This window comes from Streptomyces sp. STAM6 (assembly GCF_054963715.1).
In genome coordinates this window covers 115,344-218,536 of record NZ_JBUEFZ010000009.1, presented here as the reverse complement: position 1 = coordinate 218,536, position 103,193 = coordinate 115,344, and the positions used below count along the sequence as shown (strand labels likewise).

Sequence of the window (103,193 nt, the reverse complement as noted above, 5' to 3'; positions counted from 1 at the left end):
TGCGTTTTGGTATCGGTTCACCACCCCTGTGTCCGGGCCGGCTGCGGCTGACGGTAAAGTCAGGGGGCATCGTCGGCACGTTCCCACAGGAGGCCCCCGGGTGGAGGTCCAGGAGACTCGCGTTCAGACCGACCGAGTCCTCACCATCCCCAACATCCTGAGCATGGCTCGTCTCCTCGGCGTGCCGCTCTTCCTGTGGCTGATTCTCCGCCCCGTGTTCGGCGGGCCGAATAGCGATGGCTGGGCTCTGCTCGTGCTGATGCTCAGCGGAGTCAGCGACTATCTCGACGGAAAACTCGCCCGACGCTGGAACCAGATCAGTAGCCTGGGCCGTCTGCTGGACCCCGCGGCCGACCGGCTGTACATCCTTTCCACCCTCCTCGGCCTGACCTGGCGGGAGATCCTGCCGCTGTGGCTGACCCTCGCTCTATTGGCCCGTGAGCTGATGCTCCTGGTGATGGTCGGCATCCTCCGACGGCACGGCTATCCGCCGCCGCAGGTCAACTTCCTGGGGAAGGCGGCCACCTTCAACCTGATGTACGCCTTCCCTCTCCTCCTGCTCAGTGACCGGGACGGGTGGCTTGCGTCACTCGCTGAAGTTTTCGGGTGGGCCTTCGCCGGATGGGGTACAACTCTGTATTGGTGGGCAGGGATCCTCTACGTGGTCCAGGTCCGCCGACTTGTCAAGGCGGATACCGCGGCCGATTGAGCCTGTCCGTCCGGTGCCGCTCGGTGAATACGAGCGCCCCGCTGACGCATCTGGGCCACAGTCACGGATGGGTGAAGTCGGCTAGACCGTCGTCTCTGCAAGGAGGACGCTTCCGACATGAAGGCCGTCGTGATGGCCGGCGGCGAAGGCACTCGTCTTCGCCCCATGACCTCGAGCATGCCCAAGCCACTCCTGCCGGTCGCCAACCGGCCGATCATGGAGCACGTGCTGCGGCTGCTCAAGCGGCATGGGCTCAATGAAACCGTCGTAACCGTGCAGTTTCTCGCCTCGCTGGTAAAAAACTATTTCGGTGACGGCGAAGAGCTCGGCATGGAGCTCACCTATGCCAATGAGGAGAAGCCACTCGGCACAGCGGGGAGTGTCAAGAACGCCGAGGAAGCACTCAAGGACGATGCGTTCCTGGTGATCTCCGGCGACGCTCTCACCGATTTCAATCTGACCGACCTCATCGAGTTCCACAAGGAGAAGGGCGCCCTGGTCACGGTTTGCCTGACGAGGGTGCCGAATCCGCTGGAATTCGGAATCACGATCGTGGACGAGGAAGGAAAGGTCGAACGCTTCCTGGAGAAACCCACGTGGGGCCAGGTCTTCTCCGACACCGTGAACACCGGCATCTACGTGATGGAACCCGAGGTCTTCGACTACGTCGAGGCCGATGTTCCGGTCGACTGGTCCGGAGACGTCTTCCCCCAGCTCATGAAGGAAGGCAAGCCGATTTACGGCTATGTCGCCGAGGGCTACTGGGAGGACGTCGGCACCCACGAGAGCTACGTCAAGGCCCAGGCCGACGTGCTCGAAGGAAAGGTCGACGTCGAGCTCGACGGATTCGAGATCTCGCCGGGGGTGTGGGTCGCCGAAGGCGCCGAGGTGCATCCGGACGCGGTGCTGCGCGGGCCGCTGTACATCGGGGACTACGCCAAAGTCGAAGCCGATGTCGAGATCCGCGAGCACACCGTCGTCGGCTCCAATGTGGTCGTCAAGAGCGGCGCGTTCCTGCACAAGGCGGTGGTCCACGACAACGTCTACATCGGCCAGCACAGCAACCTGCGCGGCTGCGTGATCGGCAAGAACACCGACATCATGCGGGCGGCCAGGATCGAGGACGGGGCCGTCATCGGCGACGAGTGCCTCGTCGGTGAAGAATCGATCGTTCAGGGCAATGTCCGGGTCTACCCGTTCAAGACGATCGAGGCCGGCGCGTTCGTCAACACGTCCGTGATCTGGGAGTCGCGAGGGCAGGCACACCTCTTCGGGGCGCGCGGTGTCTCCGGCATCCTCAATGTGGAGATCACCCCGGAACTGGCGGTACGGCTCGCGGGGGCGTATGCCACGACGCTGAAGAAGGGCGCCACGGTCACCACCGCCCGCGACCACTCCCGAGGCGCGCGTGCGCTCAAGCGGGCGGTGATCTCGGCGCTGCAGGCCAGCGCCATCGACGTACGCGACCTGGAGAACGTACCGCTGCCGGTGGCGCGGCAGCAGACCGCCCGAGGCAGCGCCGGCGGCATCATGATCAGAACGTCGCCGGGCGTGCCCGACTCCGTCGACATCATGTTCTTCGACGAGCGGGGTGCCGACCTGTCACAGGCCGGACAGCGCAAGCTCGACCGCGTGTACGCCCGGCAGGAGTACCGGCGCGCGTTCCCCGGGGAGATCGGCGATCTGAGCTTCCCGTCGAGCGTCTTCGACTCCTACACCGGGTCCCTCCTGAGGACCGTGAACACCTCCGGCATCTCCGAAGCCGGTCTGAAGGTCGTCGTCGACGCGTCGAACGGAAGCGCCGGCCTCGTCCTGCCCAGCCTGCTGGGACGGCTCGGCGTGGACTCGCTGACCATCAACCCGGGGCTGGACGAGTCGCGGCCCACCGAGTCGGCCGACTCCCGCAGGGCCGGACTGGTCCGGCTCGGGGAGATAGTGGCTTCGGCCCGAGCGGCCTTCGGCGTGCGGTTCGACACCGTCGGCGAGCGGCTGTCGCTGGTGGACGAGCGCGGCCGGATCATCGAGGACGACCGGGCGCTGCTCGTCATGCTGGACCTGGTCGCGGCCGAGCGCCGCAGCGGACGGGTGGCGCTGCCCGTGACCACGACCCGGATCGCCGAGCAGGTGGCGGCGTACCACGGCACTCAGGTGGACTGGACGACGACATCGCCGGACGATCTGACCCGGGTGGGCCGCGAGGAGACCACGATCTTCGGCGGTGACGGGCGCGGCGGGTTCATCGTTCCGGAGTTCAGCAGTGTCTTCGACGGCACCGCGGCGTTCGTCCGGCTGATCGGCCTGGTCGCGCGTACCCAGCTCACGCTGAGCCAGATCGACGCGCGGATCCCGCGGGCCCACGTGCTCAAGCGGGACCTGGCGACTCCGTGGGCGGTCAAGGGGCTCGTCATGCGGCGGGTGGTGGAGGCGGCCGGCGACCGGCACGTGGACACCACCGACGGTGTGCGGGTCGTCGAGGCCGACGGCCGGTGGGTGATGGTGCTGCCGGACCCGGCGGAGGCCGTCACGCATCTGTGGGCGGAAGGGCCGGACGACGCGTCCGCCCAGTCCCTGCTCGACGAATGGGCGGCCGTGGTGGACAGCGCGGGTCGCTGATCCACGGGCCCCCGGGCCGGTGTGCCGGAAGGTGCTGACGGGCGCCTTCCGGCACACCGGTGGGGCCATTCGGCGGTAGCAGCTCCGACGTGCGACGATGTGCGGCATGTCGCAGCAGCCCCCCGTTCGGAGCACAGGCTCCCCGCCTCCGCGTCCCGACGCGTCCATGTCGCTGCTGACCAACGTGATGGACCACGCGCTCGACGACGGATACGCGGAGGCTTCGGCCCGCAGGGCCGCCGACGGCGGCGGGCTGCCCCGTACGCTGCGGGCGAAGCTGGGGCTGGCGGCGGGGCTCGTCCTGGCCGCGCTGGTGGTCACCCTGGGTGCCGCCCAGGCGCGGATATCGGCACCCGTGGTCGCCAAGGAGCGCGAGGAGCTCATCGACCGCATCGAGGCGGAGACCGCCGCGGTCGACTCCCTCGAGCAGCGGATCGAGTCACTGCGCGCCGAGGTGGGGGAGCGGCAGCGCAAGGCGCTGGAGGAGCACGGGGGCGACCAGGCGGCGCTCGTCGCGCTGCTCTCCGGGGCGACTCCGGTGCGGGGGCCCGGCGTGAAGCTGGTCGTCGACGACGCCAAGGGCACGGATCAGGGCGGGGACGGTCCGCGCGAGAGCAGTGGGTTCGCCGACACGGGGCGGGTGCGGGACCGCGACATGCAGCGGATCGTCAACGGGCTCTGGCAGTCGGGTGCCGAAGCCATCGCGATCAACGGACAGCGCCTGACCGCCCTGTCGGCCATCCGCGCGGCGGGCGACGCCATACTGGTCGACAACAGGCCGCTGGTTCCGCCGTACACGGTGCTGGCCGTCGGGGACGGAAAGAAGCTGAGCGCGGCGTTCCAGGAAAGCGCCGACGGTCAGTACTTGCAGGTGCTGCAGGAGAACTTCGGTATTCGCACCAGCATTTCGGACCAGGGCGAGGTGCGCCTGCCGGCCGCGCCGAGCCTGATCGTACGCACAGCACAGCCGGGAACCGCCGGAGCCGCCAAGGGTGACGGGCAGGCGACGGCCGACACAGGGAAGGGCACATCTTGATCGCCGTACTGGGCCTCGTGGTGGGAGTCGTGGTCGGGCTGTTCGTCCGGCCCGAGGTGCCGGCGGTGGTCGAGCCCTACCTGCCCATCGCCGTCGTCGCCGCCCTGGACGCGGTCTTCGGAGGTCTGCGGGCCATGCTCGACGGGATCTTCGTCGACAAGGTCTTCGTCGTCTCCTTCCTGTCGAACGTCGTCGTGGCCGCGCTGATCGTGTTCCTCGGCGACAAACTGGGTGTCGGTGCGCAGCTGTCCACGGGTGTGGTGGTCGTTCTCGGCATCCGGATCTTCTCCAACGCCGCCGCCATCCGGCGGCATGTGTTCCGGGCGTGAGGCCGATGAGCAACGAAGAGACACCGAAGGGCGAGGACGCCGCACAGCCGGCGCCGGCGGCGCCCGAGCCGCAGGAGTCGCCCCAGCCGTCGCAGGAGCCCCAGAGCGGCCGTCAGCGGCTGATCGCGGGGCTGTGGCCGCCGCGGATCACCCGGGCACAACTCATCGTGGCGCTGCTGCTGTTCGGCCTCGGCCTGGGGCTCGCGATCCAGGTCCGCTCGACCAGCGACGACAGCGCCCTGCGCGGTGCGCGCCAGGAGGACCTCGTCCGGATCCTCGACGAGCTGGACGACCGCACCCAGCGGCTGGAGGACGAGAACGCGCGGCTGGAGGACCAGCGCACCGAGCTGGAGAACAGCTCCGACCAGGCGGAGGAGGCCCGGAAGCAGACCCTGGAAAAGGAGCGGCAGCTGGGCATCCTCGCCGGTACGGTGGCGGCACAGGGTCCGGGGATCACGCTCACCATCAACGGCGGAGCGGTCGACCCGGACATGCTGCTCGACGCGATCCAGGAACTGCGTGCCGCGGGTGCCGAGGCGATCCAGGTCAACGACGTCCGGGTGGTCGCGGACACGTACTTCTCCGGTGACACCGGCGCCATCGAGGTGGACGGCCGGAAGATCAGTGCTCCGTACGTCTTCAAGGTCATCGGAAAGCCGCAGGACCTGGAGCCGGCGCTGAACATCCCGGGCGGCGTGGTGCAGACGCTGGAGAAGGAGCAGGCCACGGCCACGGTGACGCGGTCCCAGAAGATCGTCGTGGACGCCTTGCGACCGGTGAAGCGGCCTGACTACGCTCGGTCGTCGTCGCAGTGAGGCGGGGGCGCATGGGGGTCGCGCGACAAGGGCAGGAGGTTGCGGGGGGTCGGCGCATCAGGAGCTTGGTGCGTGGTGGAAACTGTCCGGAGGATACGGACGTTGTGAGGGTGTCCGGGTCGGCAGGTGTGTTCATTCAGGGTTCGTCCTGCCCCACGGGCGGGTCTGTTTCGTTCAAGGGGAATCGCCCGTGAAGTTGTTTGCGAAGTTGTTCGGCAAGAGCGCACGCGAGGACGGCAGCAATGCCAGGCATCGCGCGCCGCGCCATGGCCAGGGTGAGGAGCAGGGCGGCGAGCGCCCGCTCTTCCGCGACGAAGTCGCCGGTGGTGACATTCCGGGGGGTCAGGGCGCGTCTGTTGACCCTGCCGGTCCCGGCCGCATAGGTTTCGGAGAACCATCAACCTCGAGTACGGGTGGAGAGTTTGCTCCGGACCCGTATGCGACCAGCGCCCACGCGGGCCAGCCGCGGCAGGAGGATTCGTCCATGCCGGTTTGTACGAGGTGCGGGCACCGTAACGCCGAGGCCAGTCGGTTCTGCTCCAACTGCGGCGCCCCGCTGCGTGCGGGCGTTCCCGCGGAGCGGGCGTCCGAGACGACGTCGACGATCTCGATCTCGGGGCTGGAGGCGTACGACTCGGAGGCCACCGGCCAGACCCAGCTGCCGTCGCTGTCGCCCGAGGCACAGGCGGCCGTCGACGCGCTGCCGCTCGGCTCGGCGCTCCTGGTGGTGCGCCGCGGTCCGAACTCGGGCAGCCGCTTCCTGCTCGACAGTGATCTCACGACGGCCGGTCGTCACCCGCAGAGCGACATCTTCCTGGACGACGTGACCGTGTCGCGGCGCCACGTGGAGTTCCGCAGGTCGCCGGACGGCAGCTTCACCGTCTCGGACGTCGGCAGCCTCAACGGCACGTACGTCAACCGGGAGCCGATCGACTCGGTGGTCCTGGCCAACGGCGACGAGGTCCAGATCGGCAAGTACCGGCTGGTCTTCTACGCGAGCCAGCGAGGCGTGTGACCCGGCGGGGAAGGCCCATGCGAACCACGACGGGCGGTGTCGGACACGGCACCGCCGGCGGGGCCGTCCAGTTGGTGAGCATCGGGACGGTGCTCAGCCAGCTCCGTGAGGAGTTCCCCGAAGTCACGATCTCCAAGATCCGGTTCCTGGAGGCCGAGGGGCTCGTGGAGCCGCAGAGGACGGCCTCCGGGTACCGGAAGTTCAGTCCCCAGGACGTGGAGCGCCTGGCGCAGATCCTGCGGATGCAGCGAGACCACTATCTGCCGCTGAAGGTCATCCGCGAGCATCTGGACGCGCTCGCGCGCGGTGAGCAGGTGCGGCTGCCCGCACCGGGCGGCGGGGCGCAGCGCGAGCTGCTGGACGGCACTCCGTGGGACGCCGAGCAGGACCGCCCCACGGCGGCCCGGGTGGGCCGGGCGGAACTGCTGGCGGCCGCGGAGGTCGGCGAGGACGAACTCGCCGAGTGGGAGTCCTACGGGCTGATCGCGCCCGCGGCGGACGGTGGGTACGACGCCGAGGCCGTGACCGTCGCCAAGCTGGTCGCGGATCTGGGCAGATTCGGGCTGGAACCGCGCCATCTGAGGGCCGTGAAAGCCGCCGCCGACCGGGAGGCCGGGCTGGTCGAACAGGTGGTCGCGCCACTGCGCCGGCACCGTAATCCGCAGACCAGGGCCCATGCCGAGGCGACCGCGAAGGAACTCGCGGAACTGTCCGTGCGGCTGCACGCGGCGCTGGTGCAGACGGCCCTCGGTATCCGCTTGTACTGATCTTGAGAGAGCCCGACTATCCAAACAGGTCCGGCACGTCCTAGGGTTGCAATGTGAACGAGCTCGATGTTGTCGGTGTCCGGGTGGAAATGCCCTCCAACCAGCCGATCGTGCTCCTGCGTGAAGTGGGAGGCGATCGGTACCTCCCCATCTGGATCGGTCCGGGGGAGGCGACCGCCATCGCCTTCGCTCAGCAGGGCATGGCGCCCGCCCGGCCGCTCACCCACGATCTCTTCAAGGACGTGCTCGAGGCCGTCGGCCAGGAGCTGACCGAGGTCCGGATCACGGACCTGCGCGAAGGGGTCTTCTACGCGGAGCTGGTCTTCGCCAGCGGTGTCGAGGTGAGCGCCAGGCCTTCCGACGCCATAGCGCTGGCCTTGCGTACCGGCACCCCGATCTTCGGCAGTGACGGGGTGCTCGACGACGCCGGAATCGCCATTCCCGACGAGCAGGAGGACGAGGTGGAGAAGTTCCGCGAGTTCCTCGACCAGATCTCGCCCGAGGACTTCGGCACCAACAGTCAGTGAGACCGCCGGCTTCGCCGGCCCGTGGGAACCTTGCCGCCATGGGGTGCTGTCAGCGCATTCGAGTAGCCTTTCCCGGCATTGGGATACGGGAAACCACTCTCAGGGTGATTATCACTCGGCGTGCCGAGTGTGGCGATCGTTGACGCACCCCGAGTGACTGCCTACCGTCGGGATGGCAGGTCAAGGACGGAGGGTCGGCGTGATGAACAGCGGCGACGGTGCGACTGGGGGTACCCCCGGACGGAGTCTGGGGCAGAGCGGGCCGTTTCCGCTTCACGGAACCGTGGCCGGCCCGGCTCACGAAGGCACGGATGACCCGGCCGCCGACACCATCGGATACCGGGGGCCAACCGCGTGCGCGGCGGCGGGAATCACCTATCGGCAGCTCGACTACTGGGCGCGCACCGGGCTGGTCGAGCCGAGCGTGCGGCCCGCTTACGGCTCGGGGACGCAGCGGCTGTACAGCTTTCGCGACGTCGTCGTCCTGAAGATCGTCAAGCGGTTCCTGGACACCGGGGTCGCGCTGCAGAACATCCGGGCCGCCGTCCAGCATCTGCGGGCGCGTGGCTTCCGCGACCTGGAGCGCATGACGCTGATGAGCGACGGGGCCACCGTCTACGAGTGTTCGTCGCCCCACGAGGTCGTCGATCTGCTCCAGGGCGGTCAGGGCGTGTTCGGGATCGCCGTCGGGGTGGTGTGGCGCGATGTGGAGGCCGCGCTGTCGCAGCTGCACGGGGAGCGCGTCGACACCGGCGAGACGCTGGTCGGCCACAATCCGTCGGACGAGCTGGCGCGGCGCAGGCGCGACAGGGCCGTCTGAGGCCGGTCCCCCGGGGCGGGCCGATTGTCAGTGGCGTGAGGCAGCATCGGTGATGTGAGAGCCGCGCCGACGATCCTGCATCTGGACATGGATGCCTTCTTCGCCGCCGCCGAGCAGGCGGCGAAGCCCAGTCTGCGCGGGAAACCGGTGGTGGTGGGCGGACTGGGGCCCCGCGGGGTCGTCGCCACCGCGTCGTACGAGGCGAGACGCTTCGGGGTGCACTCGGCGATGCCGATGGCGCAGGCGCGCCGGCTGGCGCCGAACGCCGCGTATCTCGTGCCGCGGTTCTCGCTCTACCGGGCGGTCAGCGAGCAGGTCATGGAGTTGCTGGGGCGGCTGTCCCCGCTGGTCGAGCCGCTGAGCCTGGACGAGGCCTTCGTGGACCTGGAAGCGGGGGGCGCGGCCCATGACTCGGCCACGGCACGGGATGCCGGTGAGCGGCTGCGCAGGGACATTCTCGGGGCCACCGGGCTGACCGGCTCCGTCGGCCTCGCCGGCTCGAAGATGCTGGCGAAGATCGCGTCCGAGCAGGCCAAGCCGGACGGTCTCCTGCTGATCGAGCCGGGCACCGAGCGGGAGCTGCTCGCGCCGATGCCCGTGCGCATCCTGCCGGGCGTGGGGCCGGCGACCGGTGAGCATCTGCGGAGGGCCGGCATGACGACGGTCGCGGACCTCGTGGCGGCGGGCGAGGACGAGCTGGTCCGGCTGCTGGGGAAGTCGCACGGAGGATCGCTGTACCTGATGGCGATGGGGTACGACGACCGGCCCGTGGTCGCCGAGCGGGACGCGAAGTCGGTGTCCGTCGAGGACACCTTCGATGTCGACCTGCACGACCGGACGCGGGTGCGGCTGGAGGTGGAGCGGCTCGCCGACCGGTGCGTGGGGCGGCTGCGCGCCGCCGGGCGGTCGGGCCGGACGGTGGTGCTGAAGGTCCGGCGGTACGACTTCTCGACACTGACGAGGTCCGAGACGCTGCGCGGCCCGACCGACGACCCCGCGGTGGTGAGGGAGGCGGCCGGGCGCCTGCTGGAGGCGGTGGACACCACCGGCGGGGTGCGGCTGCTGGGCGTCGGTGTCACGGGCCTCGCGGACTACACCCAGGAGGACTTGTTCGCCCAGGCGGCCGCCGGAGCCGCGGAGGCCGCCACGGCCGCGGAAGCCGCGAGTGCTTCCCGGTCCGCCGGCGCACCGGACGCGGCGGAGGTGCCGGAGATGCCGGGCGGAGGCGACCGGGGCGGCCCGGTGACGGCCGCTCCGGGCACGCCGGGAGCTGTGGCTGAGGGGGCCGCAGGGGCCTCCGCGCCCGGCGGGGCGGCAGGCGCGGACGTACGGGAGGCGAGCCTGGGTTCGGAGCGGCGGTGGCCGGCCGGGCACGACGTGTGGCACACCGTGTACGGGGCGGGGTGGGTTCAGGGCAGCGGCGTGGGGCGGGTGACCGTGCGGTTCGAGGAGCCCGGGTCGGCACCGGGCCGGGTGCGGACGTTCTGGACCGACGACCCGGACCTGGAGCTGTCGGATCCTCTGCCGCTGGTGCCCGGTGGCCCGACGGGTCAGTCGTCCTGGCCGGCCAGCTTGCCGAAATCGCGGTCGGAGGACGGCGGCGCCGAGTCCTCCGGACGGGAGGGCAGGTCGATGCCGTAGTGGTGGTAGAGCTGCAGCTCCTGCTCGGGCGAGAGGTGGCGCCCCACGCCGAAGTCGGGCGCGTCCTTGATCAGCGCGCGGTCGAACGGCACGTGCAGCCCGTCGTCGGCGACTTCGCTCGGCTCCAGGGGGACGAAAGCGTCGCGGCTGAACAGCCCCGTGCGCACGGCCGCCCACTCCGGTACGCCCGTCGCGTCGTCCAGATACACCTCGTCGACGGTCCCGATCTTGTGGCCGTTGCGGTCGAAGGTCTTGCGCCCGATCAGGCTGCGCGGATCGATGTCGGTCTGCACGGTCCCTCCAATTGCTCGCAACGCTCGCAACCGTTCTCTGAACACTACGAAAGTGCACAACGGTGACGTCGGCCACTCGAGGGAACAGGCACCGACCTCGCTGGTAGGCTGGCTAGCGGCTGCTGACCCCGTGCGGGAGAGTCCTCCGGAGAAACCTTTCGGAGGCGCCGAAGGAGCAAATCCTCCCCGGAATCTCTCAGGCACCCCGTACCGCACGGACGAGGTCACTCTGGAAAGCAGAGCGGGCGTCGGACGGCATCCGCTCTCACCGACGGTGAAAGCCGGGTCGCCGCATCGCGCCCGGTGAAGCTCTCAGGTTGAGATGACAGAGGGGGAGGCCGTCCGGGCACCCGCGCCGTGGTGCCCCTCGTAGGTCGTGACGACCAGGAGGCCTCCGCATGACCGCCAACCGCACCCCGCTCTCCCAGCTGGAGCGAGGCACCCCCTTCGAGCAGCGCCACATCGGACCCGACGCCGAAGCCCGTGCCAAGATGCTCGCCCAGGTCGGCTACGGATCGCTCGACGAGCTCACCGACGCCGCGGTCCCGGACGTCATCAAGAGCGCCGAGGCGCTCGGGCTGCCGGACGCCCGCACCGAGGCCGAGGTGCTCGCCGAGCTCCGGTCGCTCGCCGACCGCAACCAGGTCGTGGCGCCGATGATCGGCCTCGGCTACTACGGCACCTTCACGCCTCCGGTCATCCTGCGCAACGTCATGGAGAACCCGGCCTGGTACACCGCGTACACGCCGTACCAGCCGGAGATCTCCCAGGGGCGCCTGGAGGCGCTGCTGAACTTCCAGACCGTGGTCGCCGATCTCACGGGGCTGCCCACCTCCGGAGCCTCCCTGCTCGACGAGGGCACCGCGGCCGCCGAGGCGATGTCGCTCGCCCGCCGGGTCGGCAAGGTCAAGGGCGGTGTCTTCCTGGTCGACGCCGACGCCCTGCCGCAGACCATCGCCGTGATCGAGACCCGCGCCGAGCCGACCGGGGTCGAGGTCGTCGTCGCCGACCTCAGCGAGGGCATCCCGGCCGAGGTCGCCGAGCGCGGTGTCTTCGGCGTGCTGATCCAGTACCCGGGCGCCTCCGGTGCCGTACGGGACATCAAGCCGGTCATCGACCGCGCCCACGAGCTCGGTGCCGTCGTCACCGTCGCCGCCGACCTGCTGGCCCTGACCCTGCTCGTCTCGCCCGGCGAGCTCGGCGCCGACATCGCCGTCGGCACCACCCAGCGCTTCGGTGTCCCGATGGGCTTCGGCGGTCCGCACGCCGGCTACATGGCCGTGCGTGAGAAGTTCGCCCGCAGCCTGCCCGGCCGTCTCGTCGGCGTCTCCGTCGACGCCGACGGCAACAAGGCCTACCGCCTCGCCCTGCAGACCCGCGAGCAGCACATCCGCCGTGAGAAGGCCACCAGCAACATCTGTACCGCTCAGGTGCTGCTCGCCGTCATGGCCGGGATGTACGCCGTGTACCACGGCCCCGAGGGCCTGAAGGGCATCGCGCAGCGCACGCACCGGTACGCCACGATCCTCGCCGAGGGCCTGCGCGCCGGCGGCGTCGAGGTCGTCACCGGGACGTTCTTCGACACCGTCACCGTCCGCGTGCCGGGCAAGGCCGCCGAGGTCGTGGCCGCCGCCCGCGAGGGCGGCGTCAACCTCCGCCTGGTGGACGCCGACCACGTCTCCGCCGCCTGCGACGAGACCACCGGCCGCGCCCAGCTCGCCGCCGTGTGGGACGCCTTCGGGGTCCGTGGCGACATCGACGCCCTGGACGCCGCCACCGAGGACGTGCTGCCCGCGGCGCTCCTGCGCAGCGACGTGTACCTCACGCACCCCGTCTTCCACGCGCACCGGTCCGAGACCGCGATGCTGCGCTACCTGCGCCGGCTCGCCGACCGCGACTACGCGCTGGACCGCGGCATGATCCCGCTCGGCTCCTGCACGATGAAGCTGAACGCGACCACCGAGATGGAGCCGGTCACCTGGCCGGAGTTCGGACAGATCCACCCCTTCGCGCCGGTCGACCAGGCGCAGGGCTATCTGACCCTGATCCGTGAGCTGGAGGAGCGCCTCGCCGAGGTCACCGGCTACGACAAGGTGTCGATCCAGCCCAACGCCGGCTCCCAGGGTGAGCTCGCGGGCCTGCTGGCGGTCCGCGCCTACCACCGCGCCAACGGCGACTCGCAGCGCACCGTATGCCTCATCCCGTCGTCCGCGCACGGCACCAACGCCGCCAGCGCCGTGATGGCCGGCATGAAGGTCGTCGTCGTCAAGACCGCCGACGACGGCGAGATCGACGTCGAGGACCTGCGCGCGAAGATCGAGCAGTACCGCGACGAGCTGTCGGTGCTGATGATCACCTACCCGTCGACGCACGGCGTCTTCGAGGAGCACGTCGCGGACATCTGCGCCCAGGTGCACGACGCCGGCGGCCAGGTGTACGTGGACGGCGCCAACCTCAACGCGCTGGTGGGCCTCGCCGAGCCGGGCAAGTTCGGCGGCGACGTCTCGCACCTGAACCTGCACAAGACGTTCTGCATCCCGCACGGCGGCGGCGGCCCCGGCGTCGGTCCGGTCGCTGTGCGCGAGCACCTCGCGCCGTACCTGCCGAACCACCCGCTGCAGCCGAGCGCCGGCCCGGAGACGGGCGTCGGCCCCATTTCGGCCGCGCCGTGGGGCTCCGCCGGCATCCTGCCCATCTCCTGGGCGTACGTCCGGCTGATGGGCGGCGAGGGCCTCAAGCGCGCGACGCAGGTCGCCGTGCTCGCCGCGAACTACATCGCCAAGCGCCTTGAGCCGCACTACCCGGTGCTGTACACCGGACCGGCCGGCCTCGTCGCGCACGAGTGCATCGTCGACCTCCGCCCGATCTCCAAGGCGACCGGCGTCAGCGTCGACGACATCGCCAAGCGCCTGATCGACTACGGCTTCCACGCGCCGACGATGTCGTTCCCGGTGGCCGGCACGCTGATGATCGAGCCCACCGAGAGCGAGGATCTCACCGAGATCGACCGGTTCTGCGACACGATGATCGCGATCCGGGCCGAGATCGAGAAGGTCGCGTCGGGCGAGTGGCCCGCCGAGGACAACCCGCTGCGCAACGCCCCGCACACGGCGGCCGCGCTCGGCGGCGAGTGGCAGCACCCGTACAGCCGTGAGGAGGCGGTCTTCCCGGCCGGCGTCGCGGCCGCGGACAAGTACTGGCCGCCGGTGCGCCGGATCGACGGTGCCTTCGGCGACCGCAACCTGGTCTGCTCCTGCCCGCCGCTGGACGAGTACGACAACTGAACGACGTGACGAGGGGCCGGTACGGAAGCGATCCGTACCGGCCCCTCGCCGTGCGTGCTGTCGTGCCCGCGCCTCGGCGCCTCAGGCGGCGGTCATCACCTGTGCGGTGCTGAGCGGCCGGTGCGGCGCGATGATCTGCCCGTCCGGCAGCAGCTCGCCGGTGTCCTCGAAGAGGAGAACGCCGTTGCACAGCAGGCTCCAGCCCTGTTCCGGGTGGTGCGCCATCAGGCGGGCGGCCTCCCGGTCGGCGGAGTCGGCTGTCGGGCAGGCTGGCTGGTGCTGGCACATGGGTGGGTTCTTTCGCTGCGGTGTGGTGTCTGTCCTGCGGCTCGATGCGGTGCTCATGGCCGCCCCCCGTTTGAGTCGGTGGTCCGTTCCAAGTGTTGCCCTACGGGAGTGAATCCGCAGGGATTTCGCTGCAGCGGTTCCTACTGCTTAATGACGTATCACTCGCGAGGATGGTTCAGCTCAACCGCACTGTCCCTTCGGGTGGTTCGGAGTGGCCCCAGTGGGCTAGTCCGAACGGGCGGGGCCGGGTCAGGCCGTTGACTCGAGCAGCGGCGCCGGTGTGAGCCGCAGGGTCATGACGGGAAGCAGCTCGGCGACCCGGTGCGGCCGGTGGGACGCGATCCCGGGCGGCGCCGGCGCGAGGGGCACCAGCAGGTCGGCCGGGTCCGGCGTGCCGGTGGCCGGATCCGCCTCGATGTCACCGTGCAGCCACAGCGTCAGCATGTACAGGTCGGGCACGGACAGCAGACGGGCCTGGTAGCGCGACTGGAGCGCCTCGGCCTGCCGCAGGGCGCGTTCCGTGGAGGCGATGTAGGGGCCTTCGAAGAAGTGTGAGAAGGACCAGCCGTCCGCGGTGAGCCTGGTGTCCGCGGCGGCGACGGAGCGGTCGCCGGCCCGGATCAGGAACCGCCAGCCGGCGAGCCGGGTACGGGGTGTGCCGTCGGACGGGACGATCGGGTCGCGCATGTCGAGGACGTGAACGGGCAGGGGCAGTTCAGGGCTGAGCGGTCCCTGGACGGACCGCAGTGCGGGGGTATGGGCCTCGCGGACGGCGGCGGAGCCGAGTGCGACGAGCACGCTGCGCAGGGCGGGCGCGGGGGCCTGGGAGACATGGAGCGGCATGGTGGGTCGCCTCTCACTCAAGAGACAGGGTGATGCGAGGGAAGGTGCGGACGGCACTGTCAGCGGCGGGGCCAGAGGGGGGTCGAGGGCCATTGGCCGGGCGCCGACTCTCTGCCTCGTTCGCGGAGTTTATACCTCGCGTGTTCACGCGATGTTTCCACTAGCCGTCGCCGGCATTGCCGGCAAGGCGGTATCAGGTCCTTGTTATGCGGCGTATCTGCGGATTTCCCGGGAACACGAGGCGGTGGCCTCGGACGTCGTCCAGGGCGCGGTCGGCTGAATCCCGTCGGCGTTTACGCCCGATCCGGCCGCTGGTAACTGCGCGCTGCCTCATGCCGCCGGAATGTGCCGACGGCCGACCTACCAAGCCTACCCGTCACACGGTCTTCGTGGGGGCGTTACAGATCAGTTCGACTGGGCATTATCGACCGTGACGCGAGCGCCGATGCCGCGTGCTGCCCACTGGAGGAGGGACCCTTCGATGGGGGAGAAGGTCGTGGCAGGCGGGTCCGACCTGTCCGATCGGCAGAAGTACCGCAGGAAGCTCCACGAGTGCCTCGCGGCGCTGGGGAGGCTGCTTGCGGAGAAGCGGTTCGATCGCCCCAGGAATCTCATGGGGCTGGAGATCGAACTGAATCTTGCCGGGGCCGACGGCATGCCCAGGATGCTGAATGACGAGGTACTGAGGCGCATCGCCAGTCCGGATTTCCAGACCGAACTGGGAATGTTCAACCTCGAAGTCAATATTGATCCGCACCGGCTCGGTGGGCATGTCTTCGCCCGGCTCGCCGAGGAGCTGCGCACCTCCCTGGGATATGCCCACCGCAAAGCCAGGGAAGTGGATGCCGGGATTGTGATGATCGGAATTCTTCCGACACTCACCCAGCAGGACCTGGTGCCCGGCGTCCTCTCCGACGTCGATCGGTACGCGCTGCTCAACGATCAGGTGGTCGCCGCCCGCGGCGAGAACTTCACCCTCGACATCGAGGGACCCGAGCACCTGCTGTGCACGGCCGACTCGATAGCGCCCGAATCGGCCTGCACCTCACTGCAACTGCACCTCCAGGTCACGCCGGCCCGCTTCCCCGATGTGTGGAACGCCGCGCAGGCCGTCGCCGCGGTGCAGATCGCCGTCGGCGCCAACGCGCCGTTCCTGTTCGGCAGGGAGCTGTGGCGCGAGTCGCGGCCTCCGCTGTTCCAGCAGGCCACGGACACCCGGCCGCCCGAGCTCACCGCCCAGGGCGTACGGCCGCGCACCTGGTTCGGCGAGCGGTGGGTCGACTCCGCCTATGAGCTCTTCGAGGAGAACGTCAGGTTCTTCCCCGCCCTGCTGCCCATCTGCGACGAGGAGGAGCCGCTGCGGGTCCTCGACGAGGGAGGCGTACCGACCCTGCAGGAACTGGTCCTGCACAACGGCACGGTCTACCGCTGGAACCGTCCGGTGTACGGACTGGTGGACGGCGTGCCGCATCTGCGGGTGGAGAACCGGGTGCTGCCCGCCGGCCCCACCGTGGAGGACGTGCTGGCCAACGCCGCCTTCTACTACGGTCTGGTCCGGGCGCTCGCCGAGGACGCCAGGCCGGTGTGGAAGCGGCTGTCGTTCGCCGAGGCCGCCGGCAACTTCGACACGGCCTGCCGCCACGGGATCGACGCCGAACTGCGCTGGCCCCGGCCCGGCCGCGGCGGGATCACCCTGGTGCCGGCGGTGAAGCTGGTACGGGACGAACTGCTGCCGCTCGCCGCCGCGGGCCTCGACGCGTGGGGCATCGAGCGGGCCGACCGCGACCGCTATCTCGGCATCATCGAGGCCCGCTGCAGGCGGCGGATGAACGGCGCGTCCTGGCAGGTCGACACCTACCACCGGGCGCGGGAGGCCGGGCTGGAGCGTGAGGCAGCCCTGGCGGCCACCACCCGCCGCTACACCGAGCTGATGCACCAGGGCGAGCCGGTGCACACCTGGCCGGTGGGGTTCCCGGCGCGGACCGGGTGAGGGGCGCCCACGGCGGGCCGCGCGGCCGCTCAGCTCTCGCCGGGTGTGGTCGGAGGGGACGTCTGGCCGACCGCCATGATCGCTCTGAGGATCACGGCCTGGATCTCGGCGGGGTCGCTCACCCGGTAGGCGGCCCCGCCCGTGGTCCGGGCGATCCGGTCGAGCTCCTCACGGTCGGTGTCCGGACCGATGGCGATGGCGATCAGCGGCACGGGACGTTCCGGGTCGGTGCGTTTCCTCAGCTCCTCGACCAGCGCGTCGCGCGAGATGCTGAACCGGTCCTGGTTCGAGCCGTCGGTGAGGACGACGACCGCGTTGAACTTGCCCTGCGCGTAGCCCGCGACCCCGGCCCGGCAGGCGGCCAGCACCGTGTCGTACAGCCCGGTGGCGCCCTCCGGCACCGGTTCGAGGTCCTCGAACGCCTTCGTCAGCCGGGCCCGCTGGGTGGGTCCGCCCTCCACCGTGGCGCCCAGCCGCGCCGTCGGCACCAGTTGGCGGTAGTCGCGGGGGCCGTCGAGCCCGGTCGCGAAGTCCCACAGCCCGATCTCGTCCTCGGCCGTGAACTGCCCGAGGGCCTCCACCAAGGACGCCTTGGTGACGTCCATGCGGGACCGGTCCCGGCCGGGCACCGGCGTCGCCATGGAGCCGGAGGCGTCCACGACGGTCGTGAGCCGGGCCCTTTGCACGGTGATGGTCCACATGCCGAGCGTCTCCTGGAGCAGCTCGGCGGGGACGGGCGTGCGGTCCGGCGAGGCGTACGGCTGCGGCGCCATCCCGCCGGCCGTCCTCACCAGGTCGCCCGGCACGGGGGAGTCCGGTGTCCGGAAGCCGTGCTTCGTCAGCGTGCGCAGCGCGTCCGGCTCGCTCATCAGCGTCATGAACCGCATGGCCGCACGGCTCACGTCGACCGACAACGCGTCGTCGTCGACGAGGTGGTACGGGTAGTCGAGCAGTGGGGCGCCGTCCACCGGATACAGGAGACGCAGGTCCCGGCCGCCTCTGGGGGCGGAGTTGTGGGTGAAGGCGGCCTGCTCGGAGAGGAACACCGCTTCGTTGTGGTCCGCGAGGGTGCCGACGACCGTGGTGTCGCCGTCGGAGGTGCGCTGTGAGAGCAGCTTCGCGGTCGCGGCGATCCGCGCCTCGCCCGCCGCGCCGTCCTTGCGCGCGGAGTCGGTGATCTGGCCCAGGGCGAGCAGGGCGGTGGCGCTGCGGGCCGGGTCGGCCGCGCCCAGACGCAGCCGTCTTTCCCCCGTCGCCTCCGCCGCGATCCGGTCCCACGAGTACCTCGTACGGGGCCAGCCCAGCCCTTTGGCCGAGCCGGGCCCCGTGGCCAGGACCACCGGGCTCGCCGCGACGCTGCCCGCCGAGGTGAGCGGGGTCCCGTTCCCCGTGCCCTCCGCGCGCTCGGTCCAGATCGCCGAGTCGGGGATCCAGACGTCGTAGTCCGGTTTCATCGAGCCCTTGGACAGCGTGCCCGCGACCGTGTGGTTCTCCCGGGCCTCGACCCGTACGTCGAGACAGTTCCCGTCGGAGGTGACGTGGGCGGAGCGGGCCCGCTCGGCGATCTCGCGCACGGCCGGGGCGATGTCGGGGGAGGCGACCACCCCGAGACGTACCGCGGCGTTCTCGCAGGAGGCGGCGGAGGTGAGCAGTCCGCTGCGCGCCGCGAGTCCGGTACCCGCCGCCACGCCCAGCACGACCAGGGTCGCGACGGCGATGGTGCGCCGGTGCGAGCGCGGGACGGCCGCCCCGCCTCCCTCCGACCCGCGGTCTTCGGGCAAGCTGTGACGTCCCACCTCGTCCCCCGGTCTGTCGCGCACGATTCTCGTACTCGCATTCGAGACCCTAGCGGCGTCGGGGCCGGGATGGGACGGGATTGCTGAACTGGAGGCAGGTGTGCAGGCAGAGGCGGGACGAGTGGCCGATTCCCTTCCCCCGGACGGCAGTTGGCGTCGGACCTTGCGGTCCGAGCTGCTGCTCGTCCTGGCGTTGTCGCTGGGGGCGAGCGCGGTCGCCTCACTGATCCGGTTCATCGGGGCCCTGACACGGCCGGGGGGTCTGAAGGAGCAGGCGGCGCGGCTCAACACCTCGATCGTCCCCGACCGGCCGTGGCTCGACCTGGCGTGGCAGTTGTTCGGTATCGCCACGGCACTGGTACCGGTCGCCCTGGTGGCGCACCTGCTGATGAGAGAGGGGGCCGGGCTCCGGGCGATCGGTTTCGACCGGAGCCGGCCCTGGTCGGACCTGGGGCGCGGAGTGCTGGTCGCGGCGGGCATCGGCAGTGCCGGGCTCGCGTTCTACTTCGTGGCGCGGGAAGCCGGGTTCAACCTGACGGTGGTGCCCGAGTCCCTGCCGGGCGTCTGGTGGAAGTACCCGGTGCTGGTCCTGTCGGCGCTGCAGAACTCCGTACTGGAGGAGGTCATCGTCGTCGGTTATCTGCTCCGCAGACTCGGCCAGCTGGGCTGGACACCGATGGCCGCGCTCGTCGCGAGTTCAGTGCTGCGCGGCTCGTACCACCTGTATCAGGGGGTCGGCGGGTTCATCGGCAACATGGTGATGGGCGCGGTCTTCGTGCTGCTGTACCGGCGGTGGGGGCGGGTGGGGCCGCTGGTGGCGGCGCACGCGCTGCTCGACATCGTGGCGTTCGTGGGCTACGCGCTGCTGAAGGACCATGTGGGCTGGCTGGGGCTGCCCCAGTGACCGTCCGAGTGTGAGGCGCTGCCGAAAGAGGGGGGCGTACGGCGATTGCTGTACGCCCCCTTCGTCGTGCTGCCGGTCAGTTCAGCAGCTCGCCCTCGATGACGGTCACGGCGTGGCCGGTCAGCAGGGTGCGCTCACCCCGCAGGGTGGTGCGGACGACGCCTGTGCGGGCGCCGCCCTGCAGCCCGGTCAGCTCGTTGCGGCCGAGGCGTGCCGACCAGAAAGGGGCCAGCGCGGTGTGCGCGCTGCCCGTGACCGGGTCCTCGTCGATGCCGAGGGCGGGGAAGAAGCAGCGCGAGACGAAGTCGTAACCGCGGCCGGGGTCCTCGGCGGCGGCCGTGGTGATGATGCCCCGGTCCGACATGGTGGCGAGCCGGGCCAGGTCCGGGGCGAGGGAGCGTACGGCCTGTTCCCCGGTCAGCTCGACGAGCAGGTCACCGATGTGGGACGCGGTGTCGTGCACCGAGACGACGTCCGTGCCGAGTGCCTTCGCCAGCCCTTCGGGCCCGGGGACGGGCGTGAGTGAGGAGGTGGGGAAGTCCAGCGTGATCGTGCCGTCATCGGCGGCCGTCGCCGACAGGATGCCGCAGCGTGCGGAGAAGCGCACCGTCCCGGTGGCCCGGCCGGTGGTGTGCAGGACGTGCGCGGTGGCCAGGGTGGCGTGTCCGCACATGTCGACCTCGGCGACGGGTGTGAACCAGCGCAGTGCCCAGTCGGCCTCGCCGCCGGCGGGGAGGGGGTGCGCGAAGGCCGTCTCCGAGAGGTTGACCTCGGCGGCCACCTTCTGGAGCCAGTCGTCGTCCGGGAAGGCGTCGAGGAGCAGGACCCCGGCCGGGTTGCCGGAGAAGGGGCGGTCGGTGAAGGCGTCGACGATTCGAATGCGCATGGCTCAGACGGTAGAGCCGCGGTGAAGCCGCAGGCCAAGGCCAATTCGTGGTTCCTGGACCGGAGACGATTGCCGAACGAGCTGTTCCGATATATCGTTGGAGTATCGCGACAGATCAACGATGGAAGGAGCGTAAGGCGATGCGTTCACATGGACACGACCACCGGCATGGACATGGGCACTGCGGACCAGGCCATCGCGGTCCGGGTGAGAACCGGGGGGAGTACGAGGGGCGACGCGCCGCTTTCGGCCCGTTCGGGCCGGGCTTCGGTGGCGGACCGTTCGGCGGGGGACCCTTCGGGGGTGGCGGGCGCGGTCGCGGAGGCGGTCGGGGAAGGGCGCGGCGCGGTGATGTGCGCGCCTCGATCCTGGCGTTGCTGAAAGACCGTCCGATGCACGGCTACGAGATGATCCAGGAGATCGGCGAGCGCAGTGGCGGAGCCTGGCGGCCGAGCCCGGGGTCGGTCTACCCCACCCTCCAGCTGCTGGAGGACGAGGGGCTGATCGCCAGCGCGAGCGAGGGCGGCAAGAAGCTGTTCACGCTCACCGACGCGGGGCGCGCCGAGGCCGAGTCCGGGCCGGAGGCCCCCTGGGAAGAGGCCGGACGCGGGGTCGACTGGGAGGCCATGAACGAGATCCGGCAGGCCGGTTTCGGTCTGTTCGAGGCGTTCGGCCAGGTCTGGAAGACCGGCAGCGCCGACCAGCGGCAGAAGGCCCTGGCCGTGATCAATGACGCCCGGAAGAAGCTCTACCTGATTCTCGCCGACGAGCACTGACGGCCGAAGGCGCCGACCGGTGACCGGCGACAGGCCACCGGTCACCGGGGCCCGCACGCCGTGGCGTGCGGGCCCCGCGCGTGTCCGCGCCGCGGCGGCGGGCTTTCGGGGTCAGGCCACGAGCCCGGCCAGCTTGCGCAGGGACTCGTCCAGCGCCGCCGTGGCCGAGTCCTTCAGCTTGTTCGCCATCAGGGAGACGGCGGCGCCCGTGAACTCCCCGTCGACGCGGACCCTCGTGGCCCCGCCCTCCGGTGTGAGCGCGTAGCGCATCCCCAGGGCGACCCCCATGGGCCCCTTGCCCCTGGTGGTCAGCAGCCGTTCCGGTTCCAGCTCCGCGACGGTCCAGGTGACCTCCGCGGGGAAGCCCATCAGCTTCATGTTCTCCTGGTAGGCGGCGCCGACCGCGAGGGTCTCCGGGCCGCCCTGGGGGAATCCGGTGTGGGTGGCGTTCCACTGGCCGTACGAGTCGAAGTCCGTAAGCCGGGCCCAGACCTCCCCGGCCGGTGCCTCGATGCGCGCCTCGGCACTGACTTCGGCCATGCGACCACCCCTTGCTCGTCGGGATTCGTGGCGCGGAACGTAGCCGCGCGGCCACGAACATTCAATACTGACGACCTGTCAGGGCTCCGGTCTCTCCTCCCTGAGGAGGAGGCGACTCACTCGGAAGCCCATCTTCCGTGGGACACACACATGCTTCCCGATGGGGATGTTCCGGCCACGGGGGTCTGATGGGGTGGAACGGTGTCAAGTCATGCCCACCGGATGCCGCGCCGGATCGCCGAGAACCGAGAGCCGACCGAGGCCGGGTTCACCACGCAGCTGGCCTCCGTCGTCGCCGGTGCCCGGCGCAGGGCGCTGCGGGACGGCGACCGGCACATCGACACCGCCCATCTCCTGCACTCCCTGATGGAGACCGACCCCGAGGTGCGGGCCGCGTTCGCGGGCGGTGAGCAGCTCGCCCGCGTCCTCGGCTACCTCGTCCAGCGCAGCATCGGATACGGGCTGCGCTGGCAGGGCTCCGTGGAGGACTCCGGCGCGCTGCCCCCGCCGTCCCGTGACGCCTCACCCGCCCCGGCCACCGTGCCCGGACCGGACCCCGGCTGGTCGCCCGCCGCGTCCGGAGCGGACGCTCCCGGCTGGTCGCCCGCAGCGGAGACCGCCATGGAGGCCGCTCGCGCTCGGGCCCGCCTGCGCGGCGCCCCCCACGCCGGCGGTCTCGACCTCCTCGCCGGACTCGCCGGCGACCCCGGCTGCCGGGCCGTCGACGTCCTCACCGCCGCTGGTGTCGACACCGGCCTGCTGACCGGTCGCATCGGTGAGCTGTCTCAACAGGTGTAACAGCTCTTACAGTGCTGACGCTCTCCTGCCATGATGTGCCGATGCACGCGTCTCAGGGGAGAAGCGCCGGCCTGGGACTCGCCCTGGCCTCGGCCTTCGCATTCGGTGGATCAGGCGTCGCGGCCAAGCCGCTGATCGAAGCGGGGCTCGACCCGCTGCACGTGGTGTGGCTACGGGTGACCGGCGCCGCGCTCGTCATGCTGCCCGTGGCCTGGCGTCACCGCGATCTACTGCGCCGCAAGCCCGCCCTGCTGGCCGGATTCGGCCTGCTCGCCGTCGCGGGTGTCCAGGCCTGCTACTTCGCCTCGATCTCCCGCATCCCCGTCGGCGTCGCGCTGCTCATCGAATACCTCGCGCCCGCCCTCGTCCTCGGCTGGGTGCGCTTCGTCCAGCGCCGCCCGGTGACCCGCGCCGCCGCGCTCGGTGTGGTCCTCGCCGTCGGCGGTCTCGCCTGTGTCGTCGAGGTGTGGTCCGGTCTGAGCTTCGACGCGCTCGGACTGCTCCTCGCCCTGGCCGCCGCCTGCTGTCAGGTCGGCTACTTCGTCCTGTCCGACCAGGGCAGCGACGAGGCCGAGCCCGCCGACCCGCTCGGCGTCATCGCGTACGGCCTGCTCGTCGGATCCGTCGTGCTCACCGCCGTCGCACGCCCCTGGGGCATGGAGTGGTCCGTCCTCGCCGGCGCCGCCGACATGGGCGGCACCGGCGTGCCGGCATGGCTGCTGCTCGGCTGGATCGTGCTGATCGCCACCGTCCTCGCGTACGTCACGGGCGTCATCTCGGTGCGCAGGCTCTCCCCGCAGGTGGCCGGAGTGGTGGCCTGTCTGGAGGCGGTCATCGCGACCGTACTGGCATGGGTGCTGCTCCAGGAGCACCTGTCGCCACCGCAGATCCTCGGCGGTGCGGTCGTGCTCGCCGGCGCCTTCATCGCTCAGTCGTCCACGCCCAGGGCGGCGCCCGCCGCTCCGGTGGCCGGCTCGGACGCGAGCCGCGCCGAGGTGTGCGCCGACCGGGCCGCCACGTAGGGTGGCGATCATGCATTCGACCGTACTTCCGCCGCCCGCCGCTTAACGCGGGCGGCACTCCTCCTGACGAAGACCGGGCTCGGGCAGTCCCCGAGCGGCTCGTCGCTGCCCGCGTGCGGAGCCGAGCGACCAAGCCATTCCCGTCCTCACACGGAGAAGTCACGTGTCGAATTCCTTCTGCGCGCCCGTCGGCATGCCCGGGGGCCCGTCCGTCGGGCGCAGTCTCCTCTGCCTCGCCGTCGCCGGGGCCGCCTGGGGCACCGCGGGTGCCGCCGCCTCGCTGGTGTTCCGGATCAGCGATCTCGGGCCCCTCGCCCTGTCGTTCTGGCGCTGCCTCGGCGGCCTGGTGCTGCTGCTCGTCGTGGTGGGTCTGCGCCGCCGGACAGCGGCGCCCGCTCCCGTGGAACCGCGCCGGCGCAGGGTGCTGCGCATCCTCGTCACGGGCATCGGGCTCAGCGTCTTCCAGAGCGCCTACTTCGCCGCCGTCGAGGCCACCGGTCTCGCCGTCGGTACGATCATCACGCTCGGCGCGGGGCCCGTCCTCATCGCGCTCGGCGCCCGTCTGACCCTGGGCGAACGGCTGGGGCGCGGCGGGATCGCCGCGGTCACGGGCGCGCTCGCCGGACTGTGCGTACTGATGGCGGGCGGCGACACCGCGACGGTGCGGCCGGCCGGTGTCGCCCTCGCGGTGCTGTCCGCGGCCGGGTACGCGGCGATCACTCTGGTCACCCGCCGGCTGGGGCGGGTCGGCGGCGGTGACTCGCTCGTCACGACCGCCTGGACCTTCGCGATCGGCGCGGCCGGGCTGCTGCCGATGGCGGCCGCCGAGGGGCTCCTGCCGCACACCGCGGAACCGGCCGGGATGCTGGCTCTGCTGGTGTACGTCGCGGCCGTGCCCACCGCGCTGGCCTACGTCCTGTACTTCGCGGGTGCCGCTGTGGTCCGGGCCGCCACCGTGTCCGTGATCATGCTGCTCGAGCCGGTCAGCGCGGCCGTCATCGCGGTCACGCTGCTCGGGGAGAGGCTGACCGCGGCCACGGTGGCCGGGACGCTGCTGCTGCTCGTGGCGGTGGCCGGCCTCGCCCTCGCGGAGACCAGGATCGCGACGGTAGGGCGCCGGACCGAAGCGCCCGCCTGAGCCACCCACGGGCCCGCCCCGGCCCCGGGCCGGGGCGGGCAAGTGGGGGCATCAGGTCTTCGAACGGCGCCGCACCTGGTGTTCGCGCGCCGCCCGGTCGTGCGGTGCGCCGCGGGTGGCCAGGCCCGCGGCGATCCGTTCCTGGACCGCCGCCGGCTTGTGGTTGGCGTACTTGAACTTCGCGCGCACCTCGGTCACTTCCAGCCGGAGGCCGCGCAGCCCGGACAGCAGCCTGCCGAAGGGCACCTGGCCCACGGCGGCCGGGGCGGAACCGCCCCCGGGCTGGAAGTGGGCCACCTGCCGGTTGAGCAAGTCCGCCTTCTCCGCCGGGTCGTCGACCACCCGGGCGGTGCAGCGCAGTTGGACCGCGGCGTAGAAGGACGTCGGGGTGCCGTGCTCGGGCGGCCCGTCGACGGGCGCCGCCCACGGCCCGGGGACGAACGCGTAGTCGTCCACGACGCTGAGCAGGACGTGCGGATCGGCTTCGAGCGCCTGCCACAACGGGTTGGGCCGGGCGAGGTGGGTGATCACCTGCCCGTGGGCGCCGGTCCCGGAGTCGTAGCGGAAGTGCAGCGGCTGCACCCAGGGCGGCTCGCCGGGCAGACCGTTCACGGCGAGCTGGCCGAAGTCGTGGCGGGCGAGCCAGTCCCGCCACTCGGAGTCGTCGTGCGGGGCGTCCCAGGGGTGGATGAGCATGGCGCGGCCCTCAGAGCACGGAGAGGTAGTCGGGCAGGGCGACCGCAGGGTCGAGGTCGTCCGCCGGGACGGGCGTGCCGTGGGAGGTGGTGACGGGGACGACGCCGGTCCAGTGGGGGAGCGCGAGGTCCTCGGGCTCGTCGTTGGGTCCGCCGGTGCGGACCTTGGCGGACACCTCGTCGAGGTCGAGGCGCAGTACCGCCGTCGCGGCGAACTCCTTGGCGTTGGCCGGGCGGGAGTCGTAGGAGCGGCCCGGGACGACGTGGTCGACCAGAGCGTCCAGCGCCGTGCGCTTCTCCTCGGGGTCGGTGACCTGGTGCGCGGTCCCGTGGACCACCACGGAGCGGTAGTTGACGGAGTGGTGGAAGGCCGACCGGGCCAGTACCAGGCCGTCGACATGGGTGACCGTGAGGCAGACCGCCAGGCCGGGGCCGGCCTCGCCCGCCGTCCGCAGCGGGCGCGAGCCGGTGGAGCCGTGCACGTACAGACGGTCGCCGACCCGCCCGTACAGCGTCGGCAGCACGACCGGGGCGCCGTCCCGGACGAAGCCCAGATGGCACACGTACGCCTCGTCGAGTATCGAGTGCACCAGCGCGCGGTCGTAGGAGGCGCGGTGCCGGGCGCGGGTCGGCACGGTGCGGTCGGTCGGCTCGTAATCCGGCTCGGCGGCGGTCTCGACGGCTTCCGGCATTTGCGTTCTCCATTGCACTAGTGCAAAATCTGGTTTGTGCTAGGAGAGTATCGGATTGTGGGGCGCCGCGCATCGGAGATCGCCGCGAGCGTGGAGCAGGGTGTGGGTACGGGGGCGCTGCAGCCCGGTCAGGTGCTGCCTCCCATGCGGGAGTTGGCGGCCGAACTCGGGGTCAACCCCAATACCGTCGCGGCCGCCTATCGCACCCTGCGCGAGCGCGGAGTGATCGAGACGGCCGGTCGCAGGGGCAGTCGGGTGCGGCCCCGCCCGGTGACCACCGCGCGCGGAATGATCCGGATCGACGCTCCCGAAGGTGTCCGCGAGATCGGCAGCGGCAATCCCGACCCGGCGCTGCTGCCGAGCCTGGAGGAGGCCGTCCAGGCCGCGTCGCGCCACAACACCGCACACCCGGGGCTGTACGGGCAGTCGCCGCTGGACGAGGACTTCGCCCGACTCGCGCGCGCCGCGTTCACCGCCGACGGCGTGCCGGACGGGCCGCTCGCCGTCACCTCGGGCGCGCTGGACGCCATCGAGCGGATCCTGGCCGTACGCCTGCGGCCGGGGGACGCGGTCGCCGTCGAGGACCCCGGCTGGGGCGGCCTGCTCGACCTGGTGCCGGCGCTGGGGCTCGCACCCGTGCCCGTCCCGCTCGACGACGAGGGTCCGCTGCCCGACGCGGTCGCACGCGCGCTGGACGCCGGCGTCCGGGCCGTGATCGTCACCAGCCGGGCCCAGAACCCGACGGGCGCCGCGGTGAGCGCGGCGCGGGCCGCCGAACTGCGGCGCGTGCTGGCCCGCCGGCCGGATGTCCTGCTGATCGAGGACGACCACGGGCACGCCATCGTCGACCAGCCGCTGCACTCCCTGGCCGGGGTCACCGACCAGTGGGCCGTGGTCCGTTCGGTCGCCAAGGCGTACGGGCCGGACCTGCGGGTCGCCGCGTTCACCGGCGACCCGGTGACCGTCGACCGGGTGCTGGGGCGCCAGCGGCTCGGCCCCGGCTGGGTCAGCCGGCTGCTGCAGCGCACCGTCGCCCACCTGTGGGAGACCGGCGCCGTCGACAGCCGGGCCGTCGCGGCGGCGTACGGGGAGCGGCGTGACGCCCTGGTGAGCGCGTTGCGGGAGCGGGGCGTGGAGGCCCGAGGCCGCAGCGGCATGAACGTGTGGGTGCCCGTGGCCGACGAGACCGGTGCGGTGGCCCGGCTGCTGCACGCGGGCTGGGCGGTCGCGCCGGGTGCCAGGTTCCGGATGGCGACCGGGCCCGGCATGCGGCTCACCGTCTCCGGTCTGACACTCGCGGACATCGGGCCGCTCGCCGACGCGGTGGCGGCGGCGGTCGGCCCGGTGCGGCCGCTCAGCTACGGCTGAGGCTCCGGCTCTCTCCGCCGACGCTCCTGCTCCCCGGCTCGAGCTCCCCCGGCTCGGGCTTCCCCGCTTCGGGCTCCCGCTCCGCGGGCCGGGGCTCCGGCGCCCATGGCCGGCCTTCCCTCGTCCCGCGGCCGGGTTCTCCGCCGTCCGCCGCCGAAGCCGGCGCGCCCCCGCCGCCCGGGGCTGCCCCGCGCCGCCGGGCCCTGCCCCCGGGGCTCTGGGTGAGGGCGGCTCCGGCCAGCACGATCAGCGCGCCGACCGGCGTGTTCCAGGTCAGCCGCTCGTCCAGGAGCGTCACACCCGCGGCTGTCGCGACGACCGGGATGAAGTAGGTGACCATCTGGCCGGTCGTCGGGCCGACCTCGGCGACCAGTCCGTACTGGATCAGCAGCGCGAACCCCGTCCCCAGGGCTCCGAGCGCGACCACCGCCAGCAGCGGGACGACGGGAAACGATGCCGGCCACGAGGTGAACAGCGGAGTGACCACGGCCAGCTGGAGCGTCGCCAGGAAGAGCTGCGCACCGGTCAGGGACAGGTGGGACTCGCCGCGCCCCGCCAGGGTGCGGCGGACGTAGATCCAGCCGACGGGGTAGCTGAGCGAGGCGAGCAGTGCCATGGCCGTACCCGTGAAGTCCAGTCCGGAGAAGCCCTGCCAGGCGCCCAGCACGGTCAGGACGCCGAGGAAGCCGATGCCCAGCCCGGCCACCCGCCGGCGCGTGGGCCGGTCCTCCGACAGGGCGACGAGCGACAGGGCCATGCCCCACAGGGGCGAGGTGGCGTTGCAGATGCCCGCCAGTGTCGACGGAATCGTCAGCTCCGCGTACGCGAACAGGGAGAACGGCACGGCGTTGAGGAGGAACGCGGCCACCGTCAGATGGCCCCAGGTGCGGGCCCCGCGCGGGAGCCGGTCGCGCTTCACCCCGATCGCGACGGCAAGGACGGCCGTGCCGAACAGCAACCTTCCGAAGGTGACTTGAAAGGGCGCGTACGCCTGGGTCCCCACCTTGATGAGCAGGAAGCTGAACCCCCACACGAGCGAGAGCACGGCGAAGCGGATGCGCCAGTCGACGGCGCCGCGGAGTGCGAGGGGGGAGGACGATGCGGCCGAGGATGCCCGGGACGGGGTCGCTGTGCTCATGGCGACCACCTTGGCGCCCAGGACTTCGTAGGACAAGCGAGATTTTCTCCTACTGATCACTTAGTATCGCTTACATGTTGAACCTGGAGCGCCTGCGCACCCTGGACGCACTCGCCCGCCACGGCTCGGTGAGCGGGGCGGCCGACGGGCTGCACGTGACCACCTCGGCGGTCTCTCAGCAGCTCGCCAAGCTGGAGCGCGAGGTGGGTCAGCAGCTCGTCGCGAAGAACGGCCGGGGAGTGCGGCTCACCGACGCCGGGCAGCTGCTCGCCGACCACGCGGCGCGGATCCTCTCCCAGGTCGAGCTGGCCCAGGCGGACATCGAGGCCCAGCGCGGACAGGTGGTGGGGGAGGTGCGGCTGGCGGGCTTCCCCACGGCAGCGCGCGGTCTGTTCCCGGCGGCCGTCTCCGCGCTGCGCCGGGACCACCCCGACCTGCTCGTCCGCACCAGCGAGCTGGAGCCCGAACACGGAATACGCCAGGTCGTGCGGGGAGACATGGATCTCGCCGTGGTCCTGGACTGGAACAACAAGCGGATGCCGGTGCCGGGCGGGCTGGCGCGGGCGCGGCTGCTGGACGACACCGCCGATGTCGCCGTGCCGGCCGGTCATCCGCTCGCGGGGCGCGCCGAGGTGGACCTGGAGGATCTCGCCGACGAGGACTGGGTCTCCTGGCCGGAAGGGGAGTTCTGCCACGACTGGCTGATGTTCACGCTCCGCTCCAAGGGCGTGGAGCCGCGGATCGCCCACCTGGCCGGCGAGCACCACACCCAGCTCGCGCTCATCCAGGCCGGGCTCGGCGTCTGTGTCACGCCCCGGCTGGGCCGCGGGCCCGTGCCCGAGGGCGTCGCCCTCGTCCCCGTGCGGCAGCCGGTGTGCCGGCACATCTACGCCGTGTGGCGTTCCGACGCCGACCGACGCCCGTCCATCAGGGCCGCCGTGGAGGCGCTGCGCGAGGTGGGGCGGCGGGCGGACGGCTGACCGGCGCGCCCTTGCCCGGGGTGCTCAGGCGCCCGGCGTCTTGCGGAAATCCCACGACACCACCGCATCCGGCGTCAGCCGGATCCACGCGTGGCGCCCGTCGTGCGGCATCTCGTCCAGCCCGAAGTTCTTGCCCGCGAACAGCCGTTCAGGGATCTCCAGCTCCGGACAGGGCGCGCCCGTGCGAGGTACTTCCCCCACGAACACCGCTTCCCCCGACAGCTCCACGCCCCGCAGCTCGCCGTACTCCTCCCCGTCGTCCACGACCACCGCGATCCGGGGATCGTGGCGCAGGTCCGCCCAGCGCCTGCTGCGGGTCAGCGAGTACAACCACAGCGACGTCCCGTCCCAGGCGAACCACAGCGCGCCGACGTGCGGCCGGCCGTCGGCCGAGACAGTGGCCACCCGGCAGGTGCGCTGCTCGGTCAGATAGGCGTCGACCTCGCCCCGCGTCATCATGATCCGCCGACCCCGGCGCTGTGCGACCGCCATCCCCCGCCACGCTCCTCCGCACCGCAGGTTTCTGATTGACTGTCAGAAATCATGGCCGCTCTTCCTTCCCGGCGCAATGGTGGCTACCCTCCCGCGCCATGCCGACCTTCGAACAGCTCCGGGAGCAGCTCGACCCCGCCACCACCGCGCTGCTCACCGTCGAGTGTCAGCAGGGGGTGGTCGGCCCGGACGGCGCCCTCCCCGAACTGGCCGCCGTGGCCCGGTCGTCCGGGGTGCTGCACAGGGTCGCCCGACTGGTCTTCGCCGCTCACGAGGCAGGCGTGCAGGTCCTGCACGCGGTGGCGGAGCGGAGGCCCGACGGGCGCGGCGCCAACCGCAACGCCCGGCTGTTCCGCGCCGCCGAACGGCTGCCGGTCCAGCAGCACACCGGAAGCACGGCCGTCAGGATCGCCGCGCCGATCGAGGTGGCAAGCGAGGACATCGTCGTCAGGCGGCTGCACGGCCTGTCGCCGATCGCCGGCACGGACGTCGACGCGCTCCTGCGGAACCTGGGCTGCCGGACGCTGGTCGTCACCGGCGTCTCCGCCAATGTCGCGATCCCCAATGCCGTCTTCGACGCCGTGAACCTCGGCTACACGGCCGTGGTTCCGTCGGACGCCATCGCGGGGGTACCCCCCGAGTACACCCCCGCGATGACCCGCAACACGCTCGCCCTGGTCGCCACGGTCACGACGACCGACGAGGTGCTGGCCTGTTGGAAGCGGCAGCGCCGCGTCACGCGAGCTTGATGGAGTCGCCTTCCACGGTGATCGACGCCGCCGCCAGGGGAGCGGTGGCCGGACCCGCCTTGACACTGCCGTCCGTCGCGTCGAACTTGCTCCCGTGGCAGGGGCAGTTGATGACCCCGTCCGCGACGTCCTTGACCGCGCACCCCGCGTGCGTGCACTTGCTGGAGAAGGCCTTGAACTCGCCCGCCTTCGGCTGCGTCACCACGACCTCGCCGAAGACCTTGCCGCCGCCCTCGGGGATGTCGGCCGTCTTCGCGAGGACCTGACCCCCGCCCGTGCCGCCGCCGCTGCCGCCGGTCGTGCCGCCCCCTCCGGTGGCGCCGCCCGCCACCGGCTTGTCGCCGGCGGACCCGGCCGAGCTGTCCGACCCCCCGCACGCGGTGAGCACGACGGCGAGTCCCGCGCCGCCCGCCGCCGTGACGACGGTTCGGCGCCCCACCGCCCTCGCGCTCCCCTGCGATCCGGTCATATCGGCTCCCCTTCCACGGTTGCCAGGCTGATCACCACGTCATGAGGGGGTACGGGCCGGGCGCGCGAGTTGTTCAGACGCCGAGGGACCTTTTCAGGAACCCGGCCTCCAGCAGAAGCTGGTTGCTCGCCACCTCCTCCCGTGTGACCAGGTGCGTCGCGCCCGGCAGCGGCAGCACGGAGTGGGGCCGGCCCGCCGCCAGCAGCGCGGCCGACAGCCGCAGGGTGTGCGCCGCCACCACGTTGTCGTCGGCGAGGCCGTGCACCAGCATCAGCGGACGCGCCAGCAGATGGGCGTGGGGGACGAGGGAGGAGCGCTCGTAGTTCTCCGGCAGGACGTCGGGATGTCCCAGGAAGCGTTCCTCCCAGTGCGTGTCGTACAGTCGGCGGTCGGTCGGAGCCGCGCCGGCGACCGCCGCGTGGAACACGTCCGGACGGTGGAGCACGGCCCCGATCGCCAGATAGCCGCCGTACGACCAGCCCCTGATCGCCACCCGGTCCGGATCGAGGTCCGGACACCTCTCGACCGCCGCTTCCAGTGCGTCCACCTGGTCCTGGAGCGGTGCCGTCAGGCGGTCGCCGTGGATGGCCGTCTCCCAGGCTCGCCCCCGCCCCGGCGTACCCCTCCCGTCCGTGATCAGTACGGCGAAGCCCTGCTCGGCGAACCACTGGGCCACCGCGCTGTACCAGCCGGGCGCTCGCACGGCCAGCCGCAGCCCGTAGCCCCCGTACGGGCTCAGCAGCACCGGGAGCCTGCCGGAACCCGGCTCGAACCACGACGGCAGATGGAGATGGCTGCGCAGGGCGCGGGTGCCCAGGGAGAGGTGCACCGGGCGGGGAGTCACCGGCGACGGCTCGGCCAGTACGGCCACCGTGCCCGCCGGCTCGCCGCCCCGCAGCACCGTCACGGTGTGGCCGTCGGGTGTCCTGCTGTCCAGGACCACCGTGTCGCCCCCGACGGCGGCCGTGTGGACACCGGGTTCCTCGCTGATCCGGCGGAAGCCGTCCCGCGGGTCGTACACCCAGACGTGGGTCTCCGCCGGGTCCTCGCTCGCGGTGAAGAACACCCGCTCGCCGCTCCCGGCCCGCTCGCCGCTCCCGGAGGTGCCGAGGACGGTGTGGACCTGAAGACCGGGCGGGGTGTCGGCGTCCCCGATCCGCAGGCCCCTGGTGTCACCGGCCTGGACGCGCGAGCGGTACACCGCTCCGCCCGCGGTGCGGCCCGGAGCGCCCGGCAGGAGCGCCACCCAGGCAGGGTCGGTCTCGTGGCACAGGAGCCGGGTGGCGCCGGTGGCCGCGTCGACGGCCAGGGTCGAGACGGCGCGCTGGTCACGCGTCTGGATCTGCACGAAGGGACCGTGCGCGTCCCAGCCGGCGGCGGTCACGTACTCGTAGCGGACGTCCGTCCAGGTCCCGGCCGGGTGGCTGCCCGCGGCGTCGTCGGCACGCCCGGGCAGCCGGACGGCGGTCCGCCCGCCGTCCAGGTCCAGGATGTTCAGCGAAACGTCCGGGTTGGCGGTTCCCGCGGCCGGATAGCGGAACGCCTTGGGCCTCGCCGCGGGGTCGGCCGGATCGGCCAGGTACCACCGCTCCACGCGCGCGTGGTCCACCCGGACCACGAGGAGGGCGTCGCCGGCGGGGGACCACCAATGGCCGCGCTGCCGGCCGATCGACTCCGCCGACACGTGGTCCACGAGACCGTACGTCACCTCGGCGTCCTCCGGGTCGGCGAGCGGGCGGTCGCCGGTGCCGTCCGTGCCGACGATCCGCAGCCCGCGCCCGCTGACGTAGGCGACGAGCGAGCCGTCCGGCGAGGGGCGAGGGTCCACCGCCGGCCCGGTGGTGGATATCCGCCACGGGGCGCCGCCGTCCGTACGCACCGCCCACAGGGCCCCGCCCAGGGTGTACACCGCGAGCCGGACGTCCCGGTCGGTGGCGTACCCCACGACGCCCGACGTGGTGATCCGCGCCCGCTCACGCCGGACCCGTTCCTCCTCCGGCACCTCCTCGGCACCGTCCGGTTCGCCGGGGCCGGCGAGGAGCCGTTCCGAACCCCTCTCGTGGAGCCAGAGCCGGCCGACCGGGTCCGTGCCCGATCCGGTGCGGACGAACAGCACGCGCTCGCCGTCCGGCGAGACCGTGAACCGGCCGGGGACGCCGAGCGAGAAGCGGCGTGTGCGGGCGAATCGGCGGGGGAAGTCCTCCGTCCACGCTGTCTCCGTGATCTTCATGCGGCAGAGCATGACAGGCCCGCCGCGGGCGAATACCCGATCGATCCGCCGCCTACCCGGACGTAACCTGAGGGGATGCTCTCCGAAGTCACAGCGACCCGCTACGTCACGCCGTTGCGTGAGGGCGGCTCGCTCCCGGGGATCGTCGAGGCCGACGATCTCGGTACGTACGTCATGAAATTCACCGGCGCCGGACAGGGCCGCAAGACCCTGGTCGCCGAGGTCGTCTGCGGGCAGCTGGCCCGCAGGCTGGGGCTGCGCGTCCCGGAACTGGTCACCATCCAGCTCGACCCGGTGATCGGTCTCGGCGAGCCGGACCAGGAGGTCCAGGAGCTCCTCAAGGCGAGCGGCGGCCTGAATCTCGGCATGGACTACCTCCCCGGCTCGATCGGCTTCGATCCGCTCGCCTACGAGGTGGGCCCGGAGGAGGCCGGCCGGGTGGTCTGGTTCGACGCGCTGATCAACAACGTCGACCGCTCCTGGCGCAACCCCAACATGCTCGTCTGGCACAGGGAGCCGTGGCTGATCGACCACGGGGCCACCATGATCTGGCACCACAACTGGCCGGGCGCGCGGGCCTCCGCCGCGAAGCCCTACGACGCCTCCGACCACGTCCTGGCGAACTTCGGACCCGACGTCGCCGCCGCGGCCGCGGAGCTCGCCCCCCTCGTCACCGAGGACCTGCTGACCGAGGTCGCCGCCGACGTGCCCGACGAGTGGCTCGTCGACGAGCCCGGGTTCGCCACCACCGACGCGCTGCGCCGGGCCTATGTGGAGACACTGCTCTCCCGTGCCGGGACCATCCACGAGCGGATCACGCTCGGCGAGCGGACCGGGAGCCGTCCCTCGCAGGCCCCCGGCTGGCTGACCGACCACCTCGCCCCCTGGCCGCACCCCACCAAGGACAGCACCAAGTGAACGACCGGGACGTCTTCGAGTACGCGCTGCTGCGCGTCGTGCCGCGCGTGGAGCGCGGCGAGTGCTTCAACGCGGGCGTGGTGGTCTACTGCCGTGCCAAGGCGTTCGTGTGCGCCCGCACCCATCTGGACGAGGCCAAACTGCGGGCGCTGGACCCGCACGCCGACGTGACGGGCGTGCGGGCCGCGCTGCACGCGGTCGAGGGGATCTGCCGGGGCGGCGAGCACGCGGGCCAGGCGGCCCGCGACGACGCCGGACGGCGCTTCCGCTGGCTGATCGCGCCGCGGTCCACGGTGGTCCAGCCCGGCCCGGTCCACACCGGCCTGACCACCGATCCCGAGGCCGAGGCGGAGCGGCTCCTCGACCTTCTGGTCCGCTGAGCCCTTTTCGTGGACCCCTGAGGCCGGGCGAGTGAGCCGAAGGGGCGCGAGGGCGGCGAGTGGGAGAACGCGCGGAGGCTCCGAGGAACGAGGAGCGAGCACGATCGACCGTCGACGCACGCGACAGGCGCCCCGGAGGCGAACCGAGCCACAAAGGAGGGAGCACCGTTGACACGCAGTGCCAGGGCTTCTAGCGTCACGTCTGCTGGAAGGTACTAAGCGGTCGCTCATTCGCGGGGACGTACCGGATGAGCCGCATCCAAGGGCGAGGAGAACAGCATGTCCACCACCGAGCAGCGTGTCGCCGTAGTGACGGGAGCGGCGCGGGGCATTGGCGCCGCCACCGCCGTACGCCTGGCGGCCGAGGGCCGGGCCGTCGCCGTACTCGACCTCGACGAGGCGGCCTGCAAGGACACCGTCGAGAAGATCACCGCAGCGGGCGGCAAGGCCGTCGCCGTCGGCTGCGACGTGTCCGACAGTGCCCAGGTGGAGGCGGCCGTCGCGCGTGTCGCCGCCGAACTCGGCGCGCCGACGATCCTCGTCAACAACGCGGGCGTGCTCCGCGACAACCTGCTCTTCAAGATGAGCGAGGCCGACTGGGACACCGTGGTGAACGTGCACCTCAAGGGCGCGTTCCTGATGGCGAAGGCGTGCCAGAAGCACATGGTCGACGCCGGCTTCGGCCGGATCGTCAGCCTCTCCTCGTCGTCGGCGCTGGGCAACCGCGGCCAGGCGAACTACGCCGCGGTGAAGGCCGGGCTCCAGGGGTTCACCAAGACCCTCGCCAAGGAGCTCGGCAAGTTCGGCATCACGGCCAACGCCGTGGCGCCGGGCTTCATCGTCACCGAGATGACCGCGCAGACCGCCGCCCGCGTGGGCATGGGCTTCGAGGAGTTCCAGGCCGCCGCCGCGACGCAGATCCCGGTCCAGCGGGTGGGCCGTCCCGAGGACGTGGCCAACGCCATCGCGTTCTTCACGGGCGATGACGCCGGATTCGTCTCGGGCCAGGTCATGTACGTGGCCGGCGGCCCGCTCAACTGAAGCGAGAGGTGACGGACATGACCGCATCGGAACTGCCCGAGCTGTCCGGCAGGGTCGCCCTCGTCACGGGCGCGAGCCGCGGCATCGGCTACGGCGTCGCCGAGGCGCTCGTCGCGCGCGGCGACCGGGTCTGCATCACCGGCCGGGGCGAGGAGGCCCTCAAGGAGGCCGTGGAGCGGCTCGGCGCGGACCGGGTGATCGGGGTGGCCGGCAAGGCCCACGACGAGGCCCACCAGGCCCTTGCCGTGGAGCGCACCATGGAGGCGTTCGGCCGCGTCGACCACCTGATCAACAACGCGGGCACGAACCCGGTCTTCGGCCCCCTCGCCGAACTCGACCTGGGGGTGGCGCGCAAGGTCTACGAGACCAATGTGGTCTCGGCCCTCGGGTTCGCCCAGCAGACCTGGAAGGCGTGGCAGAAGGACCACGGCGGCGCGATCGTGAACATCGCGTCCGTCGCCGGCCTCGCGCCGTCGCCGTTCATCGGCGCGTACGGCATGAGCAAGGCCGCGATGATCAATCTGACGCTGCAGCTCGCGCACGAATTCGCCCCCGGCGTCCGGGTGAATGCGATCGCCCCGGCGGTCGTGAAGACGAAATTCGCCCAGGCCCTCTACGAGGGCCGGGAGGCGGAGGCCGCTGCCGCATATCCGCTCGGCCGGCTCGGCGTGCCCGCCGACATCGGCGGAGCGGCGGCATTTCTCACATCCGACCAGTCCGAGTGGATCACCGGCCAGACCCTCGTGGTCGACGGGGGAATTTTCCTCAATGCCGGAGTCGGCTGAGTCGGATTGCACCTGATTGACACTGATTACCGTAAGTGCCCCGCCGGGCCCTCGCATTGACCTGGCGGGGCACTGCGGTATGGTCGGCCGACCCATGGCTGAACGAGGAGCGTGCACGTGTTCAACCGGACCAGTCTGCAGGCCGCTGCAGCCCTTGCGTCCATATCCCTGCTGGCGGGCTGCAGTCTTTTTTCCGACGATCAAGCCGATGGGGAAAACAAGATCATTGTCGGCACCACGAGTGCTCCCACCACGCTCGATCCTGCCGGTGCTTGGGACAATTCATGGGAATTGTACCGAAATGTCTTTCAGACCCTGATGAGCTTCCCCACCGGGAGCACGACTCCTCAGCCCGACGCCGCCGAGTGCAAGTTCACCGACGCGTCGAGCAAGGTGTACCAGTGCGATCTTCATGACGGGCTGAAATTCTCCGACGGAGCCGTGCTCGACGCCGCCGCCGTCAAGCACTCGATCGACCGCATCCGGAAGATCAACGCAAAGGGTGGCCCCAACGGGATGCTCACCTCGCTCGACCGGGTCGAGACGAGCGGCTCCAAGACGGTCGTGTTCCGCCTCAAGGTGCCGGACGCGACGTTCCCGTTCATCCTCGCCACCCCGGCCATGTCCATCGTCGACCCCGCGAAGTACCCGGCGGACGCGTTGCGCGAGGACGGCAAGGTCAGTGGCTCCGGCCCCTACGTGCTCGACTCGTACGTCGAGGGCAAGGAGGCGGTGCTCAGCAGGAACCAGACCTACAAGGGCTTCGCCAACCGCAAGAACGACGGCGTCACCATCCGGTACTTCGCCGAGTCCGAGGCGATGGTCGGGGCGCTGAAGAAGAAGGAGATCGACGCCACCTACCGCGGTCTGACCGCGGCCGAGGTCGTCGAGCTCCAGGACAACGAGGCCGCCGGCGAAGGGCTGCAGCTGGTCGAGTCGACCGGCGCGGACATCCGCTACCTGGTGTTCAACGCCAAGGACCCCTCCGTGAGCAAGCTCGCGGTCCGGCGGGCGATCGCCCAGGTCGTCGACCGTGGCCAGCTGGTCTCCAAGGTCTACCAGAGCACGGCGGAGCCGCTGTACTCGATGGTGCCGAAGGGCATCGCAGGCCACACCACCGGCTTCTTCGACAAGTACGGCGAGCCCGATGTGGACAAGGCCAAGGACATCCTGCGCGAGGCGGGCATCGACGAGCCGGTGGCCCTGACCTTCTGGTTCACCACCGACCGGTACGGTTCCGCCACCGCGGCGGAGTTCGCGGAGCTCAAGCGGCAGCTCGACGAATCGGGCCTGTTCAAGGTCACGCTCAAGAGCAAGCCGTGGAAGGAGTTCCAGGCGGGCTACCAGAAGGGCGAGTACCCGGTCTTCGGCCGAGGCTGGTTCCCCGACTTCCCGGACCCGGACAACTTCATCGCGCCGTTCGTGGGCAAGGAGAACGCCCTCTCCACGCCGTACGTCCGGCCCGAGATCACCGATCAGCTGCTGCCGATGTCCCGCAAGGAGAGCGACCGCGGGGCCGTCTCCAAGCACTTCGAGAAGGCCCAGGACATCCTCGTGGACGACGTCCGGCTGCTGCCGCTGTGGCAGGGCAAGCTCTACATCGCGGCGAGCGAGGACATCGGGGGCGGCGAGCGGGCCCTGGACCCGCAGACCGTCATGCAGATGTGGGAGCTGCAGCGCAAGACCAGCTGGTAGGAGCGGTGGTCGACGCCGGCGGGACCGGTTGTCAGTGGTCACGGGTAAGTTCTGTGATCGACAAGCGTTCCACCAACGGAGGTTGTTGACGTGACCGACACCCACATGCTGCCCGAGTCCTGGCGCGGCGTCCTCGGCGACGAGCTGCAGAAGCCGTACTTCAAGCTGCTCACCGAGTTCGTCGAGGAGGAGCGGGCAAAGGGGCCGGTCTACCCCCCGCGCGACGAGGTGTTCGCCGCGCTCGACGCCACTCCGTACGACAAGGTGAAGGTCCTGGTCCTGGGCCAGGACCCCTACCACGGGGAGGGGCAGGGGCACGGGCTGTGCTTCTCGGTGCGGCCCGGCGTGAAGACCCCGCCCTCCCTGCGGAACATCTACAAGGAGATGCAGGAGGAGCTCGGCCACCCGGTCCCGGACAACGGCTATCTGATGCCGTGGGCCGAGCAGGGCGTCCTGCTGCTCAACGCGGTCCTGACGGTCCGGGCCGGTGAGGCGAACTCCCACAAGGGCAAGGGCTGGGAGAAGTTCACGGACGCGGTGATCACCGCCGTGGCCTCCCGGCCCGACCCGGCCGTCTTCGTCCTGTGGGGCAATTACGCGCAGAAGAAGCTGCCGCTGATCGACGAGACGCGGCACGTCGTGGTCAAGGGCGCGCACCCCTCGCCGCTCTCCGCGAAGAAGTTCTTCGGCTCCCGCCCCTTCACGCAGATCAACGAGGCGGTCGCGGCCCAGGGGCACGACCCCATCGACTGGCGGATCCCCAGCCTCGGCTGATCCGCCCGCGTGCACGCGGCTGACAGGCTCGGGGTTCGCCCCGAGCCTGAGCCGTGTAGGCCCTCCGCACCGTTAGCGTCTGAGCACCAGCGACGAGCGGAGGCCGCAGTGGACGAGCAGCACAGGGACGCGTCGAACGATCCCGTCGACCCCGTCGACCCCGTCATGACCAGGATCGGGCAGGCCATGATGCTGCTCCACGGGGGGGACCGCGAGGAGGCCCGCAACCGCTTCGGTGAGCTGTGGGGGCAGCTCGGCACCGACGGGGACCCGCTGCACCGCTGCACCCTCGCCCACTACATGGCGGACGCCCAGGACGACCCCGACGACGAGCTCGCCTGGGACCTGCGCGCGCTGACCGCGGCGGAGGGACGGTACGCCCGTCATGATCCCTCCGCCGCGGCCCTGCGCGCCCTGTACCCCTCGCTCCACCTCAACCTCGCCGCGGACTATGTGAAGCTGCGGCGGCCCGATGCCGCACGGATCCACCTCGACCGGGCCCGGGCCGCCTCCGGCGCGCTGGACGACGACGGGTACGGCAACGGGGTCCGCGCCGCGATCGAGCGGCTGGAGCGGCGCCTGGGTGCCGACCAGTAGCACACATGGCCCGGCCAGGAGTACGGGTCGCCCGGTCAGGGGCGGCCGGGTGGCGCGGCCGGGAGTGGCACGCCACCCGGCCGGCGCGGGTCGCCCGATCCGTGGCGCCGCGTCGCCCCGTCGGGAACACGGGTCGCCCGGTCGGGACCCCGGGTCGGCCCGGCCAGGAGCGGCACGCCCCCCGGTGAAGCGTCGGCCGTCAGCTGCCGGCAGGGGCGCCCCCGTGAGATCTCGGCCGTCGCCGAGGCTCGGCCCGCGCCGGTCGCCGGTGGCGCGCCGGCCGTCGGTCCCGCCGCGCGAGGCCGCTCAATGCCCGTAGGTGTCCCGGCAGATGCGTGCCTCCTGGCTGTCCGGGCGCCAGCCGCCGTACCGCTCACCCAGCCCGCACACGTCGTCGGGGACGGCGGCGCCCGGAACGGACGGCCGGGCCGGCGCCGGGAGCCCGGGGAGATCCTTGGCGATCCGCTCCGGTGACGGAGGGCGCGGTGGGAGCTCACCGCGTGGGGCGGCGGGGCGTGCGTCCTCCCGGGGCTGCGGATCGGCCGGTGGCGGCGCCGGAGTCCGTACCGGGCGGGCCGGGGCCGGGGGCAGGGCGGCCTCCAGCGCCTCCCGCGCGGGGCCCTCGATGATCTGGGGTGAGACGTCCTGCGCCGCCGGGGGAGTCGCCTCCGGAGCGGCCGGTGCGGGGAGGGGACGCGCCTCCACCGACACGCAGCCGGTGGCGGCCGCCAGCGCCGCCATCCCGACCAGGACCTTCGCTGCTGCTTTCGTTCGTTGCACGCCGTAACTCTGCTGGCTGGACTGCCTCTTCGGGCGTTCTACGGGCCGTTGTTGGTCCGCACGAGTGAGAGGATCAGTCGCCGGTGACGCCGTCGATCCGTTCCCGCAGCAGATCGGCGTGGCCGTTGTGGCGCGCGTACTCCTCGATCATGTGGGTGTAGATCCAGCGGAGCGTGAAGGGCACCCCGTCGCGGCGCCGGCCGGTACCCGGGGCGTCGAGGTCGTGCCGCGCCGCCAGATCGCGGGCGCGCGCGATCTCGGCCTGCCAGGTGGCGTACGCCTCGTCCCAGCTGTCGCTCTCGCTCGTGCGGAAGTCCCCGTCCGGGTCCTCGTCCGAGAAGTACAGCGGTCCCGCGTCCTCGTTCACCAGCGTCCGGCGGAACCAGGCGCGCTCGACCTCCGCCATGTGCCGCACCAGGCCGAGCAGCGAGAGGGAAGAGGGCGGGACGGACGCCTGCCGCAGCTGTGCGTCGTCGAGGCCCTCGCACTTCAGGGCCAGCGTCCGGCGGTGGTACTCCAGCCAGCCCTCCAGCATCGCGCGTTCGCCGGCGTCGCCCCGCGGTTCGGCCCGGTCGGCGGTACGGTCCTGTCCGGATGTCGTCATGGCGCGATCCTGGCCCAGCCCCTCCCGCGTGCGCCACCGGTTATGCGTCCGCGGTGCCGACCATGCCGCGCAGCAACTCGGCGAAGCCGGTGCGCAGTTCCTCCCGGCTCGGCACGGCGGAGTGGTAGGCGCCCACCGCGCAGGAGTACATGATCCCCTCGCACCAGGCCACCAGCGACAGGGTGTGGCGCTCCGGCGCGCTCGATCCGGCCTCCCGCATCATCGCGATCAGCGGTTCACGGAACCGGAGCCCCGCGTTGTCGTAGAACGTCCGCAGCTCCGGCCGCCGGGTGGCCTCCATGCCCAGCTCGTAGCGGGCCACGAGCAGGTCGGAATGCTCGGTCAGATACCGGTGCAGCGCCAAGGAGAGGGCGTCCAGCAGGGCGGCCAGGCCGCCGTCGCGGGCGGACAGCCCCGGCATACCGTCCGTGTCGAGCACCTGCGCCTCGCGCTCCGCGAGCCGCCGGACCGCGGCCTCCAGCAGGGCCTGCCGGGTGCGGGCGTGGTTGGACGTCGATCCCTGGGGCAGTCCGGCACGCTCGTCCACCGCGCGGTGGGTCAGCCCGCGCATGCCCCGCTCGACGAGCAGGGCGAGGGCGGCGTCGGCGATCAGACCGGCGCGTGCGGAGGAGGCGGCGGAGGAGCCGGGGCGTGCGGAGGGGCCGGGGCGTGCGTTCATGGGGCCAACCTACCGTCGCGACTACACCTGTAGTACCTTGAAGTCGTCACTACAGGTGTAGTTACCGGAGGAGACATGGACCAGCTCGCCCGCACGCCCCGCGCCGTCGTCATCGGCAGCGGCATCGGAGGACTGACCGCCGCCGTCGCCCTGCACCAGCGCGGCTGGCAGGTCACCGTCCTCGAACGAGCGGCCTCGCTGGAGCCCGTGGGCGCCGGCATCGGCATCACCCCCAACGCGCTGCGCGCCCTCGGCGTCATCGGCCTGCGCGACGAGATCCGCGCCCTGGCCGCCTGGCAGGGAGACGGCGGGATGCGCACTCCGCGCGGCCGCTGGCTCTCCCGGACGAACGCCAGGTCCGCCGCGGCCCGGTTCGGCGAACCCCTCGTCCTGGTCCACCGGGCCACCCTCGTCGACGCCCTCGCCTCCCGACTGCCCGACGGCGTCATCCGCACCGGATGCCCCGCCGCCCTCGCGGACGCCGGGGCCGCCGGCGGCCGTCCGGCCGTGGTGACCGGCCCCGGCGGTGACCTCGAGGCCGATCTCGTCATCGGTGCCGACGGCATCAACTCCGTGGTCCGCACCGCTCTCTTCCCCGCCCACCCGGCGCCCGCGTACACCGGACTGACCAGCTGGCGCGTGGTCGTCCCCGCGCCCGACCGGCCCTTCGAGCCCCACGAGACCTGGGGACGCGGCGCCCTGTGGGGCACCCAGCCCCTCAAGGACGGCCGCGTCTACGCCTACGCCGCGGCCGTCGCGCCCGCCGGTGGCAAAGCGCCCGACGGGGAGCGGGCCGAACTGCTGCGCCGCTACGGCACCTGGCACGACCCCATCCCGGCGATCCTCGCCGCCGTGGACGAGAACGCCGTCCTCCGCCACGACATCCGCCACCTCACCCGCCCGCTGCCCGCCTTCCACCGTGGCCGCACCGCTCTCCTCGGGGACGCCGCGCACGCCATGGCGCCCACCCTCGGCCAGGGCGGCAACCAGGCCATCGAGGACGGCGTCGTCCTGGCCCACCACCTGGCCGCCGACGCCGATCAGGGCGCCGCCCTCGCCGCCTACTCCGCCGATCGGCTGCCGCGCACCACCGCCATCGTGACCAAGGCCGCCCGCGTCGCCGGCCTCCTGACCCGCACCGGCACACCCTTCGTCGCCCTGCGCGACACGCTGATGACCCTCGCGGGGCTCGCGGGGCCCGGGCTCGCGCTGCGCACCTTCGACGGCATCGCGGACTGGCACCCGCCGCGGCAGGCGCACACCGGCCGGACATACGATCGGAAGGACCGTCAGGCAACGCGATAGGGAGACCCCCGTGAAGATCGGCTGCATCGGCCTCGGCGACATCGCGCGGAAGGCCTACCTGCCGGTGCTGACCACCCGCCCCGGGGCCGAGCTGCACCTGCAGACCCGCACCCCGGCCACCCTGACCAGGACCGCCGGGACGTACCACATCCCGCCGGAGCGGTGCCACGCCGATCTCGACTCGCTGCTCGCCGCGGGCATCGACGCCGCGTTCGTCCACGCCCCCACCTCCGTGCACGCCGAGATCGTCACGCGCCTGCTGGAGGCGGGCGTCGCCACGTACGTGGACAAGCCCCTCGCCTACGCACTGGAGGAGTCGCAGCGCCTGGTGGAACTCTCCGAGCGGCGCGGCACCAGTCTCGCCGTCGGCTTCAACCGCCGCTTCGCCCCCGGCTACGCGCAGTGCCTGGACCACCCGCGCGAACTGATCCTCATGCAGAAGAACCGGGTCGGTCTCCCCGAGGACCCGCGCACCATGGTCCTCGACGACTTCATCCACGTCGTCGACACCCTGCGCTTCCTGCTGCCCGGCGAGGTCGACCACACCGACGTGCGCGCCCGCGTCCGTGACGGACTGCTGCACCACGTCGTGCTCCAGCTCTCCGGGGACGGTTTCACCGCCCTCGGCATCATGAACCGGATGAACGGTTCCACCGAGGAGATCCTCGAAGTCTCCGGCCAGGACACCAAGCGCCAGGTCGTCAATCTCGCCGAGATCATCGACCACAAGGGCCAGCCCACCGTGCGGCGGCGCGGCGACTGGGTGCCCGTCGCCCGCCAGCGCGGCATCGAACAGGCCGTCCACACCTTCCTCGACGCCGTCGAAGCAGGCACCCTCCTCAACGCCCGGGACGCGCTGGCGACCCATGAGCTGTGCGAGCGGGTGGTACGGGAGTGCCTGGAGCAGGCCTCCTGAACGCCCGTGCGCCCTCGACGGCGCACAGCACGGCCAGTACGCCCAGCGCCCCGTACACAGGCCAGTCGCCGAGCCGGGCGTACGGCGTCACGGCGTCCGCCAGCGGGACGTCGAAGACCTCGGACGCGACCCGGTCCGTACCGAGCGGGGAACCGACCCGCGCCCCGTCCGGCCCGTACACCGCGCTCACCCCGGTGAGCGTCGCATGCACCATCGGGCGGCCCGTCTCGGCGGCCCGGAGCGCGGCCAGCGAGGCGTGCTGGGCGGGCGCCCAGCTCTGCTGGAACGTCGACGTCGCCGACTGGGCCACCAGCAACTGCGCCCCCTCCCGGGCCAGATGCCGGCTCATGTCGGGGAACGCCGACTCGAAGCACACCAGCGGCCCGAGCCGCAGCCCCCGGTCGCCCACCGTCATCACCACCGGCCGGGTGCCGCGCCTGCGGTCCTCGCCGGCCGCCTCGCCCACCGACGTCACCCAGCCCAGCACGGCCCGCGCCGGGACGTACTCGCCGAACGGCACCAGCCGCATCTTGTCGTAGCGGTCTCCGGTCGGCCCGTCCGGGCCCACCAGCACACTGCTCTTGTAGATGCCCGGACGGTCCGAGCGGCGCGCGTCCACGTTCACCAGCACCTCGGCGTCCACCTGCCGGGCGAGCGTGGCGAGCCGGTCCGCCAGGTCGGGCCGCCGGGCCAGGTCCGCGCTCACGCTGGACTCGCCCCACACCACCAGGTCCACGTCCCGCCCGACCAGTTCGCGGGTCAGCCGCTCGCCCCGCGCGAACCGCTGCTCGACCCCGCCCACTCCGTTCACCACCCCCGGCTGCACGACGGCCACACGCACCCGCCCCGTCGTCGGCGGCGGTTCGACCCACAACCACACCGACCCCATGGCGACGGCGCACAGCGCGAGTCCGGCCACGGCCGGCGTACGCACGGTGGGCACCGACACCAGAACGGTCACTCCTGTGTTGACGGCCACCACCAGCAGGCTCACCAGCCAGACGCCGCCCAGCGCCGCGGCCCGCAGCGCGGGGGAGACCTGCCACTGACTGGCGCCCAGCAAGCCCCACGGCCCGCCCAACCCCTCCCAGGACCGGACCAGTTCCACCATCAGCCATCCCGAGGGAACCACCACCAGCGCGGCGGCGGCTCGCGACGGCGAAGGACGCCCGGCCAGCATCAGGTGCACCAGCCGTCCCCACGGCGCCCACAACAGCCCCAGCAGCGCCGCCAGTAGCAGGATGAACACATGCAGATTCGGCACCAGCCAGTGGTGCACGGCCAGCATGAAGCCCGTTCCGCCCAGCCAGCCGTCGAGGAAGGCGCGGCGCGGCGTCGCCGCCGTGCGGATCAGCAGCAGCCACGGCACCAGTGCCACGTATGCCGACCACCACAGGGCGGGGGCCGGGAAGGCGAGCGCCGGGAGTGCCCCGGCGGCCACCGCCGCCCCGCCGCGCCACCAGCGGGATGCCGTCAGCCGCCGCCCCGCACGCCCCGGCACCTCCCACCGGCCGACCGGAATCCGCATGCCGCGCCTCCTCGCCCGACCGGAACCGAAAGCGGAACGCTGTCCGCCTCCAGTGTGCGGGAGCGGATCACTCCCGCGACAGTGCGCCCGGGGCGCGCCGCCACTTCTCCCGGACGACGACGGAGACCAGCCGCCACCCTTCGTCGGTGCGCACCAGCCCGAACGTGTACCGGCCGCCCGAGACGAAATCGCCCCCGGGACGGCCCCCCGGCTCCAGCCGCATCGGGTTGACGTAGTCGGCGAGCGCCTCGGCGCTGTCGCCGGGGTAGCCGCCCAGATCCTGCAGGTGGACCCGGCGGTTGACGATGAGGTGCTGGCGTACCGGGAAGAGCCGCATCGTCTCGGCCAGCCAATCGGCCACCTCGTCCGCGCCGCCGGCGATGCCGCCGGCCGCCCGGTAGTCGGCACGGCCGCCGGGAGCGAAAAGCCCGCGGTAGGCGGTCCAGTCCGCGTCGTCCACGGCCACCGCGTACTCGGTGATCAGTTCGTCGATGGCGAGCCGGTCCATCACGGTCGCGAGGTCCACGCGCTGCGTCATCGGATCAGTCTCCGGCAGCCGGGACGACACGCCAAGAGCCGTGTAGCCCATACCGGCGTCAGGCGGCTTCCCACTGGTGGGCCCGGCCGCCGCGCCACTCGACGAGCTGCGGGTCGTCCAGCACCATGTCGGCGTCGTCGAGCCCGGCGCGGCGCAGGAACTCGATCAGGTCCCCGTCATTGTGCGCGAGCCCGAGGATCTGTCCGCGCACGGTGACGCGGCGACCGCCGCCGGGGGAGGGGCGGTGGACGACGATGGGTGCCTGCCAGGCCATGCCCCCAGGGTGCTCCGCCCGACCCAAGATCGCAGCCCGGACCGGGTGCGCGGTTCACACGGGGTGTGAATGGAATGCGCGCATATATGCGCCTCACACCCTCGCGCCCGGCCGCCCCGCGCGGGACGCTCTAGGGGCGTGTTCGGGCCGGAGGACCCGGGCAACGGGCCGCCGGTCACCCCCCCCCTGCCGGCGGCCCCAGCTCATGCCCGGGCGCACCCGCCCGCGCCGACGCCGCGCCGCCGGGGCGGCGTCGGCATCCGTCGTCAGCCCGCCGACTCGCCCGCGTGGGGGCTGAGCACACCGAGCCCGACCAGGGCGAACAGCACGATGCCGAGCAGGATCCGGTAGATCACGAACGGCATGAAGCTCTTGGTCGTGATGAACTTCATGAACCACGCGATGACCGCGTACCCCACGCCGAAGGCGATGAGCGTGGCGAAGATCGTCGGTCCCCATGAGACATGCCCGCCCTCGGTCGCGTCCTTCAGCTCGAAGAGGCCGGACGCCAGCACCGCGGGGATGGCCAGCAGGAACGAGTAGCGGGCCGCCGCCTCGCGCGTGTAGCTCATCAGCAGGCCGCCGCTGATGGTCGCGCCGGAGCGGGACACCCCGGGGATCAGTGCCATCGCCTGGCACAGGCCGAAGATCAGACCGTCCTTGACGCCCAGGTCGCGCAGCGTCTTGCGGTCCCGTGCGGCACGGTGCCTGCCACCCTCCTCGACCCGGGCCGCCAGACGGTCGGCGATGCCCAGGACGATGCCCATCACGATCAGCGTGGTGGCGATCAGCCGCAGATCGCGGAAGGGGCCCTCGATGTGGTCCTTGAGCGTCACGCCCAGCACGCCGATCGGGATCGAGCCGACGATCACCAGCCAGCCCATCTGCGCGTCGTGGTCGGAGCGCATGTCCTTGTCGGTCAGGGAGCGGAACCAGGCCGAGACGATCCGGGAGATGTCCTTGCGGAAGTAGATGAGGACGGCCGTCTCCGTGCCGATCTGGGTGATGGCCGTGAAGGCCGCGCCCGGGTCGTGCCAGCCCGCGAACGCCGCGGTCAGCCGCAGATGCGCGCTGGAGGAGATGGGAAGGAACTCCGTCAGCCCCTGGACGAGTCCAAGGATGAACGATTCGAACCAATTCATGGGGCTAGGGCCGTCCCGAATACGCTCGTGCGGGCAGGGAGGAACGGCCGTTGATCGGCGGCCGTTCGGTGCGCAGGGTACCGCCCCAAGATGAATGCCCCGGTCACAAGCCTCTCAGGGCTCGACGGGGCCCTCCGTCGTCCAGCCCGGGGCCCGCACGTGCGGCGTCAGGCTGTCCGTCCTCGCCTCCTCGCCGCACGACGCGCACACCACGACCGGGCTCAGCCGGGCGCCGCAGGAGTGCTCGACCTCGGTCGGCGGCTGCTCCCTGAGGTGGCGGTCGCCCCACGCCATCAGGGTCAGCAGCACGGGGTGGAGCTCCCGGCCGGCCGCGGTCGGCCGGTACTCGAAGCGCCGCGGACGCTCGCTGTAGGGGACCTTCTCCAGGATCCCGGCGTCGACGAGGCGGCGCAGGCGCGCGGTGAGGATGTCGCGCGGTGCCCCCGTGTTGCGGGCGATCCGGTCGAAGCGCCGCACACCGAGGAACACCTCGCGCAGCACGAGCAGGGAGTACTTCTCGCCGACCAGTGCCAGGGCGTCGGCGATCGAGCAGGGGCGCGGGTCCTTGGCGCGGGTCTCCTTCATGGCGCTCAGCCTAGAGAAGAGGGTTTGAGTTTCAAACTCGGTGGGTTATGTTACTCGTCAGTGAAGGTCCAGTTTTCCAACTCACCTGGTGAACGAGGAGCCGTACCCATGCGTGACGCCGTCATCGTCGAAGCCGTCCGTACACCCGTCGGCAAGGGCAAGGCGAACGGGGCCCTGGCCGCGACCCACCCCGTCGAACTGCTCTCCCACACCCTGCGCGCCCTCGTCGAGCGCGGCGGCATCGACCCCGCGCTGGTCGACGACGTCATCGGCGGCTGCGTCGACCAGGTCGGCGAGCAGGCCATGAACACCACCCGGTACGCGTGGCTGGGCGCCGGCCTGCCCGAGTCCGTCCCCGCCACCACCGTGGACCGCCAGTGCGGCTCCTCGCAGCAGGCCGTCCACTTCGCCGCCCAGGGGGTGCTCTCCGGCGCGTACGACATCGTCGTCGCCTGCGGCGTCGAGTCGATGAGCCGCGTGCCGATGTGGTCGAACGTGCCGCCCGGAGCCGACCCCTTCGGGCCGGGTGTCGCCGCCCGCTACCCCGGGGGCCTCGTCCCGCAGGGCATCAGCGCCGAACTGATCGCGGCCAAGTGGTCCATCAGCCGGACCGCGATGGACGAGTACGCCGTGACCTCGCACCAGCGGGCGGCGAGGACCTGGGCCGACGGTCTTTTCGACGCCGAGGTCGCCCCACTGGACACCCTCCGGCGCGACGAGAGCGTCCGGCCCGGGACGACCACGGAGGTACTCGCCGGGCTGCGGCCGGCCTACTACGACCCGGTCTTCGCCGAGCGGTTCCCGCAGATCGACTGGTCGGTGACCGCCGGCAACGCCAGCCCCGTCAACGACGGGGCGTCGGCCGTGCTGATCATGGCCGGTGACACCGCGCGGCGGCTCGGTCTGAAGCCCCTGGCCCGGCTGCACAGCTTCGCCGTCACCGGCTCCGACCCGCTGCTGATGCTCACCGGTGTCGTCCCCGCCACCGAGAAGGTGCTGCGCAGGGCCGGACTCGGCATCGGCGACATCGACCTCTTCGAGGTCAACGAGGCCTTCGCGGCCGTGGTGCTCGCCTGGCAGCAGGAGACCGGCGCCGATCTCGCCAGGGTGAACGTCCACGGCGGCGCCATCGCGCTCGGGCACCCGCTGGGCGCCAGCGGCACCCGGCTCACCACCACCCTCGTGCACGCCATGCGGGAGCGCGGCGCGCGCTACGCCCTGCAGACGATGTGCGAGGCCGGCGGCCTGGCCAACGCCATGATCCTGGAACGCGTGTAGCGGCTCAGCGCCCGCGCAGGCGGTGCCGCTTGCGCCACGCGACCACGGCGGCGGCGAGACCGGTCAGCACGATGAACCCGGTGGCGAACAGGAAGGCGGGCGAAGTCGGTGACGCGGCCTCGCTCCCCGCCACCACGTACGCCGCGGTGTTCGGGACCGAGCCGATCCCCGTGGCCAGCAGGAAGGGCCCACAGCCCATGCGGGAGATCGCCGCGCAGTAATTGGCGGCGGCGAACGGAACCCCGGGAAAGAGCCGGATCGCCAGCATCGAACGGAATCCGTGCCGGCTCAGCTGCCCGTCCGCCGCCGTCAGCCAGCGCCCGCGCACCAGCGGACGCAGCGCGTCCTGGCCCAGCACACGGCCCAGGGCGAAGGCGATGCCCGCCCCCAGGACCGTCCCGGCGACCGCAGCGACGAGCCCGGCCTGCGTACCGAAGAGCGCGCCCGCGGCCAGATTCAGGATCGGCCTCGGCACGAAGGCCGCAGTGCACAGCCCGTAGGCCAGACCGAACAGCACCACCGCGCCGGCGCCGCCCACCTGCGGCGGCCAGCCCGCCGCGAGCAGCCGCTGCGGCTCGTACAGCACCACCGTCACCGCCGCGGCCGCCAGGACCACGACGAGCAGCGACAGCCGCGACCACGGGGACAGCAGCGCCCGCGAGCAGCGCACGGCGAGGCCGCCACGCGGCCTGATGACGGGGTCGAGCATCCGGGGAGACTAACCGACGAACGAGCCGGGCCGCCGTAAGGTGAGTCCCATGGCCCCCGCCGTGCCCGCGAGTTCCCTGGCAGACAGCGTGCTCCAGCGCCTCACCGAGACATATCCCACGGCTGCCGATCCTCTGCGGGCGGCGCAGGCCGCGGCCTACATGAAGGGGGTCGCCCCCTTCCTCGGCATCCCCACCCCCGAGCGGCGCGCACTGTCGCGCACCGTCCTGGACGGGCTGCCCCGCCCCGACGAGGCGGACTGCGCTGCCGTCGCGCTGCGCTGCTGGCGACTGCCCGAGCGGGAGTACCACTACTTCGCCGTCGACTACCTGCGCCGGTACGCCAAGCGCTGCTCCTCCGGCTTCCTGCCGGTCGTCCGTCATCTGATCGTCACCGTGCCGTGGTGGGACACGGTCGATCTCCTCGCCGCGCATGTCGTGGGAACCCTCGTGGCGGCCGACCCGGAACTGCGCGGGGAGATGGACGCATGGATCGAGGACGACGACTTGTGGGTCGCCCGCACCGCGCTCCTGCACCAGCTCCGGTACAAGGACGCCACCGACGCCGGGCGGCTCTTCGCCTACTGCCTGCGCCGGGCCGGCCACCCCGACTTCTTCATCCGCAAGGCGATCGGCTGGTCCCTGCGGGAGTACGCCAAGACGGACCCGGGCGCGGTGCGCGCGTTCGTCGAGACGAACCGGGGGCGACTGGCGCCTCTGTCCGTTCGTGAGGCGCTCAAGAATCTCTGACGCCCACGGCCCCACCCGTACCGAAATTCGGTCGACTTGCGCCCCGCGCCGGGCCATGATCAACCCATGTTCCGGTACGCCTTCCCCGCAGCGCCGTCCGCAGTCGCGGACGCGCCGAAGGCTGCCGTCCTCGCTCTCGCCGTCGCCGGCACGACCGCTCCCGGCGCAGCGTACGCCGCTGCCGCGGCGTCTCTCGACGGCGCCCGAAGCTGACCCTTCCCGGACACTCCGGCGGACCCCACAGGGGGAGGGTCGGCAAGGCCCAGGGGTCCATCCCTCCGTGCTCGGTCGATCCCGAGCAGGAGGTCGTCACCGCTTCCAGTTCCGGGAAGGAACCGCACCGGCCATGCCCAAGACGGCATACGTGCGCACCAAGCCGCACCTCAACATCGGCACCATGGGCCACGTCGACCACGGCAAGACCACCCTGACCGCCGCCATCACCAAGGTCCTCAGCGAGCGCTCCGGCAGCAGCACCTCCTACGTCTCCTTCGACCGCATCGACCGTGCGCCGGAGGAGGCCCAGCGGGGCATCACCATCAACATCGCGCACGTCGAGTACGAGACCGACACCCGGCACTACGCCCACGTCGACATGCCCGGCCACGCCGACTACATCAAGAACATGGTCACCGGAGCCGCACAGCTCGACGGGGCGATCCTCGTCGTCTCCGCGCTCGACGGGATCATGCCGCAGACCGCCGAGCACGTGCTCCTCGCCCGCCAGGTGGGCGTCGACCACATCGTCGTGGCCCTCAACAAGGCCGACGCGGGCGACGACGAGATCACCGACCTCGTCGAGCTGGAGGTGCGCGAACTGCTCACCGCCCACGGCTACGGCGGCGACGCCGTACCGGTCGTGCGGGTCTCCGGGCTCAGGGCCCTGGAGGGCGACCCGCGCTGGACCGGGGCCGTCGAGGCGCTGCTCGACGCCGTGGACACCTATGTGCCCATGCCCGAGCGGTATGTCGACGCGCCGTTCCTGCTGCCCGTGGAGAACGTGCTCACCATCACCGGGCGCGGGACCGTCGTCACGGGCGCCGTCGAGCGCGGCACCGTACGTGTCGGCGACCGCGTCGAGGTGCTCGGCGACACCGGGGCGGCGAAGACGGCCGAGACGGTCGTCATCGGACTGGAGACCTTCGGCAAGCCGATGGAGTCCGCGCAGGCCGGTGACAACGTCGCGCTGCTGCTGCGCGGGGTGCCGCGTGAGGCCGTCCGCCGCGGCCACGTCGTGGCGGCGCCCGGCAGCGTCGTACCGAACCGGCGCTTCACCGCGCAGGTGTACGTCCTGTCCGGCCGGGAGGGCGGACGCACCACACCCGTCTCGACCGGCTACCGGCCGCAGTTCTACCTCCGGACCGCGGACGTCGTCGGCGACGTGGACCTCGGCGAGCGGGCGGTCGCCAGGCCCGGCGACACGGTCACCATGACCGTCGAACTCGGCCGTGACGTACCGCTGGAGCCGGGGCTCGGCTTCGCGATCCGCGAGGGCGGCCGCACCGTCGGCGCCGGAACGGTCACCGAGGTTCTCTGACGGCGGCCGGCTCCCCGCCCGTTTCCACCGGGAAACAACACCCCGGTGGAAACGGGCAGTTGGGCGCCCGGCAGACTGCCCCCATGACAGGAACGGGGAAAACCGCGCTGGTGCTGGGCGCCGGGGGACTGACCGGCACCGGATGGGAGATCGGCATACTGCACGGCATCGCGGAGGCGGGCACGGACCTGTCCACCGCCGACGTCGTCATCGGCAGTTCCGCCGGCTCCGCCGTCGGCGCCGATCTGCTCTCCGGCGTACGGACCCTCGCCGAGCTCTACGAGGACCAGCTCACCCCGCCCGAAGGGCAGCCCACCGGGCGGCTCGGCGCGATGACCGTCGCACGGTACGCGCTCGCCGTGCTCACCTCCCGCACCCCGGAGGCCTACGGCCGCAAGCTCGGGCGGCTGGCGCTCGGCGCCCGTACGGCCGTCGGCCCGTCGGCGCGCCGCGAGATGATCGCCCACCGGCTCGTCTCGCCCGACTGGCCCGCCCGGCCGCTGCTCGTCACCGCCGTCGACGCCGTCACCGGCGAACTGGAGACCTTCGACCGGACGAGCGGCGTCTCCCTGGTCGACGCCGTCACCGCGAGCTGCGCCGTCCCCGGCGTATGGCCCGTCGCGACCGCCCGGGGCCGGACCTGGGTCGACGGCGGCCTGCACTCCACGGCCAACGCCCACCTCGCCGCCGGCTACGACAGGGTGGTCGTCGTCGCGCCCAGTGCCGCCGGCAACAAGGTGATCCTCTCCCCGCGGACGCAGGCCGAACGGCTGCGGGCCGCGGGAGCCCGGGTCGCCGTCATCACCCCGGACACCACCGCCAGGCAGGCCTTCGGCCGCAATGCGCTCGACCCGTCCCGCCGCGCTCCCGCCGCGCGCGCCGGCCGCGCCCAGGCCGCCGCCCACGCCGGGGAAGTGGCCGCCGTCATGGCGCCGTAAGGTGGGGTGGTGAACGAGCCGCTCCCCGTACTCCGCGACATCGACCGGGGCACCGCGAAGCTGATGCCGGACGTGGACCGGGACCGGGCCTGGCTGCTGACGATCGACGGAGCACCCCAGTCGTACGTCGACCTGGACGATCCCGCACACCTCGAGTTCGAGTACGCCCGCCGCCTCGCCCACGCCGTGGACTGTGCCGCGCCCGAGGGCGGTCCGCTCGACGTGCTGCACCTCGGAGGTGGGGCGCTCACCCTGCCCCGCTGGCTCGCCGCGACCCGGCCCGGCTCCCGGCAGGACGTGGTGGAGGCCGACCGAGGCCTCATCGCGCTGGTCGCCGAACAGCTGCCGCTGCCCGCCGGCTCGGGCATCGCCGTGCACGGAGCGGACGCCCGGGCCTGGCTGGAAGCGGCACCGGCGGCCTCGGCCGACGTGCTGATCGCGGACGTCTTCGGAGGGTCCCGGGTGCCGGCGCACCTGACGTCCGTGGAGTACGCGCGGGCCGCAGAGCGGGTGCTGCGGCCGGACGGGGTCTACCTCGCCAACCTCGCGGACGGCGCGCCGTTCGCGTTCCTCCGCTCCCAGCTGGCCACCTTCGGCGCCGTGTTCGAGGAGCTGGCGATGGTCGCCGAGCCCGCCGTACTGCGCGGCCGGCGGTTCGGGAACGCGGTGCTGGCCGCCTCGCACCGGCCGATCGACACGGCCACCCTCGCCCGCCGCACCGCCGCCGACGCGTTCCCCGCACGCGTGGAGCACGGCCCGTCGCTGGCCCGCTTCACCGGAGGCGCCCGGCCCGTACGGGACGAGGACGCCGTGGCGTCACCCGAGCCGCCCGACGGCGCCTTCGGCATCGGCTGACGCGGCCCCCGGCGCCGCGTCGGGCGCCGAGTCCGCCGCGTGGGCCGCTGCCGCCACCGGCTCCGCCGCCACCTCCTTCGTACGCCGTGTCAGGTTCCGTACGTCGGGGACGAGCAGGACCAGCGCCGTCACCACCACGATCAGGGCCGCGCACCCCCACAGCGCCTCCCGGCGCCCGAACAGGTCCTCGGCGGGTCCCGCCAGCGCGGTGGACAGCGGCAGCATCGCGGTGGAGCCGAACCAGTCGTACGCCGAGACGCGGGAGAGCTTGTCCTCCGGTATCTCCTGGTGCAGTGCGGTCATCCAGGCCACGCCGAAGCCCTCGATCGCCACACCGCTGACGAACATCACCGCCGCCAGCCCGTAGCCCGGCAGAGGGACGGCGAGCGCCGCGGACGGCAGCGCCAGCGGGAAGACGCACAGCGTGCCCACGAGCAGCATCCGCCGCGGCTTCCAGCGCATCATCAGCAGCGCCCCGACCAGGGTGCCGGCGCCGAACGCGGCGAGCGCCAGGCCCCACGGCCGCGCGCCGCCCAGCTCGTCCTCGGCGACCAGCGGCCCGTACACGGACTCGGCCGCGCCGACCACCGCCACCACCACCGAGAACTGCGCCACGATCGACCAGAGCCAGGGCCTGCTGACGACCTCTGTCCAGCCGTCGCGCAGATCGGCCAGAAGCCCGCCGCCGGGGGCGCGTTCCGCGATGTGCCCGACGTCGAGGAACGCCCGCAGCGCTCCCGCCAGCGCGAAGGCCGCCGCGTCGACGGCCAGCACCCAGCCGGGTCCCCACACCGCGATCATGGCGCCGCCGAGCGCGGCCCCGCCGATGCCCGCGCCGCTGGAGGCCATGCGGAAGAGCGCGAAGGCGCGACTGGCGTGTTCGCCGCTGACGCTGGACAGGAGCATGCCCTCGGCGGCGGGGCTGAAGAACGCCTGGCCGGTGCCGCACAGCGCGGTCAGCAGCATCATCTGCCACAGCTGGGGGTCGCCCGCGAGCACGAGGACGGCGAAGGCCGCCTGGGACACGCAGTTGAGGGCGTTGGCGGCGACCATCACCCGGTGGCGGGGGAGGCGGTCGGCGACGGCCCCGCCGATGAGCAGGAAGAGAACGAGGGGGAGGGTGCGGGCGGCGGCGACGAGTCCGACGTCGCCGCCGTCCCCACCGGACTCCAGCACCGCGAACGCCGCCGCGATCAGCGCACCGTGGGTGCCCAGGTGCGTGATGACCGCGGAGGCCGTCAGCAGTGTGTAGTTGCGGCCGGCCCATTCCGGACGGCGGCGGGGGCTCTGTCCGGAGCCGGGAGCGGGTGGGGCGGCGGGAGTTCTCACCCCCGGACTATCCCCGCCGGCGCCGCCCCGTGCCAAAGTCTTTTCCCGGCCGGGCCGGAGTCAGGATCTGCATCCGGCCACGCGGGCCCGACTCCGGCCACGCGGGCCCGACTCCGGCCGCCGTGTTCTTCGCCCGGCCCCGGTGCCTACGACTCCGGTTCGGTGTCGGCGAGCCGCACCGTGCTCAGGATCTTCTGGATCGTGGCTTCCGGCACCTCGTCCTTGATGCCCGTGTTGGCGTAGAGCACCCAGGACGAGAAGTCGCCCTTCTTGTTCTTGAAGGAGAACGCGATGGACTTGCCGTCCGTGTCGCACTTGCCGCTCTTCTTGGTGTTCAGCGCGGAGCCGGTGGCGACGTGTCCCGTGAGGCCGGACTTGGAGGTGTACGGCACGGCCTTGGTGATCTTGATGAAGCCCTTGGCCTCGGTCTGCGCGTAGCCGGCCCACACCCAGTTGCCGGCCTCGTTGTAGGCCGCCTCCGCGGTGTCCTTGGCGCCCTGGCCGCCCTTGGTGCCCACGGTGGACAGGCCCCACGTCTCGTCGCGGCCGTCCTTGTTCGTGTCCTCGGTGCACCACTTGCTCTTGTAGTGCGCCGGCGAGGACATGGTGACGACGGGGGTGCCGTCGCCCTTCTTCTCGTCCTCGAAGAAGGTGACCTTGCCCGGCCCCGAGACCTCCCAGTCGGCCGGAACGTCGAACAGCGTGCCGTACTTGGGGTTGAAGACGACCTTCCAGCCCTCGATGGTCGGCTTCAGTCCGGAGCCGTCACGAGGGTTGTCGATCGCGGAGGGGGAGGAGTCGGCGGGCTTCGACGCGCTCGTCGAGGGCTTGCCGCCGCCGTCCGCCGTGTCCTTCTTGTCGTCGCCGTCCTTGAGGACCAGGAAACCGGTGACACCGGCCGCCGCGACGACCGCGGTGGCCGCGACGATCGCCACGATCGTCGTCTTCTTCTTGTCGTTGTTGCCCGGCGGAGGCACGGGCGGGCCGGGAGGCTGCCCCGGCACGGCGTACTGCGGCACGGTGGGCTGCTGGTACGGGTTGGGTTGCTGGTACCCCGGCTGGCCGGGCTGGCCCGGAACGCCGTACTGCGGCGCGGTGGGCGGCTGCTGATACGGGTTCGGCTGCTGGTACCCCGGCTGCTGGTACGGATTCGCGTTCTGGTCCTGCGGGTTCTGCTCGCCCCCGGGCGGCTGCTGTCCTGGCCACATGGCGAGTAACCATAGAGGGGCGGGGTGGTGGGTGCCACGCCCGGCCCCCCGGCACCGGGTTCCCATACTTCCTACTGGCTGGTAACTTCGGGGCATGTCCGAGACCCTGCCGAACATCGGCGAGATGCTGCTGGCCACTGTTCCCATGGCCAAGACCCTGAACCTGGAGGTCGTGGAAGCGACCGCCGAGCGCGCCGTCCTCCGGCTGCCCGACCAGAGCGACTTCCACAACCACGTCGGCGGCCCCCACGCGGGAGCGATGTTCACCCTCGGCGAGTCCGCCAGCGGCGCCATCGTCATCGGTGCCTTCGGCGACCAGATGGGCCGGGCCGTGCCTCTCGCCGTCAAGGCCGAGATCGGCTACAAGAAGCTCGCCATGGGCGTCGTCACCGCCACCGCCACGCTGGGCCGCACCAAGGCCGAGGTGATCGCCGAGCTGGACGCCGGACAGCGCCCCGAATTCCCGGTGAACATCGAGATCACCCGCGAGGACGGCGCCGTGACCGGCGAGATGACCATCGTCTGGACCCTGCGCCCCAGCTCCTGACGCCCCGGCTCCCGTGCGATGACGAGGTAGGCTGCCCCGGCGTGCGCGACGCCGCGCACGCCGCGCAGTCACAGGTCGAGTACGGAGGAGCCGGCGTTGCACGTCCAGGAGTGGCTCGAGACCGTTCCAGCGGTCAGTATCTACCTCCTGGTGGGGGTGGTGATCGGGCTCGAGAGCCTCGGTATCCCGCTGCCGGGCGAGATCGTTCTCGTCAGTTCGGCGCTCCTCGCGTCCCAGCACGGGGACATCAACCCGTACATCCTCGGCGCCTGCGCCACGGCGGGCGCGATCATCGGTGACTCGATCGGCTACGCCATCGGCCGCAGGGGCGGCCGGCCGCTGCTCGCCTGGCTCGGGGGTAAGTTCCCCAAGCACTTCAGCGAAGCCAACATCGCGATGGCGGAACGGTCCTTCGAGAAGTGGGGCATGTGGGCCGTCTTCTTCGGCCGCTTCGTGGCCCTGCTGCGGATCTTCGCCGGCCCGCTCGCAGGTGTGCTGCGGATGCCGTACTGGAAGTTCCTCATCGCCAATGTCTTCGGCGGCATCCTGTGGGCGGGCGGCACCACCGCGGTCATCTACTCGGTCGGTGTCGTCGCCGAGGCCTGGCTCAAGCGCTTCTCCTGGCTCGGACTGGTCCTCGCGGTCCTGGTGGGCCTCACCTCGATGCTGCTCCTCAAGAACCGGGCGAAGAAGGCCGCCGCCGCGGCGGAGGCCAAGGCGGCCGCGCCGGCCCCGGAGCCGGTCGCGGCCGCGACCACCGACTGACGCCGGACGTCCCGCTCAGGCCCCGTGGGCCTCGGCGTGGGCCCGCGCCAGATGCAGGTACATCTCCGCGTTCAGCTCGATGCCCGCCCGCTCCTCGTCCGTCAGCTCCCGCTTGACCTTGGCGGGGACGCCCGCGACCAGTGAGCCGGGCGGCACCCGCATCCCCTGCGGCACCAGAGCCTGGGCGGCGATCAGCGAGCCCGCGCCGATGTGGGCGCCGTTGAGGACCGTGGCCCCCATGCCCACGAGCACGTCGTCCTCCACGGTGCAGCCGTGCAGGACGGCGTTGTGGCCGACCGAGACGCGTTCGCCGACCGTGACGGGAAAGCCCGGGTCGACATGGACCGTGCAGTTGTCCTGGATGTTGCTGTCGGCGCCGAGGACGATCGGGCCGCAGTCCGCGCGCAGCACCGTGTGGTACCAGACGCTCGAACCCCGGGCCATCGTCACGTCGCCGACCACCACGGACGTCGGCGCGGCGAACGCCTCCGCGTCCACCTTCGGTTCCTTGCCGCCCACGCCGGTGATCAACGCCCGCTCTGCCATCGCCTGCTCCTCATGTGCCGGAAGTGCTGTTCCGTCGCGCCGGGGGAACGATAGAACCTGTACTTCTCGCTCCGGGCGACACCCCCGCCGGTCGTGGGCGTGGGGCGAACATCACAGGCCGTGACACCGGCCACCCGCCACCCGGCCGACTACCGTGTGCGGGTGCCGAAGAACAGAAACACGTTCTCATCCCTCACCGCCTGGCGGCGCCGGCTCGCCGGCCGCGCCGTGCAGTGCGGCTGGCGGTGGATGCAGGAGGCGGGCGCGGTCACCGCCGAGCACCCCGGACGGCTGCGTTTCCGCCGGCTAGGCCCCGGCACCCGGCTGGCCTTCCCCCAGGGCACCGTCTTCGGCGAGGAGTGGATCGAGCTCGGCGACCACTGCATCATCGGCGAGCAGGTGACGCTCACCGCCGGGATGATGCCCGGTCTCGACCTCGGCCCCGATCCGATCCTCACACTCGGCAACGGCGTGGTCCTCGGGCGCGGCAGCCATGTCATCGCCGACGCCGCCGTGACGGTCGGCGCCGACACCTTCTGCGGGCCGTACGTCTACATCACCTCGACCAACCACAGCTACGACGATCCGCACACCCCCATCGGCCGTCAGTGGCCCCGCTCCGAACCGGTGGAGATCGGGCCGGGCTGCTGGCTCGGAACCGGGGCGGTGATCCTCCCGGGTGCCCGGATCGGCCGCAACGTGGTGGTGGCCGCGGGCGCCGTTGTGCGGGGCGAGGTGCCCGACCACGCGGTGGTGGCCGGGGCGCCCGCCCGCGTCGTGCGCCGCTGGGACGCGGAGGGCGGCTGGCAGCCCCCGCTGCGCACGCCCGCTCCCGTGCCGATCCCGGACGGCGTCACGCCGCAACAGCTGTCCGCGCTGGCGGAACTGGCGGAACTGGCCGAGCCGGCGGAACTGGCCGAGCCGGCCCCGGAGGCCGGCTGATCAGCCGCTCGCCAGGAGCACCGTGCCGACCAGCGCGAGCCCCGCGCCGGCGGCCTGGACCGGCCGCAGCCGCTCCCCGAGCACCCCGCGGGCCGCGAGCGCCGTCACCACCGGGTAGAGGCTGGCGAGGACCGCGGCGACGGTGACCGGCCCGTTCTGTGCGGCGATCGAGTACGTACCGTTCGCGGCGACGTCCGCCAGGCCGACGAACGCCAGGGCGGGCAGGGAGACCAGGACCACGCGCCCGCCGCCGTCCTCGGGCAGCGCCCGGCCGCCCCGCTTCACCGACACGTACAGCGCCGCGCCGCCTACCGCGACATTGGCGACGCGCTGCACGAACAGCGCGAGGAACAGCCCCGTGATCGTGGACGACGCCTCGGCGATCAGCGCCATCACCGAGCCGAACCCGAGCGCGGCCACGAGTGTGAGCAGCACCGCCTGCCGCTGCACCGCTGCCCCGCGCAGCTCCGGCCCGCCGGCCAGTACGACCCCCGCTGTCGCCACACCGATGCCCGCGAACTGCAGCAGCCCGGGCCGGTCGCCGAGCAGGAGGCCGATCGAGACCGGCACCAGCACGCCGAGGGAGCCGAGCGGGGACACCACCCCCATGGGGCCGAGCGCCAGCGCCTTGTAGAAGGCGAGCATCGCGGCGGGGCCCACCGCGCCGGCCGCCACCGCGTACCAGAGTCGCGGTCCCGCCTCGCTCCAGCCGCCGGTCGCGACCACGACCGCCCCGAGGACCACGACGGCGACGGTCTGGGAGGCCACGACGACGGTCAGGGCGGGCGTACGCCGGGTGAGCAGGCCGCCGCCGAAGTCGGCCAGCCCCCACAGGAGGCTGGTGGCCAGGGCGAACAGTGCTGTCATGACGTCCTCGCAGTACAGTGCGGTCAACACGGGGGTGCACCACACCGTAGTGCAGTCCATTGAACTATGTCATCCAATATATTGGACGGAATGTGTCGGACCTCGACCAGCTCACCCAGTCGCTCGCCCGCAACCTCAAGCGCTGGCGCGGTGAGCGGGGCTTCACGCTCGACGCGCTCGCCGCGCGGGCGGGCGTGAGCCGCGGCATGATCATCCAGATCGAGCAGGCGCGGACGAACCCGAGCGTGGGCACCACGGTCAAGCTCGCCGACGCGCTCGGCGTCTCGATCACCACCCTGCTCGACTACGAGCAGGGCCCGCACGTCCGGCTCGTACCGGCGGAGCAGGCGGTACGCATGTGGTCCACCGAGAAGGGCAGCAGCACCACCCTGCTCGTCGGCGCCGAGGCGCGCGGCCCGCTGGAGCTGTGGTCCTGGACGCTGATGCCCGGCGACGCGAGCTCCTCCGACCCCCACCCGGACGGGACGACCGAGCTGCTGCACGTCAGCGCGGGCGAACTGACCCTGGAGGTCGACGGCGTACCCCACCGCGTACCCGCCGGGACGTCCGCCGTCTTCGAGTCCAACGTCCCGCACGCCTACCGCAACGACGGCGACGAGACGGTCCGGATGACCATGGCCGTCTCCATCCCGCCCGTACGCTGAGACGGCCAACCGGCCGCCACGGCGCCGTTGTTAGCGTGGGGGGCATGCGCGCACCCATCGGCGACTTCGACCACGCCCGCCCCGCCCCCGACTGCCTCGACGAGCTCACCCCGCCCGTCGCCGACGCCGTCCGCGCATGGCAGGGCGCCGTGCCCGCCGACCAGCTGCTGTACGTCGACACCGACCCGGCCGTCGCCGACACCGCCGTCTTCGTCGAGCACCACGGCCAGGACCTCCTGGACGCCTCCGCGAACTGCGTCGTCGTCGCCGCGAAGCGCGGCGGGACGAGCGCACTGGCGGCCTGTCTGGTCAAGTCGAACACCAGGGTCGACGTCAACGGAGCGGTGCGCCGGCACCTCGGCGCCCGCAAGGTCTCCTTCGCCCCCATGGACACCGCGACCGGTGAGACCGGCATGGAGTACGGCGGGATCACCCCGATCGGCCTGCCCGTCGACTGGCCGCTGCTCGTCGACCCCGCGGTCGTCGACACCGCGTGGGTGCTGATCGGCAGCGGCCGCCGACGGGGCAAGCTGATCGTGCCCGGCAAGGCCTTCGCCGGCCTGCCGGGCGCGGTACCGCTGGAGGGTCTCGGCCTGCGCTGAGGTCAGCCCAGCCGCGGGATCTCGATGGCGGGACAGCGGTCCATCACCATGTCGAGCCCCGCCGCCCGCGTGCGCTCGTACGCCTCGTCGTCGATCACACCGAGCTGGAACCAGACCGCCCTGGCACCCTTCGCCACCGCCTCGTCGGCCACCGGCCCCGCCAGGTCGCTGTTGACGAACACGTCCACGACGTCCACGGGGAACGGGATGTCCGCGAGCGACGCGTACCCCTGCTCCCCATGGACGGTCTCCGCCTTCGGATGCACCGGCACGATCCGCTTGCCGAACCGCTGCAGCACCTCGGCGACGCCGTACGCCGCGCGGGACCGGTTGTTCGAGAGCCCCACCACCGCCCAGGTGTCACCCGACTCGGTGAGGATCCGGCGGATGGTCTCCGACTCGCTCTGCACGCTCTGCCTCCAGGTCCGGGCCCGACCGCCGCCCCGGGGCCGGAGCGCGGCTGACGACCGCCGCAAGCGGAAACGCGCGGCCGAAGCGAGAGATTCCCCCCGCGGCCCGTCCGGGAGCCCCGGTACGCCCGCCCCGCCCCGGTGGACCGCCCGGCGGGCGCCGCGGGCAGCCGCACGCGCCCGCATTAGGGTGGTGGGATGCAGGAGCAGTACCGGACGGTCGCCCGTGAGGGCGTGCACGAGACCGAGATCAACCGATCGCGCTTCATCTGCGCCCTCGCGCCCGCCGCGACCGAGGAGGAGGCGCAGGACTTCGTGGCACGCGTCCGCAGGGAGCACCCGACCGCCACCCACAACTGCTTCGCGTACGTCATCGGCGCCGACGCCGCCGTACAGAAGGCGAGCGACGACGGCGAACCGGGCGGCACGGCCGGAGTGCCGATGCTGCAGATGCTCATGCGGCGCGAGATCCGGTACGCCGCCGCCGTCGTCACCCGCTACTACGGCGGAGTCAAGCTCGGCGCCGGGGGACTGATCCGGGCGTACGGCGGGGTGGTCGGCGAGGCGCTCGACGAGATCGGCACCCTCACCCGGCAGCGGTTCCGGCTCGCCACCCTCACCGTCGACCACCAGCGGGCCGGGAAGCTCGAGAACGACCTGCGCGCGACCGGCCGCACGGTGCGCGACGTGCGCTACGCCGAGGCCGTCACGATCGAGATCGGCCTGCCCGACGCCGGCGTCGCCGCCTTCCGCGCCTGGCTCGCCGACGCGACGGCCGGCACCGCCACGCTCGCCCTGGGCGGCGAGGCGTACGGCGACGCCTGAAACCGATGGGAAACTGTGGTCCGTGACGGACCGCGCGGCGAACAGGGGCCGGCGCCGGGGGCGAGGAGAGGAAGACATGAGGGGCGGGGACGCGCGGTGAGGATGCTGCACACGTCGGACTGGCACCTGGGGCGCTCGTTCCACCGCGTCGGCCTGCTCGACGCCCAGGCCGCGTTCCTCGACCACCTCCTGGCCACCGTGCGCGAGTGCGACGTGGACGTGGTGCTCGTCGCGGGCGACATCTACGACCGGGCCGTACCCCCACTGCCCGCCGTCGAGCTGTTCGACACCGCCCTGCACCGCCTGGCCGAGGCCGGCGTACCGACCGTCATGATCTCCGGGAACCACGACTCCGCACGCAGGCTCGGCGTCGGCGCCGGCCTCATCGAGCGCGCCGGCATCCACCTGAGGACCGACCCGGCCGGCGCCGGCACCCCCGTCCTGCTGAGCGACCCACACGGTGACGTCGCCTTCTACGGACTGCCCTACCTCGAACCGGCCCTGGTCCGCGACCGGCTCGGGGTCGCCAAGGCCGGACACGAGGCCGTCCTGGGCGCCGCCATGGACCGGGTCCGCGCCGACCTGGCGGACCGGGCCCCCGGCACCCGCTCCGTCGTCCTCGCCCACGCCTTCGTCGCCGGCGGCGCCCCCAGCGACAGCGAACGCGACATCACCGTAGGCGGCGTAGCCGCCGTACCCGCCGGCGTCTTCGACGGTGTCGACTACGTGGCCCTCGGACACCTCCACGGCAGCCAGGCCCTCACCGACCGCGTGCGCTACTCCGGCTCCCCCCTCGCCTACTCCTTCTCCGAAGCCACCCACCGCAAGTCCATGTGGCTCGTCGACCTCGGCGCCACCGGGGAGATCACCGCCGAGCGCGTCGACTGTCCGGTGCCCCGCCCCCTCGCCCGGATCCGCGGCCGCCTCGACGAACTGCTGGCCGACCCCACGCTGACCCCTCACGAAGCGTCCTGGGTCGAGGCCACCCTCACCGACGACGTGCGCCCGGCCGAACCCATGGCCCGCCTCACCGAGCGCTTCCCGCACACCCTCAGCCTCGTCTTCGAGCCCGAACGGGCCGGCGACCAGCCCCTCCTGTCGTACGCCAAGCGCCTGCGCGGGCGCAGCGACCAGCAGATCGCGGAGGACTTCGTGGCCCACGTACGCGGCGGAACCGGGCCCGACGAGCCCGAACGCGCGGCGCTCCACGGCGCCTTCGACCATGTGCGGGTGGACATGGCCGAGCGCGAGGTGACCGGGTGAGGCTGCACCGTCTCGTCATCACCGGCTTCGGCCCCTTCGGCACCGCCCAGACCGTCGACTTCGACGCGCTGTCCGAGGCGGGGCTCTTCCTGCTGCACGGCCCGACCGGCGCCGGCAAGACCTCCGTCCTCGACGCCGTCTGCTACGCGCTGTACGGCGCGGTACCCGGCGCGCGTCAGGGCTCCGGAATCCCGCTGCGCAGCGACCACGCCCCGGCCGGCACGCCCACCGAAGTCCTGCTCGAACTCAGCGCCGGCGGACGCCGGCTGGAGATCACCCGCCGTCCCGAACAGCCGCGCCCCAAGAAGCGCGGCACCGGCTTCACCAAGGAGAAGGCCCAGACCTGGCTGCGCGAGTACGACGCCGAGAGCGGTGAGTGGCGCGGCCTCAGCCGCTCCCACCAGGAGATCGGCGAGGAGATCGGCCACCTGCTCGGCATGAGCCGCGAGCAGTTCTGCCAGGTCGTCCTGCTGCCCCAGGGCGACTTCGCCCGTTTCCTGCGCGCCGACGCCGAGGCGCGCGGCAAACTCCTCGGCCGGCTGTTCGACACCCGCCGCTTCGCCGCTGTCGAGGAACGCCTCGCCGAACTGCGCCGCACCGCCGAACAGCAGGTCCGGGAAGGCGACGAGCGGCTCCTCGCCCTCGCCCACCGGACCGCCCAGGCCGCGGGTGACGCCGCCGGCCTGCCGGCCCCCGACGGCAGGCCCGGTGACCCGGGGCTCGCGGAAGCCGTCCTCGCCCGGGCCGCCGTGGCCCGCTCCGGCGCCCGTGAAGCGCTGGACATCGCCGACCTGGCGCTCCTCGCGGCCGAGAGCCGGCAGGCCGCCGCCCGGCGCGCCCTCGACGACGAGCGGGAACTGGCCGCCCGCCAGCAGCGGTACGCCGACGCCCGGCGCCGCGCGGACGCCCTCGACACCCGGCGCGCCGAGCGCGACACCTGGCAGACCCGGCTCGAACGCGCCCGCAGGGCCGAGCGGGTGGCAGCTCCGCTCAGCCTGCGCGAGGAGGCCGAGCGGGAGCACCGCGCCGCGACCGCCGCCCATGCCCGGGCCAGGGCCGGCCTGCCGCCCGAACTCGCCGACGCGGGCGCCGCGCAACTCGCCGCGCTCGAACGGCAGCTCCGTCAGGACCTCGGCGGACTCGAAGCGGCACGCCGCGCCGAACGGCGCGGCACCGAGATCGCCGCCGAACGCGAGGACCTGGACCGGCAGGCCCGCGCCGACGAGGACACCGTCCACGAGGCGGCCGGATGGCTGGCCGGCTGGGAGGCGACCCGCCGGGCACTCCAGGAGCGGGTCGAGGCCGCCCAGGAGGCCGCGACCCGTGCCGAACACCTCGCGGGCCGTCTGGAACCGGCCCGGCGCCGGCTGGCCGCCGCACGGCGCCGCGACGCGCTCGTCCGCGACGCCGCCGCGGCCGGAACCCGTCTCGCGACCGCGCGTGAACACGCCAACGCCGCCCATGAGACATGGCTCGATCTGCGGGAGCGCCGTCTGCGCGGCATCGCGGCCGAACTCGCCGCCGGGCTCGCGGCCGGCGCGCCGTGCGCGGTCTGCGGCTCCGCGGAGCACCCGGCGCCCGCCCGCGCCGACGCCGAGCACGTGGACCGCGCCACGGAGGACGCGGCGTACGAGGCGCACACCCGCGCGGACGAGGCACGCTCGGCCGCCGAACGCGAACTGGCCGTGGTCCGCGAGGCGCTGACCGCCGCCCGGGCCGAGGTCGGGGCGGACGCGGCGCCGGGCGGTGACGCCGCCGAACGCGCCGCGGCCGGCCCCGGAGACACCGATGAGTACGAGACGCCGACCGTCGCCCAACTGGCCGACGCCGCCCGGCGGCTGGAGCGCGAACACGACGACGCCCGGGCGGTCGCCGGCGGCATGCACGCGGCACGCGAGGAACTGGAGCAGGCGGAGCGGGAGTACCGGCGGCGGGTCGACGTACGGCAGCAGGCCGAGCGACGGGCCGCCGCACGGGACTCGCGCCGCGAGGCACTCGACCGCGAGCAGGCGGTCATCGACGCCGAACTCGCCCATGTGCCCGGTGGCGTGGCCGAGCACGCCGCGCTGCTGGAGCGCAGGATCACCCTCCTCGTCGACGCCGCCGACGCCGTACGGACCGTCGAGGCGACCGCCCGGCGTCTGAAGGAGGCCGACGACCGGCTCGCCGACGCGGCGTTCCGCGCCGGCTTCGACACGCCCGCCGAGGCCGCCGACGCGCTCCTCGACGACGCCCGCCGACGCGAGCTCCAGCACCGGCTGGACGCCTGGCAGGCCGAGGCCGCCGCGGTCGCCGACCGGCTCGCCGAACCGGAGACCCGGGTCGCCGCCGAACGCCCGCCCGCCGATCCGGCGGCCGCCGAGACCGTCCACACCGCCGCCGAACGCGCCGTGCGCGAGGCCGGCACCACCCTCGCCGCCCACCGCGAGCGGTGCGCCGAACTCGACCGGCTGTCCGCAGCCACGGCCGCCGAGGTCCGGGCGCTCGGCCCGCTGCGGGCGGAGTACGACCGGGTGGCGCGGCTCGCCGGCCTCACCGCCGGCACCTCCGCCGAGAACGAGCGCAGGATGCGGCTGGAGTCGTACGTCCTGGCCGCCCGGCTCGAACAGGTCGCGGCCGTGGCCTCCGCACGCCTCCAGCGGATGTCGTCGGGGCGCTACACGCTCGTCCACTCCGACGCACGGTCCGGCGGCAAGCGGTCCGGGCTCGGCCTGCACGTCGTCGACGCCTGGACCGGCAACGAGCGCGACACCTCCACCCTGTCCGGCGGCGAGACGTTCTTCGCGTCACTCGCCCTCGCCCTGGGCCTGGCCGACGTCGTCACCGACGAGGCCGGCGGCGTCCGGCTCGACACGCTCTTCATCGACGAGGGCTTCGGCAGCCTCGACGACCAGACCCTCGACGAGGTACTGGACGTCCTGGACTCACTGCGCGAACGCGACCGCAGCGTCGGCATCGTCAGCCACGTCGCCGATCTGCGCCGCCGTATCCCCGCCCAGCTGGAGGTCGTCAAGGAACGCGGCGGCTCGGCGGTACGGCTGCGCACCGGCGGGGCGGCGATCAGCGGCTGATCGCGCGGCGCGGCAGCGGCGAGGAGTACACGACGCTGGTCGTCACCGAGCCCAGCGCGCCGATCTTCCCGGAGATCTCCTCCAGGTGTCCCATCGAACGGGCGGCGACCTTCAGCACGAAGCAGTCGTCGCCCGTCACATGGTGGGCCTCCAGGATCTCCGGAGTCGCCTCCAGCAGATCGTGGAACGGCTTGTAGTTGCCGTTGGGATAGCGGAGCCGGACGAACGCGAGGATCGGCCGGCCGAGCCGCTCCTGGTCCACGACCGCGGTGTAGCCGGCTATCACTCCGGCCTCCTCCAGTCTGCGGACCCGCTCGGTGACGGCGCTCGCCGACATCGACACGGCACGCGCCAGCTCGGCGAAACTGGCCCGTCCCTGACCCTGGAGGGCCTCCAGAATGCGCCAGTCGGTGGCGTCCGGTGAAAATCCGCTCATGGACGACGAATAGCAGGTGATTCCCCGGTCGATCAAGAGAAGCTCCGTGGATCGTCACTTCACCGAGATGATCAACGATCATAGATTTTCGGTCATGACGACGACACAGAACGCCACCTCCGCCGCCGCCAACCCCGTCCTGCGGGTGCCGCCGGCCTCGCCCGCCGCTGCCGCCGCCCACTTCTCGGCCAGCCTGGCCTTCCACGCGGACGTCTCCGACGTCGCGGCCGCGCTCGCCGCCGGCGGCGACCCAGGCTTCGTCGTCCTCGACTCCCGCTCCACCGCCTCCTGGGACCAGGGCCACATCCCCGGCGCCGTCCACCTGCCCACCGCGCTCATTCCCGAGCAGGCCGAGCAGCTGCTCGACAAGGCGGTGCCGGTCGTCACCTACTGCTGGGGCCCCGGCTGCAACGGCGCCACCCGCGCGGCGCTCGCCCTCGCCGAACTCGGCTACCAGGTCAAGGAGATGCTCGGCGGCTTCGAGTACTGGGCCCGCGAGGGGTTCGCGTACGACACCTGGGAGGGCGAGCGGAAGCGCGAAGCCGACCCCCTGACCGCCCCGGTCGACGCCGACGACTGCGGCTGCTGACCCTCGGAGGAACGCTCGCGGGCCGGTCCCGGTCGACGACCCGGACCGGCCCGCGGGCGTACGCGTCACAGCCGGGACAGCTCGTCCACCAGGTCGTCCAGGCCGAGCGGACCCTGCGACAGCGCCGCCATGTGCCACTTCTTGGCGTCGAACGAGTCGCCGTGCGCCTTCCGGGCGTTCTCCCGGCCCAGCAGCCAGGCCCGCTCACCCAGCTTGTACCCGATCGCCTGCGCCGGCATCGACAGATAGCGGATCAGCTCGCTCTCGACGAACGCCGGCGGGCGGCTGGTGTGCCGCTGGAAGAACTCCTGGGCCAGCTCGGGCGTCCACCGCTCGCCCGGGTGGAACGGCGACGACGCCGGGATCCGCAGCTCCAGGTGCATGCCGATGTCCACGATCACCCGGCAGGCGCGCATCATCTGCGCGTCGAGATAGCCGAGCCTGCGCTCCGCGTCGGGCAGGAAGCCCAGCTCGTCCATGAGCCGCTCCGCGTACAGCGCCCAGCCCTCCGCATTGGCACTCACCCCGCCGATCGTCGCCTGGTACCGCGACAGCTGGTCCGCGACGTGCACCCACTGCGCGATCTGGAGGTGATGGCCGGGCACTCCCTCGTGGTACCAGGTCGACACCAGGTCGTACACCGGGAAGCGGGTCTCGCCGTCGACCGGCAGCCAGGTGCGGCCGGGGCGCGAGAAGTCCTCCGACGGGCCGGTGTAGTAGGGCGCCGCGGCGCCGCCGGGCGGGGCGATCCGCGACTCCACCTTCCGCACCCGTTCGGCCAGTTCGAAGTGCGTGCCGTCCAGCGCCTCGATCGCCTCGTCCATCAGGCCCTGAAGCCAGACCCGTACCTCCTCGACGCCCTCGATGTGCGTCCCGTGCTCGTCGAGATGGGCGAGCGCCTCCCAGGGACCCGCACCGGGAAGGATCTTGTGCGCCTCCGTCTTCATCTCGGCGAGCAGCCGGTGGTACTCGTCCCAGCCGTACGCGTACGCCGCGTCGAGATCGAAGTCGGTGCCGTTGAAATAACGCGACCAGCGGGCGTAGCGCTCACGGCCCACGATGTCCGGGGCGCTCTGCACCGCGGGGGCGTACACGTCGCGCATCCAGTCGCGCAGCGCGGTCACCGCGCCGGTCGCGGCACGCGCCGCCGTGTTCAGCTCCGCCCGCAGCGCGCTCGGCCCGCCCGTGACGAACTCCTCGAACCAGCCGGGCCGCGCACCATCGTTGCCGCCCCACTCGGTGAGCTGGTCGACGAAGGTGGCCGTCGCGCGCGGACCGCCCAGCAGCTTGCGCTCCAGGCCCAGCTCCAGCGACTGCCGGTACCCCTCGAACGCGGCCGGTACGGCCCGCAGCCGCTCGGCCACCGCCGACCAGTCCTCGTCCGTCTCCGTGGGCATCACGGTGAAGACGATGCGCACGCTGTGGGCGGGGGAGCGCATGTTGCTGACCGTGCACAGCCCCTCGTCGGCGTCGTGGACGGCGAGTTCGGCGGTCAGGCGCTCCCGCAGGAGCCGGGCGCAGCGCCGCTCGGCGTCGGTGCCGGCGCCCGGCAGGCGCTCCGCCTCGTCGAGCCGGGCGAGGGTCTCGCGCGCCAGTGCGGCGACCTCCTCCTGGCCGGCGGGGGTGAAGTCCGGAAGGAGCCCGGCGCTTTCCTTGACGCCCAGGTAGGTACCGGTGATCGGGTCGAGAGCGATGAGAGCGTCGACATAGGCGTCGGCGACCTGGCGGGGGAGGGCGCTGCTGGCTGTCTCTGGCATGGGGTCATCCTCGTACGCCCCGGGCTCGCTCGTCACCTCATTCGATCTCAGTCGGCCGACAAATGAGCGGCGAGCGCAGGGCGGCCGCCGGGTCCCGGGGGCGGGACCGGTGCCCGGGACCGTGGCCGGGCCCGGACGTGCTCGACCGAGCGGACCCGTCCGCCCCCCCGCCGCGCGGTGACCGCGCGGCGCGAGGCGCCCCCCGGGGCCGCGGCTGATTTTGGCCGGATCGAATCGCTGCCGCCTCGTCGGCACCGCCCCCGTGCGGCCCCGGACGGGTTCGGGACGACGGATTCAGCCACCGGGCGAGCCGCTCAGCGACCGGTCCGGCCGTCGTTGCCACCCGGTCCGCGCAGCGGCCGGTCGGCCCACTCGGTCTGTTCCGGGCTCCGGACCAGTGCGGGAGCCGTGTCGAGCCGGGCGGTGATCACCAGGGTGCCCTCCTCGATCTGGTAGTCGAGGGGGAGGTTCAGTCCGCGCATCGTGGCCACCATGGCGGTGTTGGACGCCTGCGTCACCGCGTAGACGCTCTCGCAGCCGGCTTCGCCGGCGAGCGCCACGAGTCGGCCGAGCAGCTCGGAGCCGATACCGCGGTGCTGCCAGTCGTCCTCGATGAGCAGCGCCACCTCGGTCTCGTCGCCGTCCCAGAGCAGGTGCCCCAGGGCGACGAGCCGGCCGGACGCGGTCTCCGCGGCGAGCGTGCGGCCGAAGCGCGGGCTGAGGAGGTGGTGGAGGTAGCGGTCCGCGTCGGCCACCGGACCGTGGTAGCGCAGATCCAGCGTCCGGTCCGAGCAGCGGTCGTGCATGGCGCGCGCCGCGGGCAGGTCGGCCCGGTCGGCCCGGCGGACGGTGATCTCGTTGCCCTCGGGGAGAGTGAACACGTCCTCGCCTCGCGGCACCCGCGGCCCGAGGCGGGCGTCGAGCTCCACGAGTGCCCTGGCCCGGGCGAACTCGGTCGGCGTGAACGGCAGATAGGGCCGCTCGATCGTGATCACTCCGCCGTTGGGGTCGCGCAGCCTCATCACCGTGTCCCCGTCCTCCAGCGCCCCTTCCACCGGGGCGGTCGCGCCGGTCGGCCGGCCGCTCAGGGAGACGGCGGGCAGGGAGTGGATCGTGCAGCGGCCCAGGAGCTGGCGCAGCGCGAGCGGCAGTTCGGCGGCGTCGAGCGCGGTACGGGTGGCGAGGCCCAGCACCCTGGCCGGGGTGTCCACCAGATCGTGCGCGTCCGCACGCTCGATCCAGGTGCCGCTGCCGCCCGCCGCCGAGATCTCCCGGGACAGTACGGCGGCCGGCAGCGAGCCGGGCGCCCGCAGCAGGAACTCGTCGACCGTGCCGTCGGCCAGCGGATGCGTCTGGAGGGTGAGGATGTCGACCCTCAGGTGCGCCAGGGTCGTGCACAGGGCGGCGAGGCTGCCCGGTTCGTCGCGGACCGTGGTCCGCATCCGCCACAGGGTGGTGTCCGTCTCGGTCCGCCCGCCGTCCGCCGCTGTTCCCGGCGCCCCGAGCGGGGCGCCGGTATGGCCGGCCGGCGGCGCATGGCCGTGGCGGCGTGCCCACCAGGTGTGGAAGGCGGCCGTGGCGACCAGGGCGACGGCGGAGAACGCGAGCAGGTAGGGGCCCTCGGGACCGTGCACGATGGTGTTCGCCACGGCGTCCGCGACGGCCACGGCGGTGAACAGGGCCGCCAGTTCGACGAGATCCCGCCGCCAGTGGTGGGGGCGGCGGGCTCGTTTCGGGGAATTCACATCAGTCATGGCATCACTGTGACCCAGCGGTGTTGCGTGATCACGAACGCTTTGTGACTGACGGGTTAAGCATGGATCTGGCTGCTTAATTACCGATTTCAACCGTTTCTGTCGCAGGGTGTTCGGTCATATGCCTGGGTCCTTTCACCCGGCGGGCGTCGGCAGCGCCCGCGCCAGCCGTTTCGCCTGGGCGACGAGCTGGGAGGAGCCGCGACGGGCCGCCAGAGCGTCCAGCCCCGGTATCGGCCCCGTGGCCGCGCCGGACCGCTCGGCGCACTCCGCCGCCACCGCCAGGACCTCCCCGAGGCCGCGTACGGGTCCGCCTTCGCCGCCCCCGGCCAGCACGCCCGGCAGTGCCGCCGCCAGCACGCCCCAGACCGTGGCGTACGCACCCGTCGCCGCGGCCGTGCGCAGGGAGTCGGCGAGCCGGTTCGGCTTGACCGTGCCGAGCCCCACCAGCTCCGCCACATCGGCGCCCGTCCGCGCCGTGTCCAACTGCCCCCGCGCCGCCAGCACGAGCAGGGCGTCGACCGCCGCGAGCCGGTCCTCGGCGTACCGGGCGCCCAGGCCGTGGGCGAGCGCGAGATGGAGGGCCGGCCCCGCCTCGCCGCCCGCCTCGACGAGCGAGGTCAGGAACCACGCGCCATTGCGCATGTCGTCGTCCGCCGCGGACGCCACCTGCTGCAGCAGCCACGCGGCGAGCGTCTCCCGGTCCTCCGGCAGCACCGCCAGCCAGTGCGGCTGCGCCGCCGCCCAGTGGTGACAGCCCTGCCCGACCGAGGTGTGCGGCCGGCCGAGCCGGCTGAACTCGGGCGGGAATCCGTGCTGGAGCGCCGGGCGCTCATGCGTCGAGAGCGTGACCCGCCAGGTCACCTCCCGCGGCCGGTACACCCAGGTGGGGCCCTCGAACTCGGTGACCTCGCGCTCCAGCGGCACGGCCGGCTCGGCGGCCGTGAGCCACTCGGCCAGGCGTTCTCCCTCCGGTGTACCGAGCCCGGCCGCCTCCTCCGCGGCTCCCGCCACCCCCGGTCCCGTCCGGCGGACCCGCAACAGCGCCTGCGCGAAGTCCATTTCTCCCGGCCGGACCCCCGACTCCCGGTACGTGGCCAGCCGCTGGACCAGCGCACCCGGCTCCAGCGTCCCCGTGTGCCACGTCGGAGTGGCCAGCAGGAACGGCAGCGGTCGCGTCAGCACCGCCAGCGCCGCCTCCTTCGCGCGGGCCGGCAGAACGCCTTCGAGGCTCTGGTGCACACACTGCGCCTGCGACGTCGTCCGAAGCGCTCCATGCAGATGACCGGCCGTCACCTTCCCCAGGACGGTCCCGACCACGATGTCCAGCGGGGACAAATACTGCATGTATCCCCGGTGCTGCTCGTACCACCACAGGTCGGCCACCAGCGGACGCAGCGCCTCGGCCAGCTTCTGCCGGTCCTCATACGCATGACGCACCAGCCCGTCGAGCGCCCGCTCCACCTCCACGACACCGCCCGGCGCACCGCGCGAGGCGAGCAGCGCCGCCACCTCCTCGACGAGCTCGGGCAGCGTCCCCGCGGCCGGTGCCAGGCGCTGCGGCTCGGGCACGAGCGGCAGCACCTCCTCGTACGGCTCCGGCTCCCCGACCAGGGCCGGATCGCCGCCGAACACCTCGACCGCGGCCGCCCGGTGTGCCGGGCCCAGGAGCGCCGCCGCCTCCGCCAGACCGGCCCTGACCTCCGCCCCCACCGCGGTCAGATGGCGCCCCACCAGCTTCAGTGCCCGTTCCTGCACCCCGGTGTCCTCGTGCCCGAACGCCTCGGCCACCACGGGCAGCAGCTCGGCCGCCGTGTCCGGTTCACGCCGCAGCACCTTGCCGAGCAGCGTGAGCTGCGCCCGGACCAGCTTCTTCTCCGTACGGAACAGCACCGCTCCGGACACCTCGGCCAGCTCCCGCGTGGACAGGTCGCCCGATTCGGCCAGCCGGGACAGCACCCCCTGGGCATGCGCGGCCAGGGTCGACGGGGCGTCGGCCGCCATGCCCATCCAGTCGGCCCTGCGCGTCCGCTCCTCGTCGGCCGTCAGTTCCAACCGCTGGAGCAGATGGAGACAGAAACGCAGCTCCGCGGGCTTGCCACCGCGCAGCAGCCGCGCCACACAGCGGTCGACCAGCTCGGCCCGGTCCACCAGCCCCTCGTCCGTCAAAGTGGTCAGCGCGGGCAGCCAGCGCTCCTCGTACCACTGCAGACCGGGCGCCAGCTCGGCGGTGTCGAACAGCCGCAGCACCAGCACCGGCGTGTGCCCGTGCTCCCGCAGCCTCTGCAGAGCGTCCGGGGTCGTGAACTCGTCCACCCAGCCGTGGACGAACGCGTCCGCCGTGGGCACCTCGCACCCCGACAGCCGGACCAGCTCACTGATCAGCGGATAGTCCTCCCGTGCCGTGGCCGCCCGGTCGGCGAGCCGGTGCGCCACGTTCTCCAGCCACTCGGGGGAGCGGGCGGAGAGCAGGCCGAGCACCACCTCATAGGGCACGGGCTCCCAGTCCCGCAGATCACGCGCGCCGATCCAGGCCGCCGCCGCGGCCGCCCCCGTGTGACAGCCCGCACCGGCCAGCAGCAACGCCCGCTGGACGAGACGGCGCTGCTCCCACCGGCCCCAGTCCCACCCCCGTACCTCCTTGCGGAGCTCCTTGAGCTCGGCGAGGGCCTTCTTGCGCTCCTCGGGACCGAGCGGCTCCAGCAGGCCTGGGACATCCCCGGACCTGCCCTGCCGCACCGCTTCCAGCAGCTTCCCGGCGTCGCTCATCGCGCACCCCCGGCCAGGACGAGGGAACCACGGCGGGCCATCCGGACGGCCAGTGCGTGCTTGCACGGCCCGCGCCTGCCCCGGTAGTCCGCCCACCACTGGCAGGTACAGCTGAGCAGCCCGTCCGTCTCCCGCACTTGGTAGCGCCGTTCGCCCGAGGACACCACGGCCACGCCGTCCGGCCCGGCGGCCGTCTCGACCGCGCCGTCCGCCACCAGCGCCCGTGCGGCGACCAGCCGCGGATTGTGCCGCTCGGCGCGGTCCGCGTCGTAGGGCAGCTCCCGGTGGAAATACGCGGCGTCCGCCACGTCGTAGCCCACCCGGCCAGCGGTCCCGAGCCGGACCAGCGCCGCCCGCACCCGCTCCACCGGCAGCCCGGCCTGAGCGGCCAGATCGGCCAGGTCGATCCGCGGCTCCCAGGCCAGCAGCACCGAGATCAGCTCGGCGTCCTGCGCCGCCTCCTCGGTGGCCAGCGCCTCCAGGACGCCGCCCTCACCGGAGAATCCGCGGGACGCGTCCGGCGACAGCGTCAGTGTGAGTCGCATACCCGGCAGCACCACTTCCCAGGCGCTCGCCGTCGCGGCGCCGTCCGCCACCGGCCCGTACACCCGGAGCGCCGTCGCGTGGCGCAGCACCCGCTGGAGCGCGACCAGCCGGTCGGGACCCGGCAGGCACACGGCGCCCCGCGCGGGGCGCGTCGTGCGGCGCAGCGTCTTCCCCGCCGGAACCACCCACACGGGGCCGACTCCGCCCGTACGGACCGGTGTGCGCGGAAGCGAGCGCAGGAAGCGGACCGCCTCGGTGGCGGACAGCTCGGCCCGCAGGTCGAAACCGGCGCACGCCACCTGGGCCTCGGCGAAGCCGCGCAGCCAGCGGTCCGGAAGCGGCACCTTCTTCTCGACGACGGGTCCGTCCAGCGTGGTGACCGCCATCTCGTCGGGCCCGACCCGCAGATGCAGCGGATCGTCCCCGGTAAGCCGTGAAAGCGCCTCGCGGAGGGGGTTGTTGACGTCCACATTGGTCGTGCCGTGTCCGGTCTCGGCGCCGTCGAGCCCGTCCCGCAGTACATCGAGACGTGCATACACCCCGCCGCAGCCCGAGAAGGACTCGAAGCGCAGCCGGTCGCCGTTGCCGGTCACGACCGGGTCCAGCGAGGCCGGGCGTTGTCGCTGGTAATAGCGGGCGGCCGCGACGTCGGCGACCGCGAGCAAGCCGCGCGCGGCCGTCTGCGGGGACGTCAGGAAGCCGGTGAAGAACCGGGGGTGGGCCTCGGCGCCGGTGGGCGTGAGCCCGCCAGCGGTCTCCAGGCCGAGCAGCCGTCCGCCCTGCGAGGATTCCAGGGCGGACGGACGGGAATAGGCAAGAGCCTGCACGGATCGCGTCATGGGTGAGACCGTAGGACCCGGCACTGACAATCACGGGCGGGATGGACCCGGCCCCGGTCCCGAAGTCCTTCCGTGCGGGTCGCGAAGGCGCACCGTGGCCTTGGCCGGCCGCATCCACCGGACCTCCCCGACCGGCGGTGGTATGCCGAACGGGGGCCCGGTGCCCGCCTGCAGACGCCCCGTCATCGCGGCTGTCGCCGCCGATGTCCCGCTCGCCGAAAGGCCTCGGCGGCCGTTGTCAGTGGCGGGCGATACGGTGCTGAACATCCATCCGCGCTTGCTGGCTGCAGCGCTGCCGGACCCGGAGCCCCGCCCTCCTGATGCAAGGGCGGGGCACTGGCGCCGTCCGCGCCCGTGGTCAGCGACTGCCGTCCAGGACGACCCGCGCCACCAGGGCGGGGTCGTCGTTCATGGGCACATGACCGCAGCCCGGCAGACGCACCAGCCGAGCCTCCGGGACGGCACGCTTGGCGCGGACTCCCTGACGGCGCAGCAGCAGCCGGTCATGGGTGCCCCATGCGATGGTGACCGGTAGACCCGGGACGTCCCGCGTGAAGAGCACGTCCCGCCCGGCCGCGAGCGTCTGGTCGAAACCGGTGGCGCCGCGCAGCGCGAGTGTCTCCGCGACCACCGCCGCGGGCGATCGGCGCGTGGGGCGGGCGTAGATGGTGCTGGTCAGCGCCGCGCGTCCGGCGGCCGACCGGGACAGCCGTTCGATCATCGGCGGCGGCACGGACCGGGCGCCCGCGCGCATGGCACGCAGCGTCCCGAAGGCGTACCGCCGCTCCGCCTCCGACCAGAAGCCGGCCGGCGACAGCGCGGTCACCGAGCGCACGAGCTTCTTCCGCCCCAACTCCAGCGCGAGCAGCCCGCCCAGGGAGTTCCCCGCGACATGCGGCCGGTCGACACCGAGCGCCTCGCACAGGGCGCCGATCACCGGGACGACGGTGGACAGGTCGTACGAGAGACCGTCGGGCAGGGCGGGCGACGCGCCGAAGCCCGGCAGGTCGACGGCGATGACATCGCGCTCGCCGGCCAGGATGTCCAGCACCGGATGCCAGGCCTGCCAGTGATGCCCGATGCCGTGGAGCAGCAGCAAGGGCTCTCCGGCGCCCGCCCGCTCGTACTCCAGCGAGAGAGTGCGGGGTCCCCGCGGGGTTTCGATCGTGAACGAGACCTGTCCGGCCATGCTGCCGCTCCCTGAGACGTGGACGCCCTGTCAGCAACAATTACCGTTCAGTAGCTTCCAGTTCAAGGGCAAGCGCGGCGACATGTGTCGTGTACCGCACCGGATCCTCCTGGACAGCCGTCCCGCCGTGAGCTGGGATGAAGGAGTGGCAACCGACATCCACGTCACCGACGTCTTCGAAGAGCACCGGCCCGTCCTCACCGGAGTCGCCTACCGCATGCTCGGCCGCGTCGCCGACGCCGAGGACGTGGTGCAGGAAGCCTGGCTGCGCTGGTCGGCCGCCGACCACACCGACGTCCGCGAGCCGAGGGCCTACCTCGTGCGCATCACCACCCGCCTCGCCATCGACCGGCTGCGCCAGGTACAGGCACGGCGCGAGGCATACGTAGGACCCTGGCTGCCCGAACCGGTCGTCACCGACTTCGGTCCCACCGTTCCGGACACGGCCGAGCGCGCCGTCCTGGCCGACTCCGTCTCGCTGGCCGTCCTCGTCGTCCTCGAGTCCCTCTCTCCGCTGGAACGCGCGGTCTTCGTGCTCCGCGAGGCGTTCGGCTTCCCGTACTCCCAGATCGCCACCACCCTCGACCGGTCCGAAGCCGCGGTCCGGCAGCTCGCCGGCCGTGCCCGCCGCCACGTCGACGAAGGCAGGCCCCGCTTCGACGTCGACCCGGCCGAACGCCGCGACCTGACCGAACGCTTCCTCGCCGCCGCCTCCGGCGGAGACATCGGCGACCTCCTGACGCTGCTCGCCCCCGACGTCCGGCTGGTCGGCGACAGCGGCGGCAAGTCCAAGGCGCCCCTGCGCGTCATCGAGAGTGCCGACAAGGTCGGCCGGTTCCTCTTCGCCGTGGCCAAAGAGCCCCTCCCCGGCTCCGAGTTCCGGTTCGTCGAGGTCAACGGTGGTCCCGCGCTGCTGGTACTGGTCGGCGGAAAGCCCGACACCGTCTTCCAGCTGGAAGTCCGGAACGGCCGGATCCAGTGCGTCTACATCCTGCGCAACCCCGATAAGCTGGCCGCGCTGGCAGACCAGGGGACGTCAGGCTCCTAGGGAGCGTTTCGCAAGTCCAGACCGGCCGGGGGTGTCTGCACCCCCTGCCCCGCCCTCCGGGCGGACGACGCCACTTTCGAAACACGTCCCAGCAGGCCTCCCGTACCGCCCGCCGTCTCTCCGGCCCCGCGACCCGTCCGGGCGCGGGGCCTTCCCGTGTCCACCCACGTGTGTCACCGCGCACGAACACCTTGTGAACACTCTTCGCCAGAGCGCGAGCGCGGTGCGTAACCGGCCGATGATTGGTCTTGACCAAGTCCTGGAGCCGCTTTATGGTCGCAGCGTTGGTTAGTGCAGGAACCTTTAATAAACAAGGGCTCGGAAAGCCGCCGCGGACAACGGCGATTGCGGAGGATCAGGGTGGGGACCACGCAGCTGGAATCGGTGCCGGAGCCGAAGTACTGGCACCTGAAGACCGTGATCGGCGAAGCGCTCGACTCGGAGTTCTCGGTCGGGGAGATCCTGCCCAACGAGCGTGAACTGGCCGCCCGCTTCGGCGTCGCCCGCGCCACGCTCCGTCAGGCGCTCGAACAGCTGGAGCTCGAAGGCCGGCTGCAGCGCCGCCGTGGTGTCGGCACCACCGTCGCCCCGCCCCGCGTGGGCGTGGACGTCTCCACCACCCAGCACCGGTGGCCGGACGCGGGCGAGGAGACCTGGCAGCCCGTCGACTGCGCCACGGTCGTGCCGCCCCTCGCGGTGGCGCGCCTCCTCGACTCCGACACCGACGCGAGCGTCCACATGGTGCGCCGCCTGCGCATGACGCACGGCCAGGCCGTCGCCGCGGAGCAGCTCTACATCCCGACGGAATCCGTGCCGGCGCTCACCGCCATCGACACCCCCTCCGGGCCCGCCCGGGCCCGCAGCGTCCTGCGGGAACTGCAGCACCTCACCCTGGAGGGCCAGGACCGTGCCGTGGAGCTCGGCTCCGCCCGCGCCGACGACGCCAAGGAACTCGACCGGCTGCCCGGCGCCCCGGTCCTCGTCGTCACCACCCGGTACTTCTCCGAGGGCCGCACCGCGGCCGTGTCCGTCGCGACGTACCGCGCCGACACCTGCCGGCTGACCTTCGGCGACACGGGCGACCTGCAGATCGCCTCCTGACACGCGCCGGCGGACCCCCGCCGGCTGCTCCGCCCGGGCCGCGCGGAAGCGCCGCCGGCCCGGGAACCCTCATGAGCGGCCCGACCCCGATCCCGGTCGGCGGAGGCCCCTCGGTTTCCCTTCGGCGGCGGGCCGTGCGCGTGAACGCCCCTGGCGTGCCTTGCCGATCTTGCCGGGCTCGCGTCGCCCCAAGATCCCGTCTTGCCCGGTGTCGTCGGTCGCCGTGGATTCAGAGCCCTTGCCGCCCCACCTGATCCGGCCTGATCCACAGGAAGCGCCCTCGCTGGTCAGCGGCGGGCGGTGACCGTGCCCTCGACCGCGAACAACTGCTCCTCCACATGGTCGAGCGCCAGCCGCAGCGCACCGGTCGCGACCGCGGCCTCGCCCAGCAGCGACAGCGCCACCCGCGGCGGCCGCAGACAGAACCGCGCGAGCTCGTCCCGCAGCGGGGGCAGGATCCCGTCGAGGCCGGCCGCCCAGCCGCCGATCACCACGAGCTCCGGATCGAGCGCCAGGACCAGCGCCGCCACATCGTGCACCAGCCGCTGAATGAACCGCTCCACCGCCGCCCGGGCCCGCTCGTCGCCCTGCCGGGCGAGCGCGAACACCTCCGCCACCGCCTGCTCGTCGAGGGGGTGCAGCGGTTCGCCCGTGGTCGACAGCAGCTTCTCCGGCGTCGCGCCCCGGCCCAGCAGGTGCAGCGCGCCGATCTCCCCGGCGGCCCCGCCGAACCCGCGGTGCAGCCGTCCGCCGATCAGCGAACCGGCGCCCGGACTGAGCCCGGCCAGGACGAACACGATGTCGTCCGACTCGGTCGCGGCACCCTTCCACTGCTCGGCCACGGCCGCCGCGTTCGCGTCGTTCTCCACCAGCACCGGACAGCGGAACGAGCGCCGCAACCGCTCGCCGAGCGCCAGACCGGTCCAGTCGGGCAGTGCCGTACCGAGGCGGACCGTGCCGTCCGCCTCCACGATCCCCGGCGTGCCGACGCCGACCGCCCGCAGATTGCTCCGCGCGACGCCGGCCCGCCGCAGCACATCGGCGACCACCGTCCGCACCCGCTCCAGCCGCTCGTCCGCCGACGCCGTCTCGGAGACGTCCCGCGAACCGGCGCCGATGATCCGTCCGTCCAGCCCCGACAGCAGAGCGGCCACCCGATGGGGGCCGATCTCGACACCCAGCAGATGGCCTGCCTCGGCACGGAACCGGAAGCGGCGGGCCGGCCGCCCCTGGCGGCGGGCCTCGCCCTCCTCGGGCGCGGCCTCGACCACCAGGCCGTTCTCGATCAGTCCCTCGATCACACCCTCGACCGTCGGCCGGGACAGCCCGGTGATCCGGGTCAGATCCGTGAGCGTGCGCGCGTCGGAGCCCCGCAGCGCATGGAGTACCACCGCGGAATTGATCCGCCGCAACAGCGACGGGTCCCCGCCGGTCAGCCGCCCCACCGTGTGTCCTCCCAGCTCGAGCGCGTGTGTGCCGGATGGTACTCAATGGTTGAACGAGCGGCGAGCGGTGACCGCCCCGGGCATCAGGCCGGTGCGACGAAACCCGACTCGTATGCGGCGATCACCGCCTGGGTCCGGTCCCGTGCCCCCAACTTGGCAAGCACGGCGCTCACGTGTGTCTTCACCGTCTCCGTGCCGACGAACAGCTCGCACGCGATCTCCGCGTTGGACAGTCCCCGCGCCATGAGCCGCAGCACCGCTTCCTCCCGCTCCGTGAGCGCGGCCCGCTCCAGCGCCGTACGCGCCGCCTCATTGCCGTACTCTGCGGCCAGCGTCCGCACCGCCGCCGGGAAGAGCAGCGACTCGCCCTCGGCGATCAGCCGCACCGCGTGCACGATCTCCGCGGGGCGGGCCCGTTTGAGCAGGAACCCGTCCGCCCCGGCCCGCAGCGCCCCGTACACGTACTCGTCGTTCTCGAACGTCGTCACCACCAGGATCTTCGGCGGCTCCGGCAGTGAACGCAGCAGCAGACGCGTGGCCTCGATGCCGTCCACCAGCGGCATCCGCACGTCCATCGCCACCACGCGGGGCCGCAGCCGGCGCACCAGCGGAAGCACCGCCGCGCCGTCCGCCGCCTCGCCGACCACTTCGATGTCGGGCTGTGCGCCGAGCACGGCCCGCAAACCCGCGCGCACCAGCGGCTCGTCGTCGACCAGCAGAACGGAGATGGACATCGGATCAGCGTAGGCCGTCCAGCGGCAGGCTCACGCACACCCGCCACTCGTCCTCGAACGGGCCCGTGAACGCCTTGCCGCCGAGCAGCGCCGCCCGCTCCCGCACGCCGCGCAGGCCGCTGCCGCCCAGAGAGCCCCCGCGGGCGGCGGAACCGCCGTCCGAGGCCGCGCTGTCACAGGAGATCGGCTCGGTCGTTGTGACGGGGTGGGTCACCTCGATGTCCAGCCAGCTCTCCGAAACGGCGATCCGCGCCTTCACCGGGACGCTCCCGGCATGTCGCAGCACATTGGTGAGCGCCTCCTGCAGGATGCGGTATCCCTCGCGGGACACGGGCCTGGGCACGTCCTCGATCGGGCCCGACACAACCGCTTCGAGCTGCGCGCCCGACGATCGCGCCGACTCCAGCAGCCGGTCGGCGTCGTCCAGCGAGGGACGCCTGGCGGATTCCTGGCCGGGATCACGCAGTGCCTTCAGCACACGCTCCAGATCCTCGAGCGCGCGACGGCCCGTCTCCTCCACGGCGGCCAGTGCCCGCTCGGTGAACTCCGGGTCCTTCGCAGCCCTGGCCGCCCCCGCCTGCACCACCGCGACCGTGAGCGCGTGCCCGATCGAGTCGTGCAGTTCCCGCGCGATGCGATTGCCCTCCAGCAGCCGCTCGGTGCGCTCCTCCAGGGCGGCCAACCGCTCGGGCGCCGACGGCCCGAGGAGCCGCCGGGCGACGGCCGTGACGAGCCTGCCGAGGATCACCACGAACGCCGACAGGGCGATCAGCGGCACCAGCGCGAGCGGTGCACAGGACCAGTGGGGTTCGACGGACCGGACGAACGTGTCGGGACCGGGGCTGCCGCCGGACGCCAGCACCAGCAGATCGAACGACAGCATTGGCAGCACGACGGTGGCCACCATCGCCGCCGCCGCGCACAGCATTCGCACACCCAGCCACAGAACCGTCCGCCCGCGCTGGCCCCAGTTCTCCGACGGCACGGTGGTTATGCCGGTGCCCGCGCCCGGTCCGCCCCGCTCACCGGGAGCCAGGAGCAGCTGGGCCTGGATCCCCTCGGCCATCCGCACCCACGGGACCAGCCCGGCCGCCGGCACCAACAGCGCCGGCACCCACGGCGTTTCAGGGTGAATGAACATCCAGATGGCGACGACCAGGGACGGCAGACACAGATGCAGCCAGCGCGTATAGGTGACGCGCCGGGCCAACGGGCGGAGGAGACGCATGACGTCATCGTGCCAGCGGGACCGGCGGCGACGGCTCCCCCGCACGGGGGAGACGGAAGCCCCCGGCGGGGGAGGCCACCTGCCCCCGGCCGCGGCGAATCTTGACGGCATGACAAGCATCGACGTCCTCGATTTGACGAAGGAATACGGCGGCCGGCGTGCGGTCGACGGCCTGACGTTCCGCGTCCTGCCCGGTCGCGTCACCGGATTCCTCGGCCCCAACGGCGCAGGCAAGTCCACCACGATGCGTATCGTCCTCGGCCTGGACCGCCCCACGTCCGGTGCCGCGACCATCGGCGGCACGCCCTACCGCGCCCTCTCGGAACCACTGCGCCGGGTCGGCGCCTTGCTCGACCCGCACGCCACGCACGGCTCACGCACCGCACGCGGCCACTTGCGGGCGATCGCCGCGAGCAACCGCATATCGACACGCAGGGTCGGCGAAGTCCTGGAGGAAGCCGGCATCGCCCAGGTCGCCGACCGGCAAGTCAAGACCTACTCGCTCGGCATGCGGCAGCGGCTGGGCATCGCCGCAGCGTTGCTCGGCGACCCCGAGGTGGTGATGCTGGACGAGCCGTCCAACGGACTCGACCCCGAAGGCATCATCTGGATCCGCGAGACGGTGCGGCGGCTCGCCAGGGAGGGCCGGACGGTCCTGGTCTCCAGCCACCTCATGAACGAAACCGCCACATTCGCCGACCACCTGGTGGTGCTCGGCCGCGGCCGGCTTCTCGCGGACACACCCTTACGGGAGTTCCTCGACGCCCGCAGCAGCCCACGGGCCAGGATCCGCACCACCGAACCGGAACGGCTGTGCACGGCGCTGACCGCCGCCGGGTACACGCCGGTGCTCGGAGACACCGGGCACTGGACCGTCGACGGGGCGAAGGCCGAGGACATCGGAGCACTCGCGGCCGGCGCCGGCATACCCGTCCTGGAGCTCGCCGACGAAAGAGCCTCGCTGGAGCAGGCCTACCTCGACCTGACTGCCGGGGACGCGCAGTTCAGAGCAGTTCCCCCGGCCCCCACCCTTCCGGCCCGACAGGAGGCCTGACCGTGCCGATCACCGCCGCCCTCCACTTCGAATGGCTCAAGATCAGGACGCTGGGCTCGCTGTACACCGCGCTGCTCACCGTCCTGCTCGCCACCACCGGCATCACCGTTCTGGTCAATGCCCTTGTGGGACAGGAGGAAGCCGGAAAGACGGGCGAGGATCCGCTCTTCGGTGCCTTCTTCGGACTCAACTTCGGCCAGATCGCGGCCATTACCTTCGGCGCCCTGGCCATGTCCTCCGAGTATGTGAACGGAGCCCTGCGCATATCCCTGGCAGCTGTCCCCGACCGGACGCGCTTCTACGCCGCCAAGACAGCGGTCGTCGGTATGTCCACCCTGGTGGTTGGCGTGGTTACCGGATTCGTCACCTTCCTGGGCGGACAGGCGTTCATGGGCGACCAGGCCCTGGGCCTGGGAGCGCCGGGCGCCCTGCGTGCCTGCCTGGGCAGCGGCCTCTACCTGGCACTGATGGCGCTGTTCGCGACCGGTCTCGCCGCTGTGCTGCGCAGTGGGACCGCCGTCCTGGGAGTGTTGATCCCCTTCGTACTGATCGTGTCGTTCGTGGTGGGCGACATCGCCGCTGATGTCGCCCAATATCTCCCGGACCAGGCGGGCCAGTTGGTTCTGCACCAGCGGACCGACGGTGCGCTCGGGCCCTGGGCGGGTCTCGCCGTGACCGCCGGATGGGCCACCGTCGCGCTCTTGGCCGGCTGGTGGGCGATACGCCGGAGGGACGCCTGACGGGCAGCCAATTGTCAGTGGGGGCGGCTTTACTGGAGCCATGACCACCGCACGGCATCTGGCGACCATCGATCAGCTGCGCACCCGCCCCTTCCCTGGCCGGCGCGGCAGAACTGATGTGGGCGACAGTGGTCCGGGCTTCCACATCGCCGAACTCACGACGAGCGAGGAATTCTGGGACGACGACGGGACTCGGAGGGAGGAGGTCGAGGAACAGTACGAGGCGGAGCGCGACGGACTGACCGTGCTGCTCAGCGCCCGCTGGGGCGAGCCCCAGGTCTTCAGCCTCTGGTCCCTGCTGGAGCGAGGCATGGAGGGGGAGGAGATACCCGAGCCGTGGGGAGTCCTCAGCGATCACGTCCCCGACGTCCACCTCTGGCGGGCGGACGGCCGCTGGATAGCCCTCGGCGTGTCGCAGTGGGACAAGGAGTTGCCGTTCCAGCTGCTGGCCGTGGTCACCGAGACAGATCCGCCCTAGGGAGTGCCCCCGGTCGCCGGCTCCTGGGCGGCCGCTCGGAGCCTGGCGAACTCCTCCGCCATCGTCTGCGCCGTCCAGTGCGCGTTGAGGCCGCTCGGATTGGGCAGCGCCCAGATCCGGGTGTCACCGATCGTCCGCTCCTGCGGGCCTATCCGGGCCCCGCGTTCCCCGAAAGCCGTGCGGTACGCGGTGACACCGACCACCGCCAGCCAGCGCGGCCGCAGCAGCTCGACCTTCGCGGTCAGCAGCCGTCCGCCCTCCCGGAACTCCTCGTCGCTCAGCTCGTCGGCCCGTGCCGTGGCCCGGCTGACCACATTGGTGATGCCGAGCCCAAGGGCGAGGAGCTGGTCCTGCTCGGAGGGGAGCAGACGGCGGGGGGTGAACCCGGACAGATGCAGGACCGGCCAGAACCGGTTGCCGGGCCGGGCGAAGTGGTGGCCCGTCGCCGCCGACATCAGCCCAGGGTTGATGCCGCAGAACAGGACGGACAGGCCGCCCGCCACCACGTCGGGAACGACGCGGTCGCGGGCGGCCTGGAGCTCCTCGGGCGTGAACCGGGCCTTCCTGGCCTTCCGGGTCATCCGGCCCTCCGGGTCAGAGGATCGCGCCGGGAGTGTAACCGGCGGCCTCCGGGTGCTGCTTGGCGATCTCCTCGATCCGGGCGACCACGACGGCCACCTGGTCGGCGGCGGCACCCGTGAAGGAGAGCTTGTCCGCCATGGCGGCGTCGAGCTGCGCCCGGTCGAGCGGGATCCGGTCGTCGGCGGCCAGCTTGTCGAGCAGCTCGTTGCGCTCGGCACCCTGCTCACGCATGGCGAGCGCCGACGCCACGGCGTTCTCCTTGATGGCCTCGTGGGCGACCTCGCGGCCGACACCGGCCCGTACGGACGCCATCAGGACCTTGGTCGTGGCCAGGAACGGCAGGTAGCGGTCCAGCTCGCGGGCGACGACCGCGGGGAACGCACCGAACTCGTCGAGCACCGTGAGGAAGGTCTCCAGCAGACCGTCGAACGCGAAGAACGCGTCGGGCAGGGCGACCCGGCGGACCACCGAGCAGGAGACGTCACCCTCGTTCCACTGGTCGCCCGCCAGCTCACCGGCCATGGAGGCGTAGCCGCGCAGGATGACCATCAGGCCGTTGACGCGCTCGCAGGAACGGGTGTTCATCTTGTGCGGCATCGCCGAGGAGCCGACCTGGCCGGGCTTGAAGCCCTCGGTGACCAGCTCGTGCCCTGCCATCAGCCGGACGGTCTTGGCCAGCGACGAGGGGGCACCGGCCAGCTGGACCAGGGTGGTGACGACCTCGTAGTCGAGCGACCGCGGGTAGACCTGGCCGACGGAGGTGAAGGCGTGCGCGAAGCCCAGGTGGGAGGCGATCCGCTGCTCCAGCTCGGCCAGCTTCGAGGCGTCGCCGCCGAGCAGGTCCAGCATGTCCTGTGCGGTGCCGACCGGGCCCTTGATGCCGCGCAGCGGGTAGCGGCCCAGCAGCTCCTCGAGCCGGGCGTACGCGACCAGAAGTTCGTCGGCGGCCGTCGCGAAGCGCTTGCCGAGTGTGGTGGCCTGGGCGGCGACATTGTGCGAGCGCCCCGCCATGACCAGCTCGCCGTACTCGGCGGACAGCTTCCCCAGCCGGGCCAGTACGGCCACGGTGCGGTCGCGCATCAGCTCCAGGGAGAGACGGATCTGCAGCTGCTCGACATTCTCCGTGAGGTCGCGGGAGGTCATGCCCTTGTGGACCTGCTCGTGCCCCGCGAGCGCGTTGAACTCCTCGATACGCGCCTTCACGTCATGGCGCGTGACCTTCTCGCGCTCGGCGATCGATGCCAGGTCGACCTGGTCGAGCACACGCTCGTAGTCCTCGAGCGCGGCGTCGGGCACCTCGATCCCGAGGTCCTTCTGGGCCCGCAGCACCGCGAGCCACAGCCGGCGCTCCAGCTTCACCTTCTGCTCGGGGGACCAGAGGACGGCGAGCTCCGCGGAGGCGTAGCGGCCGGCCAGGACGTTCGGGATACGGGGCTTCGCAGTCACAGTCACGTGACCAGATTCTACTGGCGGTTTCTGCAGGCCAGCGCCACGGTTCGGTTTGTGGGTTGCTACGAGAGCGGGTGCTCGTGCACCTGCGGGCCCTCGTACGGAAGCAGCTCGGGCCGCTTCGCCGGACGCCCGTCGCCGGAGGAGCGGCCCCTCAACCGCCGCCCTATCCACGGTCCGAGGTGGGTGCGCGCGAACCGGACGTCACTGACCCGCCGGGCCATCCAGGGCGTCGGCACCGCGGGCGGCAGCGGCGCCCGCCAGTCGTTCTCCGAGGCCAGACCGAGCGTCTGCCACACCGCTTCCGCCACCCGGCGGTGTCCCTCCGGTGTCAGATGCAGCCGGTCCACGTCCCACAGTCGCTGGTCACCCAGCACGGGGGCACCGTACAGGTCCACCACCAGCGCGCCGTGCCGGGCCCCCAGCTCGTCGACGAAGGAGAACAGCTCCTCCATGCGCGGCCGGAAGCGTGCCATGACCGGGCCGTTGCGACCCGGGCTGCGCATCAGCACCAGCTGTCCGCACGACGGGGCCAGCCGCTCCACCGCCTGCTCCAGCAGTCCGCGTACCCGGCCCATGTCGCACTTGGGCCGCAGGGTGTTGTTGAGCCCGCCGACGAGCGTGACCACATCGGCCTTCATGTCCGCGGCGAGGTCCACCTGCTCCTCGACGATCTGGCCGATGAGCTTGCCGCGCACCGCGAGGTTCGCGTAGCGGAACCCCGGCGTGCGGGCGGCCAGCCGGGCCGCCAGCAGATCGGCCCAGCCCCGATAGGACCCGTCGGGAAGCAGGTCCGACATGCCTTCGGTGAAGCTGTCGCCCACCGCGACGAAGCTGGTGTAGGTGGCATTCATCTCCATGGCGCAGTGATCGTATCGCGTAGGGTCTCGCGGGTTCCGAGGGGAACCGGAATCCGGATAACTGAGCGGTGACAGCGGGGGAGACCCATGAGTGAGGCACTGGAGCAGGCCCTGGCAGAGGCGCTGGCCCATCTGCTGACGGCCATCGAAACCTGCGACGACGACGTGCTGGACATCGACGCCGCGGTGAAGTGGACCGAACACACCGCCTGGGTGCTGGGCCGGCTCGACCCCGCCGACCGGCGCCGCCTGGACGGGCTGCTGCGGCAGGCCGCCGCACGCGAGCCGGAAGGCCCCTGGCGCGACGCCCTCCTGGAGGTCCCGGCAGGCCTCGGACTGGACGAAGACCCGCACGAGCGGTACTGCGACGCCGTCGAGGACCACGTCGGGCGGCTGGTGAAGACCGTCCGGGGCGCGGATCCGGCGACGCCCGTCCCCACCTGCCCCGGCTGGACCATCGCCGACCTGGTCCGGCACCACGGCACCAGCCACCGCTGGATGGAACATCTGGTCCGCACCCGGGCCACCGAGCGCGTGCGGTCGCGGGACGTTCCGCTCGAACTGCCCGCTGACCCCGCCGCTCTCCCCGACTGGCTGGCCCGCGGTGCCGAAGCCTCGCTGCGCACCCTGCGGGCCGCCGACCCGGACACCGCGATGTGGTCGCACGGCGCCGATCCTCATGTGCGGTTCTTCCCGCGGCGGCTGCTGTTCGAGGCCGTGGTCCACCTCGCGGACGCCGAGCTGGCGCTCGGTGAGGAACCGCGGATCGATCCGGCGACGGCGGCGGACGGCATCGAGGAGTTCCTGGAGAACGTGCCGTCTCCTGGGTCGCCGAACCGGTCTCGCAGCTCGGCCGTGACGGTGCCCGCCTGCGGCTGAGCGCCACCGACACCGGTGCCGCCTGGACGCTCGCACTCGGCGGGGGAGGCTTCACCCGGCACCCTGACCACGAGGACACCGACGGCACCGCCACCGCCACCGTCGCGGCGGCCTCCGGGGAGCTGCTGCTGTTCCTCTACGGCAGGTACCGGCCCGACGACCGGCGGCTCACCGTCTCCGGCGACCGCGCGCTCGTCGAGTCCTGGTCCGCGGCGACCCGCCTGTAGATCCGTAGGGCCCGACCGGCTCCGGACCGTGGTGCCGGATCAGCGCCCCCTGGGGGACCACGTCGGCCGGTACGGACCATGTAGTCCGGTTCGGATCGCGTCGGCGGTTCGGATCGCGGCGGCCCGGTCCGGACCGGGCTCCCGCCGCTCTCCTCGCCCCCGCCGGGACTTTCGACACACGCCCTAGGCGGCCGACCGGCCCACCAGCTCGCGCAGCACGTCCTCCATCGTGACGAGGCCGGCCAGTCTGCCGTCGTCACCGAGGACGGCGGCCAGGTGCGTCCGGCTGCGCCGCATCGCCGTCAGGACGTCGTCCAGCGGTGTCGCCGCCCGCACCCGGGCGATCGGCCGCAGGGCCGCCACCGGGAACGGCAGATCCCGCGGCGCCACGTCCAGCGCGTCCTTGACGTGCAGATAGCCGAGAATTCCGCGGTTTCCGTCGACCACCGGGAAGCGGGAGAACCCGGACTCCGCCGCCAGGGCCTCCAGCTCCTCGGGGGTGGTCCCGACGTGCGCGTAGACCACCCGCTCCAGCGGCATCACCACGTCGCGCACCGGCCGGCGTCCCAGCTCCAGAGCGTCGTGCAGCCGCTCGGCCGCCCGGTCGTCGAGCAGCCCCGCGTGGCCGGCGTCGGTCACCATCCGCGCCAGCTCGTCGTCCGAGAAGGTCGCCGAGACCTCGTCCCGCGTCTCCACCCGCAGCAGCTTCAGCAGCGCGTTGGCGAACGCGTTGACCGTGAAGATCACCGGCCGCAGCGCCCGGGTCAGGGCCACCAGCGGCGGGCCGAGCAGCAGCGCGGTCCGGGTCGGCTCGGCGAGCGCGATGTTCTTCGGCACCATCTCGCCGAGCAGCATGTGCAGATAGGTGGCCAGCGCCAGCGCGAGCACGAACGAGATCGGGTGCACCAGGCCCTCCGGCACGCCGACCGCGTCGAAGAGCGGCTCCAGCAGATGCGCGATGGCGGGCTCGGCGACGATACCCAGCACCAGTGTCGACAGCGTGATGCCCAGCTGCGCCGCCGCGAGCAGCGCCGAGACGTGCTCCAGGCCCCAGATGACGCTGCGCGCCCGCCGGTTCCCGGCCTCCGCCTCCGGTTCGATCTGACTGCGGCGCACGGAGATCATGGCGAATTCGGCGCCGACGAAGAACGCGTTCACGACCAGCGTGAGGAAACCGATCAGTAGCTGGATCGCGGTCATCGGTCGCCCTCCCCGGTCTCGTACGCGGTGTGCGGCGCGTGCATCAGCACTCTCGCGGCCCGGCGGCCGGCGGAGTCCACGACGTCCAGGCGCCAGCCGTCCAGCTCGAGGCTGTCACCCACGGCCGGTATCCGGCCCAGCTCCGTCGCGATCAGTCCCGCCAGGGTCTCGTACGGTCCGTCGGGCACACGGAGTCCGATCGTCTCCAGCTGGTCGGTGCGGGCGGCGCCGTCGGCCGACCACAGGGTGCGTCCGTCGGCGTCCTCGCCCGCGCGCGCCAGGTCCGGCGTCTCGTGCGGATCGTGCTCGTCACGCACCTCGCCGACGACCTCCTCGACGATGTCCTCCAGCGTCACGACCCCCGCCGTGCCGCCGTACTCGTCGATGACGACCGCCATGGTCTGCTTGCCGGACAGCCGGTCCAGCAGCCGGTCCACGGTCAGCGACTCCGGCACCAGCAGCGGCTCGCGCAGGAGCGTGGTGACCGGCTTGAGCCGACGCTGCCCGGCGGGGATCGCGATCACGTCCTTGATGTGCGCGATACCGATGACGGAGTCCAGGTTGCCCCGGTAGACGGGGAAGCGGGACAGGCCGGTGGCGCGGGTGGCGTTGGCGATGTCCTCGGCGGTGGCCTGCGCCTCCAGGGCGGTGACCTGGACGCGGGGCGTCATCACGTTCTCGGCGGTCAGCTCGGCCAGGTTGAGCGTGCGGACGAAGAGTTCCGCGGTGTCCGGCTCCAGGGCGCCCTCCTTGGCGGAGTGGCGGGCCAGTGCGACCAGCTCCTTCGGGCTGCGCGCGGAGGCCAGCTCCTCGGTCGGCTCCATACCGATACGGCGCACGATCCGGTTGGCCGAGTGGTTGAGGTGGCTGATCAGCGGCTTGAACGCGGCCGTGAAGATCCGCTGCGGGGTGGCCACGACCTTGGCGACGGCCAGCGGGGACGAGATCGCCCAGTTCTTGGGGACGAGCTCGCCGACCACCATCAGGACGACGGTGGACAGGGCGGTACCGATGACCAGGGCCAGCGAGGAGGCCACCGAGTCGGACAGGCCCATGGCGCGGATCGGTCCGCGGATGAGCTTGGCGATCGAGGGCTCGGAGAGCATGCCGACGATCAGGTTGGTGACGGTGATGCCGAGCTGGGCGCCGGAGAGCTGGAAGGTGAGGGAGCGCACGGCCTTCAGGGCACTCAGGGCACCGCGCTCACCGCGTTCGACGGCCCGTTCGAGCTCGCTGCGCTCGACGGTGGTGAGCGAGAACTCGGCGGCGACGAACCCGCCGCAGGCCACGGCGAGCAGCAGCGCGACGACGAGCAGGAGCACTTCGGTCATCGGTTCACCTCCGTCCCATGATCGGCCGGGGAGAGGAGGAGTGCGCGATGTCGACTACTGGGAGGCTCGCCCATGGGCGGACGCTCACACCTTTCGATCGATGGAGAATGAGTCCACCCATGGTAAAGGATCAGCAAAGTGCGGCGGGCCGGCGGCCCGGGTCCCGAGCCGCCGGCCCCCGGGGCGGAGTCCCGAACGGCCGGCCCTTCAGAAGCTGGGCCGGCCTGTCGCCCCCGAGGAGGTGGGTCCGAACGGCCGACCCCCAGGGGGATCCCGACCGGCCGGACCCCGAAGGGTGGGTCCCGAGCGGCCGGGCCCAGGAGCAGGGTCCCGAGCCGCCGGCCGCCGAGCGGCTAGCCGCTGGTCCGCCGGCTCCCCAGCGGCTTGACCCAGCGGCTCCACTGCGGTTCGGGCGCGTAGCCCGAGGCGCGCCACGCGTGGTGCGCCCGCTCGTTGCGGTCGAGGACCATCGCGTCGCCGCGTCGGCCACCGAGCCGTACGAAGCGCTCCTCGGCGGCCGCGAGCAGCGCCGCGCCGATGCCGTGACGCCGGTGGTCCGGGTGGACCGCGAGCCGGTACAGATGGCATCGCCAGCCGTCGAAACCGGCGATCACCGTCCCGGCGAGCTCTCCCCGGTGCTCGGCCAGGATCAGTGCCTCCGGGTCGCGGGCGAGCAGCCGCGCGACGCCGTCCCGGTCGTCGCTGATGCTGGTGCCCTCCGCCGCGACCTTCCAGAAGGCGAGGACGGCGTCGAGGTCGGCGGGGGAGGCGCGCCTTGTCCGGAGATCATCCATGGTCGTCATCCCATCACCGCCCGCTCCCGCCCGTCGAGCCACTTGTGGGCGCTAGCGCTGTCGCGCTAGCTTGACAATGTGGCCAAGACTCAGCTGAACGTGCGCGTGGAGGAGTCCACCGCCGAGACCGCCCGTCGCCGGGCCCAGCAGCGCGGCGTGAGCGTCAACCGATACATCGAGGAGCTCGTCCAGCAGGACGCGGGCGAGGTGGGGCGCACGTTCGTGGACGCGGCGGCCGATTTCATGAAGCAGTACGAGACGGTCTTCGCCGAGGAGTTCGCTCACGACCGCACCAAGGGGAGAGCGCCGGGCGAGGGGAAAGCCACGGGCAAGGCCGAGCGGTGACGGACGACCGCCCCCGGCAGCCATGAACCTCTCGATCGACCTCGCCTGGCTGCTGATGGTCGCCGAGCACAAGACGCCGGGTGACCCGCAGGTCACCGACTGGGGCGCCCTCGTCGCCGCGGTCAGCCGGCACGACGCGGAGATCTTCGGCACCGCCGTCTACGGCGACCCGCACAGCCGTGCGGCCGCCCTGCTCCAGCTTCTGCTCCATGTGCCCGCGCTGGAGCACTCCAACGCGATGTTCGCCTCCGCCGTCGCGTACGGCTATCTCGTCGCCTGCGGCCTGAAGGTGGTCACCTCGCCCGAGCAGGTCAGGGACCTGGCGAGACTGGTCAAGGAAGGCCGGGCCGACGTCCGGACCATCGCCGCCGAGCTGCGCCGCTGGAGCGATTGACTCCCCTTGTGACAGATCACCGGAAGCCGTCCGTCCGTCAACTGCCGACGCTACGTTGCGGATCATGACAACCACCCGGAACATACGCGCCAGACGTATCGCCACCGCCGTCGCGGGCGCCGCGGCACTCGTGATGCTCGGCATCGGCGGAGCCATCGCCGCGGGTTCCGACGACACGGGCGGGCGGGAGGCGCCGACGACGGCGGAGCCCACCCCGGTCCCGACCACCCCGCCGGACGGCGACTCGGGCGGCTCGGCCGGCATGGACGGCGGCGGCTCGGTGGGCGGAACGGACACCGGCGGCACCGACGGCGGCACGGTGGGGACGGACACCGGTGGCAGCGGCAGCGGCGAGACCGACGGCAGCTCGGGCGGCTGGCCCGACCCCACCGCCCCGCCGCACCCCACCCCTCCCCCGGACCCGACGGGCACCTCCGGGCCCACGACCCCGCCCAACATCCACGACCTCGACAAGCGCATCGAGGAGCTGAACAAGAAGGTCGACGAGCTGCCCACCAAGAAGGAGCTGGCCGACGCCCTGCGTGCCTTCGCCGACCAGCTCGACAAGTCCTGACACCCGCCGGGGCCGCGGCGCCCCTCAGTCGTCCGCCGGGCGCCGCGCCACCCCCAGCACACACGGAGAGGTGGGCAGCCGGACGCCCTTCTCCGGCACGGAGAACCTGCGGTACGTGACGACGTCGAAGCCGGCCGCCTCGATCGCGGCCAGCGGGTCCCGGGCCGTGTGGCAGCCGCCGAACAGCAACGGCCACACGGTGCGGTCCGCCGTCCGCTGGATCACGGCAGTGGCCCGGTCCCGCGCCACCTCGTGCTCGAAGAAGCGCAGTTCACCGCCGGGGCGCAGTACACGGCGCAACTCGGCCAGGCACCGCGGCACATCCCGCACGGTGCACAGCACCAGGGAGGCGACGGCCGCGTCGAACGCCTCGCTCTTGACCGGAAGGGCCTCCGCGGCGCCCGGCACGACGTCCACCGGCACCTCCACCCGCCGGGCCGCACCGGCCGCCGCCTGGCGCAGATGGCGCTCCGGTTCGAGGGCCACGACCTCCGAGACGGCCGACGGGTAGTGCGGAAAGTTCAGCCCGTTCCCGGCGCCGATCTCGATGACCCGGCCGGAGAGCCCGGCCAGCAGTTCCGCGCGGTACGCGGCCACCCCGCCCCGCCGGTCGGCCACTTCACTGAACCGGGCGTAGAACCGGGCGAAAACCGGGTGGTGGACGGCGTCCCGCATCGCGAGCCTCCTCGGAGAGGGGTGCAGCAGTCACCGGGATTGTCCCCCGTCAGCCGCTCACGAAGCAGAACTCGTTTCCCTCGGGGTCCCGCAGCACCTGGAAGTCGCCCTGGTCGTCGGCCACGATGCCACCGACCCGCACCGCGCCCAGCCGTACCGCGGTGGCCGTCGCCGTGCCGACGTCACCCGCCTCCAGGTCGAGATGGAGCCGGTTCTTGACGGCCTTGCCCTCCGGGACGCGCTGGAACGCGATCCGTACGAAGCCGTCCGGCTCGACGTACGACCAGCCGGCGTCGCGGTCGACGGGTTCGCCGCCCAGCAGCGCGGCCCAGAACCGGACCAGGGCCGCCGGGTCGGCGCAGTCGAAGACGATCTCGCTGACCTTGGCGCGCATGATCACCAGCCTACGGCCGCCGCGAACTCCGCCGCATCCCACGTACCGCCGAGCGACGGCGCGAGCCACGCACCGGCGCGGGCCCGGAACACCTCGGGCGCCAGCCCTCCGGCACCCGCGGGCACCGCCCCCAGCAGCGGCGCGCCCGCCGCGTCGGGCAGATCCGCCAGGTTGCACCGCTCAGCCAGCCCCGGCTCGGCCGGCCAACTGCCGACGACGACACCGGCCTGTTCGAGCCCGCGCGCCCGCAGCGCCTCCCCGGTCAGCGTCGCCATGTTGAGCGTGCCGAGCCCGGCGGGCGTGACGACCAGCACCGGAGCGCCCAGCAGCCGGGCCGCGTCGGCGAGCGTCCCCCCGTCGGCGTCGAGCCGCACCAGCAGTCCGCCCGCGCCCTCGACCAGGACCAGGTCGTGCTCGGTGGCCAGCTTCTCCGCGGCCGCGGCCACCGCCTCCGGCCGGACCGGCGGGAGGCCGGCGCGCCGGGCGGCCGTGTCGGGTGCGAGGGGCTCGGGGAAACGGGCCAGTTCGCGGGTCGTGACCTCGCCGGCGAGCCGTACCACCTCGTCCGCGTCGCCCCGCTCGTCCGGCCCCACGCCGGTCTGCGCGGGCTTGAGCACGGCGACCGACCGGCCACCCGCCCGGGCGACCGCGGCGACGGCGGCGGTGACCACCGTCTTGCCGATCTCCGTCCCCGTGCCGCTGACCACCAGAACCGTCATCTCAGCCCTCCCGTGCGGCCGCGCACACCGCGCGGCAGATCCGTGCCAGGTCGTCGTCACCCGTGACGTACGGCGGCATCACGTACACCAGGTCCCGGAAGGGCCGCAGCCACGCGCCCTCGCGGACCGCGGCCGCCGTGGCGGCCGCCATGTCCACGGGGTGGTCGAGCTGGACCACGCCGATGGCCCCGAGCACCCGCACCTCGCGCACCCCCGGCAGCTCGCCGGCCGGCGCCAGTCCGTTCCGCAGCCCGGCCTCGATGCGCTTGACCTCCTGCGCCCAGTCCTGGCCCAGCAGCAGGTCGATCGAGGCGCAGGCCACCGCGGCGGCCAGCGGATTGCCCATGAACGTCGGGCCGTGCGCCAGCACCGGAACCTCGCCCCGCGAGATGCCCTCGGCGACCCGCGTCGAACACAGAGTCGCCGCCATCGACAGATAGCCGCCGGTCAACGCCTTGCCGAGGCACATCACATCGGGGGAGACCTGCGCCTGTACGGCCGCGAACAGCGTGCCCGTCCGGCCGAAACCGGTCGCGATCTCGTCGAACACCAGAAGTACGTCGTGCTCGTCGCACGCCTCGCGCAACACCCGCAGGTACGCGGGGTCGTGGAAGCGCATCCCGCCCGCGCCCTGCACCACCGGCTCGACGATCACGGCGGCCAGCTCGTGCGCGTGCCGCTCGACCAGCGCGCGCAGTTCGTCCGCGTAACTCTCCTCGTACGCGGCCGGCGGCGGGCCCGCGAAGATCTGCCGCGGCAGGACGCCGGACCACAGCTCGTGCATCCCGCCGTCGGGATCGCACACCGCCATCGGCTGCCAGGTGTCGCCGTGGTAACCGCCGCGCCAGGTCATCAGCCGCCGCTTCTCGGGCCGGCCGACGGAGCGCCAGTACTGCAGACACATCTTGACGGCGACTTCGACGGCCACCGAGCCGGAGTCGGAGAGGAAGACGTGGCGCAGCGGCTCGGGCGTGATCTCCACCAGCCGGGCCGCCAGCCGCACGGCCGGCTCGTGCGTGAGCCCGCCGAACATCACATGGCTCATCCGGCCGAGCTGGTCGCGCACCGCCTCGTTGAGGACCGGGTGGTTGTAGCCGTGCACGGCGGACCACCAGGACGACATGCCGTCGACCAGCTCCTCCTGCCCGTGAACCGGCTCCGCGAGCCGGATCCGGACCCCGGACGCGGACTCCACGACCAGCGGGTCCGTACGGCCCGGCATCGGGCCGTACGGATGCCAGACGTGCGCCCGGTCCAGGGCGACGAGCTCGGCGGGGGAGAGGGCTTCGGGGGCGGAGCGCGGCTCAGGCATTGGGCGCGAGGTCGGTGCCGGCGCCCCGGCGGCGGACGGCCACCAGGTCGGGACGAGCGGCCTCGGTCGCCGGGGCGGAGTCCCCGCAGACCGAGCCGGAGCCGCAGCCAACGCCGGAACCGCAGCTCTCGGAGGTCTCGACACGGTGCTCGGGCAGCGTGGTCGTCCCCGCGCCCTCCACCTCGAAACCGGCGTCGGCGATCATCTCCAGGTCGGCCTTGCCGGCCTGCCCCTCGCTGGTCAGATAGTCACCGAGGAAGATCGAATTGGCGAGGTGCAGGGCGAGCGGCTGGAGCGAGCGCAGATGGACCTCGCGGCCGCCCGCGAGCCGGACCTCCACGTCCGGGCAGACGAACCGCACCATGGCGAGGATGCGCAGCGCCCGCTGCGGGGTGAGGTTCCACTCCTTGGCGAGCGGGGTGCCCTCGAACGGGATGAGGAAGTTCACCGGCACCGAGTCGGGGTCCAGCTCACGCAGCGCGAACACGACGTCGACCAGGTCCTCGTCGCTCTCGCCCATGCCCGCGATCAGCCCTGAACACGCCGAGAGACCCGCGGCGTGCGCCTTCTCCACGGTGTCCACCCGATCGGCGTACGTGTGGGTGGTCGTGATGTCCCCGTACGTTCCCTCCGACGTGTTGAGGTTGTGGTTGTAGGCGTCGGCGCCCGCCTCCCGGAGCCGCTCGGCCTGACCGTCCGAGAGGAGCCCGAGGCAGGCGCAGACCTCGACGCCCTCGTTCTGTTCCTTGATGGCCTCGATGGTCTTGCCGACGCGCTCGACGTCCCGGTCCGTCGGGCCGCGGCCGCTGGCGACCAGGCAGACCCGCTTGGCGCCGCCCGCGACACCCGCGGCGGCCGCCTTCGAGGCCTCGTCCGGCTTCAGCCAGGTGTACTTGAGGATCTCGGCCTTGGAGCCGAGCCGCTGCGAACAGTACGAGCAGTCCTCCGGGCACAGACCGGACTTCAGATTGACCAGGTAGTTGAGTTTCACCCGCCGCCCGAACCACTGACGGCGCACCTTCCCGGCCGCGGCCACCACATCGAGCAGCTCGTCGTCGGAGGTCGCCAGCACGGCGAGCGCTTCTTCGCGGGTCGGCAGCTCGCGCCGAAGCCCCTTGTCCACCAGCGTGTTCAGCAGGTCCATGGCGCTGATCCTGGCCTACGGCATACCCCTCGGCCAAGGAGGAACTCCACAACAGACGCCGAATGAGGTGTGTGTATGACCACACTCTGACCACGGCCGGGGCCGGTTAGGGTCTGTTCGCTGCCTACAAAAGGGAACCCGAGACATGCCCCAGGCTCCTTTCGACTGGACCGAAGCGGAGGCCCGCCGCCGCGCCGACGCCGGTCTGGTCCGTACGCTCCGCCCGCGCCCCGCCGAGCCGGACGTGCTGGACCTCGCGAGCAACGACTATCTGGGCCTGACCCGCCACCCGGACATCACCGCCGCGGCCGCCGAGGCCGCCCGCCGCTGGGGCGCCGGCGCCACGGGCTCCCGCCTGGTGACCGGCACGACCGAGCTGCACACCGAGCTCGAGCGCGAGCTCGCCGCGTTCTGCGGCTTCGAGGCGGCGCTCGTGTTCTCCTCCGGATACGCGGCGAACCTCGCCGCCCTGACCGCGCTCGGCGCCCGGGACTCCCTCATCGTCTCGGACGCCGGCAACCACGCCTCGATCGTGGACGGCTGCCGGCTCGCGCGCGCCGAGACCACCGTCGTCCCGCACGCCGACCCCGAGGCCGTCGCCAAGACCCTGGACGCGCACCCCGGCCGCCGGGCCCTCGCGGTCACGGACTCCGTCTTCTCGGTGGACGGCGACGCGGCCCCGTTGAACGAACTCGCCGAAGTGTGCCGTGCGCACGGCGCGGCGCTGGTCGTCGACGACGCCCACGGCCTGGGCGTCCTCGGTGACGGCGGGCGCGGCGCGCTGGACGAGGCAGGACTCGCCGGCGGCGGCGACATCGTCACCACGGTCACCCTCTCCAAGTCCCTGGGCAGCCAGGGCGGAGCGGTCCTGGGCCCGGCCCGGGTCATCGACCATCTGGTGAACGCGGCCCGCACCTTCATCTTCGACACCGGCCTCGCGCCCGCGGCGGCGGGCGCCGCGCTGGAGAGCCTGCGGCTGCTGCGCCGGGAGCCCGGGCTCGCCGGCCGCGCGCGCACCGTCGCGACCACCCTGCACCGCCGGCTCACCGCCGCCGGACTGACCGCCGTACGACCGGACGCCGCCGTGGTCTCCGTGCGCGCCCCCTCGCCGGAACAGGCCGTGCGGTGGGCCGCGGACTGCCGCGCCGAAGGGCTCGCCGTCGGCTGCTTCCGGCCGCCGTCGGTACCGGACGGCATCTCGCGCCTGCGGCTCACCGCGCGGGCCGACCTGACCGCCGATCAGGTCGAGACGGCGGTCGCCACCATTCTCCGCACGGCCCCGGCCGGCTGACGCTCCGGCCGGCCGTCAGCCGGCCGGTTCGTGGCGGAGGTCCGCTATGAAGGACGACCAGGCCGCCCCGGAGAACCGCAACGGCGGCCGGGTGACGTCCTTGGAGTCCCGGACGGCGAGCCGGCCGGTGTCGAGGAGGGCGGCCTCGACACAATTGTTCATGCCCACGCTGCGGCTGCTGCGCCGCCACCGAAGGCCGTCGTCCCGCTGCTGTGCGAGGTAAGCAGACATGTGGGGTGCCTCTCCCTACGCGCCGTCACCGATCCCGGCGATGAGTTCCGCGGAGTCCTCGGGCGACAGGGCGTGCGCCTGCATCGTACGGAAAGCGGCGCTGTACGCCTCGAGGTCTTCCGTCCGTTCGAGGTAGAGGCTACTCGTCAAGTGGTCGAGAACAACCACATCCAGATCAGAAATGTTCGGAAAGGAGAAGATAACGAAAGGGCCGGAGAGGCCGACGTAGCCGCCCATCGCGAACGGCAGCACCTGCAACCGCACGTGCGGCAGGGCGGCGAGTTCCACCAGCCGCCGCAGTTGGGCCCGCATCACCACCGGACCGCCCACCTCCCGCCGCAGCACCGCCTCGTCGAGCACGGCGTCCAGCCGCAACGGCGGTTCCGCGCACAGCACTTCCTGACGGGCCATCCGCACCCGCACCAACGAGTCGACCGTGGACGCCGGAAGCCCGTCGAGCGCGGCCCGGGTCACCGCCCGCGCGTAGTCGGGCGTCTGCAACAGCCCCGGCACGACCGACGTCTCCAGCGTCCGCGCCGCGCACGCCTGCGACTCCAGACTGATGAAGTCCCGGTACTGCTGCGGGATCACACCACGGTAGGCGTGCCACCACCCGGATCCCCCGCCGTCGGCCGCCGCACCCGCGAGCGCCTCCAACAGCGCCCGCAGCCGGGGGTCCCGGACACCGTAGGCATCGAGCAGCAGCGTCACATCCGCGCCCGTGACGCCGCTGGCTCCCGTCTCGATCCGGCTCACCTTCGACTGGTGCCAGCCGACCAGCCGTGCGGCGTCGCCGCTGGTGAGTCCGGCGGCGAGGCGCAACCCGCGCAACTCCTCGCCCAGTTTGCGCCGACGGACCGCCGGTCCGTGTCGCGTGCCCCGCATGACCGCCGCCTCCTTCCGTCCTCGCCGTCCCTCCTCGGCGATTCCCCCGGCCAACCCCTCAGTTTGCTCGCGAAATCCGGTCTCCCGTCGCAGAGTTCACCGCTTCGAGCGACAGATATATGCATATCTTGGTGGATCGCTCCCCTCAGGGGCGGCATGAGTGGCAGTCTGGCGCGGAGCACAATCCGAGGCCGTCCTCGCAAAGCATCCGCTACGTGTCGCAGACCGGCCCCGGTGGGAAAGGGACAGCGTCGCCATGGCAGACCACCAGGAAGCATCCGTCACTCTGCCGAGCGATCCCGCCTCGGTCTCCGTGGCCCGCAGATACGTGGCCGACGTGCTCGCCGAGTGGGGCCTGCCCGACGAGGCACCGGCCGCGGACACGGTCCGGCTGATCGTCTCGGAGCTCGCCACCAACGCCGTCCAGCACACCTTCGGGCAGTCGCCCACCTTCACGGTGGACGTCCGGCTCGAACGCGACGAACGGCTGCGCATCGGCGTCACCGACAGCCATCCGCGCTGGCCGCAGCGCCTGCCCGCCGCGGTGCAGCAGGACAACGGCCGCGGCATGGTCATCATCCGCTGGCTCACCGCCGAATGCGGTGGCCGACTCTCCGTCACCCCGACCCCCGACGGAGGCAAGACGGTCTGGATCGCGCTGCCCTGGACGCTCCCCGTGCAGAACCAGGGCGCCTACCCGACCTGACCGCGGCCCGACCGGTCCCGAAATCGCCGCGCGGAGCAGTCGCGGGCCTACAGAGGCTGCCCCGACCCCGCCCGGCCGAAGCCACCCCGCAGCAGCGCGCGCAGTGACTGGGCGGCCGGGCCGGAATCGTCGCCCCGGTGCGCCACCGAGATCGTCCGGCGGAACGCCGCCGGTTCCAGAGCCCGCACGCCCAGCGGCGCCGGCTCCATCGCCGCCACCATCTCCGGCACCACCGCCACCCCGAGCCCCGCGCTGACCAGCGCACACACCAGGGCGTACCCCGGGGACTCGCACACCACCGCAGGTGTCGCCCCCGCATCGCGCAGCGCACCCTCCACACCCCGGCGCGGCGGGTGGGCCGGCGCGCTGCTGATCAGCGGCTGACCCGCCAGCTCCGCGACCGGCAGCCGCCCCGAGCCCTCGGCCAGGACATGCCCCGGTGCCGTGACCAGGACCAGCTCCTCCACCAGCAGGGGCTCCAGCACCACCCCCGTGGGCGGCGGCTCGGCTCCGGCCGGCTCGTAGACATGGGTCAGCGCGAGATCGACCTCACCCGCGGCCACCGCCGCCACCCCTCGCGGCGGCTCGTACTCGGTGACCGCCGGCTCCACGTCCGGGTGCGCCCGCCGGAACGCGCTCAGCACCGGCGGCAGCAAATGGATGCCCACCGTGGTGAACGTCCCGACCCGGAGCCGGCCGCCCGTCAGCCCGTGCAGCAGGGCCAGCTCGTGCCGCGCCCGCTCCATCTCGTCCAGGACCCGGCGGGCCCGCGCCACCAGCACCTCGCCCGCGGCCGTCAGCCGCGCGCCCCGATGGTGCCGGACCAGCAGGGACGCACCCGCCTCCCGCTCCAGTTTGGCCAGCTGCTGGGAGAGTGCCGGCGGCGTGTAGCCCAGCCGTGCGGCCGCCCGCGTGATCGAACCGGCCTCCGCGACCGCCACCAGCGCGGCCAGTCGAATGGGGTCGTACGTTAAGCATCCCTTTAGGCAGACCCACAAGATTGCACGTACACGCTCATACCCGTTACGCAGCAGGCTGAGCCCATGGACGCACAGCTGATCGCCTTCATCGGTGTCGCCGCGGGCATGGTCGCCGTGCCGGGCGCCGACTTCACCGTCGTCGTACGCAACGCGATGTCCTCCCGCCGCGCCGGAGTCGCCTGCGCCGTCGGTGTCGCGGGCGGACTGCTCGTGCACACCGCCCTCGCCGTCGCGGGGCTCGCGGCCGTCCTGGTGGCCGTGCCCGTCCTGTACCGGACTCTGCAGATCGCCGGCGGCGTGTACGTCCTCTGGCTCGGCGTCCAGGCGCTGCGCGGGGCCCTCAGGGCGGCGCCGGACGAGGAGGAGCCCGCCGGGGAGGCCGGCCCGGGGGCGGGCCGCAGCCTGCGTCAGGGCTTCCTGACCAATGTCCTCAACCCCAAGGCGCCGGTCCTCTTCCTGAGCCTGCTGCCGCAGTTCGTGCCGGAGGGGGCGGCCGTGCTGCCGCGCACCCTGCTCCTGGCCCTGATCGTGGTCGTCCTCGCGCTGATCTGGTTCCCGGCCGTCGCGCTGCTGGTGGACCGGCTCGGGCGGTGGCTGCGCCGGCCGCGCACCGCCCGTACCGTGCGAGGAGTCACGGGCGGCGGGCTCGCCGCGCTGGGTGTGTCCCTGCTGGTGGCCCCGGCCGCCGGGCCCTGACGACGGTCCGGCGGCGCACGCGGTACGGGGCCGGCGCCGGACACTCCGGATGTGCCCGGAGGCGCGCCCCTGTACCGCGGCTCATGTCGTGGCCTTCAAGGGCTCGGTTCACCTCCGGGGCGCCTGTCGCCGGTGTCGACGGTCGATCGTGCCCAGGTCGCTCGTTCCTCGCGACCCTCCGCGCGTTCTCCCGTTCGGCACCGTCGCGCCCCTTCGGCTCACTCGCCCGGTACGTCAGCGCACGCGCCCGTACCAGACCGACTTCGACCAGATCTTTTCGAGCTTCACCACGGAGCCGGTCTTGGGCGAGTGCCAGATCTTGTTGTTACCCGCGTAGATCCCGACGTGGTAGACGCTGCTGCCACGATGGAAGAACACGAGGTCGCCCTTCTGCCGGTTCGACGCCGAGATGTGGCGCGTCTTGTTGTACTGCTGCTGGGCGGTGCGGGGCAGCGCCTTGCCGGCCTTCTTGTACGAGTAGAGCGTGAGGCCCGAGCAGTCGAACCGGTTGGGGCCCGTCGCGCCGTAC

General features: G+C 72.4%; 106 protein-coding genes and 1 riboswitch (1 of these 107 only partly in view). Of the genes, 56 read left to right on the top strand and 50 right to left on the bottom strand.

Annotated features, from left to right (window positions below; all coding sequences use genetic code 11):
- Window positions 1–100: 100 nt before the first annotated feature.
- From ACY34K_RS14535 to ACY34K_RS14490, 10 genes are all read left to right on the top strand, one after another.
- Window positions 101–709: a CDP-alcohol phosphatidyltransferase family protein gene (locus ACY34K_RS14535; protein WP_462746864.1), complete on the top strand. Its 609-nt coding sequence runs from the start codon at window positions 101–103 to the stop codon at window positions 707–709.
- Window positions 710–826: 117 nt separating this feature from the next.
- Window positions 827–3,322 (top strand): sugar phosphate nucleotidyltransferase, encoded by a 2,496-nt coding sequence (locus ACY34K_RS14530; protein WP_462746862.1) that lies wholly within the window; start codon window positions 827–829, stop codon window positions 3,320–3,322.
- A 106-nt stretch (window positions 3,323–3,428) separates the two neighbouring features.
- Window positions 3,429–4,358: a DUF881 domain-containing protein gene (locus ACY34K_RS14525; RefSeq protein WP_462746860.1), complete on the top strand. Its 930-nt coding sequence runs from the start codon at window positions 3,429–3,431 to the stop codon at window positions 4,356–4,358.
- Window positions 4,355–4,687 carry a small basic family protein gene (locus tag ACY34K_RS14520; protein ID WP_031069011.1) on the top strand — a complete coding sequence of 111 codons (333 nt, stop codon included), beginning with the start codon at window positions 4,355–4,357 and terminating at the stop codon, window positions 4,685–4,687. Before ACY34K_RS14525 ends, ACY34K_RS14520 begins: the two co-directional genes overlap by 4 nt.
- Before the next feature lie 5 nt (window positions 4,688–4,692).
- Window positions 4,693–5,502, top strand: a complete 810-nt coding sequence (locus tag ACY34K_RS14515) for a DUF881 domain-containing protein (protein ID WP_462746856.1) — start codon at window positions 4,693–4,695, stop codon at window positions 5,500–5,502.
- A gap of 82 nt (window positions 5,503–5,584) precedes the next feature.
- Entirely contained in the window at window positions 5,585–6,517 is a 933-nt protein-coding gene (locus tag ACY34K_RS14510) for an FHA domain-containing protein (protein WP_462746881.1), read from the top strand.
- A gap of 17 nt (window positions 6,518–6,534) precedes the next feature.
- Window positions 6,535–7,284, top strand: coding sequence for a transcriptional regulator FtsR (ftsR, locus tag ACY34K_RS14505; RefSeq protein ID WP_462746855.1), 750 nt, complete (start codon window positions 6,535–6,537; stop codon window positions 7,282–7,284).
- A 53-nt stretch (window positions 7,285–7,337) separates the two neighbouring features.
- A complete protein-coding gene (locus ACY34K_RS14500; protein WP_005475662.1) occupies window positions 7,338–7,811 on the top strand; it encodes a bifunctional nuclease family protein in 474 nt (157 codons plus the stop codon).
- 199 nt (window positions 7,812–8,010) lie between these two features.
- Window positions 8,011–8,631, top strand: coding sequence for a MerR family transcriptional regulator (locus tag ACY34K_RS14495; protein WP_462746852.1), 621 nt, complete (start codon window positions 8,011–8,013; stop codon window positions 8,629–8,631).
- A 54-nt stretch (window positions 8,632–8,685) separates the two neighbouring features.
- The gene (locus ACY34K_RS14490; protein ID WP_462746850.1) at window positions 8,686–10,272 is read left to right on the top strand and encodes a DNA polymerase IV; all 1,587 of its coding nucleotides are present in this window, start codon (window positions 8,686–8,688) and stop codon (window positions 10,270–10,272) included.
- On the opposite strand, the gene ACY34K_RS14485 is transcribed toward ACY34K_RS14490, so the two are convergent.
- Entirely contained in the window at window positions 10,182–10,577 is a 396-nt protein-coding gene (locus ACY34K_RS14485; protein WP_462746878.1) for a PRC-barrel domain-containing protein, read from the bottom strand. The two genes, ACY34K_RS14490 and ACY34K_RS14485, sit on opposite strands and share 91 nt — an antisense overlap.
- 111 nt (window positions 10,578–10,688) lie before the next feature.
- Window positions 10,689–10,788, top strand: a riboswitch (glycine riboswitch).
- Between the two features lie 175 nt (window positions 10,789–10,963).
- Between ACY34K_RS14485 and gcvP the strand changes: the two genes are divergently transcribed.
- On the top strand, window positions 10,964–13,849 hold the full coding sequence (gene gcvP / locus ACY34K_RS14480; protein WP_462746847.1) for an aminomethyl-transferring glycine dehydrogenase: 2,886 nt from the start codon (window positions 10,964–10,966) through the stop codon (window positions 13,847–13,849).
- Between the two features lie 81 nt (window positions 13,850–13,930).
- Here gcvP and ACY34K_RS14475 read toward each other — a convergent pair whose 3' ends face one another.
- Together ACY34K_RS14475 and ACY34K_RS14470 are read right to left on the bottom strand one after the other, a co-directional pair.
- Complete coding sequence (locus ACY34K_RS14475; protein ID WP_462746845.1) at window positions 13,931–14,137, bottom strand: DUF5999 family protein; 207 nt, start codon at window positions 14,135–14,137, stop codon at window positions 13,931–13,933.
- Window positions 14,138–14,386: 249 nt separating this feature from the next.
- Complete coding sequence (locus ACY34K_RS14470; RefSeq protein ID WP_462746842.1) at window positions 14,387–14,980, bottom strand: hypothetical protein; 594 nt, start codon at window positions 14,978–14,980, stop codon at window positions 14,387–14,389.
- A 481-nt stretch (window positions 14,981–15,461) separates the two neighbouring features.
- On the opposite strand from ACY34K_RS14470, the gene ACY34K_RS14465 reads away from it, so the two are divergent.
- Window positions 15,462–16,970 (top strand): glutamate--cysteine ligase, encoded by a 1,509-nt coding sequence (locus ACY34K_RS14465; protein WP_462746840.1) that lies wholly within the window; start codon window positions 15,462–15,464, stop codon window positions 16,968–16,970.
- 29 nt (window positions 16,971–16,999) lie between these two features.
- Here the strand turns inward: ACY34K_RS14465 and ACY34K_RS14460 are convergent, their stop codons facing one another.
- On the bottom strand, window positions 17,000–18,751 hold the full coding sequence (locus tag ACY34K_RS14460) for a substrate-binding domain-containing protein (protein WP_462746838.1): 1,752 nt from the start codon (window positions 18,749–18,751) through the stop codon (window positions 17,000–17,002).
- Window positions 18,752–18,866: 115 nt separating this feature from the next.
- On the opposite strand from ACY34K_RS14460, the gene ACY34K_RS14455 reads away from it, so the two are divergent.
- Window positions 18,867–19,670 carry a CPBP family intramembrane glutamic endopeptidase gene (locus tag ACY34K_RS14455; protein WP_462746836.1) on the top strand — a complete coding sequence of 268 codons (804 nt, stop codon included), beginning with the start codon at window positions 18,867–18,869 and terminating at the stop codon, window positions 19,668–19,670.
- Between the two features lie 76 nt (window positions 19,671–19,746).
- Here ACY34K_RS14455 and ACY34K_RS14450 read toward each other — a convergent pair whose 3' ends face one another.
- Window positions 19,747–20,556 carry a PhzF family phenazine biosynthesis protein gene (locus ACY34K_RS14450; protein ID WP_462746834.1) on the bottom strand — a complete coding sequence of 270 codons (810 nt, stop codon included), beginning with the start codon at window positions 20,554–20,556 and terminating at the stop codon, window positions 19,747–19,749.
- A 140-nt stretch (window positions 20,557–20,696) separates the two neighbouring features.
- On the opposite strand from ACY34K_RS14450, the gene ACY34K_RS14445 reads away from it, so the two are divergent.
- Window positions 20,697–21,332, top strand: a complete 636-nt coding sequence (locus ACY34K_RS14445) for a PadR family transcriptional regulator (RefSeq protein ID WP_462746832.1) — start codon at window positions 20,697–20,699, stop codon at window positions 21,330–21,332.
- A 111-nt stretch (window positions 21,333–21,443) separates the two neighbouring features.
- Here ACY34K_RS14445 and ACY34K_RS14440 read toward each other — a convergent pair whose 3' ends face one another.
- Window positions 21,444–21,872 carry a type II toxin-antitoxin system Rv0910 family toxin gene (locus ACY34K_RS14440; RefSeq protein ID WP_462746830.1) on the bottom strand — a complete coding sequence of 143 codons (429 nt, stop codon included), beginning with the start codon at window positions 21,870–21,872 and terminating at the stop codon, window positions 21,444–21,446.
- A gap of 201 nt (window positions 21,873–22,073) precedes the next feature.
- Between ACY34K_RS14440 and ACY34K_RS14435 the strand changes: the two genes are divergently transcribed.
- The 3 genes from ACY34K_RS14435 to ACY34K_RS14425 all read left to right on the top strand — a co-directional run bounded on the left by ACY34K_RS14435 (window position 22,074) and on the right by ACY34K_RS14425 (window position 24,830).
- On the top strand, window positions 22,074–22,670 hold the full coding sequence (locus tag ACY34K_RS14435; RefSeq protein WP_462746828.1) for a Clp protease N-terminal domain-containing protein: 597 nt from the start codon (window positions 22,074–22,076) through the stop codon (window positions 22,668–22,670).
- A 41-nt stretch (window positions 22,671–22,711) separates the two neighbouring features.
- Window positions 22,712–23,692 carry an EamA family transporter gene (locus ACY34K_RS14430; protein ID WP_462746827.1) on the top strand — a complete coding sequence of 327 codons (981 nt, stop codon included), beginning with the start codon at window positions 22,712–22,714 and terminating at the stop codon, window positions 23,690–23,692.
- 193 nt (window positions 23,693–23,885) lie between these two features.
- Window positions 23,886–24,830, top strand: a complete 945-nt coding sequence (locus ACY34K_RS14425) for a DMT family transporter (protein WP_462746876.1) — start codon at window positions 23,886–23,888, stop codon at window positions 24,828–24,830.
- 51 nt (window positions 24,831–24,881) lie between these two features.
- Here ACY34K_RS14425 and ACY34K_RS14420 read toward each other — a convergent pair whose 3' ends face one another.
- Entirely contained in the window at window positions 24,882–25,526 is a 645-nt protein-coding gene (locus tag ACY34K_RS14420; RefSeq protein ID WP_462746826.1) for an FMN-binding negative transcriptional regulator, read from the bottom strand.
- Window positions 25,527–25,536: 10 nt separating this feature from the next.
- Window positions 25,537–26,217 (bottom strand): pyridoxamine 5'-phosphate oxidase family protein, encoded by a 681-nt coding sequence (locus tag ACY34K_RS14415; protein WP_462746825.1) that lies wholly within the window; start codon window positions 26,215–26,217, stop codon window positions 25,537–25,539.
- A 36-nt stretch (window positions 26,218–26,253) separates the two neighbouring features.
- On the opposite strand from ACY34K_RS14415, the gene ACY34K_RS14410 reads away from it, so the two are divergent.
- On the top strand, window positions 26,254–27,585 hold the full coding sequence (locus ACY34K_RS14410; RefSeq protein WP_462746824.1) for an aminotransferase class I/II-fold pyridoxal phosphate-dependent enzyme: 1,332 nt from the start codon (window positions 26,254–26,256) through the stop codon (window positions 27,583–27,585).
- Here the strand turns inward: ACY34K_RS14410 and ACY34K_RS14405 are convergent.
- The gene (locus tag ACY34K_RS14405) at window positions 27,572–28,723 is read right to left on the bottom strand and encodes a DMT family transporter (RefSeq protein ID WP_462746823.1); all 1,152 of its coding nucleotides are present in this window, start codon (window positions 28,721–28,723) and stop codon (window positions 27,572–27,574) included. The two genes, ACY34K_RS14410 and ACY34K_RS14405, sit on opposite strands and share 14 nt — an antisense overlap.
- Window positions 28,724–28,797: 74 nt before the next feature.
- Here ACY34K_RS14405 and ACY34K_RS14400 point away from each other — a divergent pair, with 74 nt between their 5' ends.
- Complete coding sequence (locus ACY34K_RS14400; protein WP_462746822.1) at window positions 28,798–29,703, top strand: LysR family transcriptional regulator; 906 nt, start codon at window positions 28,798–28,800, stop codon at window positions 29,701–29,703.
- 24 nt (window positions 29,704–29,727) lie between these two features.
- Here the strand turns inward: ACY34K_RS14400 and ACY34K_RS14395 are convergent, their stop codons facing one another.
- The gene (locus tag ACY34K_RS14395; protein WP_462746820.1) at window positions 29,728–30,195 is read right to left on the bottom strand and encodes a pyridoxamine 5'-phosphate oxidase family protein; all 468 of its coding nucleotides are present in this window, start codon (window positions 30,193–30,195) and stop codon (window positions 29,728–29,730) included.
- 98 nt (window positions 30,196–30,293) lie between these two features.
- On the opposite strand from ACY34K_RS14395, the gene ACY34K_RS14390 reads away from it, so the two are divergent.
- On the top strand, window positions 30,294–30,944 hold the full coding sequence (locus ACY34K_RS14390; RefSeq protein WP_462746818.1) for a cysteine hydrolase family protein: 651 nt from the start codon (window positions 30,294–30,296) through the stop codon (window positions 30,942–30,944).
- On the opposite strand, the gene ACY34K_RS14385 is transcribed toward ACY34K_RS14390, so the two are convergent.
- Entirely contained in the window at window positions 30,931–31,413 is a 483-nt protein-coding gene (locus ACY34K_RS14385; RefSeq protein ID WP_462746816.1) for a Rieske (2Fe-2S) protein, read from the bottom strand. The two genes, ACY34K_RS14390 and ACY34K_RS14385, sit on opposite strands and share 14 nt — an antisense overlap.
- 73 nt (window positions 31,414–31,486) lie before the next feature.
- Entirely contained in the window at window positions 31,487–33,643 is a 2,157-nt protein-coding gene (locus ACY34K_RS14380; RefSeq protein WP_462746815.1) for a prolyl oligopeptidase family serine peptidase, read from the bottom strand.
- Window positions 33,644–33,718: 75 nt separating this feature from the next.
- On the opposite strand from ACY34K_RS14380, the gene ACY34K_RS14375 reads away from it, so the two are divergent.
- The 7 genes from ACY34K_RS14375 to ACY34K_RS14345 all read left to right on the top strand — a co-directional run bounded on the left by ACY34K_RS14375 (window position 33,719) and on the right by ACY34K_RS14345 (window position 39,833).
- The gene (locus ACY34K_RS14375) at window positions 33,719–34,561 is read left to right on the top strand and encodes a HipA family kinase (protein ID WP_462746813.1); all 843 of its coding nucleotides are present in this window, start codon (window positions 33,719–33,721) and stop codon (window positions 34,559–34,561) included.
- Window positions 34,558–34,941, top strand: a complete 384-nt coding sequence (locus tag ACY34K_RS14370; RefSeq protein ID WP_462746811.1) for a DUF3037 domain-containing protein — start codon at window positions 34,558–34,560, stop codon at window positions 34,939–34,941. Before ACY34K_RS14375 ends, ACY34K_RS14370 begins: the two co-directional genes overlap by 4 nt.
- 279 nt (window positions 34,942–35,220) lie before the next feature.
- A complete protein-coding gene (gene fabG / locus ACY34K_RS14365; RefSeq protein WP_462746809.1) occupies window positions 35,221–35,982 on the top strand; it encodes a 3-oxoacyl-ACP reductase FabG in 762 nt (253 codons plus the stop codon).
- 17 nt (window positions 35,983–35,999) lie between these two features.
- A complete protein-coding gene (locus ACY34K_RS14360; RefSeq protein WP_462746806.1) occupies window positions 36,000–36,767 on the top strand; it encodes an SDR family oxidoreductase in 768 nt (255 codons plus the stop codon).
- Between the two features lie 117 nt (window positions 36,768–36,884).
- Window positions 36,885–38,462, top strand: coding sequence for an ABC transporter substrate-binding protein (locus ACY34K_RS14355; protein ID WP_462746804.1), 1,578 nt, complete (start codon window positions 36,885–36,887; stop codon window positions 38,460–38,462).
- Between the two features lie 90 nt (window positions 38,463–38,552).
- Window positions 38,553–39,236: a uracil-DNA glycosylase gene (ung, locus tag ACY34K_RS14350; RefSeq protein ID WP_462746802.1), complete on the top strand. Its 684-nt coding sequence runs from the start codon at window positions 38,553–38,555 to the stop codon at window positions 39,234–39,236.
- Window positions 39,237–39,401: 165 nt separating this feature from the next.
- On the top strand, window positions 39,402–39,833 hold the full coding sequence (locus tag ACY34K_RS14345; protein WP_462746874.1) for a hypothetical protein: 432 nt from the start codon (window positions 39,402–39,404) through the stop codon (window positions 39,831–39,833).
- A gap of 306 nt (window positions 39,834–40,139) precedes the next feature.
- On the opposite strand, the gene ACY34K_RS14340 is transcribed toward ACY34K_RS14345, so the two are convergent.
- From ACY34K_RS14340 to ACY34K_RS14330, 3 genes are all read right to left on the bottom strand, one after another.
- Window positions 40,140–40,613 (bottom strand): hypothetical protein, encoded by a 474-nt coding sequence (locus ACY34K_RS14340; protein ID WP_462746801.1) that lies wholly within the window; start codon window positions 40,611–40,613, stop codon window positions 40,140–40,142.
- A gap of 73 nt (window positions 40,614–40,686) precedes the next feature.
- Window positions 40,687–41,217 (bottom strand): DinB family protein, encoded by a 531-nt coding sequence (locus tag ACY34K_RS14335; RefSeq protein WP_462746799.1) that lies wholly within the window; start codon window positions 41,215–41,217, stop codon window positions 40,687–40,689.
- 40 nt (window positions 41,218–41,257) lie between these two features.
- Window positions 41,258–41,896, bottom strand: coding sequence for a TetR/AcrR family transcriptional regulator (locus ACY34K_RS14330; protein WP_462746798.1), 639 nt, complete (start codon window positions 41,894–41,896; stop codon window positions 41,258–41,260).
- Window positions 41,897–41,971: 75 nt separating this feature from the next.
- Between ACY34K_RS14330 and ACY34K_RS14325 the strand changes: the two genes are divergently transcribed.
- Window positions 41,972–43,201: an FAD-dependent monooxygenase gene (locus tag ACY34K_RS14325; RefSeq protein WP_462746796.1), complete on the top strand. Its 1,230-nt coding sequence runs from the start codon at window positions 41,972–41,974 to the stop codon at window positions 43,199–43,201.
- 10 nt (window positions 43,202–43,211) lie between these two features.
- Window positions 43,212–44,117, top strand: a complete 906-nt coding sequence (locus ACY34K_RS14320; RefSeq protein ID WP_462746795.1) for a Gfo/Idh/MocA family protein — start codon at window positions 43,212–43,214, stop codon at window positions 44,115–44,117.
- Here the strand turns inward: ACY34K_RS14320 and lnt are convergent.
- The 5 genes from lnt to ACY34K_RS14295 all read right to left on the bottom strand — a co-directional run bounded on the left by lnt (window position 44,041) and on the right by ACY34K_RS14295 (window position 48,184).
- Window positions 44,041–45,645, bottom strand: a complete 1,605-nt coding sequence (gene lnt / locus ACY34K_RS14315) for an apolipoprotein N-acyltransferase (RefSeq protein WP_462746793.1) — start codon at window positions 45,643–45,645, stop codon at window positions 44,041–44,043. The genes ACY34K_RS14320 and lnt overlap by 77 nt on opposite strands.
- Window positions 45,646–45,712: 67 nt before the next feature.
- The gene (locus ACY34K_RS14310) at window positions 45,713–46,183 is read right to left on the bottom strand and encodes a nuclear transport factor 2 family protein (protein ID WP_462746792.1); all 471 of its coding nucleotides are present in this window, start codon (window positions 46,181–46,183) and stop codon (window positions 45,713–45,715) included.
- 58 nt (window positions 46,184–46,241) lie between these two features.
- Window positions 46,242–46,457 carry a hypothetical protein gene (locus ACY34K_RS14305; protein ID WP_462746790.1) on the bottom strand — a complete coding sequence of 72 codons (216 nt, stop codon included), beginning with the start codon at window positions 46,455–46,457 and terminating at the stop codon, window positions 46,242–46,244.
- Window positions 46,458–46,723: 266 nt separating this feature from the next.
- Complete coding sequence (locus ACY34K_RS14300) at window positions 46,724–47,599, bottom strand: undecaprenyl-diphosphate phosphatase (RefSeq protein ID WP_462746788.1); 876 nt, start codon at window positions 47,597–47,599, stop codon at window positions 46,724–46,726.
- A 114-nt stretch (window positions 47,600–47,713) separates the two neighbouring features.
- Window positions 47,714–48,184: a winged helix-turn-helix transcriptional regulator gene (locus tag ACY34K_RS14295; RefSeq protein WP_462746786.1), complete on the bottom strand. Its 471-nt coding sequence runs from the start codon at window positions 48,182–48,184 to the stop codon at window positions 47,714–47,716.
- 108 nt (window positions 48,185–48,292) lie between these two features.
- Here ACY34K_RS14295 and ACY34K_RS14290 point away from each other — a divergent pair, with 108 nt between their 5' ends.
- Entirely contained in the window at window positions 48,293–49,462 is a 1,170-nt protein-coding gene (locus tag ACY34K_RS14290) for a thiolase family protein (protein WP_462746785.1), read from the top strand.
- A gap of 4 nt (window positions 49,463–49,466) precedes the next feature.
- On the opposite strand, the gene ACY34K_RS14285 is transcribed toward ACY34K_RS14290, so the two are convergent.
- Window positions 49,467–50,171, bottom strand: coding sequence for a TVP38/TMEM64 family protein (locus ACY34K_RS14285; protein ID WP_462746783.1), 705 nt, complete (start codon window positions 50,169–50,171; stop codon window positions 49,467–49,469).
- A gap of 49 nt (window positions 50,172–50,220) precedes the next feature.
- On the opposite strand from ACY34K_RS14285, the gene ACY34K_RS14280 reads away from it, so the two are divergent.
- From ACY34K_RS14280 to ACY34K_RS14265, 4 genes are all read left to right on the top strand, one after another.
- Entirely contained in the window at window positions 50,221–50,919 is a 699-nt protein-coding gene (locus ACY34K_RS14280; RefSeq protein WP_462746782.1) for a DNA alkylation repair protein, read from the top strand.
- 346 nt (window positions 50,920–51,265) lie between these two features.
- Window positions 51,266–52,456: an elongation factor Tu gene (gene tuf, locus ACY34K_RS14275; RefSeq protein WP_462746781.1), complete on the top strand. Its 1,191-nt coding sequence runs from the start codon at window positions 51,266–51,268 to the stop codon at window positions 52,454–52,456.
- Between the two features lie 83 nt (window positions 52,457–52,539).
- Window positions 52,540–53,394 (top strand): patatin-like phospholipase family protein, encoded by an 855-nt coding sequence (locus ACY34K_RS14270; protein WP_462746780.1) that lies wholly within the window; start codon window positions 52,540–52,542, stop codon window positions 53,392–53,394.
- A 9-nt stretch (window positions 53,395–53,403) separates the two neighbouring features.
- Window positions 53,404–54,249: a spermidine synthase gene (locus ACY34K_RS14265; RefSeq protein ID WP_462746779.1), complete on the top strand. Its 846-nt coding sequence runs from the start codon at window positions 53,404–53,406 to the stop codon at window positions 54,247–54,249.
- Here the strand turns inward: ACY34K_RS14265 and ACY34K_RS14260 are convergent.
- Together ACY34K_RS14260 and ACY34K_RS14255 are read right to left on the bottom strand one after the other, a co-directional pair.
- Window positions 54,211–55,578, bottom strand: a complete 1,368-nt coding sequence (locus tag ACY34K_RS14260) for an MFS transporter (RefSeq protein ID WP_462746777.1) — start codon at window positions 55,576–55,578, stop codon at window positions 54,211–54,213. The genes ACY34K_RS14265 and ACY34K_RS14260 overlap by 39 nt on opposite strands.
- Before the next feature lie 146 nt (window positions 55,579–55,724).
- Window positions 55,725–56,786: a hypothetical protein gene (locus ACY34K_RS14255; RefSeq protein WP_462746776.1), complete on the bottom strand. Its 1,062-nt coding sequence runs from the start codon at window positions 56,784–56,786 to the stop codon at window positions 55,725–55,727.
- A gap of 94 nt (window positions 56,787–56,880) precedes the next feature.
- Here ACY34K_RS14255 and ACY34K_RS14250 point away from each other — a divergent pair, with 94 nt between their 5' ends.
- Together ACY34K_RS14250 and ACY34K_RS14245 are read left to right on the top strand one after the other, a co-directional pair.
- Entirely contained in the window at window positions 56,881–57,333 is a 453-nt protein-coding gene (locus ACY34K_RS14250; RefSeq protein WP_462746775.1) for a DUF4442 domain-containing protein, read from the top strand.
- Between the two features lie 96 nt (window positions 57,334–57,429).
- Window positions 57,430–58,098 (top strand): DedA family protein, encoded by a 669-nt coding sequence (locus tag ACY34K_RS14245; protein ID WP_462746774.1) that lies wholly within the window; start codon window positions 57,430–57,432, stop codon window positions 58,096–58,098.
- Between the two features lie 15 nt (window positions 58,099–58,113).
- Here the strand turns inward: ACY34K_RS14245 and ACY34K_RS14240 are convergent, their stop codons facing one another.
- Complete coding sequence (locus ACY34K_RS14240; protein WP_462746772.1) at window positions 58,114–58,644, bottom strand: gamma carbonic anhydrase family protein; 531 nt, start codon at window positions 58,642–58,644, stop codon at window positions 58,114–58,116.
- A 162-nt stretch (window positions 58,645–58,806) separates the two neighbouring features.
- On the opposite strand from ACY34K_RS14240, the gene ACY34K_RS14235 reads away from it, so the two are divergent.
- On the top strand, window positions 58,807–59,586 hold the full coding sequence (locus ACY34K_RS14235; protein WP_462746770.1) for an acyltransferase: 780 nt from the start codon (window positions 58,807–58,809) through the stop codon (window positions 59,584–59,586).
- Here ACY34K_RS14235 and ACY34K_RS14230 read toward each other — a convergent pair whose 3' ends face one another.
- Complete coding sequence (locus ACY34K_RS14230; protein WP_462746872.1) at window positions 59,587–60,453, bottom strand: EamA family transporter; 867 nt, start codon at window positions 60,451–60,453, stop codon at window positions 59,587–59,589.
- Between the two features lie 92 nt (window positions 60,454–60,545).
- Here ACY34K_RS14230 and ACY34K_RS14225 point away from each other — a divergent pair, with 92 nt between their 5' ends.
- Window positions 60,546–61,118 carry a helix-turn-helix domain-containing protein gene (locus ACY34K_RS14225; RefSeq protein ID WP_462746768.1) on the top strand — a complete coding sequence of 191 codons (573 nt, stop codon included), beginning with the start codon at window positions 60,546–60,548 and terminating at the stop codon, window positions 61,116–61,118.
- A 44-nt stretch (window positions 61,119–61,162) separates the two neighbouring features.
- A complete protein-coding gene (locus tag ACY34K_RS14220; protein ID WP_462746766.1) occupies window positions 61,163–61,720 on the top strand; it encodes a YbaK/EbsC family protein in 558 nt (185 codons plus the stop codon).
- Window positions 61,721–61,722: 2 nt separating this feature from the next.
- Here the strand turns inward: ACY34K_RS14220 and ACY34K_RS14215 are convergent, their stop codons facing one another.
- The gene (locus ACY34K_RS14215; RefSeq protein WP_462746765.1) at window positions 61,723–62,130 is read right to left on the bottom strand and encodes a CoA-binding protein; all 408 of its coding nucleotides are present in this window, start codon (window positions 62,128–62,130) and stop codon (window positions 61,723–61,725) included.
- Window positions 62,131–62,328: 198 nt separating this feature from the next.
- On the opposite strand from ACY34K_RS14215, the gene ACY34K_RS14210 reads away from it, so the two are divergent.
- From ACY34K_RS14210 to ACY34K_RS14200, 3 genes are all read left to right on the top strand, one after another.
- Window positions 62,329–62,955, top strand: a complete 627-nt coding sequence (locus tag ACY34K_RS14210; protein ID WP_462746762.1) for a YigZ family protein — start codon at window positions 62,329–62,331, stop codon at window positions 62,953–62,955.
- Window positions 62,956–63,051: 96 nt separating this feature from the next.
- Window positions 63,052–64,218 (top strand): exonuclease SbcCD subunit D, encoded by a 1,167-nt coding sequence (locus ACY34K_RS14205; protein WP_462746761.1) that lies wholly within the window; start codon window positions 63,052–63,054, stop codon window positions 64,216–64,218.
- Window positions 64,215–67,289 carry an AAA family ATPase gene (locus tag ACY34K_RS14200; RefSeq protein ID WP_462746759.1) on the top strand — a complete coding sequence of 1,025 codons (3,075 nt, stop codon included), beginning with the start codon at window positions 64,215–64,217 and terminating at the stop codon, window positions 67,287–67,289. Before ACY34K_RS14205 ends, ACY34K_RS14200 begins: the two co-directional genes overlap by 4 nt.
- Here ACY34K_RS14200 and ACY34K_RS14195 read toward each other — a convergent pair.
- Window positions 67,279–67,725 (bottom strand): Lrp/AsnC family transcriptional regulator, encoded by a 447-nt coding sequence (locus ACY34K_RS14195; protein ID WP_462746756.1) that lies wholly within the window; start codon window positions 67,723–67,725, stop codon window positions 67,279–67,281. The genes ACY34K_RS14200 and ACY34K_RS14195 overlap by 11 nt on opposite strands.
- A 94-nt stretch (window positions 67,726–67,819) precedes the next feature.
- Here ACY34K_RS14195 and ACY34K_RS14190 point away from each other — a divergent pair, with 94 nt between their 5' ends.
- Entirely contained in the window at window positions 67,820–68,314 is a 495-nt protein-coding gene (locus tag ACY34K_RS14190; RefSeq protein WP_462746755.1) for a rhodanese-like domain-containing protein, read from the top strand.
- A 65-nt stretch (window positions 68,315–68,379) separates the two neighbouring features.
- On the opposite strand, the gene ACY34K_RS14185 is transcribed toward ACY34K_RS14190, so the two are convergent.
- From ACY34K_RS14185 to ACY34K_RS14165, 5 genes are all read right to left on the bottom strand, one after another.
- Entirely contained in the window at window positions 68,380–70,071 is a 1,692-nt protein-coding gene (locus ACY34K_RS14185) for a DUF885 domain-containing protein (RefSeq protein ID WP_462746753.1), read from the bottom strand.
- A 314-nt stretch (window positions 70,072–70,385) separates the two neighbouring features.
- Window positions 70,386–71,825 (bottom strand): N-acetyltransferase family protein, encoded by a 1,440-nt coding sequence (locus ACY34K_RS14180; RefSeq protein ID WP_462746752.1) that lies wholly within the window; start codon window positions 71,823–71,825, stop codon window positions 70,386–70,388.
- 135 nt (window positions 71,826–71,960) lie between these two features.
- A complete protein-coding gene (locus ACY34K_RS14175) occupies window positions 71,961–74,594 on the bottom strand; it encodes a DUF7824 domain-containing protein (RefSeq protein WP_462746751.1) in 2,634 nt (877 codons plus the stop codon).
- The gene (locus ACY34K_RS14170; protein WP_462746749.1) at window positions 74,591–75,979 is read right to left on the bottom strand and encodes an SWIM zinc finger family protein; all 1,389 of its coding nucleotides are present in this window, start codon (window positions 75,977–75,979) and stop codon (window positions 74,591–74,593) included. The genes ACY34K_RS14175 and ACY34K_RS14170 overlap by 4 nt, the downstream gene beginning before the upstream one ends.
- Before the next feature lie 358 nt (window positions 75,980–76,337).
- Window positions 76,338–77,168 (bottom strand): alpha/beta fold hydrolase, encoded by an 831-nt coding sequence (locus tag ACY34K_RS14165; RefSeq protein ID WP_462746747.1) that lies wholly within the window; start codon window positions 77,166–77,168, stop codon window positions 76,338–76,340.
- Window positions 77,169–77,313: 145 nt separating this feature from the next.
- Here ACY34K_RS14165 and ACY34K_RS14160 point away from each other — a divergent pair, with 145 nt between their 5' ends.
- A complete protein-coding gene (locus ACY34K_RS14160; protein WP_462746745.1) occupies window positions 77,314–78,216 on the top strand; it encodes an RNA polymerase sigma-70 factor in 903 nt (300 codons plus the stop codon).
- A gap of 360 nt (window positions 78,217–78,576) precedes the next feature.
- Window positions 78,577–79,317: a GntR family transcriptional regulator gene (locus ACY34K_RS14155; RefSeq protein WP_462746743.1), complete on the top strand. Its 741-nt coding sequence runs from the start codon at window positions 78,577–78,579 to the stop codon at window positions 79,315–79,317.
- Between the two features lie 287 nt (window positions 79,318–79,604).
- On the opposite strand, the gene ACY34K_RS14150 is transcribed toward ACY34K_RS14155, so the two are convergent.
- The 3 genes from ACY34K_RS14150 to ACY34K_RS14140 form a co-directional block, all read right to left on the bottom strand.
- Window positions 79,605–80,762, bottom strand: a complete 1,158-nt coding sequence (locus ACY34K_RS14150) for an ROK family transcriptional regulator (RefSeq protein ID WP_462746742.1) — start codon at window positions 80,760–80,762, stop codon at window positions 79,605–79,607.
- Between the two features lie 83 nt (window positions 80,763–80,845).
- Window positions 80,846–81,496: a response regulator transcription factor gene (locus ACY34K_RS14145; protein ID WP_462746739.1), complete on the bottom strand. Its 651-nt coding sequence runs from the start codon at window positions 81,494–81,496 to the stop codon at window positions 80,846–80,848.
- 4 nt (window positions 81,497–81,500) lie between these two features.
- Window positions 81,501–82,724 carry a sensor histidine kinase gene (locus tag ACY34K_RS14140; protein ID WP_462746737.1) on the bottom strand — a complete coding sequence of 408 codons (1,224 nt, stop codon included), beginning with the start codon at window positions 82,722–82,724 and terminating at the stop codon, window positions 81,501–81,503.
- Window positions 82,725–82,833: 109 nt separating this feature from the next.
- Between ACY34K_RS14140 and ACY34K_RS14135 the strand changes: the two genes are divergently transcribed.
- Genes ACY34K_RS14135 through ACY34K_RS14125 form a run of 3 tightly spaced genes read left to right on the top strand, consistent with a single transcriptional unit; the run spans window position 82,834 to window position 84,996 of the window.
- Window positions 82,834–83,778 carry an ATP-binding cassette domain-containing protein gene (locus tag ACY34K_RS14135; RefSeq protein ID WP_462746735.1) on the top strand — a complete coding sequence of 315 codons (945 nt, stop codon included), beginning with the start codon at window positions 82,834–82,836 and terminating at the stop codon, window positions 83,776–83,778.
- Complete coding sequence (locus tag ACY34K_RS14130) at window positions 83,775–84,518, top strand: ABC transporter permease (RefSeq protein WP_462746871.1); 744 nt, start codon at window positions 83,775–83,777, stop codon at window positions 84,516–84,518. The genes ACY34K_RS14135 and ACY34K_RS14130 overlap by 4 nt, the downstream gene beginning before the upstream one ends.
- A gap of 40 nt (window positions 84,519–84,558) precedes the next feature.
- Complete coding sequence (locus tag ACY34K_RS14125) at window positions 84,559–84,996, top strand: hypothetical protein (protein WP_462746733.1); 438 nt, start codon at window positions 84,559–84,561, stop codon at window positions 84,994–84,996.
- Here ACY34K_RS14125 and mug read toward each other — a convergent pair.
- From mug to ACY34K_RS14110, 3 genes are all read right to left on the bottom strand, one after another.
- A complete protein-coding gene (gene mug / locus ACY34K_RS14120; protein WP_462746731.1) occupies window positions 84,993–85,577 on the bottom strand; it encodes a G/U mismatch-specific DNA glycosylase in 585 nt (194 codons plus the stop codon). The genes ACY34K_RS14125 and mug overlap by 4 nt on opposite strands.
- A 13-nt stretch (window positions 85,578–85,590) precedes the next feature.
- Window positions 85,591–87,024, bottom strand: a complete 1,434-nt coding sequence (gene purB, locus ACY34K_RS14115; RefSeq protein ID WP_462746869.1) for an adenylosuccinate lyase — start codon at window positions 87,022–87,024, stop codon at window positions 85,591–85,593.
- Window positions 87,025–87,089: 65 nt separating this feature from the next.
- Window positions 87,090–87,887 carry an SGNH/GDSL hydrolase family protein gene (locus ACY34K_RS14110; protein ID WP_462746729.1) on the bottom strand — a complete coding sequence of 266 codons (798 nt, stop codon included), beginning with the start codon at window positions 87,885–87,887 and terminating at the stop codon, window positions 87,090–87,092.
- Between the two features lie 87 nt (window positions 87,888–87,974).
- On the opposite strand from ACY34K_RS14110, the gene ACY34K_RS14105 reads away from it, so the two are divergent.
- Together ACY34K_RS14105 and ACY34K_RS14100 are read left to right on the top strand one after the other, a co-directional pair.
- Entirely contained in the window at window positions 87,975–88,766 is a 792-nt protein-coding gene (locus ACY34K_RS14105; protein WP_462746727.1) for a maleylpyruvate isomerase family mycothiol-dependent enzyme, read from the top strand.
- Window positions 88,757–88,993, top strand: coding sequence for a hypothetical protein (locus ACY34K_RS14100; protein ID WP_462746868.1), 237 nt, complete (start codon window positions 88,757–88,759; stop codon window positions 88,991–88,993). The genes ACY34K_RS14105 and ACY34K_RS14100 overlap by 10 nt, the downstream gene beginning before the upstream one ends.
- A gap of 183 nt (window positions 88,994–89,176) precedes the next feature.
- On the opposite strand, the gene ACY34K_RS14095 is transcribed toward ACY34K_RS14100, so the two are convergent.
- From ACY34K_RS14095 to ACY34K_RS14085, 3 genes are all read right to left on the bottom strand, one after another.
- On the bottom strand, window positions 89,177–90,193 hold the full coding sequence (locus ACY34K_RS14095) for a hemolysin family protein (RefSeq protein WP_462746725.1): 1,017 nt from the start codon (window positions 90,191–90,193) through the stop codon (window positions 89,177–89,179).
- Complete coding sequence (locus ACY34K_RS14090; RefSeq protein WP_462746724.1) at window positions 90,190–91,524, bottom strand: hemolysin family protein; 1,335 nt, start codon at window positions 91,522–91,524, stop codon at window positions 90,190–90,192. Before ACY34K_RS14090 ends, ACY34K_RS14095 begins: the two co-directional genes overlap by 4 nt.
- Window positions 91,525–91,877: 353 nt before the next feature.
- Window positions 91,878–92,318 carry a GNAT family N-acetyltransferase gene (locus tag ACY34K_RS14085; RefSeq protein ID WP_462746722.1) on the bottom strand — a complete coding sequence of 147 codons (441 nt, stop codon included), beginning with the start codon at window positions 92,316–92,318 and terminating at the stop codon, window positions 91,878–91,880.
- Window positions 92,319–92,396: 78 nt separating this feature from the next.
- Between ACY34K_RS14085 and ACY34K_RS14080 the strand changes: the two genes are divergently transcribed.
- The 3 genes from ACY34K_RS14080 to ACY34K_RS14070 all read left to right on the top strand — a co-directional run bounded on the left by ACY34K_RS14080 (window position 92,397) and on the right by ACY34K_RS14070 (window position 93,631).
- Entirely contained in the window at window positions 92,397–92,663 is a 267-nt protein-coding gene (locus ACY34K_RS14080) for a toxin-antitoxin system HicB family antitoxin (RefSeq protein WP_462746720.1), read from the top strand.
- A 22-nt stretch (window positions 92,664–92,685) separates the two neighbouring features.
- Complete coding sequence (locus tag ACY34K_RS14075) at window positions 92,686–93,057, top strand: fic family toxin-antitoxin system, toxin component (protein ID WP_462746719.1); 372 nt, start codon at window positions 92,686–92,688, stop codon at window positions 93,055–93,057.
- A 64-nt stretch (window positions 93,058–93,121) separates the two neighbouring features.
- Window positions 93,122–93,631, top strand: coding sequence for a hypothetical protein (locus ACY34K_RS14070; RefSeq protein ID WP_462746717.1), 510 nt, complete (start codon window positions 93,122–93,124; stop codon window positions 93,629–93,631).
- A gap of 24 nt (window positions 93,632–93,655) precedes the next feature.
- On the opposite strand, the gene ACY34K_RS14065 is transcribed toward ACY34K_RS14070, so the two are convergent.
- From ACY34K_RS14065 to bioB, 5 genes are read right to left on the bottom strand one after another with little or no spacing between them, the layout of a single operon-like run.
- Window positions 93,656–94,306 carry a class I SAM-dependent methyltransferase gene (locus tag ACY34K_RS14065; protein ID WP_462746715.1) on the bottom strand — a complete coding sequence of 217 codons (651 nt, stop codon included), beginning with the start codon at window positions 94,304–94,306 and terminating at the stop codon, window positions 93,656–93,658.
- 49 nt (window positions 94,307–94,355) lie between these two features.
- On the bottom strand, window positions 94,356–94,700 hold the full coding sequence (locus tag ACY34K_RS14060) for a VOC family protein (protein ID WP_462746713.1): 345 nt from the start codon (window positions 94,698–94,700) through the stop codon (window positions 94,356–94,358).
- Between the two features lie 2 nt (window positions 94,701–94,702).
- Window positions 94,703–95,419: a dethiobiotin synthase gene (bioD, locus tag ACY34K_RS14055; RefSeq protein WP_462746710.1), complete on the bottom strand. Its 717-nt coding sequence runs from the start codon at window positions 95,417–95,419 to the stop codon at window positions 94,703–94,705.
- A 1-nt stretch (window position 95,420) separates the two neighbouring features.
- The gene (locus tag ACY34K_RS14050) at window positions 95,421–96,731 is read right to left on the bottom strand and encodes an adenosylmethionine--8-amino-7-oxononanoate transaminase (RefSeq protein ID WP_462746708.1); all 1,311 of its coding nucleotides are present in this window, start codon (window positions 96,729–96,731) and stop codon (window positions 95,421–95,423) included.
- Window positions 96,724–97,875, bottom strand: coding sequence for a biotin synthase BioB (gene bioB, locus ACY34K_RS14045; protein WP_462746706.1), 1,152 nt, complete (start codon window positions 97,873–97,875; stop codon window positions 96,724–96,726). Before bioB ends, ACY34K_RS14050 begins: the two co-directional genes overlap by 8 nt.
- A 145-nt stretch (window positions 97,876–98,020) precedes the next feature.
- Here bioB and ACY34K_RS14040 point away from each other — a divergent pair, with 145 nt between their 5' ends.
- A complete protein-coding gene (locus tag ACY34K_RS14040; protein WP_462746705.1) occupies window positions 98,021–99,166 on the top strand; it encodes an 8-amino-7-oxononanoate synthase in 1,146 nt (381 codons plus the stop codon).
- Window positions 99,167–99,181: 15 nt separating this feature from the next.
- Here ACY34K_RS14040 and ACY34K_RS14035 read toward each other — a convergent pair whose 3' ends face one another.
- A complete protein-coding gene (locus tag ACY34K_RS14035; RefSeq protein WP_462746703.1) occupies window positions 99,182–99,397 on the bottom strand; it encodes a DUF397 domain-containing protein in 216 nt (71 codons plus the stop codon).
- 15 nt (window positions 99,398–99,412) lie between these two features.
- Window positions 99,413–100,282 carry a helix-turn-helix domain-containing protein gene (locus tag ACY34K_RS14030; protein WP_462746701.1) on the bottom strand — a complete coding sequence of 290 codons (870 nt, stop codon included), beginning with the start codon at window positions 100,280–100,282 and terminating at the stop codon, window positions 99,413–99,415.
- 256 nt (window positions 100,283–100,538) lie between these two features.
- Between ACY34K_RS14030 and ACY34K_RS14025 the strand changes: the two genes are divergently transcribed.
- Complete coding sequence (locus tag ACY34K_RS14025) at window positions 100,539–100,988, top strand: ATP-binding protein (protein WP_462746700.1); 450 nt, start codon at window positions 100,539–100,541, stop codon at window positions 100,986–100,988.
- Window positions 100,989–101,035: 47 nt separating this feature from the next.
- Here the strand turns inward: ACY34K_RS14025 and ACY34K_RS14020 are convergent, their stop codons facing one another.
- Window positions 101,036–101,929, bottom strand: a complete 894-nt coding sequence (locus ACY34K_RS14020; RefSeq protein WP_462746699.1) for a LysR family transcriptional regulator — start codon at window positions 101,927–101,929, stop codon at window positions 101,036–101,038.
- A gap of 102 nt (window positions 101,930–102,031) precedes the next feature.
- On the opposite strand from ACY34K_RS14020, the gene ACY34K_RS14015 reads away from it, so the two are divergent.
- On the top strand, window positions 102,032–102,664 hold the full coding sequence (locus ACY34K_RS14015; protein WP_462746698.1) for a LysE family translocator: 633 nt from the start codon (window positions 102,032–102,034) through the stop codon (window positions 102,662–102,664).
- Window positions 102,665–102,898: 234 nt separating this feature from the next.
- Here the strand turns inward: ACY34K_RS14015 and ACY34K_RS14010 are convergent, their stop codons facing one another.
- Window positions 102,899–103,193 carry the 3' portion of a C40 family peptidase gene (locus tag ACY34K_RS14010; protein WP_462746697.1) on the bottom strand. The gene runs 182 nt beyond the window's last position, so the window shows 295 of its 477 coding nt (coding positions 183–477); its start codon lies off the right edge, out of view — the gene reads right to left on this strand; its stop codon occupies window positions 102,899–102,901.

Excerpts from the sequence above, each read along its gene's own strand:
- ACY34K_RS14530 (WP_462746862.1), top strand. The coding sequence starts at position 827 with ATGAAGGCCGTCGTGATGGCCGGCGGCGAAGGCACTCGTCTTCGCCCC.
- ACY34K_RS14525 (WP_462746860.1), top strand. The coding sequence starts at position 3,429 with ATGTCGCAGCAGCCCCCCGTTCGGAGCACAGGCTCCCCGCCTCCGCGT.
- ACY34K_RS14515 (WP_462746856.1), top strand. The coding sequence starts at position 4,693 with ATGAGCAACGAAGAGACACCGAAGGGCGAGGACGCCGCACAGCCGGCG.
- ftsR (WP_462746855.1), top strand. The coding sequence starts at position 6,535 with ATGCGAACCACGACGGGCGGTGTCGGACACGGCACCGCCGGCGGGGCC.
- gcvP (WP_462746847.1), top strand. The coding sequence starts at position 10,964 with ATGACCGCCAACCGCACCCCGCTCTCCCAGCTGGAGCGAGGCACCCCC.
- ACY34K_RS14475 (WP_462746845.1), bottom strand. The coding sequence starts at position 14,137 with ATGTGCCAGCACCAGCCAGCCTGCCCGACAGCCGACTCCGCCGACCGG.
- ACY34K_RS14470 (WP_462746842.1), bottom strand. The coding sequence starts at position 14,980 with ATGCCGCTCCATGTCTCCCAGGCCCCCGCGCCCGCCCTGCGCAGCGTG.
- ACY34K_RS14465 (WP_462746840.1), top strand. The coding sequence starts at position 15,462 with ATGGGGGAGAAGGTCGTGGCAGGCGGGTCCGACCTGTCCGATCGGCAG.
- ACY34K_RS14450 (WP_462746834.1), bottom strand. The coding sequence starts at position 20,556 with ATGCGCATTCGAATCGTCGACGCCTTCACCGACCGCCCCTTCTCCGGC.
- ACY34K_RS14445 (WP_462746832.1), top strand. The coding sequence starts at position 20,697 with ATGCGTTCACATGGACACGACCACCGGCATGGACATGGGCACTGCGGA.
- ACY34K_RS14440 (WP_462746830.1), bottom strand. The coding sequence starts at position 21,872 with ATGGCCGAAGTCAGTGCCGAGGCGCGCATCGAGGCACCGGCCGGGGAG.
- ACY34K_RS14430 (WP_462746827.1), top strand. The coding sequence starts at position 22,712 with ATGCACGCGTCTCAGGGGAGAAGCGCCGGCCTGGGACTCGCCCTGGCC.
- ACY34K_RS14425 (WP_462746876.1), top strand. The coding sequence starts at position 23,886 with ATGCCCGGGGGCCCGTCCGTCGGGCGCAGTCTCCTCTGCCTCGCCGTC.
- ACY34K_RS14420 (WP_462746826.1), bottom strand. The coding sequence starts at position 25,526 with ATGCTCATCCACCCCTGGGACGCCCCGCACGACGACTCCGAGTGGCGG.
- ACY34K_RS14415 (WP_462746825.1), bottom strand. The coding sequence starts at position 26,217 with ATGCCGGAAGCCGTCGAGACCGCCGCCGAGCCGGATTACGAGCCGACC.
- ACY34K_RS14405 (WP_462746823.1), bottom strand. The coding sequence starts at position 28,723 with ATGAGCACAGCGACCCCGTCCCGGGCATCCTCGGCCGCATCGTCCTCC.
- ACY34K_RS14400 (WP_462746822.1), top strand. The coding sequence starts at position 28,798 with ATGTTGAACCTGGAGCGCCTGCGCACCCTGGACGCACTCGCCCGCCAC.
- ACY34K_RS14395 (WP_462746820.1), bottom strand. The coding sequence starts at position 30,195 with ATGGCGGTCGCACAGCGCCGGGGTCGGCGGATCATGATGACGCGGGGC.
- ACY34K_RS14390 (WP_462746818.1), top strand. The coding sequence starts at position 30,294 with ATGCCGACCTTCGAACAGCTCCGGGAGCAGCTCGACCCCGCCACCACC.
- ACY34K_RS14385 (WP_462746816.1), bottom strand. The coding sequence starts at position 31,413 with ATGACCGGATCGCAGGGGAGCGCGAGGGCGGTGGGGCGCCGAACCGTC.
- ACY34K_RS14380 (WP_462746815.1), bottom strand. The coding sequence starts at position 33,643 with ATGAAGATCACGGAGACAGCGTGGACGGAGGACTTCCCCCGCCGATTC.
- ACY34K_RS14375 (WP_462746813.1), top strand. The coding sequence starts at position 33,719 with ATGCTCTCCGAAGTCACAGCGACCCGCTACGTCACGCCGTTGCGTGAG.
- fabG (WP_462746809.1), top strand. The coding sequence starts at position 35,221 with ATGTCCACCACCGAGCAGCGTGTCGCCGTAGTGACGGGAGCGGCGCGG.
- ACY34K_RS14360 (WP_462746806.1), top strand. The coding sequence starts at position 36,000 with ATGACCGCATCGGAACTGCCCGAGCTGTCCGGCAGGGTCGCCCTCGTC.
- ACY34K_RS14345 (WP_462746874.1), top strand. The coding sequence starts at position 39,402 with ATGACCAGGATCGGGCAGGCCATGATGCTGCTCCACGGGGGGGACCGC.
- ACY34K_RS14335 (WP_462746799.1), bottom strand. The coding sequence starts at position 41,217 with ATGACGACATCCGGACAGGACCGTACCGCCGACCGGGCCGAACCGCGG.
- ACY34K_RS14330 (WP_462746798.1), bottom strand. The coding sequence starts at position 41,896 with ATGAACGCACGCCCCGGCCCCTCCGCACGCCCCGGCTCCTCCGCCGCC.
- ACY34K_RS14325 (WP_462746796.1), top strand. The coding sequence starts at position 41,972 with ATGGACCAGCTCGCCCGCACGCCCCGCGCCGTCGTCATCGGCAGCGGC.
- lnt (WP_462746793.1), bottom strand. The coding sequence starts at position 45,645 with ATGCGGATTCCGGTCGGCCGGTGGGAGGTGCCGGGGCGTGCGGGGCGG.
- ACY34K_RS14310 (WP_462746792.1), bottom strand. The coding sequence starts at position 46,183 with ATGACGCAGCGCGTGGACCTCGCGACCGTGATGGACCGGCTCGCCATC.
- ACY34K_RS14305 (WP_462746790.1), bottom strand. The coding sequence starts at position 46,457 with ATGGCCTGGCAGGCACCCATCGTCGTCCACCGCCCCTCCCCCGGCGGC.
- ACY34K_RS14300 (WP_462746788.1), bottom strand. The coding sequence starts at position 47,599 with ATGAATTGGTTCGAATCGTTCATCCTTGGACTCGTCCAGGGGCTGACG.
- ACY34K_RS14295 (WP_462746786.1), bottom strand. The coding sequence starts at position 48,184 with ATGAAGGAGACCCGCGCCAAGGACCCGCGCCCCTGCTCGATCGCCGAC.
- ACY34K_RS14290 (WP_462746785.1), top strand. The coding sequence starts at position 48,293 with ATGCGTGACGCCGTCATCGTCGAAGCCGTCCGTACACCCGTCGGCAAG.
- ACY34K_RS14285 (WP_462746783.1), bottom strand. The coding sequence starts at position 50,171 with ATGCTCGACCCCGTCATCAGGCCGCGTGGCGGCCTCGCCGTGCGCTGC.
- ACY34K_RS14280 (WP_462746782.1), top strand. The coding sequence starts at position 50,221 with ATGGCCCCCGCCGTGCCCGCGAGTTCCCTGGCAGACAGCGTGCTCCAG.
- tuf (WP_462746781.1), top strand. The coding sequence starts at position 51,266 with ATGCCCAAGACGGCATACGTGCGCACCAAGCCGCACCTCAACATCGGC.
- ACY34K_RS14270 (WP_462746780.1), top strand. The coding sequence starts at position 52,540 with ATGACAGGAACGGGGAAAACCGCGCTGGTGCTGGGCGCCGGGGGACTG.
- ACY34K_RS14255 (WP_462746776.1), bottom strand. The coding sequence starts at position 56,786 with ATGTGGCCAGGACAGCAGCCGCCCGGGGGCGAGCAGAACCCGCAGGAC.
- ACY34K_RS14250 (WP_462746775.1), top strand. The coding sequence starts at position 56,881 with ATGTCCGAGACCCTGCCGAACATCGGCGAGATGCTGCTGGCCACTGTT.
- ACY34K_RS14240 (WP_462746772.1), bottom strand. The coding sequence starts at position 58,644 with ATGGCAGAGCGGGCGTTGATCACCGGCGTGGGCGGCAAGGAACCGAAG.
- ACY34K_RS14230 (WP_462746872.1), bottom strand. The coding sequence starts at position 60,453 with ATGACAGCACTGTTCGCCCTGGCCACCAGCCTCCTGTGGGGGCTGGCC.
- ACY34K_RS14220 (WP_462746766.1), top strand. The coding sequence starts at position 61,163 with ATGCGCGCACCCATCGGCGACTTCGACCACGCCCGCCCCGCCCCCGAC.
- ACY34K_RS14210 (WP_462746762.1), top strand. The coding sequence starts at position 62,329 with ATGCAGGAGCAGTACCGGACGGTCGCCCGTGAGGGCGTGCACGAGACC.
- ACY34K_RS14195 (WP_462746756.1), bottom strand. The coding sequence starts at position 67,725 with ATGAGCGGATTTTCACCGGACGCCACCGACTGGCGCATTCTGGAGGCC.
- ACY34K_RS14190 (WP_462746755.1), top strand. The coding sequence starts at position 67,820 with ATGACGACGACACAGAACGCCACCTCCGCCGCCGCCAACCCCGTCCTG.
- ACY34K_RS14185 (WP_462746753.1), bottom strand. The coding sequence starts at position 70,071 with ATGCCAGAGACAGCCAGCAGCGCCCTCCCCCGCCAGGTCGCCGACGCC.
- ACY34K_RS14180 (WP_462746752.1), bottom strand. The coding sequence starts at position 71,825 with ATGACTGATGTGAATTCCCCGAAACGAGCCCGCCGCCCCCACCACTGG.
- ACY34K_RS14175 (WP_462746751.1), bottom strand. The coding sequence starts at position 74,594 with ATGAGCGACGCCGGGAAGCTGCTGGAAGCGGTGCGGCAGGGCAGGTCC.
- ACY34K_RS14170 (WP_462746749.1), bottom strand. The coding sequence starts at position 75,979 with ATGACGCGATCCGTGCAGGCTCTTGCCTATTCCCGTCCGTCCGCCCTG.
- ACY34K_RS14165 (WP_462746747.1), bottom strand. The coding sequence starts at position 77,168 with ATGGCCGGACAGGTCTCGTTCACGATCGAAACCCCGCGGGGACCCCGC.
- ACY34K_RS14145 (WP_462746739.1), bottom strand. The coding sequence starts at position 81,496 with ATGTCCATCTCCGTTCTGCTGGTCGACGACGAGCCGCTGGTGCGCGCG.
- ACY34K_RS14140 (WP_462746737.1), bottom strand. The coding sequence starts at position 82,724 with ATGCGTCTCCTCCGCCCGTTGGCCCGGCGCGTCACCTATACGCGCTGG.
- ACY34K_RS14135 (WP_462746735.1), top strand. The coding sequence starts at position 82,834 with ATGACAAGCATCGACGTCCTCGATTTGACGAAGGAATACGGCGGCCGG.
- ACY34K_RS14125 (WP_462746733.1), top strand. The coding sequence starts at position 84,559 with ATGACCACCGCACGGCATCTGGCGACCATCGATCAGCTGCGCACCCGC.
- mug (WP_462746731.1), bottom strand. The coding sequence starts at position 85,577 with ATGACCCGGAAGGCCAGGAAGGCCCGGTTCACGCCCGAGGAGCTCCAG.
- ACY34K_RS14110 (WP_462746729.1), bottom strand. The coding sequence starts at position 87,887 with ATGGAGATGAATGCCACCTACACCAGCTTCGTCGCGGTGGGCGACAGC.
- ACY34K_RS14105 (WP_462746727.1), top strand. The coding sequence starts at position 87,975 with ATGAGTGAGGCACTGGAGCAGGCCCTGGCAGAGGCGCTGGCCCATCTG.
- ACY34K_RS14095 (WP_462746725.1), bottom strand. The coding sequence starts at position 90,193 with ATGACCGCGATCCAGCTACTGATCGGTTTCCTCACGCTGGTCGTGAAC.
- ACY34K_RS14090 (WP_462746724.1), bottom strand. The coding sequence starts at position 91,524 with ATGACCGAAGTGCTCCTGCTCGTCGTCGCGCTGCTGCTCGCCGTGGCC.
- ACY34K_RS14085 (WP_462746722.1), bottom strand. The coding sequence starts at position 92,318 with ATGGATGATCTCCGGACAAGGCGCGCCTCCCCCGCCGACCTCGACGCC.
- ACY34K_RS14075 (WP_462746719.1), top strand. The coding sequence starts at position 92,686 with ATGAACCTCTCGATCGACCTCGCCTGGCTGCTGATGGTCGCCGAGCAC.
- ACY34K_RS14070 (WP_462746717.1), top strand. The coding sequence starts at position 93,122 with ATGACAACCACCCGGAACATACGCGCCAGACGTATCGCCACCGCCGTC.
- ACY34K_RS14065 (WP_462746715.1), bottom strand. The coding sequence starts at position 94,306 with ATGCGGGACGCCGTCCACCACCCGGTTTTCGCCCGGTTCTACGCCCGG.
- ACY34K_RS14060 (WP_462746713.1), bottom strand. The coding sequence starts at position 94,700 with ATGCGCGCCAAGGTCAGCGAGATCGTCTTCGACTGCGCCGACCCGGCG.
- bioD (WP_462746710.1), bottom strand. The coding sequence starts at position 95,419 with ATGACGGTTCTGGTGGTCAGCGGCACGGGGACGGAGATCGGCAAGACG.
- ACY34K_RS14050 (WP_462746708.1), bottom strand. The coding sequence starts at position 96,731 with ATGCCTGAGCCGCGCTCCGCCCCCGAAGCCCTCTCCCCCGCCGAGCTC.
- bioB (WP_462746706.1), bottom strand. The coding sequence starts at position 97,875 with ATGGACCTGCTGAACACGCTGGTGGACAAGGGGCTTCGGCGCGAGCTG.
- ACY34K_RS14040 (WP_462746705.1), top strand. The coding sequence starts at position 98,021 with ATGCCCCAGGCTCCTTTCGACTGGACCGAAGCGGAGGCCCGCCGCCGC.
- ACY34K_RS14035 (WP_462746703.1), bottom strand. The coding sequence starts at position 99,397 with ATGTCTGCTTACCTCGCACAGCAGCGGGACGACGGCCTTCGGTGGCGG.
- ACY34K_RS14030 (WP_462746701.1), bottom strand. The coding sequence starts at position 100,282 with ATGCGGGGCACGCGACACGGACCGGCGGTCCGTCGGCGCAAACTGGGC.
- ACY34K_RS14025 (WP_462746700.1), top strand. The coding sequence starts at position 100,539 with ATGGCAGACCACCAGGAAGCATCCGTCACTCTGCCGAGCGATCCCGCC.
- ACY34K_RS14015 (WP_462746698.1), top strand. The coding sequence starts at position 102,032 with ATGGACGCACAGCTGATCGCCTTCATCGGTGTCGCCGCGGGCATGGTC.